The organism is Cohnella rhizoplanae (assembly GCF_948329515.1).
Classification (GTDB): Bacteria; Bacillota; Bacilli; order Paenibacillales; family Paenibacillaceae; genus Cohnella; species Cohnella rhizoplanae.
Map to the genome: position 1 here is coordinate 57,672 of NZ_CAOJCN010000004.1, position 115,343 is coordinate 173,014.

General features: G+C 59.7%; 90 protein-coding genes and 1 tRNA gene (2 of these 91 cut by a window edge). 34 read left to right on the forward strand and 57 right to left on the reverse strand.

Going from position 1 to position 115,343, the window contains the following annotated elements; genetic code table 11:
- Both PQG80_RS09110 and PQG80_RS09115 read right to left on the reverse strand, forming a co-directional pair.
- On the reverse strand, positions 1-71 hold the beginning of the coding sequence (locus tag PQG80_RS09110) for a hypothetical protein (protein ID WP_271750979.1). The gene continues 589 nt to the left of window position 1, outside the view; 71 of the gene's 660 nt are visible here — the first part of the coding sequence; it begins with the start codon at positions 69-71; the stop codon falls past the left edge of the window.
- Between the two features lie 313 nt (positions 72-384).
- Positions 385-909, reverse strand: a complete 525-nt coding sequence (locus tag PQG80_RS09115) for a GNAT family N-acetyltransferase (RefSeq protein WP_271750980.1) — start codon at positions 907-909, stop codon at positions 385-387.
- 141 nt (positions 910-1,050) lie between these two features.
- Between PQG80_RS09115 and PQG80_RS09120 the strand changes: the two genes are divergently transcribed.
- Complete coding sequence (locus PQG80_RS09120) at positions 1,051-1,455, forward strand: exosporium protein C (protein ID WP_271750981.1); 405 nt, start codon at positions 1,051-1,053, stop codon at positions 1,453-1,455.
- Between the two features lie 109 nt (positions 1,456-1,564).
- Here the strand turns inward: PQG80_RS09120 and PQG80_RS09125 are convergent, their stop codons facing one another.
- The 3 genes from PQG80_RS09125 to helD form a co-directional block, all read right to left on the reverse strand.
- The gene (locus PQG80_RS09125) at positions 1,565-2,434 is read right to left on the reverse strand and encodes a DUF5666 domain-containing protein (RefSeq protein WP_271750982.1); all 870 of its coding nucleotides are present in this window, start codon (positions 2,432-2,434) and stop codon (positions 1,565-1,567) included.
- Positions 2,415-2,912, reverse strand: coding sequence for an RNA polymerase sigma factor (locus PQG80_RS09130; protein ID WP_271750983.1), 498 nt, complete (start codon positions 2,910-2,912; stop codon positions 2,415-2,417). The genes PQG80_RS09125 and PQG80_RS09130 overlap by 20 nt, the downstream gene beginning before the upstream one ends.
- A 406-nt stretch (positions 2,913-3,318) precedes the next feature.
- On the reverse strand, positions 3,319-5,745 hold the full coding sequence (gene helD, locus PQG80_RS09135; RefSeq protein ID WP_271750984.1) for an RNA polymerase recycling motor HelD: 2,427 nt from the start codon (positions 5,743-5,745) through the stop codon (positions 3,319-3,321).
- 257 nt (positions 5,746-6,002) lie between these two features.
- Between helD and PQG80_RS09140 the strand changes: the two genes are divergently transcribed.
- Entirely contained in the window at positions 6,003-7,085 is a 1,083-nt protein-coding gene (locus PQG80_RS09140; protein WP_271750985.1) for an NAD(P)H-dependent flavin oxidoreductase, read from the forward strand.
- Positions 7,086-7,174: 89 nt separating this feature from the next.
- Here the strand turns inward: PQG80_RS09140 and PQG80_RS09145 are convergent, their stop codons facing one another.
- The 12 genes from PQG80_RS09145 to PQG80_RS09200 form a co-directional block, all read right to left on the reverse strand.
- Positions 7,175-8,332 carry a glycoside hydrolase family 88 protein gene (locus tag PQG80_RS09145; protein ID WP_271750986.1) on the reverse strand — a complete coding sequence of 386 codons (1,158 nt, stop codon included), beginning with the start codon at positions 8,330-8,332 and terminating at the stop codon, positions 7,175-7,177.
- Between the two features lie 14 nt (positions 8,333-8,346).
- Positions 8,347-9,987: a response regulator gene (locus tag PQG80_RS09150; protein WP_271750987.1), complete on the reverse strand. Its 1,641-nt coding sequence runs from the start codon at positions 9,985-9,987 to the stop codon at positions 8,347-8,349.
- Entirely contained in the window at positions 9,984-11,711 is a 1,728-nt protein-coding gene (locus PQG80_RS09155; protein WP_271750988.1) for a sensor histidine kinase, read from the reverse strand. Before PQG80_RS09155 ends, PQG80_RS09150 begins: the two co-directional genes overlap by 4 nt.
- Positions 11,712-11,767: 56 nt before the next feature.
- Complete coding sequence (locus tag PQG80_RS09160; RefSeq protein ID WP_271750990.1) at positions 11,768-12,646, reverse strand: carbohydrate ABC transporter permease; 879 nt, start codon at positions 12,644-12,646, stop codon at positions 11,768-11,770.
- 13 nt (positions 12,647-12,659) lie between these two features.
- Entirely contained in the window at positions 12,660-13,589 is a 930-nt protein-coding gene (locus tag PQG80_RS09165; RefSeq protein ID WP_271750991.1) for an ABC transporter permease, read from the reverse strand.
- A 105-nt stretch (positions 13,590-13,694) separates the two neighbouring features.
- Positions 13,695-15,446 (reverse strand): extracellular solute-binding protein, encoded by a 1,752-nt coding sequence (locus PQG80_RS09170; protein WP_271750992.1) that lies wholly within the window; start codon positions 15,444-15,446, stop codon positions 13,695-13,697.
- Between the two features lie 97 nt (positions 15,447-15,543).
- Entirely contained in the window at positions 15,544-19,743 is a 4,200-nt protein-coding gene (locus tag PQG80_RS09175; RefSeq protein WP_271750993.1) for a polysaccharide lyase family 8 super-sandwich domain-containing protein, read from the reverse strand.
- Between the two features lie 656 nt (positions 19,744-20,399).
- The gene (locus tag PQG80_RS09180) at positions 20,400-22,001 is read right to left on the reverse strand and encodes an ABC transporter substrate-binding protein (RefSeq protein WP_271750994.1); all 1,602 of its coding nucleotides are present in this window, start codon (positions 21,999-22,001) and stop codon (positions 20,400-20,402) included.
- Between the two features lie 62 nt (positions 22,002-22,063).
- The gene (locus PQG80_RS09185; RefSeq protein WP_271750995.1) at positions 22,064-22,996 is read right to left on the reverse strand and encodes a carbohydrate ABC transporter permease; all 933 of its coding nucleotides are present in this window, start codon (positions 22,994-22,996) and stop codon (positions 22,064-22,066) included.
- A 14-nt stretch (positions 22,997-23,010) separates the two neighbouring features.
- Positions 23,011-23,928 (reverse strand): ABC transporter permease, encoded by a 918-nt coding sequence (locus PQG80_RS09190; protein WP_271750996.1) that lies wholly within the window; start codon positions 23,926-23,928, stop codon positions 23,011-23,013.
- A 162-nt stretch (positions 23,929-24,090) separates the two neighbouring features.
- Positions 24,091-25,677 (reverse strand): response regulator, encoded by a 1,587-nt coding sequence (locus PQG80_RS09195; RefSeq protein WP_271750997.1) that lies wholly within the window; start codon positions 25,675-25,677, stop codon positions 24,091-24,093.
- Entirely contained in the window at positions 25,674-27,419 is a 1,746-nt protein-coding gene (locus PQG80_RS09200; protein ID WP_271750998.1) for a sensor histidine kinase, read from the reverse strand. Before PQG80_RS09200 ends, PQG80_RS09195 begins: the two co-directional genes overlap by 4 nt.
- Positions 27,420-27,695: 276 nt before the next feature.
- On the opposite strand from PQG80_RS09200, the gene PQG80_RS09205 reads away from it, so the two are divergent.
- A complete protein-coding gene (locus tag PQG80_RS09205) occupies positions 27,696-28,526 on the forward strand; it encodes a hypothetical protein (protein ID WP_271750999.1) in 831 nt (276 codons plus the stop codon).
- 193 nt (positions 28,527-28,719) lie between these two features.
- Here the strand turns inward: PQG80_RS09205 and PQG80_RS09210 are convergent, their stop codons facing one another.
- Positions 28,720-29,322 (reverse strand): Crp/Fnr family transcriptional regulator, encoded by a 603-nt coding sequence (locus tag PQG80_RS09210; RefSeq protein ID WP_271751000.1) that lies wholly within the window; start codon positions 29,320-29,322, stop codon positions 28,720-28,722.
- A 105-nt stretch (positions 29,323-29,427) separates the two neighbouring features.
- On the opposite strand from PQG80_RS09210, the gene PQG80_RS09215 reads away from it, so the two are divergent.
- The 5 genes from PQG80_RS09215 (at position 29,428) to PQG80_RS09235 (ending at position 34,486) form a co-directional block, all read left to right on the forward strand.
- Positions 29,428-30,390 (forward strand): NAD(P)-dependent alcohol dehydrogenase, encoded by a 963-nt coding sequence (locus PQG80_RS09215; protein WP_271751001.1) that lies wholly within the window; start codon positions 29,428-29,430, stop codon positions 30,388-30,390.
- Between the two features lie 113 nt (positions 30,391-30,503).
- Positions 30,504-31,619, forward strand: coding sequence for an iron-siderophore ABC transporter substrate-binding protein (locus PQG80_RS09220; RefSeq protein ID WP_271751002.1), 1,116 nt, complete (start codon positions 30,504-30,506; stop codon positions 31,617-31,619).
- Entirely contained in the window at positions 31,612-32,652 is a 1,041-nt protein-coding gene (locus PQG80_RS09225; RefSeq protein ID WP_271751003.1) for a FecCD family ABC transporter permease, read from the forward strand. Before PQG80_RS09220 ends, PQG80_RS09225 begins: the two co-directional genes overlap by 8 nt.
- The gene (locus PQG80_RS09230; protein WP_271751004.1) at positions 32,649-33,680 is read left to right on the forward strand and encodes a FecCD family ABC transporter permease; all 1,032 of its coding nucleotides are present in this window, start codon (positions 32,649-32,651) and stop codon (positions 33,678-33,680) included. Before PQG80_RS09225 ends, PQG80_RS09230 begins: the two co-directional genes overlap by 4 nt.
- Positions 33,680-34,486 (forward strand): ABC transporter ATP-binding protein, encoded by an 807-nt coding sequence (locus PQG80_RS09235; protein ID WP_271751005.1) that lies wholly within the window; start codon positions 33,680-33,682, stop codon positions 34,484-34,486. The genes PQG80_RS09230 and PQG80_RS09235 overlap by 1 nt, the downstream gene beginning before the upstream one ends.
- A 50-nt stretch (positions 34,487-34,536) precedes the next feature.
- Here PQG80_RS09235 and PQG80_RS09240 read toward each other — a convergent pair whose 3' ends face one another.
- Together PQG80_RS09240 and PQG80_RS09245 are read right to left on the reverse strand one after the other, a co-directional pair.
- Entirely contained in the window at positions 34,537-34,983 is a 447-nt protein-coding gene (locus PQG80_RS09240; RefSeq protein ID WP_271751189.1) for a spore coat protein, read from the reverse strand.
- Positions 34,984-35,114: 131 nt separating this feature from the next.
- Positions 35,115-36,017, reverse strand: coding sequence for an ArsR/SmtB family transcription factor (locus tag PQG80_RS09245; RefSeq protein ID WP_271751006.1), 903 nt, complete (start codon positions 36,015-36,017; stop codon positions 35,115-35,117).
- A 149-nt stretch (positions 36,018-36,166) separates the two neighbouring features.
- Between PQG80_RS09245 and arfA the strand changes: the two genes are divergently transcribed.
- Entirely contained in the window at positions 36,167-37,681 is a 1,515-nt protein-coding gene (gene arfA / locus PQG80_RS09250) for an arabinosylfuranosidase ArfA (RefSeq protein WP_271751007.1), read from the forward strand.
- A 206-nt stretch (positions 37,682-37,887) separates the two neighbouring features.
- Here the strand turns inward: arfA and PQG80_RS09255 are convergent, their stop codons facing one another.
- Positions 37,888-38,757 carry a YitT family protein gene (locus PQG80_RS09255; RefSeq protein ID WP_271751008.1) on the reverse strand — a complete coding sequence of 290 codons (870 nt, stop codon included), beginning with the start codon at positions 38,755-38,757 and terminating at the stop codon, positions 37,888-37,890.
- 128 nt (positions 38,758-38,885) lie between these two features.
- Positions 38,886-39,752: an SDR family oxidoreductase gene (locus PQG80_RS09260; RefSeq protein ID WP_271751009.1), complete on the reverse strand. Its 867-nt coding sequence runs from the start codon at positions 39,750-39,752 to the stop codon at positions 38,886-38,888.
- Positions 39,753-39,901: 149 nt separating this feature from the next.
- Between PQG80_RS09260 and PQG80_RS09265 the strand changes: the two genes are divergently transcribed.
- Positions 39,902-40,480, forward strand: coding sequence for a TetR/AcrR family transcriptional regulator (locus tag PQG80_RS09265; protein WP_271751010.1), 579 nt, complete (start codon positions 39,902-39,904; stop codon positions 40,478-40,480).
- A 57-nt stretch (positions 40,481-40,537) separates the two neighbouring features.
- On the opposite strand, the gene PQG80_RS09270 is transcribed toward PQG80_RS09265, so the two are convergent.
- Both PQG80_RS09270 and PQG80_RS09275 read right to left on the reverse strand, forming a co-directional pair.
- Complete coding sequence (locus tag PQG80_RS09270) at positions 40,538-41,659, reverse strand: response regulator (protein ID WP_271751011.1); 1,122 nt, start codon at positions 41,657-41,659, stop codon at positions 40,538-40,540.
- A complete protein-coding gene (locus tag PQG80_RS09275) occupies positions 41,656-43,389 on the reverse strand; it encodes a sensor histidine kinase (RefSeq protein ID WP_271751012.1) in 1,734 nt (577 codons plus the stop codon). Before PQG80_RS09275 ends, PQG80_RS09270 begins: the two co-directional genes overlap by 4 nt.
- 186 nt (positions 43,390-43,575) lie before the next feature.
- Between PQG80_RS09275 and PQG80_RS09280 the strand changes: the two genes are divergently transcribed.
- From PQG80_RS09280 to PQG80_RS09295, 4 genes are all read left to right on the forward strand, one after another.
- The gene (locus PQG80_RS09280; RefSeq protein WP_271751013.1) at positions 43,576-45,003 is read left to right on the forward strand and encodes an HD-GYP domain-containing protein; all 1,428 of its coding nucleotides are present in this window, start codon (positions 43,576-43,578) and stop codon (positions 45,001-45,003) included.
- A gap of 21 nt (positions 45,004-45,024) precedes the next feature.
- Entirely contained in the window at positions 45,025-45,762 is a 738-nt protein-coding gene (locus PQG80_RS09285; RefSeq protein WP_271751014.1) for an adenylate/guanylate cyclase domain-containing protein, read from the forward strand.
- A 177-nt stretch (positions 45,763-45,939) separates the two neighbouring features.
- Positions 45,940-46,326 carry a MerR family transcriptional regulator gene (locus tag PQG80_RS09290; protein WP_271751015.1) on the forward strand — a complete coding sequence of 129 codons (387 nt, stop codon included), beginning with the start codon at positions 45,940-45,942 and terminating at the stop codon, positions 46,324-46,326.
- A gap of 2 nt (positions 46,327-46,328) precedes the next feature.
- Entirely contained in the window at positions 46,329-47,093 is a 765-nt protein-coding gene (locus PQG80_RS09295; protein ID WP_271751016.1) for an SDR family oxidoreductase, read from the forward strand.
- Between the two features lie 82 nt (positions 47,094-47,175).
- Here PQG80_RS09295 and PQG80_RS09300 read toward each other — a convergent pair whose 3' ends face one another.
- Positions 47,176-49,221, reverse strand: a complete 2,046-nt coding sequence (locus PQG80_RS09300; RefSeq protein WP_271751017.1) for an amidase family protein — start codon at positions 49,219-49,221, stop codon at positions 47,176-47,178.
- A gap of 238 nt (positions 49,222-49,459) precedes the next feature.
- Positions 49,460-50,302: a phytanoyl-CoA dioxygenase family protein gene (locus PQG80_RS09305; protein ID WP_271751018.1), complete on the reverse strand. Its 843-nt coding sequence runs from the start codon at positions 50,300-50,302 to the stop codon at positions 49,460-49,462.
- Between the two features lie 129 nt (positions 50,303-50,431).
- Between PQG80_RS09305 and PQG80_RS09310 the strand changes: the two genes are divergently transcribed.
- Positions 50,432-51,235 carry an AraC family transcriptional regulator gene (locus PQG80_RS09310; protein WP_271751019.1) on the forward strand — a complete coding sequence of 268 codons (804 nt, stop codon included), beginning with the start codon at positions 50,432-50,434 and terminating at the stop codon, positions 51,233-51,235.
- A 67-nt stretch (positions 51,236-51,302) separates the two neighbouring features.
- Here PQG80_RS09310 and PQG80_RS09315 read toward each other — a convergent pair whose 3' ends face one another.
- The 6 genes from PQG80_RS09315 to PQG80_RS09340 all read right to left on the reverse strand — a co-directional run bounded on the left by PQG80_RS09315 (position 51,303) and on the right by PQG80_RS09340 (position 64,729).
- Positions 51,303-55,553: an InlB B-repeat-containing protein gene (locus tag PQG80_RS09315; RefSeq protein WP_271751020.1), complete on the reverse strand. Its 4,251-nt coding sequence runs from the start codon at positions 55,551-55,553 to the stop codon at positions 51,303-51,305.
- Between the two features lie 199 nt (positions 55,554-55,752).
- Positions 55,753-58,317: a winged helix-turn-helix domain-containing protein gene (locus tag PQG80_RS09320; protein WP_271751021.1), complete on the reverse strand. Its 2,565-nt coding sequence runs from the start codon at positions 58,315-58,317 to the stop codon at positions 55,753-55,755.
- Between the two features lie 113 nt (positions 58,318-58,430).
- Positions 58,431-59,102 (reverse strand): DUF4386 domain-containing protein, encoded by a 672-nt coding sequence (locus PQG80_RS09325; RefSeq protein WP_271751022.1) that lies wholly within the window; start codon positions 59,100-59,102, stop codon positions 58,431-58,433.
- 69 nt (positions 59,103-59,171) lie between these two features.
- On the reverse strand, positions 59,172-61,310 hold the full coding sequence (locus tag PQG80_RS09330) for a helix-turn-helix transcriptional regulator (protein ID WP_271751023.1): 2,139 nt from the start codon (positions 61,308-61,310) through the stop codon (positions 59,172-59,174).
- 188 nt (positions 61,311-61,498) lie between these two features.
- Complete coding sequence (locus tag PQG80_RS09335; protein WP_271751024.1) at positions 61,499-63,037, reverse strand: sigma-70 family RNA polymerase sigma factor; 1,539 nt, start codon at positions 63,035-63,037, stop codon at positions 61,499-61,501.
- A 261-nt stretch (positions 63,038-63,298) separates the two neighbouring features.
- Positions 63,299-64,729, reverse strand: a complete 1,431-nt coding sequence (locus PQG80_RS09340) for an MDR family MFS transporter (protein WP_271751025.1) — start codon at positions 64,727-64,729, stop codon at positions 63,299-63,301.
- Between the two features lie 145 nt (positions 64,730-64,874).
- Between PQG80_RS09340 and PQG80_RS09345 the strand changes: the two genes are divergently transcribed.
- Positions 64,875-65,507: a TetR/AcrR family transcriptional regulator gene (locus PQG80_RS09345; RefSeq protein WP_271751026.1), complete on the forward strand. Its 633-nt coding sequence runs from the start codon at positions 64,875-64,877 to the stop codon at positions 65,505-65,507.
- A 42-nt stretch (positions 65,508-65,549) separates the two neighbouring features.
- On the opposite strand, the gene PQG80_RS09350 is transcribed toward PQG80_RS09345, so the two are convergent.
- The 3 genes from PQG80_RS09350 to PQG80_RS09360 all read right to left on the reverse strand — a co-directional run bounded on the left by PQG80_RS09350 (position 65,550) and on the right by PQG80_RS09360 (position 68,016).
- The gene (locus PQG80_RS09350) at positions 65,550-66,017 is read right to left on the reverse strand and encodes a DUF8821 family protein (protein ID WP_271751028.1); all 468 of its coding nucleotides are present in this window, start codon (positions 66,015-66,017) and stop codon (positions 65,550-65,552) included.
- Positions 66,018-66,209: 192 nt separating this feature from the next.
- Entirely contained in the window at positions 66,210-67,181 is a 972-nt protein-coding gene (locus PQG80_RS09355; RefSeq protein WP_271751029.1) for an aldo/keto reductase, read from the reverse strand.
- 82 nt (positions 67,182-67,263) lie between these two features.
- A complete protein-coding gene (locus tag PQG80_RS09360; RefSeq protein ID WP_271751030.1) occupies positions 67,264-68,016 on the reverse strand; it encodes an SDR family oxidoreductase in 753 nt (250 codons plus the stop codon).
- A 150-nt stretch (positions 68,017-68,166) separates the two neighbouring features.
- On the opposite strand from PQG80_RS09360, the gene PQG80_RS09365 reads away from it, so the two are divergent.
- A complete protein-coding gene (locus tag PQG80_RS09365) occupies positions 68,167-68,583 on the forward strand; it encodes a MarR family winged helix-turn-helix transcriptional regulator (protein ID WP_271751190.1) in 417 nt (138 codons plus the stop codon).
- Between the two features lie 74 nt (positions 68,584-68,657).
- Here the strand turns inward: PQG80_RS09365 and PQG80_RS09370 are convergent, their stop codons facing one another.
- Positions 68,658-69,566: an AraC family transcriptional regulator gene (locus PQG80_RS09370; RefSeq protein WP_271751031.1), complete on the reverse strand. Its 909-nt coding sequence runs from the start codon at positions 69,564-69,566 to the stop codon at positions 68,658-68,660.
- A 162-nt stretch (positions 69,567-69,728) separates the two neighbouring features.
- Between PQG80_RS09370 and PQG80_RS09375 the strand changes: the two genes are divergently transcribed.
- The 3 genes from PQG80_RS09375 (at position 69,729) to PQG80_RS09385 (ending at position 70,980) form a co-directional block, all read left to right on the forward strand.
- Positions 69,729-70,019, forward strand: coding sequence for an Atu4866 domain-containing protein (locus PQG80_RS09375; RefSeq protein WP_271751032.1), 291 nt, complete (start codon positions 69,729-69,731; stop codon positions 70,017-70,019).
- Positions 70,012-70,749: an SDR family oxidoreductase gene (locus PQG80_RS09380; protein ID WP_271751033.1), complete on the forward strand. Its 738-nt coding sequence runs from the start codon at positions 70,012-70,014 to the stop codon at positions 70,747-70,749. The genes PQG80_RS09375 and PQG80_RS09380 overlap by 8 nt, the downstream gene beginning before the upstream one ends.
- 154 nt (positions 70,750-70,903) lie before the next feature.
- Positions 70,904-70,980, forward strand: a tRNA-Met gene (locus tag PQG80_RS09385).
- Between the two features lie 73 nt (positions 70,981-71,053).
- Here PQG80_RS09385 and PQG80_RS09390 read toward each other — a convergent pair.
- A complete protein-coding gene (locus PQG80_RS09390) occupies positions 71,054-71,410 on the reverse strand; it encodes a nucleotide excision repair endonuclease (protein ID WP_271751034.1) in 357 nt (118 codons plus the stop codon).
- Positions 71,411-71,653: 243 nt separating this feature from the next.
- Between PQG80_RS09390 and PQG80_RS09395 the strand changes: the two genes are divergently transcribed.
- From PQG80_RS09395 to PQG80_RS09430, 8 genes are all read left to right on the forward strand, one after another.
- Positions 71,654-74,413 carry a fibronectin type III domain-containing protein gene (locus PQG80_RS09395; RefSeq protein WP_271751035.1) on the forward strand — a complete coding sequence of 920 codons (2,760 nt, stop codon included), beginning with the start codon at positions 71,654-71,656 and terminating at the stop codon, positions 74,411-74,413.
- Positions 74,414-74,607: 194 nt separating this feature from the next.
- Positions 74,608-76,404, forward strand: coding sequence for a sensor histidine kinase (locus tag PQG80_RS09400; RefSeq protein ID WP_271751036.1), 1,797 nt, complete (start codon positions 74,608-74,610; stop codon positions 76,402-76,404).
- The gene (locus PQG80_RS09405; protein WP_271751037.1) at positions 76,376-78,019 is read left to right on the forward strand and encodes a helix-turn-helix domain-containing protein; all 1,644 of its coding nucleotides are present in this window, start codon (positions 76,376-76,378) and stop codon (positions 78,017-78,019) included. Before PQG80_RS09400 ends, PQG80_RS09405 begins: the two co-directional genes overlap by 29 nt.
- A gap of 113 nt (positions 78,020-78,132) precedes the next feature.
- On the forward strand, positions 78,133-79,884 hold the full coding sequence (locus tag PQG80_RS09410) for an extracellular solute-binding protein (protein ID WP_271751038.1): 1,752 nt from the start codon (positions 78,133-78,135) through the stop codon (positions 79,882-79,884).
- Between the two features lie 75 nt (positions 79,885-79,959).
- Positions 79,960-80,859 carry an ABC transporter permease gene (locus tag PQG80_RS09415; protein ID WP_271751039.1) on the forward strand — a complete coding sequence of 300 codons (900 nt, stop codon included), beginning with the start codon at positions 79,960-79,962 and terminating at the stop codon, positions 80,857-80,859.
- Between the two features lie 83 nt (positions 80,860-80,942).
- Positions 80,943-81,830, forward strand: a complete 888-nt coding sequence (locus PQG80_RS09420; protein ID WP_271751040.1) for a carbohydrate ABC transporter permease — start codon at positions 80,943-80,945, stop codon at positions 81,828-81,830.
- A gap of 152 nt (positions 81,831-81,982) precedes the next feature.
- Positions 81,983-82,456, forward strand: coding sequence for a DUF2243 domain-containing protein (locus PQG80_RS09425; RefSeq protein WP_271751041.1), 474 nt, complete (start codon positions 81,983-81,985; stop codon positions 82,454-82,456).
- Positions 82,453-83,271, forward strand: a complete 819-nt coding sequence (locus PQG80_RS09430) for a cytochrome c oxidase assembly protein (RefSeq protein ID WP_271751042.1) — start codon at positions 82,453-82,455, stop codon at positions 83,269-83,271. Before PQG80_RS09425 ends, PQG80_RS09430 begins: the two co-directional genes overlap by 4 nt.
- Here the strand turns inward: PQG80_RS09430 and PQG80_RS09435 are convergent.
- The 6 genes from PQG80_RS09435 to PQG80_RS09460 form a co-directional block, all read right to left on the reverse strand.
- Positions 83,217-84,146, reverse strand: a complete 930-nt coding sequence (locus tag PQG80_RS09435) for an MBL fold metallo-hydrolase (protein WP_271751043.1) — start codon at positions 84,144-84,146, stop codon at positions 83,217-83,219. The genes PQG80_RS09430 and PQG80_RS09435 overlap by 55 nt on opposite strands.
- A 25-nt stretch (positions 84,147-84,171) precedes the next feature.
- The gene (locus PQG80_RS09440; RefSeq protein WP_271751044.1) at positions 84,172-85,218 is read right to left on the reverse strand and encodes an ABC transporter substrate-binding protein; all 1,047 of its coding nucleotides are present in this window, start codon (positions 85,216-85,218) and stop codon (positions 84,172-84,174) included.
- A gap of 44 nt (positions 85,219-85,262) precedes the next feature.
- On the reverse strand, positions 85,263-86,027 hold the full coding sequence (locus tag PQG80_RS09445) for an ABC transporter permease (protein WP_271751045.1): 765 nt from the start codon (positions 86,025-86,027) through the stop codon (positions 85,263-85,265).
- Positions 85,960-86,799 carry an ABC transporter ATP-binding protein gene (locus tag PQG80_RS09450; RefSeq protein ID WP_271751046.1) on the reverse strand — a complete coding sequence of 280 codons (840 nt, stop codon included), beginning with the start codon at positions 86,797-86,799 and terminating at the stop codon, positions 85,960-85,962. The genes PQG80_RS09445 and PQG80_RS09450 overlap by 68 nt, the downstream gene beginning before the upstream one ends.
- 29 nt (positions 86,800-86,828) lie before the next feature.
- Positions 86,829-87,509 (reverse strand): Crp/Fnr family transcriptional regulator, encoded by a 681-nt coding sequence (locus PQG80_RS09455; protein ID WP_271751047.1) that lies wholly within the window; start codon positions 87,507-87,509, stop codon positions 86,829-86,831.
- A gap of 337 nt (positions 87,510-87,846) precedes the next feature.
- Positions 87,847-89,262, reverse strand: coding sequence for a phytase (locus PQG80_RS09460; RefSeq protein WP_432432738.1), 1,416 nt, complete (start codon positions 89,260-89,262; stop codon positions 87,847-87,849).
- Between the two features lie 200 nt (positions 89,263-89,462).
- On the opposite strand from PQG80_RS09460, the gene PQG80_RS09465 reads away from it, so the two are divergent.
- From PQG80_RS09465 to PQG80_RS09475, 3 genes are all read left to right on the forward strand, one after another.
- Complete coding sequence (locus tag PQG80_RS09465) at positions 89,463-91,493, forward strand: Na+/H+ antiporter (protein ID WP_271751048.1); 2,031 nt, start codon at positions 89,463-89,465, stop codon at positions 91,491-91,493.
- A gap of 204 nt (positions 91,494-91,697) precedes the next feature.
- The gene (locus PQG80_RS09470; RefSeq protein WP_271751049.1) at positions 91,698-92,447 is read left to right on the forward strand and encodes an SDR family NAD(P)-dependent oxidoreductase; all 750 of its coding nucleotides are present in this window, start codon (positions 91,698-91,700) and stop codon (positions 92,445-92,447) included.
- A gap of 51 nt (positions 92,448-92,498) precedes the next feature.
- Positions 92,499-94,565, forward strand: coding sequence for a helix-turn-helix transcriptional regulator (locus PQG80_RS09475; protein ID WP_271751050.1), 2,067 nt, complete (start codon positions 92,499-92,501; stop codon positions 94,563-94,565).
- 129 nt (positions 94,566-94,694) lie between these two features.
- On the opposite strand, the gene PQG80_RS09480 is transcribed toward PQG80_RS09475, so the two are convergent.
- The 4 genes from PQG80_RS09480 to PQG80_RS09495 all read right to left on the reverse strand — a co-directional run bounded on the left by PQG80_RS09480 (position 94,695) and on the right by PQG80_RS09495 (position 100,750).
- Positions 94,695-97,139, reverse strand: coding sequence for a glycoside hydrolase family 38 N-terminal domain-containing protein (locus tag PQG80_RS09480; RefSeq protein ID WP_271751051.1), 2,445 nt, complete (start codon positions 97,137-97,139; stop codon positions 94,695-94,697).
- On the reverse strand, positions 97,139-98,092 hold the full coding sequence (locus PQG80_RS09485; RefSeq protein ID WP_271751052.1) for an ROK family protein: 954 nt from the start codon (positions 98,090-98,092) through the stop codon (positions 97,139-97,141). The genes PQG80_RS09480 and PQG80_RS09485 overlap by 1 nt, the downstream gene beginning before the upstream one ends.
- A gap of 13 nt (positions 98,093-98,105) precedes the next feature.
- Complete coding sequence (locus PQG80_RS09490; RefSeq protein ID WP_271751053.1) at positions 98,106-99,857, reverse strand: class I mannose-6-phosphate isomerase; 1,752 nt, start codon at positions 99,855-99,857, stop codon at positions 98,106-98,108.
- Positions 99,858-99,964: 107 nt separating this feature from the next.
- A complete protein-coding gene (locus tag PQG80_RS09495) occupies positions 99,965-100,750 on the reverse strand; it encodes a DeoR/GlpR family DNA-binding transcription regulator (RefSeq protein WP_271751054.1) in 786 nt (261 codons plus the stop codon).
- 203 nt (positions 100,751-100,953) lie between these two features.
- On the opposite strand from PQG80_RS09495, the gene PQG80_RS09500 reads away from it, so the two are divergent.
- The gene (locus PQG80_RS09500) at positions 100,954-101,733 is read left to right on the forward strand and encodes an SDR family oxidoreductase (protein ID WP_271751055.1); all 780 of its coding nucleotides are present in this window, start codon (positions 100,954-100,956) and stop codon (positions 101,731-101,733) included.
- A 73-nt stretch (positions 101,734-101,806) separates the two neighbouring features.
- Complete coding sequence (locus PQG80_RS09505; RefSeq protein ID WP_271751056.1) at positions 101,807-102,652, forward strand: helix-turn-helix transcriptional regulator; 846 nt, start codon at positions 101,807-101,809, stop codon at positions 102,650-102,652.
- 36 nt (positions 102,653-102,688) lie between these two features.
- Here PQG80_RS09505 and PQG80_RS09510 read toward each other — a convergent pair whose 3' ends face one another.
- The 9 genes from PQG80_RS09510 to PQG80_RS09550 form a co-directional block, all read right to left on the reverse strand.
- Entirely contained in the window at positions 102,689-104,413 is a 1,725-nt protein-coding gene (locus PQG80_RS09510; RefSeq protein ID WP_271751057.1) for a sensor histidine kinase, read from the reverse strand.
- Positions 104,414-104,456: 43 nt separating this feature from the next.
- Entirely contained in the window at positions 104,457-105,338 is an 882-nt protein-coding gene (locus PQG80_RS09515) for a carbohydrate ABC transporter permease (RefSeq protein WP_271751058.1), read from the reverse strand.
- Positions 105,339-105,353: 15 nt separating this feature from the next.
- Complete coding sequence (locus PQG80_RS09520; protein WP_271751059.1) at positions 105,354-106,244, reverse strand: ABC transporter permease; 891 nt, start codon at positions 106,242-106,244, stop codon at positions 105,354-105,356.
- A 94-nt stretch (positions 106,245-106,338) separates the two neighbouring features.
- Positions 106,339-108,051 (reverse strand): extracellular solute-binding protein, encoded by a 1,713-nt coding sequence (locus PQG80_RS09525; RefSeq protein WP_271751060.1) that lies wholly within the window; start codon positions 108,049-108,051, stop codon positions 106,339-106,341.
- A 97-nt stretch (positions 108,052-108,148) separates the two neighbouring features.
- Complete coding sequence (locus tag PQG80_RS09530; protein ID WP_271751061.1) at positions 108,149-109,699, reverse strand: response regulator transcription factor; 1,551 nt, start codon at positions 109,697-109,699, stop codon at positions 108,149-108,151.
- Positions 109,700-109,781: 82 nt separating this feature from the next.
- Positions 109,782-112,226, reverse strand: coding sequence for a glycoside hydrolase family 38 N-terminal domain-containing protein (locus tag PQG80_RS09535; RefSeq protein WP_271751062.1), 2,445 nt, complete (start codon positions 112,224-112,226; stop codon positions 109,782-109,784).
- A 134-nt stretch (positions 112,227-112,360) separates the two neighbouring features.
- Positions 112,361-113,053: an aspartate/glutamate racemase family protein gene (locus PQG80_RS09540; protein ID WP_271751192.1), complete on the reverse strand. Its 693-nt coding sequence runs from the start codon at positions 113,051-113,053 to the stop codon at positions 112,361-112,363.
- Positions 113,054-113,207: 154 nt separating this feature from the next.
- Positions 113,208-113,654, reverse strand: coding sequence for a DUF2269 family protein (locus PQG80_RS09545; RefSeq protein ID WP_271751063.1), 447 nt, complete (start codon positions 113,652-113,654; stop codon positions 113,208-113,210).
- Positions 113,647-114,375, reverse strand: coding sequence for an NAD(P)-dependent oxidoreductase (locus tag PQG80_RS09550; protein WP_271751064.1), 729 nt, complete (start codon positions 114,373-114,375; stop codon positions 113,647-113,649). The genes PQG80_RS09545 and PQG80_RS09550 overlap by 8 nt, the downstream gene beginning before the upstream one ends.
- A gap of 138 nt (positions 114,376-114,513) precedes the next feature.
- Here PQG80_RS09550 and PQG80_RS09555 point away from each other — a divergent pair, with 138 nt between their 5' ends.
- On the forward strand, positions 114,514-114,876 hold the full coding sequence (locus PQG80_RS09555) for a winged helix-turn-helix transcriptional regulator (protein WP_271751065.1): 363 nt from the start codon (positions 114,514-114,516) through the stop codon (positions 114,874-114,876).
- A gap of 55 nt (positions 114,877-114,931) precedes the next feature.
- On the opposite strand, the gene PQG80_RS09560 is transcribed toward PQG80_RS09555, so the two are convergent.
- Positions 114,932-115,343, reverse strand: partial view of an S-layer homology domain-containing protein gene (locus PQG80_RS09560; protein ID WP_271751066.1) — the 3' end only. The gene runs 3,518 nt beyond the window's last position; only the last 412 of its 3,930 coding nucleotides appear in the window; its start codon lies beyond the right edge, outside the window; its stop codon occupies positions 114,932-114,934.

Here is a 115,343-nt window from a genome sequence, read left to right on the forward strand (position 1 = left end):
TCTTCGCCTGCCCCGGATGCCGCCGCTTGAGCAGGGGCTGCCGCCTGCGGCTCGTTCGATTCCTTCCTCAAGACCCTATCTTCATGCGGAGACTGCTGCTCCGCGCCGTTCTTCTTTTTAAGGAAGGGAGAAAACATCGATGAATTCACCTTTTCTGGATAAGTGTTGATTCGTGTCGAAAAATGTTTCTTTCATTATAGATGAATTTTCCAATTTGTTAGCGGGGCCGAAGTACCTATTTGTATACCGGGAATTAGGCTAAAAGGAGGGATGATCGGGATGATAGCGCCACCAATGCGGGGATACGGGCTAAATGATTAAAAAAGCCCGCCGCCGAGACCGGCGGCGGGCAGGCGGTGCGAGCGACGGCGCTCGAGGGCCGCATCAGCCCTCGGTTGCGCGGATTTCTTTTTCCATCACATAATCGTCCATGACGTAGCCGTTCCCGATATCCGCGACCTGCTCGCGCACCTTGGCGAAGCCCTTCTTCTCGTACACCGCGATCGAGCCGTCGTTGTGCCGGTTGACCGTCAGCCAGAGGGCGTCCAGTCCGCGCTCCCGGCACAGTCCCGTGATAAAAGCCATGGCCCGGCTCGCATAACCCTGGCCCCGGTGCGCCTTCAGCACGTACAGCTTGCTCAGGAACAGCTTCCCGCCCTCCTCCTTGACTGCCAGATAGCCGACATTCTCGCCGCCGGCCTGCATCAGATAGTACTCGTAGCCTTGGGTCGCGATCTGATCCGCGATGGCGTCCGCCGACTGGAACTTGTCGACCATATAGACGATCTGCTCGCGGGACAGGAGCGCCCCGTAGTATTCGTGCCAGATCTCCTCGGCAAGCGCGGCCACCGTCGCCGCATCCCCGGTATCCGCCAGGCGGCATGTCCATGTTTCTTGCGTTTGCGTCATCCGATACCCTCCTCCGGCTCTCATTCCGTTCCGTTATGGCGGTTGAATAAAATGGATTTTTAACGCGAGCAGTTTGTCCAATCGGCAACCGGAAGCCACTCATAGAATGTCTCATCCTTATTATTAGGGAGGTGAACAAGAATGGCAATCGTCCACTTCAACGCGACTTCCGTGACGCCGATCACGGACGGCGTGCAGATCCCGGTACCTCAGACGCCCCAAGGGGTGGGGCTCGCGACCGTCATCTCCTCCGTGCCCTCTATTCCGAACACGGTCCAACTCTCAGCGTCCGTCGGCCTCCGGGGAGACGTGGGTACGGGAAGCGTATTGTTCCGTATTTTCCGCGACGGCCACGAGATTTACTACTCCCGTCAAGGCATCGAATCGGGCTTCGAGCAGTTCGCGCTCGTCACCTTGCAGGCGTATGACAATGCGGCTCCCGGCCAACACGCCTACACGCTGTCCATCGAGAAATTGACCGCCGGCTTAACGGCCACGGTTATCGGACCGATTAACCTCAGCGCAACGGTTTACAGCCTTACCTGATCCAAGGCATTGCTGTACTGTGCTGTACTGATCTCTGGCACGATCGCAAAAAAGAAGCTGCTTCGAGCGGTCTCGAAGCAGCTTCTTTCGCGTTGATGGGCCGTTCCGCTTATTGCTGCGGCAGCATGTTGTTGTAGATGCGCGTCGCATTGACCTTGCCCGTGCTGACGTCCTCGCTCGTGAAGCCCGACACGATGTTGCCTACCTTGAATTCCTTCTGCAGCAGCTCCTCGGACGGTTCTGCCGCCGTCGGGCCGTCGATGCCCATGGCCGTATCCGGCGTAATGTTCACCCAGAGGTCGCCCACCTTGAAGCTCTTGCCGTCCGCGCTTACTTCGGAGATGACGCCTTCGATGTTAACCGCAGCTTTGCCTTTGATCGGCGCTTCCTCCTTGGCCGGGGCCATGTTGTTGTAGATGACGTCCGCCGTCACGCGGCCGGAAGCGACATCCTGCGAGGTAAAGCCGGACACGATGTTGCCGACCTTGAACTCCTTCTGCAGCAGCTCTTCGGAAGGAGCCGTCGCCGTCGGTTCGTTGCTGCCCAGCTTCGTCTGATCCGTTACTTCTACCCAGAGGTCGCCGACCTTGAAGCTCTTGCCGTCCGCGCTCACTTCGGAGATGACGCCGTCGATGTTGACCTGTACCTTGCCCAGGATCGGAGGCTTCTCGGATGCGATCGCCGAAGGCTGTACCGTCGCCGAGGGGGAGGCTACCGAATCCTTGGCCGGACCGTTCTGATTGATCGCGAAGATCCCTACCGCCAATACCGCGCACGCCGCTACCCCGACCGTCCAACTCGTTACCGTCTTCTTCTTTGCCTTTTCCATTTTAACCAGCTCCTTCGATTGTATGGGGTTATTCGTGCCGTCGGACTCCTGCTTTTCTATCTCGCGCATTAACTTCTGATAGGTGGCCTCGTTGAAGTTCTCGCTCGTTTTCAAATGAGACATCGCGGATTTATATACTGAACGCTTCATCCTCTGCGCCTCCGATCTTCTCTTTTAACAGCATCCGTCCTCTGGCGAGCCAAGTCCCTACCGTGGCGGGCTTGGCCTGGAGAATGTCCGCGATCTCCTGGATCGAATAGCCTTCGTAATAATGAAGGTGAATCGGGATCCGGTACTTCTTGTCCAGCGCCAGTACGGCTTGCAGGACCTCGTTCTCTTCCCGCGGGAGGTAGCTCAGGTTTTCGGGAACCGGATTCCGGCTTTTAAACCATCCGGCTTTGAGCATGTTTTTGCTTTTATTGATCGTCGTGCGGATCAGCCACGCTTTTTCGTGCTCGTTATTTTCGAAGACAGGGCGCTTTTGCAGATAGGCCAGGAATACGTCCTGCGCCACTTCTTCCGCATCGGCCATATTTTTCAAATATGCGAAGGCGATTTTGATCAGACTTTGCGAATATCGATCCAAGGCCTTCAGCACAGATTCATTGAGCTCAAATGAATTGTACACCTCAGCACCTCCTTTCCCTATGAATACAACTGAACAGGCGGATATTTTTCACGAAGGTCGATTATTTTAAAATATTTGCTTTTTCGAGTCGGATTACACGCTATAGACGCAAGGAAGAACGCGAAGGGATGCAGGAGAATTGCATTCGCGCGCAAAATGTAGGCAGAGAGGCGTGGTGCGTGGCCGGAGTGGGCACGATGGTGCACAGGAATGAAGGCGGTGGAGTCGTGGTAAGTAGCCGGGGCGGGCATGATGGTGCACTATAATTGTGCGTGGAAGTGGCGGGGGCGCGTTAGATGGCCGAATAGGTACGAAAATGCGGAAGGCGGCGGAGCGGATGGTGCACAGGAATTGTGCATGGCACCCGCTACCGCCGTATCCCCACCCTACGACCTGTCGCAACGCTTTATTCTTTTTCCGTTGCAAGTTCATATAAAGAAACGTCTAGCGCCTGGACGAACGGCGTCCATTCCCCCGCCGCATACAGCCGCAGCCGATGCATCGCGCGCGTGCATGCCGTATAGAAAAGCTTGCGCTCGCTCTCTCGGCCGTACGTCTCCGCGGACGCGTCGTAGATCAGCACGGCGTCGAATTCGACGCCCTTCGCGAGGTACGCGGGCAGCACCAGCGTCCCCTTCTCGAAGGTCGGCGTCTCCTTGGTGACGAGCCGCAGCGAAGGGCAGCCCAGCGCGTTCAGCGCCTCGTAGGCTTCGGCACCCTCTGCGGCCGTCTTCGCGATGACGGCGATGGAGGCGAAGCCTTCGGCCCGCAGCGCCGCGACGTCCGTCGCCATCCGCGCCGCGGATGACTCGCGGCTCGCTGCCTTCACCAGAACAGGCTTCGGCCCGCTTCGCTCGAAGGGCACGATCTCCCGGCCGTCCGGCAGCAGCACTCTCGCGAACGACACGATCTCGCGCGTCGACCGGTAGCTGCGGACCAGCCGGATGAGCCTCGTATCCGCCTCGCCGTACAGCCGGAGCAGCGGCGAATCCGCGCCGTGCAGCTCCGTGGCCTGCGTGAAGATCGCCTGCCCGAAGTCGCCGAGCACCGTCATGCGCGCCCGGGGGAACAGCCGTTTCAAAAATTCATATTGAAACACCGAATAGTCCTGTCCCTCGTCGACGAAAACATGCCGGACCTCCGTGTTCGTCCGAACGCCCTCGACGAGTTCCTTCAAATACAAGTACGGCGTCGCATCCTCGTAGAAGAGCTCGAGCCGTCCCAGCTTCTCCTTGGTCTGCCCGCAGATCTCCTCCCACAACGCCGGGATCTCGGGCTCCCCGGTCATCGCGACGTACGCCTCCCGCCCTTCGAACAGCTGGCCGTACAGTCCCGCCGTGTCGATGTACCGCATCCGCTTGACGAACCGGCGCAGCGGCTTGAACTGCTCCTTCACGACCTGCTTGCGCAGCAGCTCCTCCTCGCGCTCGGCATAGTCGAAGTCGCTCTCGTCCCGCCGGCTCCGCCCCTGCAGCCGCTCTTGGACCTGTTCATACCGCTCGGCGAAGTCGAACACGCCCCGGTCCTGATGAAGCTCGCGGAATGCGGCGGCATAATCGTCCTTGTCGAGATAATCGAGCTCCTCCTGCACCCACGGCGCCTCCCGCTCCTCGCGCTCGAGAACGGCAAGCTCCTTCAACAGCCATTCCTGCAGCATGGCGACGCGGTTCGCGACGCCGATGGCGGGATCGTAGCCGTAGAACTGCGTCTTCATGCGCTCCGCGGAGATCAGGTCGCGGTCCCGGAACCGGATGGCGACGAACCGCATGCCCTCCCGCCCCAGCCATTCCGCATAACCCCGTAGCGCATGGAGGAACGCGGCCGACGCCTTGTAGGCCATCCCCTCGAGCCGTGCCTCGTACGCGCGCGTATGCGGATTCGACAGCACGTACTCGATCTGATCGAACGGATCCTCCGGACGCAGCGCCTTCCCGAGCCCGATCTCCAGGTATTCCTGGAAGGTCGTCTGCTGCATGTTCTCTTCGCCGAGCTCGGGGAGGACGGTAGATACGTAGCTATTGAACATCGGATTGGGCGAAAAGAGAACGATCTGGTCCGCCTTGAGCCGCTCGCGATGCTTGTAGAGCAAATAAGCCACCCGCTGCAGCGCCGCCGATGTCTTGCCGCTGCCCGCGGCGCCTTGCACGATGAGCATCCGGCTCTTATCGTCGCGGATGATGGCGTTCTGCTCCTTCTGGATCGTCGCCACGATGCTCTTCATTTGAGCGTCCGCGCCATGGCCGAGCACCTGCTGCAGCAATTCGTCGCCGATCGTGAGGCTCGTGTCGAACACGCTCAGCAGCCGGCCATCGCGAATCTGATACTGCCGCTTCAGCTCCATCGTCCCGGTCACGCGCCCGCCGGGCGTATCGTAGAATGCCGGACCCGGAGAGTGATCGTAGTACATGCTCGCGATCGGCGTGCGCCAGTCGTAGACCAAGAACGCCATGCCGTCCGATGCGACGAAGGACGATACGCCGATGTAGACCTGCTCGACGGCGTCCAGGCCCTCCTCGCTGAAGTCGATGCGGCCGAAGTATGGAGAAGGCAGCAGCCGGTTCAAGCCCTTCCACTGCTGCTGCCGCAGACGGTAGCTGCGCTCCCGCTCCGACAAGATCGCCTCCTGCTGCTTGATGCTGTAGAAGGTTTCCTCGAAGTCCTCGTCGGTGGCCGTGTTCACCGTCACTTCTTCCCAGAACCGTTTGCGCAGGTCCCCCGCCTGATTCCGGAGGCCGTCCGCCTCCGGCTCCAGCTCGGCGATCCGCTCCTTCAGCTTTTCCGTGACTTGGTCCAGACGCTCCTGCTCCTGCTGCCAATCCTTCTCGTCGATCATTGTTCCGATCCCGCTCCCTTCCGTTCATGGTAGAAAAAGAACGTTTGACATCCCATGACCCCACGTGGTATGATTAGTATGAAGGTAAGATGCATTAAGTGTGATTAGTGGGCAAAAGTCACCGGTTTCTCATGATACCACAGCGCGGATTGACGCGCAATTTATATATTTAGGATGTAGATTCAACCGGCAGAGACGCCGGTTTTTTTGTTGTAGCGCACACGCGAAGGGAATGCTCATACAGGAGGCGACCGTCCATGGAAAATGCATTTACGCGCAGGCTTGGCATCTCCTGCCCGATCCTTCAAGCGCCGATGGCGGGCGGTCCCGCGACGCCCGAGCTGGCCGCGGCGGTATCCAATGCCGGAGGGCTCGGGAGCCTGGGCGCGGGTTATTGGACGCCGGAGCAGATCCGAGACGCGATCCGCGAGGTCAGACGGCGGACGGATCGGCCCTTCGGCGTCAATCTGTTCGTTCCCGAGCGAACGGACACGGCGGATGAAGCGGTGGCGGCGATGAACGCGCATCTGAACCACTATCGGGCGAGGCTGGGCATCGGGCCGGCTCCCTTCACTCCTGCGCACGCCCCATCGTTCGAGGCGCAGCTGCAGGTGTTGCTGGAGGAGGGCGTGCCGGTATTCAGCTTCACCTTCGGCATCCCGCCCGCGGACGCGATCCAGGCGATGAAGCGGCGCGGGACGTTCATCGTCGGCACGGCGACGACCGTCGAGGAGGGTATCCGCCTGGAAGCGGCCGGGGTCGACGCGGTCGCGGCCCAAGGCAGCGAGGCCGGCGGACACCGCGGCACGTTCCTGGGCGATGCCGGGGACGCGCTGATCGGGACCCTGGCGCTCGTGCCGCAGCTGGCGGACCGGGTGTCGGTACCCGTGATCGCGTCGGGCGGCATCATGGATGGACGCGGACTTGCGGCCAGCCTCGCGCTCGGGGCGTCGGCCGTGCAGATGGGCACCGCGTTCCTGGCGAGCCCGGAGAGCGGCGCCCCTGCCGCGCACAAGCGGATGGTGTTGTCGTCCGGGGAGGACGCAACAGCTATCACCCATGTCTACTCGGGCAAGGCAGCGCGCGGCATTCGCACGGAGTTCATGCAGGACATGCAGGCCTACCCGGGGACGATTCCAGGTTATCCGATCCAGAATGCGTTGACGAGAGACATTCGCCAGGCCGCCGCCCAAGCGGACGATCCATCGCTCATGTCCCTCTGGGCGGGCCAAGGCCTCCGGCTGGCAACGGCGCAGGCCGCCGCCGATATTGTGAGGCGGACCGTCGCCGAGGCGCAGGCCGCGATCGGGAACTTGAGCAAGCTCGCCGGCCAGGGCTGAACGGTAACGGTACTCGAAGCGCAGTCCCCAGACACGGCAAAAAGCCGAGCAGGCTCCCTAAAGGGAGCGCCTGCTCGGCTTTTCCTGCTTTATGAGCCCGCCGTCTGCGGGTCAGCCCTCGCTCCCGCCCGACTCAGCTTCCATATCGCTTCCGCATAATAATAGTCGCCGTATATGAGCGGCGCGTCCACGTAGATCTTCTGCGCGTAATAGCCGGTCGCGTGCAGGAGCAGCCCTTCCTCCAGCGGATCCTCGACCGCATATCGCGTATACAGAGACCGCAGCATTTCCTCGGCGCGCGTCCGATACCATCCGCCTTCTGCAGGCGACAGCGCGGCTGCCAGCTCGAGCAGCCCGGACGCCGCGATCGCCGCGGCGGAGGAATCGCGGGGCATGCCCCTGCCGTCTTCCGGAAGCTTGAAGTCCCAGTACGGGACATGGTCGTCCGGCAGATGCGCCACGAAGTACCTGGCGATCCGCTCGGCGGCTTGGACATATCGCGCTTGGCCGGTCCATACGTAGCTGAGTGCGAATCCATAGAGCGCCCACGCCGCCCCTCGGGACCATGCTGAGTCGGCAGCGAAGCCTTGGCCGGCCAGCGCACCGCGTCGCTCGCCGGTAGCCGGATCAAAGCTGACGATATGATGCACGGACCCGTCCGGCAGCACGAACTCGCGAAGCACAGTATCTGCGTGCATCTCCGCGATGAGCCGATAGCGCGGGTCCCCGATCTCCCGGGAGGCCCAATAGAGTAGCGGCAGGTTCATCATGCAATCGATGATGGCCCATCCGCTGTGTTCCTCGCCGCCCCAGTCCGGCCATGCCCGGATGAACCTGCCCGCCGGATTGTACCTGCCGGCGAGCAGGCTTGCGGCCATCAAAGCATGGCGCTTCGCTTCTCCGTCGCCCGCCAGCTCATACTGATTCACGCTGCTTAATCCGAACATAAACCCGACGTCGTGGTGCAGCCGGTCGAACGCCTCCCACAGCGTTCGGCCGATCTCGCGCTCGCAAGCGACGGCGATCTCTTTCAGCCGCTCCTCCCGCGGATTCTCCCGATAGACCAGCCAGAGCATCCCCGGCCAGAACCCGGCCACCCAATCGTGCGCGGGCGCGAGATCGTATTTGCCGTCCTTCGCGCCATTCGGGAACGCGGGCCCGACCGATTCGCTCATGCGTCGTATCTTACCGGCAATATGCTCCCATGCGACCTGCGGCCAATGCGTGTTCGCTTCCGTTGCGCTCATGGCGTCCCGTCTCCTTAGCGTTTGCGGTAGTATTCCGGCGTCACGCCGTAATAGCTCTTGAATCTCCGAATAAAGTGCTGCGGGCTCTGATAACCGACCTGCTCCGTGATCTCGTAGATGCGCAGAGAGGTCCGCTCCAGGAGCAGCTTCGCCTTCTCCATACGGGCGCGCAGGATGTAATCGCTCAGGTTCTCCCCGGTAATGTCCTTATAAATCTGGGATAAGTAGACGGCGTTCAAATAGACGAAATCGCCGATCGACTGCAGCGTGACGTCCTTGTTCAGATTGAGCTCGACAAAGGCATGCACCTTCTGGACGAGCAGCCGGTGGTTCTCCTCGACTCGCGAAGGCTCGCGGCCGAACAGCGCGTCGAGAATGACGGCGCTCCATGCCTGCAGGAGCTTCGCCGAATGGATGGCCTTGCGCTCTGCGTGGATGGCCGCCGGACTCACGAGATCCTCCAGCAGCTTGCCTTTCTTGTGGGCCAGATAAGTGAATGCGCTCAGCAAGTGCAGGTATGCTTCCCGCGTATGCGCAGCGGAATCGGCATGCTCGGAAGCCAGCTCTTCGAAAATGACGTCCAGCTTTTCGTTCACCCGATCCCGGCTGCCGGCATGGATCAGCTGGATGAGCATCGGCGGCCGGTAGAGGGCCGCTAGCGGCTTCAGCTCACGGTCCGCGCCGGTCGCCGGCTTGGACAGGACGCCGCCCTGCCGCTTCGCGCTCTTCAGCAGCATGGCGTTCACGGAGACGTAGGCTTGATGAAGTCCGGCGGGAAAACGAACCGGATCCGAGACGAACAGCGCGATGCTCCGTTTAAGGTAACGCTCCGCGCTCGACAGCAGCCGGGCGGCCAATTCTTCAAGCGCGGCGTCTTGCTCGGGCTTCCAGCCGGACGACGTATCGCGTTCCTCCTCGACGGGCTTGATCAGCAAGACCAGGTGGTCCTGGGGGACTTGGCTCGGCCAGATCAGGAAGCGCTCCGAGAATTGCTCCTCCGCCATGTTCATAACCGCGAATTTGAACAGCTTCATGTCCGCCTGGCTGTAGGTCTCGTAGAAGGTCGGGTCGAACTTGATCGCCAGCAGCTTGACGGCGTCTCCCTGCGTGAACGGAATCCGGTACATCCCAAGCTTCTCGTCGAGCCTTCCACTGGTTGCGGGCCCCGTCTCTTGCAGGAGATCGAGCAGCAGATTCTCCCTCAGCAGGGGCAGATTCTGATGCACGATAGACGCCGCGTACGCATACCGCTGGTCGTGCTGCCGCTCGTTCTGACGCTTCGCCAGAATTTTTCCGATCGTCTCCAGGAGCGCCTCGTCGCGGACCGGCTTGATGAAGTACTCGACCGCATGCACTTCGACCGCCTTTTTGGCATACTCGAATTCGGCATAGCCGGTCAGCAGGATGCAGTCGATTTTTTTGTTGCGCTCGTTGACGTACTGGATCAGCTCCAGACCGGACGTGCCGGGCATGCGGATGTCCGTGATCATGATATCGACGGGATGCGCGTCGATAATGTCCAAGGCGCCCTGGCCGCCATAGGCGCGATGGACGGTCGTGATGTCGTATCGCTCCCAGGGCAACGTCGCGGCCATCGTATCCACTTGATGCTTGTGATCGTCGACGATCAATACCGTATACACGACAGCGCTCACTCCCTTTCCGCCGAGCTCCAGTACAATTCGATCTTGAGTCCGCCCATCGCCGAATGCGCGAGTCCCATCCCGGCATCTCCCCCGAAGTAGTAACGGAGCCGATGATTCACGTTCCATAGTCCCGTGTGCCCCGAGCTGTTGGCGTCCAGGGCGATCGCCTGCCGCAGCTCCCGCAGCGCCTCCGGAGACAGCCCCGAGCCGTTGTCCTCGATGACGAGGCGATCGTAGCGTCCGTCCGTCGCGCCCGCGATGACGATGAGGCCGTCCGCCATGCGCTCTTCAAGGCCGTGCACGATGGCGTTCTCGACGATCGGCTGAATCAAGAGCTTGGGAATGGCGCGCCTGAGCATGTCCGTCGGAATATCGATCGCGTACACGAACTTGTCGAGCTGGGAGCTCATGATGTCCATGTAGTTCCGCGCCAGCTCCATCTCCGATCCCAGGGTGGAGACTAGCGTCTCGTTGCGGGTCGTGTATTTATAGTAGTCGCCCAGATTGTGCGCCATAGCGATGACCGATGCGTGCTCCCGCATCTTCGCCATATTCACGATATACGCCAGGCAGTTGTATAGAAAATGGGGATTGATCTGCGACTGCAGCTGCTTCATCATGGCTTCTCTGGAGCGAATCTCCTCCGCATACACCCGCCCGAGCAGATGATCGATCTCGGCGGCCATGCCGTTGAACGAATCGAACAGCTGCTGGAACTCGTTGCGGCGCACGCTGCGGATCCGGTAGGCGAAGTTCTTGTTCTTGATCTGCTCCGCGCTGCGGATCAGAATCCCGATCGGCACCCGGATATGGTAATGCAGCAGCAGCGCGGAGGCGAGTCCCAGCAGTACGAGCAGGAACATAATGACGTAGAATAGATTGCGATTGTTAACGACCGGCTGCAGAATCTCGTCGAGCGGCTCGATGTCGATCAGGCTCCAGCCCAATTTTTGAGAGGTCCTCACGTAGATCAGATAATTCTGGCCGTCCAGCTTGGCGAGGTCATGATAGGACTGGCCTGACTTGGACGGGTCCGGCGAATAGGTCCGGAGCAGGCGTCCGATCCGTTCCTTATTCGCGGTGCTGCTGTATACGGCTTGGTCCGGCCCCCGGTAGAGAAGAAAGTCGCTCTCCCCGCCCAGCTTGAAGCCGTCCAGCAGGTTGGTAATGTTCTGTACGGGGAAATCCACGCGAATGATGAAGTCCGACTTCATCATCTCGGCCGGGTCGTGCAGCATCGGATAGACGAAATAGCGGGAAAAGGCGGTCATGCTGACGTCCGCTTCATCGATATCGTTCAACTGCCAGGCAGGCGAATACGCTTGAACGAACGCCTCCCGGTCGAACGCGTCCGACGATTGGGTGGACAGCGACAGATCGTGCTTCGGAAAATAAATCGTGATCCGGTTCATGACTTGATTCGTCAGGCTGAACAAATTGAGCTTGCCCGCGATCGACTCGATGACGTTGTAACGGTCGTAGCCGTCGGCGGGCAGCTCGCCGAACGCGACGCTCCGAATCTCCGGATCCTTCGCGGCCAGCGCTGCAAACAGCATGTTCTGATCCATCAGGCTATCGATTTGGTTGAGGAAGTAAGCCAGCTTGTCCTCATTTCTTGTGTTGATCTGATCCTCGATCACCCGCACGCTCTGCTTGTAGGAATAGGCATACAATCCGACAACCGGCAGCAGGATGGCGATCAGCAGCAGAATGACCTTGGTGATGACGTTCATTGGGTCTCCCCCATGGCCGAATTCGACAGTCTTACCGGTATTATACTAGATCGCGCCTATTCTTTGACCGAGCCGAGCGTCATTCCCTGAACGAAGTAGCGTTGAAGGAACGGATAGACGAGCAGGATGGGGAGCGTGCCGATAAAGATCAGCGCCGACTTCAGCGAGCGCTCCGACAGATTCTCCAGATCGGCGGGGTTCAGTCCGATCTTCGTGTAGTCGAAGCTCGCGACCAGCGCCTGCAGGAAGGTGGCCAGCGGGAACATCTCCGCCTTGTTCATGTAGATCATGCCGTCGAACCAGGCGTTCCAATGGAAGACCATCGTGAACAAGGACAGCGTGGCGATCGAAGGCAGCGAGATCGGCAGAAACAGGACGAACAGAATCCTGAAGTGCCCGGCGCCGTCGATCATGGCGGCCTCTTCCAGTTCCTTGGGAATGCCCCGAAGGAAGTTCATCATCAGGACGACGTTGAACACGTTGACCGCGACCGGCAGAATCAGCGCCAGCAGGGAATTGGTCAAGTGCAGCTTCTGGACGACCAGGTACGACGGGATCAGTCCGCCATGGAACAGCATCGTAATGACGAAATACCAGGCGTACACCGATCTGCCCCGAAAGACGCTGTCGTCCTTCGACATCGAGTAGGCGGCCAGCAGCGTCAGGAACATCGTGAGCGCCGTACCCGCGACGGTCCTGAGCACGCTCATCTGGAAGGCGATCAGGAAGCTGTTGCTGTTCATCGCCTTCTCGTAGGAGGCCAAGTTAAAACCGATGGGCCAAAACTTGACCAGGTACGCGGTCGTGGCATGATCCGAGCTGAGCGATACCGCGAGCACGTGCACCATCGGCAGCACGCAGAGCAGCGCGGTAGCCGCCAGGAAGACCATGTTCGCCGCATTGAACAGGCGGTAGGATAGAGATATCTTGTACATGGCTGAGCTCCCCTTAGAAAATTCGGTAATTGGCGTACTTCGTCGCCAATCGGTAAGTGGTGGCGATCAGCACGAAGCCGATGACGGACTTGAAAAAGCCGACGGCGGTCGCGAGGCTGTAAGACCCCTGAATCAGCCCGACGCGGTAAACGTAAGTGTCGATGATATCGCCCTTCTGATACACGAGCGGATTGTACATATTGAATACCTGGTCGAAGCCGGCGTTCAGAATGTTGCCGAGAGACAGCGTCACGATGACGACGGCGATCGGGAGGATCGAAGGCACCGTGATGTGCCGGGTCTTCTGGAAGCCGGTCGCGCCGTCCATATCCGCGGCCTCGTAGAGATTCGGATTGATGCCGGCCATGGCGGCCAGATAGACGATCGTGCCGAAGCCGAACTCCTTCCAGATGTCGCTCGTAATGAGCGTCACGCGGAACCAGTCCCCGTCTCCCAGGAAAAAGACGCGGTCCAAGCCGAGCGATTGGAGGAATTGATTGATCAGCCCGTCCGTGGACAGCAGGTCCGTAAGAATGCCTCCGAGAATGACCCAGTTGAGGAAGTGCGGCAGATAGACGAGCGATTGGACGGTGCGTTTGAACAGTATATTTTTAACGCCATTGAGGAGCAGGGCGAACGCGAAGGGCGCCACCGCGCCAATCGCGATCTTCAGCGTCGCAATGACGAACGTATTCCAGATGACTTGAAGGGCGGTGGGGTCGTTGAACATGAAGCGGAAGTGCTTGAAGCCCGCCCAGGGTGAGCGGAAGATGCCGAGCCAGGGCTTGAAGTCCTCGAAGCCGATCGCAAGTCCGGCCATCGGGATATAATTAAAAATGAACAGCAGCACCACCGACGGCAGCAGAAAAACGTGGAGGACCCAATTTTTCTTGAGATTCAGCGGGCCTTTCCGCTTTTTCAGTTTGATCGCTTCGGTTCTCATCGTCCAATCCCCTATCTGTATCCTCTCTGATAAAAAAACGAACGCGGAGCAAAAAGTTCGGCCTGCAGCTCCGCGTTCGTCCTTGTCTTGCCCATCATCCGCGCCTTACTTGGATACGGCGACCTGCTCGTTCACCTCGGCGGTAATCTTCGCGCCGCCCTGGTCGTTCCATTGCTTGACGAAGGCATCGAAATAGTCCGGTTTGGCCTTGCCGTAAATGATCTGCAAGAATGCCTGCTCCTCCAACGTCGACAGCTGCTCCCACTTCTCGATCATCGTCTTCGTGTTCGCGCCCAGGAAGCCGTTCGGCACGTCCGAGCTCTGCTGCTGGAAGGCGGTCGCGAATCCCTCTACCGTCAGCGGACCGTTGCTGGCCGCCAGCTTCTGTTCGAAAATATTGTTGCGCGAGCCGGCCGCGACGCGCTGGTAGATGTTCGGTCCTTCCATGACGTTGGGCGGCGTCGTGCCGGGGGACATCAGCATGTAGCGGCCGAGATCGATCGTCCCTTCGGGCACCGTCCAATCCGGCTTCCCGTCCTTCATCACGTAGTCGTAGCCCTCGCCCTTGCCCGCGCCGAACGGACACATCTCGTCCTCGAGCGAGCAGCCGTAGAGCGTATCCCAATACTTGAAGACGGCGTCCAAGTGCTCGAATCCATCGCGGAATACATACGCCGTGTAGGTCGGCGGCGAGGCTTGACGACCTACCTTGCCGTCTACGCCGGACGGAATCGGATACGGCTTGATCGACAGCTTCTCGTTCTTCTTTTCGGCGTCGGCGATGGCCGTGCCGATCGGCCAGCCGCCGGCCCAGCCTGGGGCGAAGACGACGCCGGCCTTGCCGGAGGTGAAGTCCGCGATCGCCTTCGTGGCGTCCTGCGTGCCGAAGTCCGTGCTCAGGTAGCCTTTGGACGACCACTCGCTCAATTTGACGAGGCCGTCCTTCACCACCGGATCGACGGAGCCGTAATGCAGCTGGCCGTCCTCGCCCTTCAGCCAGAAATACGGCTGGTGCTGGCCGAACAGGAACATCGCGTCCGCCATGTAGTTGGCGGTCGGATGGTGGTACCCGGTGTTGCCGCCGAGCGCCATGCCGTACGTGTCCTTCTTGCCGTTGCCGTCCGGATCCCCGTTCGTGAAGGCATCGAGCACCGCTTCGTACTCCTCGACGTTGGTCGGCGCCTTCAGGCTCAGCTTGTCGAGCCAGTCCTGCCGGACCCACATGACCGTGTCCCCGACGAAGCCGTTGGACAGATCGGGCAGTCCGTACATTTTCCCGTTGCGCATGACGGTCGCCATGACCTGCGGGTTTTTGGCGTAAGCCTCCTTGACTCTGGCCGTCGCGTACTTGTCGAACGCCTCGTCGATCGGCTGGATCTTCCCGGAGGCGACCAGATCCTCGAACAGAGTGCCCGAAGCCGCCAGGACGTCCGGCAGCTGCTCGCCGCTCGTCATCGCCAGACGCACCTTCGTGCCCAGCGCGTCCGCCTGGTCCGTCACGACCCATTGATACTTGGTGACGATGCCCAGATTGTCCTTGAACCAGCGCGATACCGGATTGTTCTCCGGCGTGTCCCCGTTGCGCAGCTTATCCGATGCCTTCAGCGCGATCGCGCCGGTGATCGTCACGGGCGGTTCGAACTTCGTGCGGTCGTTCGGCTGCGGCTCCGTGGACGTCGACGCCGACGCGCTCGCCTGGCCGGAAGCCTGCGCGCTCGCCGTCGCGGACGGCTGCGGACCGGATTCGCCCGAGGCTGCCGCAGAAGGCTGGTTGTTGCCGCCGCTGCACCCGGCGATGACGCTCACGGCCAGCATGCTTCCCAGAATGCCGGACCATGCTTTTGGATATCGTTTCATGGAGCTCCCCCTCGTCTACGACTCTTTCCTTCTTCATTATTCCATCCCGGCCGCGGGATAGGAATGATCGGTATTCAAGTTCATGAACATCTCTTAATCAAGTTGCCCGGCTCTCCAGCTGGACGCTGCCGATCTGCGGGTTCCAGGTCTGGGCGGCGGTTAGCGGGTAGACGATCTTCAGATACTGCGTGCCCGCGGGCAGCGTGCCGGTATAATCGACCTTGTTCCAAGCGCCCGTCACGGTTGCTTTAACGGGGGTGAACGCCGTATAAGTCACGTTGTCCGCAGACACGTAAAATTGGAAGTCGCCCGCGGTCTCGTACGGCCAGAACCAGGCCTTGGCGGCGAATTGCTTCAGATCCATGCCGGCTGCCGCCTTGTAGACGACGTATTCGTTCGTATTCGTCTTCCGATGGAGCCGCGAGTTATCTCCGCCGAAGGTCGCCGCATTCGACGAATCGAAAGCCAACTGCGCGCTGTGCGCGAACGTCTTGGTGAAGTCGTTCATCGTATCGGTCACGTTCGCGACGGTAGGGACAGGGACCGCGCTCTTTAGCTCGACGCTGCCGATCTGCGGATTCCACGTATTGGCCGTGCTATGCGCGAACACGATCTTCAAATATTGCGTGCCTGCAGGGAGCGTACCGCTGTAGTCCACTCGGGACCAGTTGCCTGTCGGCGCGGTCTTGCCCGGCGTAAAGGGAGTATAAGTCGTATTGTCCGACGACGTATAGAACTGGAAGTCGTCGACCGTCTCGTTCGGCCAGAACCAGGTCTTGGTGGTGAATTGCTTCAGCTCCATGCCCGCAGCCGCCTTGTAGACGACGTATTCGTTCGAGTTGGCCGTCCGGGCCAGCCTGGAGGCGTCTCCTGCGAAGTAGGACGCGTTGGACGTGTTAAAAAAGAGATTCGGGCTGTGCGCGTACATGTTGGAATAGTCGTTCATCTCATCCGTGACGGTCGCGTTGGTCACCGTCGGGTCGGGCGTCGGCGTCGGAAGCGGTACGTTTACCGCGGGATCGTATTGGAATTTGACGTGATGGGTGACGCCGTCTTTGACGCTCGTGTCGACTTCGAACTTGATCGTCGGGGTGAGCTGGAGCACCGTGACCGAAGCGTCCTTCGCTACGACGGAGAGGCCAGACTTATGAATCTCGAAAGTCACCTTGTTCTGCAGATGGGTCGGATCGGATACGCCGACATCGAGCGTTCCGGACTGATCCTTCAGCATGAGCGAGGAAGGATTGGAGGCCCTCAGGAAGCCGAACGTGCTGGGCGCCCAGAAGTTGGCTCCGATGACGCCGAGGCCCTTCTCCTTGACCGCCTGGGTGTTCGGGTTGTTGACGAGAATCTCCGTATTCGGATTCGCGCTATACGCCGCGGTCTGCGTGACCGTCTTATTCGGCAGCAACACATAGGCGTACTTCTCGTTCACCGGATTGGCACCGTGGTCGAGCCACAACGTGACGTAATTTTTGGACAGCGTCGTGTCGGGCCCTCCTGCGTTCAACTGCTTCCAGCTGCCCTCGGATACCGCTCTCGCGCCCTTAATACTCGTCGGCTGCGGGAAGTAGTAGCCGCCCGCGCCCTCAAGGTAGGCATAAGAAACCCCGCTCATGCTCTCGGACCAGCCCAGCGCAGCGGATCTGGCCGTGCCGTTCACGATCAGCTGTTCGTCGCCCTTCACCTTGCGCGTCGTGTGGAGCGGATCCAGCACCGGGCCGAGCGCGGACGGCGAATAAATCTGCACCTCCGATACGGCGTCGGCAAGATCGGCGTCGTTGCCGTGCATGACGAGCTTCACGTACCTGGCGTTCGTATCGGGAAAGTCATAGGCCGTCACCTCGGTCGTCGGCGCCGATTGGTACGGCGTGGCGTACACGGCATTCCATACCGAATTGTCCTCGGATACTTCGATATCGAACGAATAGCGCCGATCGGTGCCCTGCGGAAATGCGATGCCCGCGTAGCCGACCGGTTTTACGCTGCCCAGATCGAGCTTCAGCCACTGCCCGTCGCCGCTCACCGTCCAAGCAGTGCCGATCTTGCCGTCCAGGATGGCCGTCAGATCGGCGGAGCCCAGGCTGTCTGCGAAGGATTCCGCGTTAAGCGGGGCCACGCTAGCGGGGATGATCAGATTGCCCGCCGAGCACGGCGCGTAGATCTGAACCTCCGTAATGCTGTTCCAGGGGCCCGAATTGCCGCCGTTCGCGCTGTTGTTGGTATAGCCGTGTCCGATCATGCGCACGTATCTGGCCGTCACGTCGGGGAAGTCGAACACCTGGATCGAATCGTTAGGGACGACGCTGGAGTTGCCGCTGTAGACGGTCGTCCAAGCGTTCTGATCGGCGGACACCGCGATATCGAAGGTGGTGTATCGCGTGGCTTGCACATAGAAGCTGATCCCGACATATCCGATCGGCTGCGTCTTGCCCAGGTCGTATTGGATCCACTGGCCGTCGCCGGACGAGGACCAGCGGGTGCCGAGATTGTTGTCGAACGTATTCTCGGGCACATTGCCGTCGTTTCCGTTGTCTGTAACCGCATATACTTTATGGCGGAGCGGCTCGCTTCCCACCGGCGCAGCGGCAGGCGCGGCCAGATCGGTGCCTTGCGTCGTTCTCGCTACGTTCAGCATTCGATTTTCAACCGTCGTCTCAACCGTTCTTCCGTCGGTGCTGTTAATGCCGGCGCCAAGCGCGACGATCTCGTCGTCGAACATGAACCACGACTTCTTGGCCGTCAGCGTGGTTCCGTAGTCTTGATAATCCATGCCGACGGCGGCGTATTGGCCGAGCAGCTCGGAACCTCCCGCCCACGCCTTCGAACTCAGGTATCCGCCGCCTTCGCCGTCCGTCCGCGTGCGCGTATCGACCGTCGTTCCCGGCAGCCGGTATTTGTTGACCGTCGGCCAGAAGTTCGAATACTGCTGCAGATCGTCGTTGTACAGGTACGTCATGCCAGCGCCTGTGTACCAGCCCTTGTAATTCTCGCCGTTCGTGAATTCATAAGTGCCGATCCGGCTCGAGGACATGCTGACGCCGAAGGCGTACCCGGGACGCTGCGTCACGGCTTGGTCCATGCCCGCGAATACCTTGGCTCCGGTCAGCTCCCCTCTCGGCACGACGCTTGAGTCCGCCATGATTGCCTTGGCCTGCACGGCAACGCTCAAATCGACGGACCGGAAAAAGTTGAGCGTAGTGTCGGATTGGATCCAGTATTTGACCATCGCCTTCAAACGCTGGGCATCGGCAGGCGGAGCCGCCTGGGACAAGCGCACGAGGGCAGCGATGATGTCTCTCCCGATCAAATGGTCGGCCGCGTAGTCTCGCGAAATCTCCCTGCCCCGCGTCATATCCATCATGGCGCCTTTGTAGATGAGCGGCTCGTAGGAATCGTACACCCACTGGTAAAGGTTCGCGAATCCCGCAGGCGCCCAATCGGAATCTTCAAGCAAGTACAGCACGCTAATCAACTGCTGAAGCAGACTGGCGCCGTAGCCGCCGTTGTAAGAATAAATATTGTGCTGGATAAAGGAGCCGTCCTCGTAGTATCCATCCCCGCTCGTGACGTAAGCGAAAAGGGGATTAAGCGCGTCGGAGGCAGCGGTCAGATCGGCATCCGACTTGATCAAGACGGCCCGGAGGCCGACGACCATGCACATCCAGGCGCGGTTGGCGCCGGTAGACACAAATTGGAACGGCTTGTTCACTCGTGTCGGATCGGGCGAGAAGTACCCGACGGCATTCATGTAATTTTGGATTTGAGACGAAGTAAGATCGTCGTACATAAGGGTGACGATATCGTTCAGCTGCAGCGGAGTTCCGATCTCCCAATCCCACCAGTTGTCGTACTCGGCCTTGTTCTCGTTATATCGATTCGCATACATCCAATTGAGGGCGCCGATGATGTCCGTCTTAAGCGTCTGGTCGCCGTAAAGACTGGATCCGTAGGTGCGGTAGGCCAGCGCCATTCCTCTAAGACGGCCATACGTGTTGGTGATATGGGAGGAATTCGTTGTGCTGGCCAGGTCGGACCAAAGGGAGGTTCTTCCCGAAGATTTGTCCATCGATGCCCAGCTCGTTTGGCTCACTGCATTCAGCTTAAAGGCAATATCCGGGTCTTGCGCGTCGTACCCCGTACCTCCGGTCAGGAAGTCACTCCACTTGGTCCTCATCGCGTCAAACGCATCCTCCTCCGCATAAACGCTGCGCGCGCCTAACTGCCCGACCAAGCCGAACAATAAAGTCACGACCAACAGCAGCTTGCCGGAAATGCCGAATTCGAATGCGGACATCCTTGCCCTCATAAATCCACCGCCCGTCTTTTGAGTTAAATTCGGGCTCATTATCGCACCCGCCGCGAGCGGATGGATATGATCAGGATTCAAGATCATGAACTTCCGTTAACCTGAATACGCAAAATGCCCCCTCCCGCCCCTGCGAGGGCAATCGGGGGCCGATACTTGAGCCTATGATAACCGATAAGTGCCGTGTTTCTAAATAAAAACAATCTCGACCCGCCATGCGCCGAGTGGGCGAGGACCGCCTTCTAGCACCAAGCGAACGACCATCCGCCGAACGCAAAAACGGGATGAAGCAGATAACCTCTCTGCTTCATCCCATTTTGCTCTCGCCTCGCGGGCGTCGCGCTCCCGCCATGTGGCGCTGTACAGCGCCTCTTCGCCTCGGATAGCGTTGTGCTCCCGCTATGTGGCGCTGTACAGCGCCTCTTCGCCTCGGATGGCGTTGTGCTCCCGCCATGTGGCGCTGTACAGCGCCACTTTGCCCGGCTGGCATCGCGCTCCCGCTATGTGACGCTGTACAGCGCCTCTTCGCCTCGGTTGGCGCCGCACTCCGCCATGTGGCGCTGTACAGCGCCTCTTCGCCTCGGCTGGCGCCGCACCCCCGCCATGTGGCGCTGTACGCACCTCTTCGCCTCGGCTATCTCCCTTTAGTTCTTCGCCAGGAACGCGTCGATCTGACCTTGCAGCTCGGCCTGAATCTTGGCGATGCCTGCGGACTCCAGCTGCTTGTTGAGATCAGCCAAGCCTTTGTCGATGTCCTTGACCAGGCCGTATTCGAGCGGGATGCCGTAGCGCAGCATGACGTTGCCGACGTTGGCGATCTCCGTCTTGACCTTGCTGTTGTCGAACACGAAGGTCTCGAGCGGGTAGTGGTAGACGCCGGCTTCCCAGCTCTTGACCAGGTCGGACGCTTCCTGCGGGAACGCTTCGTTGTCGCGGTTGAGCGGCGAGTTGAAGCTCCAGTTGGAGAAGCCCGTGTAATTCGGATTCTTGTCGAGCGCCTTGTACTTGTCGTCGCCGACCGGCTCGTAGTGGACGCCGTTGACGCCGTACATGATCAGGTCGTGCAGCTCTCTGTCGTTTTGCAGCAGATCGATCGCCATCAGCGCGCGCTCCGGGTTTTTGGAGGTCGCATGCACCGACGTGCCGTTTTGCGTCGAGATGGCCACGGACTTTTTCTTGCCTTGGTTGATGTCCGCCAGCGCGACTTCGTAGGGCGAATTCTCCTGGCGCATGAGCGCCATCAGCGACCCGAGCGTACCGTTGTTATGCGTGATTGAGGCCGTCTTGCCTGCCTTGAAGTCCGCCTGGTGGTCGTTTTTGCTGTTCAGGACGTTTTTGGACCAGGCGTTGTGGTCCGCGAGATCCTTGTAATACGTCGCCAATTGCTTGAATTCCGGCGTGTTGTAGACGTTGAACACTTGCCCCTTCTCGTCCGTCAGCTTGAAGGCGAACGGCATATCCAGGTCGAACATGTTCCATTCGTTCTGCTGCTTGAGCAGCACGCGGTCGAGGTTGTGGAACTTCCAGTCGCCCGTTTCCGGCGTGAACGGCACGATGCCCTTCTCCTTTTCGGCGATCGTCTTCAAGTAAGTGGCGTACGCTTCCGGACTGTTAATCTCCGGCAGGTTGTACTTTTTGCGCAGGTCTTCGCGGTACAGGATCAGCTTCTCTACGGATTCTCCGCGGTTCTGCGGCACCATGTACAGCTTGCCGTTGACCTTGGCCTGATCCCAGCTGACCTTGGACATGTTCGCCCATGCTTGCGGCGCATACTTCGCGAGCATATCGTCCGTGAGCTCGAGGAAGCCGCCCTTCAGCGCCTGGTCGTTGTAGCCCGCCCAGTTGGCCGAGTAGATCAGGTCGAAGTTCTCGTCCGCGGCCAGCTTCAGCGGATACTTCTGCGCCCAGTCGGACCAGTCGAGGAACTCGCCCTCGATCGTCGCATTGATCTTGTCCTTGAGCTTCTTGTTGATCTCGGCGAATACCGAATCATAGTCGACCGGCTTCGGTCCGACGAAGATCATCTTGAGCTTCACTTCCTTGGACGTGTCGACGGCCCCCTCGGCCGGCGCGGAGGCGCTGGCGGACGACGATTGCGACGCGCTCGCCGACGGCTCCGCGCTGCCGGACGGATCGGCGCTTGCGGAGGAACCCGCATTATTGTTGTTGTTGCCTCCGCACGCGCTCATGATCATGACGAATGCGAATAAGAGCGTGAACGCTGCCCATCTGCTTTTTTTCAACATGCCATTCTTCCCCCTAATGGTAGTCGTATCTTCCTCTATCGATAAACCGGGCTGCCCCGTATTCATCCCTTGACTGCGCCGATCGTGAGACCCTGAACGAAGTATCGCTGCACGAACGGATAGGCCAGCAGGATCGGCCCCGTCGCGACGACCGTCATCGCCATCTTCAGGCTCTCCGTCGGGAGGGCCGTAGTGACGACCGCGCCCGCGCCCATCATCGCCTTGCGCATGCCGTCCATATTGCCGAGCATCTTGTACAGATAGTATTGAAGCGGCATCAGCTTCTCGTCGGATACGAACAGCAGCGCGTTGTACCAGTCGTTCCAGTAGGCCAGCGCCAGGAACAGCCCGATCGTCGCGAGCGCCGGCTTGGAGAGCGGCAGGATCAGCTGGGCGTAGATCCGGAAGTCGCCCGCGCCGTCGATCTTGGCCGACTCGACGATCGCCTCCGGTATGCCGCCCAGGAACGACTTCATGACGATGATGTAGAAGACGTTGAGCACGAGCGGCACGATCAGCGCGAGCACGGTATCCTTCATGTGCAGGTAGTTCACGATCAGCAGGTACCACGGGACGAGCCCGCCGCTGAACAGCGTGGTGAAGAAAAAGAAGAAGGAGAAGCCGTTGCGCCATTTAAAGTCTCTCCTGGATAACGCATAAGACGTCATCGAGGTCAGGAACAGGCCGAGCAGCGTGCCGCCGATGGTCACGCCGATCGTCACCAGATAGGCCTGGATCATCTCCGCGGGATACTTGAACAGAATGCTGTAGGCCTCGGCGGAGAAGTCCGTCGGGATGAACTGGTAACCTGCCGTGATGATCTTGTTCTCGCTCGTGAGCGAGGACGACACGACCAGCAGGAACGGCAGCAGGCACAGCACGGCCATAATCGTCAGCGAGCCGTACCCGATGGCCGCGAATATTTTCTGATCCGTTTTTTTGACGCCCGAGGTTTTCGCGAACGACTTGTCCAGATTCACTTCCGTTGCGCTCATGTCATCAGCCCCCCTCAGAATAGCGCGCGGTCTTTGTCGTACCGCCGCACCGCGTAGTTGACCGCCATGATCGTCGCGAAGCCGAGCACCGACTGGAAGACGCCTGCCGCGGCCGACATGCCGATGTCGTTGGACGTGATCAGCGACCGGAAGACGAAGGTGTCGATGACGTCCGTCGAGGAGAACAGCACCCCGTTGTTGCCGACCATGTTGTAGAACATGCCGAAGTCTCCGCGGAAGATATTGCCGACTGCGAGCAGCACCAGGATGATGATCGTCGGGTAGAGATTCGGGATCGTCACCTTCAGGATGCGCTGGAAGATGTTCGCCCCGTCGATCTCCGCCGCCTCGTACATCTCGGTATCGATGCTCGTGATGGCGGCCAGATACATGACCGTGCCGTATCCGAGCCCCTTCCACGCCGACACCAGCACCAGCAGGAACGGCCAGTAGGCGGGCGTGTTGTAGATATCGACCGGCTCCAGGCCCAGTCCTCTCAGCAGCGCGTTCACGGTGCCGATATCGTAGTTCAGCAGGTTGTAGGCGATCGCGCCGACGACGACCCACGAGATGAAGTACGGGAGGAACAGCGCCGATTGAACGATCTTGCGGAACCACTTGCCCCCCACCTCGAACAGCAGGATCGCGGCGAAGATCTGGAGGGCGTTGTTCACGACGATAAACGCGATGTTGTACAGCGCCGTATTGCGCGTGACCTGCCAGGCATTGCCGGAGTCGAAGAAAAAGCGGAAGTTGTCCCATCCGTTCCACGCGCTGCCGAAGATGCCGCCGGCATAATCGTAGCGCTTGAAGGCGATGATGATGCCCGCCATCGGGATATAAGCGAACAAAAGGTAGAAAATGACCGCAGGGGTCAGCATCAACAAGAACATTTTGTACTTTCTCAGATCGTGCCAGAAGCCGCTCCGCATCGTATCCGCTCCCCTCTCTCCTCTGTAAGTCTCATTATAGAGGCCAGGTCGGAGCGGCAAAATTCAGCGGAACAACTAAAGATAATACGAATTCAACGATCCGCGAAAAAAATGAGGCTCCGGTTCCCTCGGGAACGGAGTCTCATGGAAGAGGGCGACGATTCAGATGTTGTGCTTCTTGCGGTATTCGCCGGGCGACATGCCCATGTACTGCTTGAATTGCCGGTTAAAGTAGATGATGTTCTTGTAGCCCACCTGCTCCGCGATCTCGTACACCTTCTTGGTCGGCTCCTCCAGCAGCTCGCACACCCGCTTCATGCGCTGCTCGTTCAGGAAGTCGCTGAACAGGCTGTTGGTCTCGGCCTTGAACAGCTGACCCAAGTAGTTCGGCGTAAAGTTAAAGTGCGCGGCCACTTCGTTCAGCGTGATTTTCTGGTCCAGCCTGTCTCTGACATACGCCGCGATGTCTTCGATCAGCTTGCGCTTCTGGCGCTGCCGCTTGAGGTAGAGCAGCTCGGACAGCTCGAAGAATCTCCGTCTCAGCCACGACAGAATGTCATGCACGGTCTCGAACTGAAACAGGATGAACGGCTGATGGGAATCCCAATTCAGAATCTCGTACAGGTGCTCGTTCAGCTGCCGCAGGTCCGCGTGGAGCTTGGACGTAATGCGGATAATGAGATCGTAAATCTCGTTCTTCTGCGAGAGCGGATGATCCCCGTCGAACAGCTGCAGCAGGCAATCGTCGATCGCGGTCAGGTCGTACTCGAGCATCGCCTTCAGCATCCGGTCGACGATCTCCTCCAGATCCGGGGCGATCCGCTCCTTGGGGCGCCACTGCGAGGCGTCCTGGATCAGCCGGTTCTTGCCGACGATCCACTTGATGCTGAGCGCGGCCTGCGCCTGCCGGTAGGAGTCGTGCAGCTGACCGAACGCCGTCGTGTACATCCCCGTCCCGATCGTGACCGAGGAGGAGAATCGCTCGGAGAACGCGCGGATCAGCTCTTCGAGCAAAGCGGAGAAATAGGACGCGGGAACGGCGGCCAAAATGACGAAATGATGGTCGTGGGTGGCGATGACCATGCCCATATTGCGTTCCTGCGTAAAGGAACGTATAAACTGACTCGCGCTGCCGAGCCATGCGCGCCGCTCCTCGGGGGTCGAGTGCCGCGTCTTCCAGGCGATATCGTCGATCTCGACGATAGCGACCGCGGTGCCGCCCTCGAGCATCGGCGCGAGGAAGCTGCGGATATGCGTCTCCGCCTCGCCGCCCGGCGCAGCCTCGTTGAACCAGCGCAGCAGCAGCTCCTGGTTGACGAGCGACAGCGTCTCGGACAGCGAGTCGTGCTGTTTTTTCTCCCGCTCGATCCTGCCGCACAGCTCCGTCAGCGTCGCGTGCAGCTCGCCGTCCTCGACGGGCTTGAGCAGATACCCGTGCGCGCTCAGCTGGATCGCTTCCTTGGCATAGTGGAAGTCCTCGTGGCCGCTGATGAATACGATCGATACCTGCGGATTGATCTCCTTGGCCCGCCGCGCGAATTCGGTGCCCAGCATGATCGGCATCCGAATATCGGAGAGAATGATGTCGATCCGCTGCCGCTTCATCAGATCGAGCGCGGCGAATCCGCTGGGCGCCGTCCGTACGCGCTCGGGCGACAACAGCTCGTGGCCCGCCACCCGGCGTCTCAGCCATTCCAGATCGACCGCTTCGTCGTCCACCAGCAGGACATGAATATCGTTGTCCATCATTCTTCACCGTCCCTCTTCACTTCCCGAATCTCCGCGTTGTCGACCGGCAGGATAAGCTCGACCGTCGTGCCCGCGCCGTAGTAGCTGCCTATGCGGATGCCGAAGTCGTTGCCGTACCTCAGCTTGATTCGTTCTTCGACGTTCTTCAATCCGTAGCCGTCCCTGCGAACGGCGCTCGACCGCATCCTGTTCAGCGTATCCGCGCGCATCCCGATGCCGTTATCGATGACCTTGAGCTCGATCCGCTCCCCCAGCCGCTTGCCCGAGATCCGGATGGCGATCGACTCCCCGAACCAGGCGTGCTTGAAGATGTTCTCCACGAACGGCTGCAGGACGAGCTTGATGATCGGGACGCGGCGGATATCGGGGTCGATATCGAAGTAGACCTGGAAGGCGTCCGCATACTTGACCCGCTGGATGTCGAGATACGCCTTTACCTGCTCGATTTCTTCTTCAAGCGTAATATAGACCTGTCCTTCGTTAAGTGTCAGCCTGTAAAACTTGGATAGTCCCTGGACCATCTCGGTGACCTTGCGGACCTCTCCCAGATTGGCCAGGCTGGCGATCGTCGACAGCGTATTGTACAGGAAATGCGGACTGATCTGCGCCTGCAGCGCGTCCAGCTCCGCCTGCTTTTTCTGGATGCCCTGCTCGTAGACGTCGCGGATCAGCTCCTGGATGCTCTGGGCCATCTGATTGAAGGCGTCGGCGATATAGACGAACTCGTCGTTGCCGGCGAAGCCGATCCGCTTGTAGAAGTTGCCCTCCTGGAACGACCGCACGAGCGATACGATGCGCTTCATCTTCTTGCCTGACAGCCGGGCCACGAGGAAGCCGATCAGGGCCATGACTACGAAGCTGATGACGCACACGGCCCCGATCACGCGGCGCATCTCGCTCGCGTCTTTATTTAAGTAACGGTCCGGCACCCAGGTCTCGATCGCATAATCGGAGCCCGGGATGTCTTCGCTGATGACGAGGTAGGAACCGTCGCTTGCGCCCGGCGCCACGCTCCCGCGCTCGTACAGATGGGTTGCCGTCTCCTTGTCTATCAAGCGGAGGGCAATGCCCTGTTCGATCGGAAAAGCCTCGAAATTCCCAAGCAGCTCGTCCAGCCTCGCCGTCACGCGAATGTAGCCGATTAGCGACTGCGTGCCGCTTGCCGCGAACAGCTTGCGAATATAGGATATGTTCCCCAGCTCGCGGTCGGTATCGATCTGCTGCCACAGGTTGTCCTTGTTCGAGGCGGCGATGGACCTCAGCCAATCCGTATGCGCGACGCTCTGCGCGGTCAGGACGTAATAATCGCTGCGGCCGATCGGCAGCGACATATCGTCGCCCGCGATCTCGAGCATCGTATCGTTGACCGCGTACAGGACGAGTCTCAGCTTGTTCCCGTACAGCTGGAGGGGCGCCTTCATATACGGGACGATATCGTCTCTCATCTTGAGCATATTCTCCCGGGTATCCCCCCGGAATTGCAGGGCGCTCTGGAAGGTCGTGTTGAGAAAGAGCGAGTTCGTCATGCGCTTGATCTCGTCGATCTGGTATTCCATATTGTTTCCCGTCTGCTGCATCGCGGTCCGGATGTTGGTCTCCGCCATCTCGGTACGGGACCGCACGAGCATGGTATACGAAATGTAGCCGACCAGGAGATCCGTCAGCAGCACCAGCACTAGATAGGGGAGCATCGTCTTGTACGTGAACGGAATGTACTTGCGGTTGAGCCGGAACTTCGCCATGCGCGCGCTCCCTTTCCGTTCGGTTACCCCTTGGGTTGAAGAGGGTTGTCCCATTTTACAATGAAATGAGAGCGGTTGCTAGATCAGCAAGCTGCCATAATCGCCCAAGTAAAGCTATTTTGCATAGTAATTGTCAATAAGCATAATTGCACCCATAACTTCCGGGTGGTAACTTCGTGGTGGATAGCCAAACATGGGCTGGTGAAAGGAGGCGGTCTGCCGCAAGCGTATTAAGGTTCAGGCTCCGACCATTCTAAAAGAGGAAGGTGTTATCGCGTGAAAAAACGAATGATTAAAGTGTTAATGGGCTTGGTTTTAATGGTGTCGCTGATTCCCGCTTTAACCGCCAACGCCGCCATGTATGCTTCTACGTCAAGCGTCACGAGCAATTCGCTTCAGTTGAACTGGACGCTGCAGGCCGGCGAAAACGCGGTTCAAATTTACAAGAACGGCAGCTTCTATGTATCCACGGCCAATACGAGTTCCTATCCGATGACGGGACTCAGCCCTTGTACCACCTATTATTTCGAAGTCAGAGGCATCGGCTCATACGGAAGCACGAGCACGTCTCCCGTCACCACGCTCGGTTGCCCGTCGGCGCCGGTGATCACCGCCTCCGCGACGTACAATTCCATCAGCTTAAGCTGGAGCGCGAGCAACGCAGTCGAATACGATCTCTACGTGGACGGGGCGCTGTATACGACGACGACCGCGACGAGCTATTCCTTGTCCGCCGCTCCGAGCAGGTCGTACGCGATCAAGGTCGTGGCCCGCAATGCCACCGGCCAAACCGCGCAGTCGACCAAGGGCGTCGCGACGCCCGCCTTCTTCCAGACCTACACGCAATCCGGTTTGTCGGGCAATATCGTTCTCAGCGCCGGCTTTACCAACACAAGCTCCACTAGCGGCACGTACATCTACTTCACGTTGTACCGGGTATCCGGATCGAGCAGCACTTATGCCGGCAGCGCTTCCGCCTATCTCTCCCCCGGTCAGAGCAGCTCGCTGAGCACCACGCTGGCATCGGGGCAGCCGCTAGGCACTTACCGGCTGGAAGCCTCGTCTACGACTGCCGTAGTCGGCGGGTTATCGTTCTATTCAAACTAATCGCTAGCGTCCCTCAAGTGAATGCGCCGCTTCAGCCTTTCCTATGACGAACGCCCCTCTGTCTGTCCGGACGCCTATCGGTTAGGCGACCTGACGGACAAAGGGGCGTTTGCATTTGCGTTTCTTAGGTTCGCCCCGCTATCATCCTTGATTTAAGTCAATGCGCGCAAGCATCCTTCTCGTTAAAATCGAGTCATGACTTGAACTTAGGGGGATGGCTGTCATTCCGGAGTCTCTTCTTGATCCTGCTTAGCGATTCCGGCGTGATGCCGAGATAGCTGGCCAACTGATGTTGGGGCACCCTGTCGACGAGCGCCGGGCGTTTCCCAAGCAGCGCCTTGAAGCGTTCCTCGGGCGAAGATTCGATAAACGCGGAGAATTCCGCCTGGACCTGGCCGTAGCTCTCCTCGATCATTCTGCGGGTCATCGACGCCAACTGAGGATGCTTGTCGTACATGTCCTGTTCCGTGTCCAGATCGCCGACGACCAGCACCGAATCTTCAACGCACGTAAAAGTATAATCTGACGATCGGTCCGGCTTGTGATGATTGAAGACGGCGATGGCCTGTTCTTCGGTGTAGAAATTGGACGTGACCTCTCTGCCCTCTTCGTCGATCGAAAACTGCCTGACGCAGCCTTTCAGGATGAAATAGCACTTGGCAGGGGTCTCGTCTTGTCTGATGAGAACGGTCCCCTTATCGAAGGGCGCCACGTGGATCTGGTCGACGATCGCTTGCCGGTCTTCCTCGCTAAGCGTCGTCCATCTCGACAGGTACTTATATAGAATGCGTTTCATGGCCGCTTTCCCGCATCTCCTTCCGTTCCGTCCTTCCTCCCCTTCATTTTCTACGCCCGAGGGACCTTTGTAAACATAAACGCACTGATCATTGGAGGAAAACCCATGAGAGCCATGGTTCAACATGCGTACGGCCCGCCGGAAGTCATCGTCCCGCAGGAGATCGCTAAGCCTTCGCCCGGAAGCAAGGAAGTTCTCATCAGAGTTCACGCTGCTAAAGTAGGGCCGTCGGACGTTGCTTTTCGCAAGGGCGAACCGATGATGATTAAACTCATATACGGATGGTCCAGACCGAAATTCCCGGTCGGCGGAACCGAATTAGCCGGCGTGGTCGAGGCCGTCGGGCAAGAGGTGAAGTCATTTAAAGCGGGGGACCGCGTGCTCGGGATGAGCGTCAAAAACTTCGGCGCATATGCCGAATATAAGTGCCTTTCCGAGGAAAGCCCGCTCGCGATGATACCCGACGGAATCGCCTTTGAAGAAGCCGTCGGCATCTGCGACGGAGGCGCCACCGCCTTGACGTTTCTAAGGGACAAGGCCAAGCTGCGGAAGGGGCATCGCGTGCTGATCAACGGCGCTTCGGGCGCAGTCGGCATTTACGCCGTTCAATTGGCCAAATACTATGGCGCTGAAGTAACCGGCGTGTGCTCGGCCGCGAACGGAGCGCTGGTACGCGAAGCGGGCGCGGATTATATCATTGATTATTCGCTTGAGGATTTCACGAAGGCAGGCAAGGCCTATGATGCCGCTTTTGACGCCGTGGGCACACGCTCCTTCGCCGCATGCAGGCGCGCGCTTACGCCGAAGGGCGTTTATCTTACCACCGCACCCAAGCTTTCTATCGTTTTACAGATGGTATGGACCTCGCTGTTCCCAGGCAGACGCGCCGTCTTTGCGACAGCCGGCCTCATGCAGAACCAAGCAAATCTGGCGTTCCTCATGGAGCTCGCCCGGAACGGCGCGCTGAACGCCGTGATCGATCGCAGCTATCCGCTGGAGCTTCTGCCCGATGCCCACCAATACGTGGAGACCGGGCGCAAGAAGGGCAATGTGATCGTGAAGCTTTGACGGCCTCTATTTTTAAGGTCAAAATAGATTGACAAGCGGGCGGCATCCAATATATAGTATCGAGGATGATAATCATTATCATCAATATTATACATAAGGATGGGTCCGCACAAATGAAAGCAACACGTAAAATTTCTTTAAGCGCACTGCTGATGGCTGCTGCTATTATGGTCTTCCTCGCCGGTTGCTCCAACGACGCTTCCAATACGAACGCTTCCGCCTCATCGTCCCCGGCTGCGTCCGCTTCCGCGAGCGCCCCGGCTTCTTCCCAAGCTTCTTCTGCCTCCGCATCCGCTGCCAGCGATGCAGAGGCTCAATATCCGATTAAGATCAAGCATGCGTTCGGCGAATCGGTCATCGAGAAAAAGCCCGAGCGCGTCGTCACCATTCAATGGGCGAACCACGACGTGGCGCTGGCTCTCGGCGTCGTGCCCGTCGGTTTCTCGGCGGCCAACTACGGCGTGCAGGACGACAGCGGACTGCTGCCTTGGACCGCCGCCAAGCTCAAGGAGCTCGGCGCGACCGACCCCAACGTGTTCCAGGACACGGACGGCCTGGACTTCGAGGCCATCTCGGACGCCAACCCCGACGTCATCCTGGCCGCCTACTCCGGCATTACGCAGGAAGATTACGACACCCTGAGCCAGATCGCTCCGGTCGTGGCCTACCAGTCCAAGCCTTGGGTCACCAGCTGGCGCGAGCAGGTTCTGTTCAACGCGACGGGCATGGGCATGAAGGCGGAGGGCGAACAGCTCATCAAGGACACCGAGGCGCTCATCAAGGAAAAAGCGAGCAAATATCCGGAAATGCAGGGCAAAAAGGTCGTCTGGACGAACTTCTCGGCCAAGGATCTGTCCAGCATCAACGTTTACACCCCGGTCGATCCCCGCGGCGAATTTCTGCAGGAGCTCGGCATGGAATACCCTGAGAGTGTCATCGAGCAAATTACGGATCCCACCAGCTATTCCTTAAAGCTGAGCACCGAAAATGCGGACAGCCTGAACGATGCGGATCTGCTGATCGGCTACGGCGACGAGAGCCTGTACGCAGCCGTCAAGGCCGACCCGGTGCTCGGCAAGATCCCGGCCATCCAGAGAGGCTCCGTCGTCTTCATCGGCAACGGCACCCCGCTCGCCGCTTCCGGCAACCCGAACCCGCTCTCGATCGCGTATACCATCGACGACTATCTGAAGCTAATCGGAGACGCGCTCAGCAAGATCAATGGCTAATTCATCGACCGCCAATAACCGGCACCTTCACTCGCCTCTCCCGAGGCATTTTACGAAGGTGCTGGTTATCTCTGTTATTCTGCTCGGCGTATGCGTAGTGGCATCTCTGGCGCTCGGCTCCCGGTTCGTGAGATGGCACGAGCTGATCGACGGCCTATTCCGCCCCGACATCGACTCCTACGCGGCGAACGTCGTACGCAAGCGAATATCCCGTACCGTCTTCAGCCTGTTCTGCGGCGCGGCGCTCGGCGTATCCGGCTCGCTGATGCAGGCGGTCACCCGCAATCCGATCGCGGACCCCAGCATACTGGGCGTGAACACGGGCGCCGCGTTGTTCGTGGTATGCGGCATGGCGTTCCTGAACATCAGCACCGCCGACCAGTATATCTGGCTGGCGCTGGCCGGCTCGACGGTCACCGCGGTCTTCGTATTCGGCATCGGCTCCATGGGACGCGGCGGCGCTACGCCCCTGAAGCTCGTGCTGGCGGGCGCCGCCACGACGGCCGCCCTCTCTTCGCTGGTCACCGCGATCATCATCCCCCGCTCTTATGTCATGGACCAGTTCAGATTCTGGCAAGTGGGCAGCGTCGGCGCGGGCTCCTGGGACGCGATCGCGACATTTATCCCGTTCCTGGCCGTCGGACTGCTGATCGGCTTCGTCGTCGGCCCGGCGCTCAATGCGCTGGCGCTGGGAGACGACGTGGCGACCGGGCTGGGCGTGCGCACGGGGACGCTGAGGCTGGTCGCGGCGCTGGCGGCCGTACTGCTGTGCGGCGCGGCGACTGCGCTGGCGGGGCCCATCGGATTCGTAGGGCTCCTCGCCACGCACCTGATCCGCCTGACGCTCGGACCCGACCTGCGGGTGATCATCCCGATGTCGGCGATCGCCGGCGCCGTCATCCTGACGATATCCGACGTGATCGGCAGGCTCGCGGGCAGTCCGGGAGAGCTTGAAGTAGGCGTCGTTACGGCCTTTGTCGGCGCGCCTCTATTAATCCTGCTCGCGACGCGAGCGAAAGTGCGATCCATATGACCAACGCGACCTACGAATATATCTTGGCGGGCAGACGTCACAGGCGCCGCCGTTGGCTCCTTGTCACCTGCAGCCTCGCGCTGCTGGCCTGCATCCTGTGCTGCCTGATGCTGATGCTGGGGAACACCCTGTATCCTGCGCGGGACGTCCTCCGGGCGCTGTCGGGCGAGCAGCTCAAGGGCGTATCCTTCGCGGTGAACACGATCCGTCTGCCGCGGATGCTGGCCGGACTGTTCGCGGGCTTCGCATTCGGCCTTGCGGGCAATACCTTCCAGACGATGCTGCGCAACCCGCTGGCGAACCCGAACGTCATCGGCATCACCGCAGGCTCCAGCGCGGCGGCCGTCTTCTGCATCATTGTGCTGCACACGAGCGATACGGTCGTGTCGATCGCTTCGGTCGTTGCCGGTCTTGCTACCGTGGTCGCCATCTATGCGCTGTCGAGAGCCAAGCCGTTCTCGGTGGGACGGCTGATTCTGGTCGGCATCGGCATACAGGCCATGCTGAGCGCGATGATATCCTATCTCCTGCTCGTCGGCGCGCAGCAGGACATCCCTGCGGCGCTCCGCTGGCTCAGCGGCAGCCTCAACGGCTCGCAGATGCGCGAGCTGCCTCCGCTGGTCATCTCGGTCTTGATCTGCGCGCCCGTCGCGATCGTGCTGAGCAAGCATCTGAGCATGCTTGAGTTGGGCGAACAGGCGGCGACCTCGCTCGGCGCGCATACGGACAAGACCCGCATCTGGCTGATCCTGAGCGCCGTCTGCATGCTGGCGCTGGCGACCGCCACGACGGGACCGATCGCGTTCGTCGCGTTCCTGTCCGGCCCGATCGCCAAGCGGCTGGTCGGCGTGGGCTTCTCGAACGTCATTCCGTCAGGTCTGGTCGGCCTCAACCTGGTCCTGGCCGCGGATCTCGTCGGGCAATTCGCTTTTCAGGTCCGATTTCCCGTCGGCGTCATCACCGGAATACTCGGGGCGCCGTACCTCATCCTCCTGCTAATCCGCATGAATCGGAAGGGAAATTTATAATGAAACCGACGCATCTTTTCAAAACCGAAAACATCGTGGCCGGATATGATCACAAGACGATCCTTCACGGGATCAGCCTCGTCATTCCCAGCAACAAGATCAGCGTCATCGTCGGCGCCAACGCCTGCGGGAAGTCCACGCTGCTGAAAACGATGGCGAGGCTGATCAAGCCTGCGTCCGGAGAGATCACGCTGGACGGCAAGCCGATCGGCAAGTATCCGCCGAAGCAGCTGGCGCGAATCGTGGGGCTGCTGCCGCAATCCCCGATCGTGCCCGAGGGCATCTCGGTCGCGGATCTGGTCGGACGGGGCAGGTTCCCGCATCAGTCGCTCCTGAGCGGATGGTCCAAAAAGGACTACGAAGCGGTCGCCGAAGCGATGGAGATCATGAACATCGCGGAGCTGGCCAACCTGCATATCGACGAGCTGTCCGGCGGACAGCGGCAGCGGGTCTGGATCGCCATGGCGCTGGCGCAGCAGACCGACATCCTGTTCCTCGACGAGCCGACGACCTTCCTCGATATCACGTACCAGATCGAGATTCTGGATCTGCTGACGGACCTGAACCGCAAGCACGGGACGACGATCGTCATGGTGCTGCACGACATGAACCTGTCGGCGCGCTATGCGGACTATATTTTCGCGCTGCGAGAGGGACGGCTGGTGGCGGAGGGCGAGCCCGCCCAGGTTATGACGAGCGGGTTGGTGAGGGACGTATTCGGGCTGGACTGCACGGTCATCGCCGATCCGGTATCCGGTTCTCCTATGGTGGTGCCGAAGGGCCGCTATCATGTTCTCCCTGTATAGGATAGGCCCCTTTGTAAAAGGCCCCCCGGCTGTCGGGGGGCCTTGATCGTTTATTTCATCTTTAGGGCTTCGGCGGCGTTTTTCTGGTCGCTCGCGAGCAGGAGCTTCAGATCGTAGGCCGGGTAGAGACCTTTGCTCTGCATATATGCGAACACCTTGCCGTGCAGCATGATCGCCTGGTTAAGCTGCTTGAGGAAGGTGTCGCGCAGCGCGGGCGTGGCCGTCTCCGTGATGGCGATGGCATAGTTGCGGACGGCGGTCTTGGCGAAGAGCAGCAGGTGCGTGGCAAAGAAAGCCGTTTTGTCATCGGTGCCGGCGCGCAGCTCGCTCGTCGGCGCCGCCTGGTAATAGGGGAGCAGCTCCTTCAGGTTTTGCTCCAGCGAACGAATCGTTTCCTGATACAGCTGCCTCAGACCGGCCTCTTTGACTTCGGCCATATGCATTTTGAACGCCATCAGATGGTTCGACTGGAATGCGACCGTCTCGTGCATCTCCATCGTCTCGTGCCAAGCCAGGTGCTGAGGCTGGGTCTGTCTTTGATTTTCGTACAATCCAGTTCCCTCCATCGCGTTGGATGGGATACTTTATGCCGGGCTAACGACACGGGTATGTTGTCCGCCCGGAATGCTTAAGCATAATAACTGCGGACGACGATGTCCTGATCGTAATTGCCGAAGCCCTTGCCGTACAGGGTCACGCCTCCCCGGCCGCGGCCCGTATCCTCGGCGGCGATCCGAAGCGTCCAGTTCATCGCATCCGTCCCGATATCCCGCAGGCCGACGTCCGAGATTCGCTGCCCGTCGATATAGGTCCCCTTTTCCTTGATCCGCAGCACCTTGAGCAATCCGTATTGATTGACGTCCGAATGCCACCATTCCGGCGTCAGTCTCCCCCGCTTGTCCCCGAAGTCGCCCGGACTGGTCCATAGTCCCACAGGTACGCCGCCCAGATAGAAGCGGATGTCCGAAGGCCAATTCTCGTTCACGCGCGGCGCCTCCGAACCGATCTCGAGCGAGATCTCGATCTCGTGAAGCCGCTGGTCCTTGTACAGATAGTTCGGCAGCTTGTATTCCACCCAACCCTTGGCCATCCACAGAATGCCCGCGTTCACCCGCTCCGGCTCCATGAAGCAGACCGGATTGTCGTACTGCCCGATCAGATGCTCCACGGTCGCGATCCCGCATGTCGGCCACGCCTCGTAATCGGTATACTGGCCGATCGGCAGGGACAACTCGTGGAAGCTTAGAGCGCCCGGCGCTTCCGGAGACAGCTTGATCTGCAGGAATTCCGTTTTCACATAACAATACTTGTACGTGCCGCCGTTAATTCGCTTCATCCTGCTGCCGACGATGCCGGCCTCCTCCAGCTTGCGGATATGGCCGCTCACGACCGCGCTGCTCAGGAACAGCTCCGCCGCCAGCTCCTTGACGTGCCTCTCCCGCTCGAACAATCGATCGATGATGCGCAAGCGAGCCTCGCTGGCCAACGCCTCATAGACGCGCAGCGAATGCGCATCGGTGGAGATCAGCATGTATTCACCTCTTTATGAATTATGTTTTAATCGAATCCTGAAAGTTATAGTTGTCCCGCTAATCCTCATTATGTTACGAATATAATGCAAACTCAACATTTATTGAATTCGCTTATATGTTAATCCATCATCAGGGAGGCTTATTCTCAATGACGATTCGCGCCGTCATGCTCGTCGACAAGCACTTCGCCGTATCCGCCGTGGACCCCAGACTGTATGGCTCCTTTATCGAACACCTGGGCCGCGCCGTATATGGCGGCATCTACGAGCCCGGACATCCGACCGCCGACGCCAACGGGTTCCGCCAGGACGCGCTCGATGCGATCCGCGCGCTGCAGGTCCCGATCGTGCGTTATCCGGGCGGCAACTTCGTGTCCGGCTATAACTGGGAGGACGGCGTCGGGCCCAAGGCCGGGCGCCCGCACAAGCTCGAGCTCGCCTGGTGGACGACCGAGACCAATCAGATGGGCACGAACGAATTCGCGGAGTGGGCCAAGCTCGCCGGCACGGAAGTGATGATGGCCGTCAACCTCGGCACGAGAGGCGCGGACGACGCGAGGAATCTCGTCGAGTACTGCAATCACCCGTCGGGCTCCCACTACAGCGATATGCGCATCTCCCACGGCTACCGCGAGCCCCACCGCTTCAAGACTTGGTGCCTCGGCAACGAGATGGACGGACCCTGGCAGATCGGCGCCAAGACGGCGGTCGAGTATGGGCGCCTGGCGAACGAGACGGCCAAGGTCATGCGCTGGGTCGATCCCTCGATCGAGCTGGTCGCCTGCGGCAGCTCCTCCAGGAGCATGCCGACCTTCGCGGAGTGGGAGGCCACGGTGCTGGATCTGGCATACGAACAGGTCGATTACCTGTCGCTGCATGCTTATTACAACAACAATGCCGGCAACACGGCCAACTTCCTGGCCAGCTCGCTGGATCTCGATCAATTCATCGGCAGCGTCGCCTCGATCTGCGACTACGTCCAGGCCAAGAAGCGCAGCAAGAAGAAGATCATGCTATCGCTCGACGAGTGGAACGTATGGCACTCGATCGGCTCCAGCCGCGCGAGCGAGCGCTGGCAGATCGCGCCGCCCGAATTCGAGGATGCGTATACGTTCGAGGACGCGCTCGGCGTCGGCTGCTACCTCATCACGATGCTGAAGCATGCCGACCGGGTCAAGATCGGCTGCCTGGCGCAGCTGATCAACACGATCGCGCCGATCATGACCGAGACGGGCGGCCCGCTCTGGCTGCAGACGACCTATTATCCCTTCCTCCATGCCTCGGCTTACGGCAGAGGCACGGTGCTGCAGTCGGTCGTCGAAGCGCCCAAGTACGATGCCAAGGACTTCACGGACGTTCCGTATCTCGAGTCGGTCAGCGTGTACGACGAAGCGCAGGGCGTCCTGACGATCTTTGCGGTCAACCGTCATCTCGAGGAGCCGATGGCGCTCGACGTCGACATCCGCAGCTTCGGCGAGGCGCGCCTGCTGGAGCATATCGTGCTCGAGAGCGACGACCTGAAGGCCGTCAATACCAAGGCCGATCCGACCCGGGTCGTCCCGCGCGCCGGCGGCCGGTCCGCGGTGGATCAAGGAAAGGTTGAAGCCGTGCTCAGCCCGGCTTCCTGGAACGTCATCCGGCTCTCGACGGCAAGAAGCGAATGAAATCGTATCCTGAAGCGACACGCGAAAGGCACCCTCGCAGGGTGCCTTTTTCGACGCCTTTATCGCTAATTCGCCTCTATCGCAGCGGCCTCACGGCGGAGGAACTGCCTTACGGACGCGTCCGCGCTAAGCCCGATCGCTCGGCTGTATGCCGCGCGCGCCTCTTCAGTTCAAAAAACTTTTTTAAAGAGCCTCAGGCGTGAGCATTAATGGATATCGTGCTTCTTGAAGTTTCCGCCCTTCACCTCGGCCACGTCGTAAACCATGACAAAGGCGCCCGGATCGAGCTCGTAGATGATTTCCTTCAACTTGCTTTCTTCCAGACGGTTGATGACGCAGGTGATCTCCTTGAACTGTTCGTTGGAGTATCCGCCCTCCACCAGATTGTAGGTCGCCCCGCGCCCTAAGCGGTCGCGAATGGTCTCGACCATGACCTCGGGGTGTTTGGTAATGATCTTGAACGTCTTGGCGCCGCTCAAGCCTTCTTCGACGATATGGATCACCTTGGAGGCGATATAATAAGCGATGCCCGACATGATGGCCCCTTGCAGGCCGAACACGGTCGAGACGACGATGAACACGAACGCATTCAGGAACAAGATCAGGTCGCTGGTGCCGAAGGGCAGCTTGCGGGACAGCAATACGGCGAGCATGTCGATCCCGTCCAGGGCGCCGCCGTTACGCAGCGCCAGACCCATGCCGAAGCCGATGATAATACCGCCGACTACGGTTACGAGCAGCGTGTCGCCGTCAAGTATAGGCTTAATATGATGCATCGTGATCGTGCCGATCGCCAGCGAAGCGATGCCGAGCACGGAGTTGATCGCGAAGCTTTTGCCGATCTGCTTGTAGCCGAGGAAAATGAACGGGATATTCAGGATCGCGATCAATAGGCCGAGCGGCAGTCCGATCAGCTCCGACCCCACGATGCTTAGTCCCGTCACGCCGCCGTCGGACACATCGTTCGGAATTAATACGGCTTCCAGACCGTAGGCCGTGATGAAGCCGCCTATGATTACGGCTAATGCCCTTAACGCTTTTCGAAGTAACGCGGATGGTTTCTTCTTGCCCTTCATTTCTCAACCTCGCTTCCGGGATTCACTGTTTGGTTTAATTCTAGCCGATCGCAATCAAAAGCGCACCCCGCGGGGTCTGCGCTACAGACCGGGCGAGGTGCGCTTGGGCCGATGAATCAGCGGGTCGATCAGGACTTGTCGGCGGCAGCGGACGCGCCCGCCTCCGGGAAATCCGTCGAGAATGCGAGCGCCCGCTGCGCTTCCAGCGCCGCGAGGCGGCCGGTGAGCGCTTGATGGATCGCCTGAAAGGAATCGCTGCCGAGCGCGATTCTTTTCGGTGCCGGATGCTGAGCGACGCTGTCGATCATGATCTTGACCATTTTCGCAGGATCCCCTATCGATACGGCCGTGCCTTCCTCCAAGATACGCCTCACATGAGAGGCCGGGGAGACGTCGTAGGCCTCCAATCGGGGAGCCAGCTTGGAACTGCCATACCTAAAATTCGTCCGCGCCCCGCCGGGCTCGACGATCGTCACGCCGATATTGAACGGAGCAACCTCCTGCATCACCGCTTCGGCAAAGCCTTCGATCCCCCACTTCGTCGCGTGATACAGAGAGCCTCCGGGGAACGCAGCCTGACCGCCTACCGTAGAGAGCTGGAGGATGTGCCCGCCACCTTGCGCGCGCAAGTGCGGCAAGGAAGCGCGCACGAGCTGGATGGAGCCGATCAGGTTGGTGTCGATCTGATGGGCGATCTGCTCGTTGGTCAGTTCCTCCGCCGCGCCGAACAGGCCGTAGCCGGCATTGCTGACCACGACGTCGGTCCTGCCCAGCTCGCCGAAGGCCCGGTCTACGACCGCATAAATGGCCGGGACGTCAGTCATGTCAAGACGCGCGACCCATAGCTGATCGCCGTACGCCGCCTTTAGATCGTCCACCGCATTCGCATGGCGGACCGTACCCGCCACGCGATCGCCCCGCGCCAGCAGCTGCTCGGCCATCTGCCGTCCAAAACCGCTATTGATACCCGTGATAAACCAAGTCCGTTGTGCCATTGCGCAAAACCTGCTTTTCTGTAGATTCCGATTCACCTTAGTAACTAACCGGTTAGTTATAATATAGTGTGTTCTAACCGTTTAGTCAAGTGATATACTAAGGCAGGAATCCTGGTATTCCTGCAAATTCACCGTAAGGATGGTTATCCATGAGAAATGCCGAAGCAACGCGCGAACGGATCTTGGACGCCGCGATGGACGAGTTCTCCGCCTACGGCATAGCCGGAGCCCGGGTCGACCGCATCGCGAAGACCGCCGGCTGCAATAAGAATTTGATCTATATTTATTTTGAGAACAAGGAAACGCTGTTCACCACCGTTCTTCAAAAAAACCTCAACCGCGCGTTCGAGGAGATTCCGTTCTCGCCCGACGATCTCCCGGCCTTCGCGGTCAAGGTATTCGACTTTGCCATGTCGCATCCGGACGTGATGCGGCTATTGATGTGGGCGAACCTAGAGCAAAGGACGGACAACCCCCCCGAGCGAATCTCCGCTCACGAGGAGAAAATCCAAAAAATCGGCCGCGCTCAAGGCGAAGGCCGCGTGGGATCGGCGCTCTCGCCCTCCTTTTTGTTAACGGCCGTCATGACGCTCTCTACCGCGTGGGCGGCGACGAATCCCTTTGGCCCTTCGCTTGATCCCGATTCCGCGAAGAACCAGGGCGCCTTGAGGGAATACGTCGCTAGCGCCGTCGCGATGATGGTTCGGACGGACCGCCCGGTCCGTTGAGCGCAGACGCCGCTTCGCGTTGACGCCTCAAGCGCCAAAAACCCCTCGTAGGAGGGGCTACGCTTCAATATATCGCTCATAGAGCCGGCGGAACTTCTCCGAGGGCTGCAGCCCGAGCTCCTGATGCAGCAGGTGCGTATAGCGCTCGTAATGGCTGTGAAAGGACTGCCGGTCCCCTATCGCGCCGAATAGCTCAAGCAGCAGCAAGTTCGACTCTTCTTCGTACTCGTTCCCGGATACGATTCTCCTCGCGATCTGCACGGCTTCTCTGTACCGCTGCCCCTCGAGCAGCCAGCTTGCCAGACGCTTGGCGAAGGCGTCGTACAGAATCGCCAGCCGCTCGCGCTCCGCGGTCGCCCACTCGAACGACTTGTTCTCGAACAGCCCGCCCGTAAATTGTCGTTCCAGCTCGATGGCCGCGGCTTCGCTCGCCGCGTCGATCTGGGATAGCCGCTCCACGCCCTGCTCGAACTGGATGAAGTCGACATCCGCATGCTCCAGATCCAGGCCGTACTGCTCTTGCGCAGACTGAACCATATCCTTGAGGCCATGTTGCGACAGCGCTTTTCGCAGCTGATAGACAGCCGTGTGCAGATACGTCTCCGCATTCTTAAGCGGCATGCCCGGGAAAATATCCTCCAGGATCCGGACCTTGGCGACGCTTCGTCCTCGATGGACGAGCAGATAGGCGAACAGCTCCGTGCTTTTCTTGGACATCCACTTCACCGCACCCGCCTGCAAGCTGGCGGCTTCGAAGCACCCCAGCCCCCGGATCGTCAGCCGGTTAGGCGCAGGATCGCCTGCACGGTCGATGGAAGCGCCGCGTCTGCCTGCCGCTCTGGCGATCGTCTGCTCCAGGCGCTTCCTGGAGATCGGCTTCACCATATAATCCAGCGGATATACATCGTAGGCTTCGATGGCATAATCCGCATGGGAGGTCGTAAACACGATGTCGAGATCGGCGCGAACCGACCGTAAGCCGCGGGCCAACGCCAATCCGTCGTCCGCGCCCAACTGAATATCGAGGAAGGCGAGATCCACGTCCCCGTCGCGAACGAAGTCCAGTACGCCGGCCGCGCTCTGGAAGCTTCCGACCAGCTCGACGTCCTCTATCTTGGACAGCAGCCGCTTCATCGCCAATCGCATGACCGGTTCATCGTCCACGATGAGTATCTTCATCCTTCTGCCTCGCTCCTCATGGTGAAGTAAAATACGCTTCCTTGGCCCGGCCGACTCTCCGCCCACAGCGTTCCGCCGCTGCGCTGCGCGAACTGCCGGCTGACGAGCAGTCCGAGTCCCGTCCCCTTCTCTCCCGACGTGCCGGGCAACGAGCTCAGCCGCTTCTGATCGAATAGCCCGCGTACCTGCTCTTCTCCCATGCCTACTCCGTCGTCGCGGACGGACACGACGACCCTATCCCCGGATGGCCTGGCGTCCACGTGGACGGTTCCGCCCGCTCCGGTGAACTTGATAGCGTTGGAGAGCAGGTTGCGGATAATAAGCCCCAGCGCTTCCCGGTCGGCATACACCCGCATATCGGGGGCAATCGAGTGACTCACCCGAATCCGCTTGGCCTCGCTCTGCAGGCGCAGCAGCCGGCAGCCGTCCTCTACGACTTCGGCCAACGCCAAGGGCTGCGGACGAAGCGCCATGTCGTCACGCTGGCTGCGGAACCACTCGAGCAGATTGTTGGTCATGCCGAGCGTGCCGCGGATCTGCTCCCCCAGCTTCCCGACGATCTCCCGATGATCGGGGTCGACGGCGTCGATCTCGTCTTCCAGCAATTCGATCAGCTGATACTGCAGCGCCAACGGGCTGCGAATGTCGTGCGACACGATCGTAAACAGCTGATCCTTGAGCCGATTCAGCTCCGCGATCTGCTCCAGATGCCGCGCCTTCTCCGTAATGTCGACGATCAGGGAGATGCTGCCCTGGCCCTGCTTCCGCAGGATCTGCAGCGGATACACGGTCACGCTGTATACGTATCGATGGCCGTCCAGCCGGACTTCAATCTCCGTGCGTCCCTGCTTCATCGCCTTGCATAGCGCCAGCCATGCCGGCCACGGCTCGAGCAGCTCCGCCATATTCCGGCCGTCGATATCGCCATGGCCCATCTCCGAGAACCACTTGGCAGCCTGGATATTGCTGTCGATGATCTTCCCGGATGCATTGGCGATGACGATGCTCTCCTGGATCGTATCGAGCACGATGTTCCTGGCGATCGGCACGGTGGAGAAAAACTTGATCCGCAGCATAATCGCGAGCATCAATGTCCCCGTGAATCCGCAGTACACCGAAAACGGAAGCAGCCAGGACGACCAGTCGGGCCTGACGAGCTTGGCCATCTCCAGCACGACCGGAAAGGTACTGAGGAACAATACCCACATCCCCGGCCTGCGGAAGTCGCCGCGGATGCTCCGTAAATACTGAAACACAAAATAAAGGCACGCGGCCAATAAGGCGTAACAAGCGATTCCAAAGCCGGCCGAATAGGCCGACCTCGTCGTCATGAGCTGTCCGTCCGCGATCGCGACCGAACGATAGATCACATGAAGCCAGGGATCGAACCAGGACAGCAGCGACCAGAGGGCGAATACCGCGAACAGCGCGACTTTCCACTGCGTCTTCCATAACCTGTCGCGGCCGACCAGCTCGTACACGAACAGGAGAAAGCAAGGTACGATTAAGTTAAGCGCCGTCGACTGGAGATGGCGGAAAACCAGCTTATCCGCTAACAGATCGCTGCTTCTCTCCAAAATGACGCTGCTCGAGTAGACGATCCGGCAAACGATCAAACCGATGAGATAGGGCACGCCGCGCTCTTTTCTGAATCCGTACACAAAAAACAAAATCATGCCCGTCATGACCACTGAAGCAAACATAAAAATAAGTTCCGCGAGGTCGTTCATGAGGCAAATCCCTTTAGGTGTGTGGCTTAAAAAGATAGCTAGCTTTATCCATTTCTCTCAATATAGTCTACGAAAAGATAGCGTGCAAGCCGCTGCAGGGCCAATCCCGAGCAGGATTCGACACCCCTATGTCGAATCTTGAAATTGAATTAGAAAGTAACCTTATAGCCGGAAGGCGGAACGAAAATGCCCCGTTCACCTCGCGCTTTAGTCATGGCGGTATCGATCACCTCTATCGCGTTACTCTTGGGGTACGCCTACTTCATGACCTACCCCGGACATCACACCATGTGGGATCTCCCCAGGTTCCACTTTTACGTGATCTCTCCGACCCTCCTCGCCTTGGCCGTCAGTTCCATTGCCGTCGGATGGACGGGCATTCGGCTCCGGGACACGAGCGCGATGATGCTGGCCTTGGCGATCTTCTCTCTCAACGGCTTTTTTCTCATTCACGCCCTCTCGACCCCCGGGTTCATTATTCATGATCAATACCATCTGGCAGGGGTCGCCTCGCAGGTCGCGATGACGACTTGCGCGGCATGGATCTTCCTCTCCACCCTCTCGTCGGACCATGCCATCGTTCGCCTTATATCGAAGCGTCGCAGGCGTATTGTCGTCGGCTGGGTCGCCCTGGTCGTCCTGATGAATATCGCCGCGCTTGTGAATCCCGACGTTTCCGACTTCATTCCCATCGATATCTCGCCGTTGAACGGCGTGTTCGCGGCTCTTACCATCTTCCTTTATGCGTGGAGCGCCAGGAGGTATTTTCAGCAATTCCGGGTCGTGCGGTTTCCTCTGCATGCGGCGATCGTATTCGGATCCTCGCTGCTCCTCCTCACGGAGTTCATCATGGTCACCACCATGATGTGGACGCTGGCCTGGTGGCTGTATCATGTCGTCCTGGCCGTATCGGCCTTGCTGCTGTTGTACGGTATCGTCGCCCAGTACCGGTCGAACCTGTCCATCAAGCATACCTTCCATCAGGCGAATCCCCCGCATACGTTGAACCGGATTCGCATAAGCATCTCTAGCAGCATGCAGAATCTGATCGTCGCTACGGAAACGAAAGACGCGTATACGGCGGGTCACAATTACCGCGTCGCCATGTACGGATTGCAGCTGGCCCGGGCCATGGGCCTCGATGCGGAAAGCTTACGGGCTTTGGCCCGGGGCGGCCTCATTCACGACGTCGGGAAAATACAGATTCCCGGCGAGATTCTGAATAAGCCGGGCAAGCTGGATGCGGACGAGAGAAGCGCGATCGAGCAGCACCCCGTGATCGGGTACGAGATGTGTAAATACATCGGCTTCATGACCGAGGAACTGTCCGTCATCCGGCATCATCACGAGAGATGGGACGGGACGGGGTATCCGGACAAGCTGAAGGGCACGCAGATCTCGCTGCTTGCCAGAATCCTGGCCATTGCGGACGTATACGACGCGCTGACCTCCCGAAGGGCCTACCGGGAGCCCTGGTCCCAGGCGCGCGCGCTGCAAACGATCGTCGAGGGCAGCGGCACGCACTTCGACCCAGACTGCGTCTCCGCGTTCGTCGGACTGTGCGATAGAGGCGAATTGACGGTTCCGGAGGCCCGAGGCGACGGAGCCATCTGATGGGAGGAGCGTGGCGCACGCTTGACGGAGTTCAATAGCTTATATTGCAAAGGCTGCTGGCAGCAGATGCGGATGCCGATCTTTATCCGCAGCCCGCTGTCGGTTCCTTTCCGGCTGATCGGCGTGAAGCCCAGCCGGATGCATCCGAATCTGTGCACGGTCTGCGAGCTCATGTTCACGAAGGTAAAAAAGAAGAAGCAGATCGACATTCAAGCCACCGTCATGTTCGCGGACTTGAGAGGCTACACCAGGCTATCGGAACGCGCGGACTCCGCGGGCATCGCGCGGCTGCTGGACAAGTTTTATGATGAATGCGCGCCTGCGATATGGAAGAGAGACGGCATTATCAATAAAATGATCGGCGATGCGGTGCTCTCGATCTTCAACTTCCCCCTCGAGCGGCAGGACCACGTCCGGCAGGCCGTCCTGGCCGCCATCGAGATCCAGCGGCAGTGCGGCGATATGCAGTCCGAGCTGTCCGGTCTCGCCGGCGCGGAGGGCCCGGTCAAGATCGGGATCGGCATCCACACGGGGACCGCATCCATCGGCGAGTTCGGTACCGCCTACAAGGACTTCACGATCATCGGGTCCGTGGTGAACAAGGCCTCGCGCATCCAGGGCGCTGCCGAGAGCGGGGAGATCCTGATCTCGGACGACGCCTACCGGAGCATCCGGGAGGATTATCCGGATCTCGAGCCCCGCACCTACCGGCTGAAGGGCATCGATCAGCCCGTCGCGGCTTATGCCGTGCCGTCGTAACGCGGACAGTAAGACTTTAGAGAGGACCGGGGAGCAGTTCCCGGTCCTCTTTGATGTTCAACTAATTCTCTGATGTCCTCGCCTGCCGCCACCCGATAAATAGACGGTTGACTTCAACCATGGTTTAAGTCGTATGCTAGTCCTGTCGACAATGCCATATCGATATGGAGGCATCCCATGAACGTGTATTCCATCAGCGAAGCCGCGGCCCGATACCACATTCCGGAATCCACGATCCGTTACTATGAGAAGAAAGGACTCCTGCCGTTCATCGAACGCGACAAAGCCGGGAGGCGCCTATTTTCAGAAGATCAGATGACGCTGCTGGGGACCATCATGTGCTTGAAGAACACGAATATGCCGATCAGCGGCATCAAACAATACGTAGATTGGATTCTGGAGGGAGAGAGCACCCTCGAGCGACGGCTGAAGATGATGAACGACCACCGGAAGGCCGTGCTGGACGAGATCGCCTTGATGACCGACTCCATCGATGGAATCGATTATAAAATCGCGCGATACGCCAAGCAGATTCAGGAACGCAAACACGGAAAAGGGGAATGAACATGAAGCTGTCAGGGAATACGATATTAATCACCGGCGGAGGCTCCGGCATCGGGCTTGCCTTTGCGGAGCGCTTCGCGAAGGCCGGCAACACGGTCATCGTGACCGGCAGACGCGAGCATGCGCTGGAGGAAGCGCAGCGCAAGTGCCCGGGACTGATCGCGCGCGCGAGCGACCTCGATCTCGAGTCCGAGCGCATCGCACTGTTCGACTGGGTCACGGCGAATTACCCGGGAGTGAACGTGCTGGTGAACAATGCCGGGATCCAGCAGCGCTTCAATGTGCTGAAGACGGATGCCAGGGACAACTGGCAGGCGCTGCGCCGGGAGATCACCACGAACATCGAAGCGCCCGTGCACCTGTCCCTGCTGTTCGCGCCTTATTTTGCCGCATCGGGCGAAGCTGCCGCGATTATTAACGTGAGCTCGGGGCTGGCGTTCACGCCGCTGGCCATCGCGCCGATCTATTCGGCCTCCAAGGCGGCGCTGCATTCGTATACGGCGAGCCTCAGGCTCCAGCTGTCGGACACGTCCGTCGAAGTCATCGAAGTCGCGCCTCCGGCCGTGAATACGAGTCTGGGCGGCGACGGGCTGCATGTGCACGGGGAGCCGCTCGACGCCTTCGCGGACGGCATCTTCAAGGGTCTCGAGGAAGGCCGGAAGGAGATCGGCTACGGCACCTCCGAAGCGCGGCTCCGCATGCCGCGGGACCAAGTCGACCAGTACGCGGCCCAGATGTACCAGTCGCTCAGACATTCGATCGACTAGCGTTTGATGCAAGATGGCCTCGCGGCAAAGCGAAGGCGCCCGGTCTGCACGATTCGTGCAGATCGGGCGCCTTCTTGCGTTTCTATTTCAATTCCTTGGACAGCCCGGACCACCAAGAGCGGTAGAGCTCCAGGTACAGGCGATTGGCTGCGTCGTTCACTTCTCTGGGCGTAGAGAAGTTGCTATTGTATACGGAGAGCGAATCCGCGTATACGCCGCCGCCGAGCGCGTTCGCCGCAGCGTCGTCCAGCAGCGTCTTCAAGCGGTCCTTGACGGCCATGCCCGGCGCCACGCGGGCGTGCGTAGCCTGCTCGTACGCGTAGCCCATCTCGATCAGCTTCTCCTCGGTGAAGGCATCGCCCGTAATCTGCAGATTGATCGGTTCCCCGTTCCCGCCTTCGGCCGTCCGGTACCCGGTCGGCACCGTGATGCTCGGATAGCCCGCCTTCGCGGCGATCCCCGTCGTCGCGCCGTTCAGTCCGATCAACCCATCCAGCTTGTACGTATCCAGCAGCTTGTTGAGCCCGTTCTTGCGCGCGTACGCGATGTCCGCGGCTCTCTGCTCCTGGCTCTTCTTGTAATCGGCCGAGCCCGGCGTCATGTCGTAGCCCAACACTTCCTCCAGGATGGTCTGGCCGTACTTTAACACATCCAGATGCTTTTTGTTGTAGTCGACGATATCCTTCAGGCTCGCGATCACCGTCTTATTGTCGCTGGCCAGAATCGGGTTTTTCTGGGCCTTCAGGTAGTTTTCGATGTCTTCCTTGAAGTCGTAATACAGCACCTTGGATGCGGGCGCGCTCGGCAATTCGTCCGCCATGTCTTTGCCGCCTGCGCCATAGACGATGGTCGCGCCTTGGTCCTTCAGCACTTGGACGGCCTTCTCGAAGGCCGCGTAGACATCCGGCTGCGTCTCCTTGTTCGGCGTCCGGTAGACGCCGAGCACCTTGCCCTTCAGACCGTCCGTTTTCAGATAATCGGTATAGGTCTCGACGTGCGCCTTAAAGTAAGCTTCATCGACCACGACTTCGTTGTCGACGCCCATGTTGATATGCAGGTCGCCGGAGTCGTAACCCTGCATGGCGGTCAGCAGCGTCGCTACGTCGGCTACATCCCGTCCCATCGGCCCCGCCGTATCCTGGCTGTGCGAGAGAGGGATGATTCCGCTGCGGCTGACGAGGCCCACCGTCGGCTTCAAGCCGACTAGGGAGTTCCGCTGCGACGGCGACAGGATCGAGCCGGACGTCTCCGTGCCGATCGTGATGGCGGCGAGCGCCGCGGCGCCGCCCGCGCCCGATCCGGAGGACGATCCCGAGACGTCAATCACGCCCGGCAGGTAGGGGTTGAGCACCTGCCCCTGCAGCGTCGAGTACCCGCTTCTCATGCCGCTGGTGATGAAGTTCGCGAATTCGGACAAGTTCGTCTTGCCCAGGATGATGGCGCCAGACGCCTTGAGCTTGCCGGACAAGAATGAATCGTCCTGGGGATAGTTATTGGCGAGCGCGATCGAGCCGGCCGTCGTGGGCATCCCGTCCGCTGCCGCCGTACCGATATTGTCCTTGATCAGGATCGGGATCCCGAACATGCCGGCCGCCTTGGACGGATCCGCCTTGACCGCGGCGTCGCTCGCCTTCGCCAGCGCGAGGGCATTCGGGTTGATGCTGGCTACCGCGTCTAACTTGACGGTGTAATTATTGTACAGATCGATGCGGGCCAGATACATCTGCACCAGCTTCTCATACGTCAAGGTGCCGGCCTTCACCGCGGCCTGCATATCCGCGATCGTGGACTTCTCCAAGTCGATGGCAAGCGCATCGAGCGCGACCTGCAGCGTCAGCCGGGTTTCATTGATCTTGTACACGGTGCTATTGGGCGTTATGTTGCTCACCATGCTTAGCGCATACTTCACGTTATCCGCATACGGCGCTGGATAATCCTTGAGGTTCACCCGCTTCGCCGCCTTGACGACGGCCTGCAGATCCTGGAGGGCCTTGGTCGTCGTGGTTGCATCGCTAATCAAGGCCGTCGCGTTCATCGCATGCGCAGGAACGGATTGGCTCAACAAGGCCAAGCCCAAGACCTGAGCAGCCATGATCTTCGCAACATTTCGCTTTTTCATTTTCCCCATGATTAAACGCCCTCCATTATGTAAGGTTTACTGACATAATATGAAGGTAACACAGCAAAAGTAGATGCACAAGACAAATTGTTATTTGAAGTTAGGATATAATTAAGCTAATAATTAACGTCATTTATTGTTAAGCATCATATAGGTTAGTTAATATGACACGCACTTGCCAAGCAAAACCCCGGAATGCTGAGCGGCACGATTCGCCTTTCAGAGTTCCGGGGCCGGATGCTGCGGGTTATTGAACGGGATCGGGCTCCTTATCATGACCGCGCGGCTTTTTGCCGTTCCAGCGCTCGTCGACTTTCTCCTTCGAGGATTGGTATCTCGTGTCCACGCTGAGACGGTACTGGCCCGTCGTGTTCTCCAGCGAACAATGCATGAGGAACATGCCGAAGATCAGAATGTCGCCCGCCTGGTACTCTGTCGTCGCCCACTTGCCGCCGTATTTATTCGTAATGACGAGCGGATCGTCCGTGTAGTGATTGACGCCGTCCCGGTCCGCGTCCTTGGAGCCGTACGATGCCTTCAGATCCTCGAACCGGTGCGAATCGAGGCATATCGCGAGCCCGCCCATCGCATAATCGATGTCGCCCAGCGGCGTCCATACCGTATACAAGTTATGCGTACCCCGCCCCATGTACACGATGTCGTAGTGCGCGCCAGTGAAGTCGCCCTTGCCGACCGCGCGGAGCCATTTGTAATGGTAGGTCAGCGACTGCTCGCCGAGCAGCCCGTCGAAGAAGCCCATGATGCGGTCCCCGTTCAACACGTCCAGCAGCTCCGGCAAGTCCTCGTTCGTGCCGCCCATGAGCAGCGTTTTGCTGCCGTCCGCCATGAAGCCGTCCTCCAGCAGCGTGTCCCTGTCCAGCTTGCCCATTTTGTCCATCTTCGCCAGAACGGCGCGTCTGGCCTTGAGCACCTCTTCGCGGTCATGGAAGCCCCGGAGCAGCAAGTAGCCGTCCTCCGCGATCCGATCCTTCAGCGCCGCGACGTCATGGATGATATCGTTCGAATCCCTCAGTTCCGTAAGATGCGGTCCTCCGAGCTCCAGCGAGCGGCTCCCTACCTTGACTAACATCTGCAGCACTCCCTTGCGTTGGATTTGCTCTTATTGTATAAGGCGCAGCCGCTTGCCTCCATGGAGCGTCGTCGTTAAAACATGTATAATCGTACTATCTTAATCCAGATTAGGAGCGTGCGATGCGGAATGGCGTATATGGACATCCCTTATGGATTAGACGATCAATTCTCGCTGCCTGAGCTCCGCTTCCGGTCGATCTGGAAGGTGCAGGCGAATCGTACCTATCAGGCCGCCAAGCCGCTGGGCTTCGACGTTCCCGGCATCTTCGTCACGTTCGAAGGCAGAGGGACGCTCTCGCAATCGGATGCGAGATACGAGCTCGAAGCCGGTACCTATATGATCGTACAGCCCGGTCTCCCTTGCGCCTACCGGTGCGCGGACGACCTATGGAACTTTTACTTTATCCACTTCGAGCCCTTGGACATGGCGCTCCTACTCGACTTGACCGCTGGACGGCCGGCGTCGTCCGCCAGGATGGCCGAAGCCGTCCGCCTCTGCGAGCGGATGATCGACAGCCTGATCGTGAGGCCCAAGGGCTACAAGTTCATGGTCAACCTCGAGATGCAGAAGCTGCTCCTCTTGTTCGCCACGGAGCAAGACGCGGGCAGCGGGAGCCGCTATTCCGAGCTGGACGACATCCTATACCGCATGCACAAAAATATCGGACAGCCCGCTGCGATCGACGACCTCGTCCGCCAGAGCGGGCTGTCGCGCACCGTCTTCTTCGCCCGCTTCCGTGCGAGGACCGGCATGTCCCCCCATCGCTACATGCAGGAGCTTAAGCTCGCCTCCGCCAAGACATCGCTGGAGACGACCAACTTGTCCGTTAAGGAGATCGCCGCCGCTCTGCAGTTCTACGACGAGTTTCAATTTTCCAAGCTCTTCAAGCAGCGGTACGGCGCATCGCCCCGCGCTTACCGGCAGAGATGATGCTCCGATCTTCATCAAAATGCCCGCTCCACCCCCGAAGGAATGAGCGGGCTCTTAAGATTAACTGTTATTGCGTTAGCGCCCTGCGTATGATCGCAGCCGCCTCCGCGCGCGTCGCATGCGCCTGCGGTCGAACCGAACCGTCCGCATAGCCGTTGATCAGCTTATGGGCAGCAGCCGCAGCCAGCGCCGTACGCGCCCAGCCGGAGATGTCGGCGCTGTCCGTGAAGCTGACGCCGCCGTCCGTCTCCTCCGCCAGCCGGGCGGCACGGACGACGATCAGCGCCATCTGCTCGCGGGTGATCGGATCGTCGGGACCGAATTGGCTGTCGCTATATCCGTCTACGATGCCTGCGGCAACCGCGGTCGCGATGTCGTCCTTCGCCCAGTGGCTAGCCGTATCGGCAAAGGATAAGGATAAGCCGGCTTGCGCCTCCACCTTGAACGCCTTAACGATGACCGACACGAACTCGGCTCTCGTGATGTTCGCGTCCGGCCGGAACGTGTGATCCGGATAGCCGTTGATCGCACCCAGCTTCACAAGCTCACGTACGTTCGCCTCGGACCAATGCCCTCTCAGATCGGTCAAGCTCGCTTCGTCCGTCGACGGCTCCTCTTCCTCCACCCGATTCGACGCCAGAACGGCGAACGTCGCGAGCTTCAGGGCCGAGCCGGATACCGTCCCGTTCTGCGCGTCGACACGGGCATTCTCCAGTGGCACCCATGTATGGGTATTCGCATCGAGCGCATAGACGGCTACCGCAGACTTGACGAGATCGACCTTCGACTTGTCAAAAGAAAGCGTGATAACGACAGGCTTGGCGAAATCGTCACGCGGGTCCTTCTTCACTTCATACGCAGGGCTCACGAGCTGCAGTCCGCTGCCTTGAGGCAGAAGAGAGACATCGCTGACCAGGTCCACCGTAATCCGGACGTCGGTAGCCGATGCTCCGGCCGGAACGCTGACGGTAACGCCCTTCAGCGTGGCCGTACCGCCGGCTGCCGGAATGGCGACGGATTGGACCGTAGTCCCGCCGCCGCTGCCGTTGCCCGCCGGGATGCCGGGATCCGGAGTCGCCGGCGCATACGCGGCGAATTGCGTAAAGTGCCTGGTCCAGATGACCAGGTCGCCGCCAACCGTCAATGCGGCTTCCCCGCCGGCGGCGATCTCCCGGTCCGCCGCCTCCTGGGTGTCCGCCGTTATCGTGCCCGTGATCGCTCTAAACACGCCGCTCTGCACGAATCCGGCGGATCTGCCGCCTTGGCCCGGAATCAGAAGCCGGACGGCACGGTCGAATTGCAACGGTACATCGTTGGAACCTACCTTAATGACGGCCTTCACGTCGGCGCTTGGAATCGACACGCTGTCCGCGCGCTGCACTTCCGGCAGCTTGATCGCGCCGTCCCATCCGGCAGGAGCCGTGATCTTCGTGCCTTCCGGGATCGTCAAGCTCACGTTGCCCAGCGAAGTCTCCGCCTGTACTTCGACCAGCGGGAGCGTCGCCTCTTGGCTGTCGCCGACCGCGACCGGCGTAACCGTCACACGGGCGTCCGTCACGCCCAAGGGCACGGTGACGGTGACCGCCTTGTCCGGGGTGACCGGGATCGGCGTATCGGAGCCCGCTTCCACCGCTGCGGCTCTGACGATCGTCAGGCTATACGTACGAGCCGTCTTGCCGTCTTGCGCCAGTACCTCGATCTCGATCACGTTGCTGCCAGCCTTCAGATCAATGTTGCCCGACTCGCCCCCGCTCGTTACGGCGGTTCCGTTTACCTTGACCGTCGCATGGCTGTCGGCTGCGGTCGGGCTGACCCTCACGCTGCTCACGCCGTTGCCTACGCTGGACCGGTAGGCGTAAACTTCGGATGCGAACGCCAAGGACGCGCCAGTCACCTTCAAATTATCGAGAAGCGCGTTGTCGCTCGCCGTCTCTGTGATCTTCGTCCACTTCGCGAACAGATAGATGTTCTCCGTCACCTTGTCCGTGCCGAAGTTCCACGGGGTGGTATAGCCTTCTCCATCATACCAGCCCCCAAAGGCGTAGCCGTCTCTCGTCGGCGCCTCCGGCTCGCTGATCAAGGATCCCTGGGTTACGCCGGTTATTTTGGGAACCGCGCTGCCTCCCGACGTGAGGAAGAAGACCGTGTACGTCACGGGAACCGGCGCCCACTTCGCATAGATCGTGGTGTCCGCCGTCACCCTGTCCGTCCTGAAGATCCACGGGGTCGCGTAGGTAGGCTCCTTGTACCAGCCGGCGAACAAAAATCCATCCTTCTCGGGCGGTACCGGCTCGCTTACCGTCGCTCCCGAGAGGAGCTCGGTCTCGCTTGGGATCTCGCTGCCTCCCTGCGTATCGAAGGCGAGCGTGTACGTCACCGGGATCGCCGTCCACTTGGCATACAGCGTGGTGTCGGCCGTCACCGTGTCCGTGCCGAAGACCCACGGCGTCGCGTAGCCCGCATCCCTGTACCAGCCCGCAAAGTCGTAGCCGCTCCTCGCCGGGGCTTCGGGTTCGCCGATCGTCGTCTCCTCGTCGACGCCCGCCAGGCTCTCTACCGCGCTGCCTCCCTGCGAGTCAAAGGCGACCGTATACTTCACCCCCGATGCGGCACGGGTTACGGTTAACGTGAAGTCGGCTTTTGTCGTCCCATTCTCCGCCGTCACGACCATCGGGATCGTATTAGCCCCCACCCTCAGGGCGATCTCCTGCGATTGGCCGCCGCTCGTTACAGCGACGCCGTCGACCGTAACCGTAGCGTTAGGATGCGCCGTCTTCGGTATAACCTTAATGCTCTTCACGTCGTTCGATACATTCGCGGCGTAATCCCAGCCCTCTCTGACCGGCACCGCGCCATTCGATAGCATCAACGCTTCCATCCGGTTATCGTCGCTGAGCGAGCCGATATAGCCGATCGCATAGGTCTTCTTCGTTCCGTTGATCGCCGTCACCACGATCGTAATCTCGTGATAGCCCGGTTCCAGGTTCACCGGCGTCTTGCTGCCGCTTTTCACCACGGTCCCGTTGACCGTGATGATCTTGCGGTCGTCGAATACGATCGGATAGACCGAGATGGTCTTATCGCCATGACTGTCGTATTGATAGCTGGTGGTGCCGGCATTAAAAATAAAGGTCGCTAGGCTGCCATCGGCCCTGTAAATATAGAAATTATCCAAATCATTGTCGTCGTTCGCCGTCCAATGCGCATGCAGCGTGATGTCCGACGTGACCGTATTGGCATCGAAATGCCATGCATCGAATAAATTCGAAGGATTCGAATACCAGTGCGAGAAGCTATACCCGCTCCTGGTCGGCTCTGCGGGGGCATTAATTCGATTTCCCGCAATCGCGTCCGGGATGCCCGCCACCGGGCTGCCTCCCGCCGAGTCGAAGGTGACCGTGTACGTCTTGGTCCAATTCGCGTACAGCGTGATGTCCTTCATCACCCGATCCGCGGCAAAATTCCATGGGGCGACATAGCCCTCGTCGTTGAACCAGGACCAGCCGGCAAATTTGTAGCCAACTCTGATCGGCGCCACCGGCGCGGCGATCGGCGAGCCCCATGCGACGCCGGTCAAGCTCGGAACCGCACTGCCGCCATTCGGGTCAAAGGCGACCGTATGCAGCGTTATCTCGGCTCGCGTGACCGTTAAGGTGTAGGTGACGGTACTCCCATCCTCGGCCTTCACCTGGATGAGGATCGTATTCGGACCCACGCCCAGGTCGATGGGTTCCGACGGACTGCCGCTTTTCACGGCTGCGCCGTTGACCGTTACGGTTGCGAGTCCGGACCTTGCCTTCGGGGTCACCGTTATTTGATTAACGCTGTAATGCACGTCGGCCGCGTACAACAAAGCGTTGGACGGGTCCGGCACGAGTTCCGTGCCGTCCGATAGCGTCAAGCTTCGCAGACTTGCGTTAGAGTCGATAACGCGCGGTATTTCCAAGTGGTACAGCTTGGTCGTCGTTCCGTCCGCAGCGGTCACGAGGATCGAAAATTCATTGTCGCCCACTGCCAGGTCGATCATGATCCAGCCCTCGTCGTTCACCTCGACGCCGTTCACCTCGGCCTTCGCCCTGGCGTCGGATAAGATCGGCGTGAGCTTAACGCGGGCAAGCCCGAGTATGTTTCCTGCGAGGTAGTCGGTGTCATTCATTTTTTCGACGGCGATCGGCTTTCCTTCGTCATCGTGCAATACGACGAGCGCTATACCCGTGTCGCTGTCGTCTGCCGCCAGGGCGGTAGTCGCCCAGGAAGGTATAATTCCCGATAGAAGGAACAGGATCGTTAATAGAGAAAGGCTGCGTTTGATGTTCATCGTTTCTCTCCTTTTCGCGCAAATTCGTGCTTATTCTAAAACTATAAAACATCGCGCAAACGAAAGGACCTACCCGGCGGGTAGGTCCCCGTCCATAAATCGGGTAGGTCAGCCCCCTGTATACGCTGCCAAGCACAAAAAAGACAGTACCCCGAGGCACTGTCTCCTTGTATTCTTATCGGCTTGCGCTAGAACGCGCTCACTTCTGCGGCCGGTACCGCTGGGCGCGTTCGATCGCCTGCGTCCGATTGTTCACTCCTAACTTGCGGTAGACGTTCTTCATATGGAACTTGACCGTGTCCACCGCGATCCCAAGACGAACGGCAATCTCCTTATAGATGAATCCCTCCACTAGCAAATCCAGCACCTTCTCTTCCTGCTCGGTCAACGCCTCGTTCGCCAGTGGCGGATGAGAAGCGACGCTGCCGCTGCGAGCGGCTTCAAGGATCGACTGGACATATCTCAAAGATGCCTGCGGCTGTACAGCCGCTTGCTGCTCCTTCGGCAGCTCGTTCACCAGCTCGCCCAGCATCTCGAGCATGATCGGCCCTTCGTCGAGGTAGCTGCGAATATAGCCCGCAGGCTCGGACAGACGCAAGGCCATTCCCAGCGGAGCGAAGGCCTCGCGGGGACGATCCGACCGACGAAGCGCCATGCTCTGCGCGAGCTTCAGCTTGATCCGGCCCCGCAGGCGTCCCTCCTGGTCCGCCAGACGTTCCAGCTCCTCGAGCAGGAGCTGCGCGTCCTCCGTCCGGTTGTCCGCCGCAAGCACTCTCGCCATGATCAGATACTCCTCGAAGTAGCGCGGCGTCACCTCGTCCAGATGCGACATTCCGCTCCGCAGCAGCCATTCATACGCCCGCTCGGGCTGGCCCTGGCTGAGGAGGAGCTGTGCCTGCTCCGCCCTGATCCGCTTCCCGATGACCTCCCCATCGGGCGAATCGGTACGGGCCCCAAGCTGGTCAAGCGCTTCGAACGCCTGGCCCGCTCGCCCCTGTGCGCGCTGAATCCAGGACGAAGCAATGCCGAGATGAATCCAGATCCATACGTTGGTCCGCAGATCCTCCCGGCCAATCGCCTCCATGACGTACAGCTCCGCTTCTTCTAACCGGTTCCACTCGTACAGAAGCAGTACATAAGTGATATAAAAATAGCCGACGAAGGGGTAATTCTTTTTCTTCTCCCACGTCTTGATCCACCTCAGCTGAAACTGCTCCGACTCGTGCAGATCATGGGGGAGCGACAGCATGTCCATGAAGCCTTCATGTCCCACGTACCGTTTGCTCGAAGACATCTGGAAGCTGCTGCCTTCCGGCAAGCATTGCTCCACCAGCTCGAAGTATTCCGAGGACAGCGTCAGATTCTGTTGAAGGTAGGAGAGTATCCCGCACAGGTAATAGAGATTGCCCATTAATTGCTTCCAATCGGGGTCGGGGATGAACGCCTTCATGGCTTCGAACCGCCGCTCCGCTCGTTGGGCCCTCTGCAGCCCCTGATTCCAATCGCCGTCCATCAGCGACTTGGAGATGTAATAGAGCTCGAACGTCGGCTTATGCGCGTAGCTGCTCTCCGGCAAGGCGTTAATCCATCTCAGCAGCACGTTCCCCTTGAGCGGCATAAGCTCAAGCATGATGACGTCGATCAGCCGCACGGCGTCGTCCGCCTGCTGCGCCTTGATGTAGTGCTCCACCGCCTCTTCGTAGAGCCCCTCTCGCTCGTGCCAGACGGCAGCCCGGTGATGCGACTGTCTCCATAGTCCCGCGTGCTCTCTGGCGCACAGCTGCTGCAGGAACTCGGACAACAGATGGTGATACCGGAACCAATGACGCCGATCGTCCAACGGTACGATAAACAGATTCAGCTGCTCCAGCTGCTCCAATCGGTCCTGACTGTCCGCTGCTCCCGTCACCGCCAGGCACATCTCCCCGTTCATGCGATTCAGCACGGAGGTGGCGAGCAGGAATTCCCGCAGGGGTGCCGACAAATGCCCGAACACTTCCTCCAGCAAATAATCGGAAATGTGACGCTGCCGGCCGTTGAACTGGCTGATCGTATCGGCAATATTGCCGCTCCGCTTCAGCGAGATGGCCGCCAGCTGCAGCCCGCTGACCCAGCCCTCCGTCTGCCGGAACAGCTCGGCGACTTGCCTCTCCGTCAGCGACAAATCCGTCGTCTCCCGGAAAAAAACGACGCCCTCCTCCAGCTCGAATCGCATATCCTCGACCCGAATCGCGTTCATCTCTCCCTTGGCCAGCAGCCGGGCGGTAGGGAAAGGCAATTCGGTACGGCTCGCGATGTAGATGTGAATATGAGGGGGCAGACGTTCCAGCATATATCGTATCGCTTCGTGAACCGCCGCATGGTCAATGACATGATAATCGTCCAGGATCAGCACGAAGTCGCGATGGACCGCGATCAGCTCGTGCAGAAACGCCGACATGGCGGTATCGATGGAAGCCGCGGACGCCGGCTCGAGCAGAAAATCGATCGATTCCCCGAACCCCGGCAGCTTCTCTCGAATGGCGGCCCATACGCCGCTCCAGAACGCGCTCCAATCGTTATCGTACTTGTCCAGCGAGATCCACGCCACGGGACAGCCGCACTGTCTCGCCCATTCGCTCAGCGCTGTCGTCTTGCCGTAGCCCGCTTGAGCGGATACCAAGGTCAGCTTGGTCTCCATGCCTTCCTCCAGCTTGCGCGCGAGCCGCGGCCGGGAGACCAATCGTTTTCGTACAGGGGGTATAAGAAGGCTGGTGCTCTTCATCATCGAGGCCTCCGCATGCTGAATGAAAGGATGCTACAGTACGGAAACGCGTTTCTTTGGAAAAGCGTCTCTGCTCCTCTCATTATACGACAGGCCCTGGACTGTATCGACCATTATCGCGTCTGTTCGTTCGCGGCAGAATTGAATCCCTTGACCATCATCCATATGGGAAACGCGATCTCGAATAGGGCGCCCGGAACGAAGAGAACGGGTCCGGCGTCTTGACCAAGGAGCGACAGGCAGGCGCTCGCGAGCAAGGCCGCGTACCCGACGAAGCCGATGACGGACAGCGCCCGCGGAACCAGCCTCGCGCGATAGAGAACATGACAGAGCAGCAAGCTGCCCGCGCTCAGCGCGATCATCGCCATTTGAAAGAATACGGCACGCGCTTCTATCAACAAATTCCCTATCTCGACGAAGAAGGAATGCTCCGCGGCGCTTGCGGAACCGTAGTCCTTGCTCAACGCGATCAGCAACGGCGGAGCCGCCGCGCTGATCATGAGCAGCGCGGACTCCATGATCCGGGATCCGAAGTACCCCTGCGCAAACGCTTGGTTATGCTTCTTCAGGATCGGATACAGAAGCATGGCAATCCCCGCCACCGCCATGGCGTTAATCAGCTCCAGAAATAACCCCGCCGTCGCGTTTGACCGGTCGGGATATAGCCTGGCGAGAAAATCCGGGCGGTCCAAAGCGGAATCCACAAGTCCGCTTCCCGTCAAATAGGCGCCCGTCGATACCAGAAACAAAACCCCGGCCACGCTGGCCATCCTTCTCATGTTCATCAGGTTGTTCTCCTCTTCGCTTATTTGTTAAGCAGTATAGCGCGAGGAAGAGGAGGACCCGTAGACACTTTAGTGTGGTTTGCGGGCGTTGTCGGGGAATAGATTCAGCTCGCCTGCGCGAGCGATCGCTTCCGTGCGCCTTTGCACCTGAAGCTTCTCGAAGATCCTACGATTGTGTCCTTTGACCGTGTCCAACGCCAAGAAGAGCCTCTCGCCGATCTCCCGGTTCGATAGCCCCCTGGCGATGAGCTCGAGCACTTCGAGCTCCCGCGGGCTAAGCGGCTCGACGAGCTGGCTCCTCGCCGCGCGTCCCTGCGCGCGCTCCAGCCCAAGCCGCGCTTCCCGGAGAGCCGGAAGCGGCAGATCGCCGCCGAGGCGCAGCGCCTCTTCGTAATACGCCGCGGCCGATGCGGTCCGGTCTTCGGCTTCCTCGATCTGGCCTAGTCCAATCATGGCGATGACGGCCATGAGCTGGTGGCCCATCGTCCGGCTGTTCGATATGACTTCGCTGTAGGCGTCGCGAGCCGCGGCATAATCTCCGCGCCGCTGACAGGCGACGCCCAGCATCCATGCGGCCGCCGTCCGCACGGGGAGCAGCTCCGGCCGCAGGTACGTCAGCGCCAGGCGCGACTGGACGATCACGTTCTCGATGCCTGGATCTCCGCCGATCCGCGCATCTCCCGCAGGTGCGATCAGCCCGACCAGTTCGTCGGTCTTGTCTTCCAGCCCCGCGTCTTGCATGGCCGCTTCGGCCGCCTGCAATCTCCGGTCGGCGTCCTCAGGCCGGTCGGTCAACGTCAAGGATGCCAGCGTGGCCCGCGTCGCGGCGATCAATCCGGCCAGATCCCTGACGCCGACACTTTCCTCCGCGTCTGCCAGGATGGCCTCCGCCGCCCGCAGCTTGTGTTCGACCCCTGTCGGCTTGCCCGCCATCAGCAGCGCCGACCCGTAGTACACCCATAGCGCGGGCCTGGCATTCAACGCCGCTGCAGGCAAGGTTGACAGCCATCTCAGCGCGATCCCCGCAGCCCCGCGAAGGTGCAGAGGCATGCCGTTGCCCTCGAGCAGACGCGCGGCGCGATCGATGTCGCGGGATTCTACGGCATGGCCGAACGCTTCGATCTCGAAGCCGCGGGCCTCATGCCAGACGCTTGCTCTTCGGTGCAGCTCCGCGATGCGGCGCTCGTCATGGCTGTCCTGCAGCCTTCTGCGGAGCAGATCGGCGAACAAGCGGTGATATCTGTACCACCTCCGCTCATGGTCCAGGGGCACGACGAACAAGTTCTTGCGGTCCAGAGCCATTAACGTATCCTTGCCGGATGCCGCCGGATCGCCCATCACTTCATCGCAAAGAGAGCCGCACAGCCGGTCCAGGATCGACGTCCGCAGCAAGAAGCTCTGCACGGCTACGGGCTGCCGCTGCAGAACCTCTTCTACGAGATAATCCAGCACGAACGCGTGGCTCCCCGTAAAGGACGGAAGGAGTCGATCGACGTCTTCGTTGCCTTGGAGGGAGAGCGCAGCCAGATGCAGGCCCGCAATCCACCCTTCGGTGTGCGTCTCGAGCGAAGCGATCTTATCCATCGACATGCGAAGACCCATGCTGCGGGTCAAAAACCGCTCGCATTCCGAGCCGGTGAATCTCAAGTCGGCTGTGCGCAGCTCGGTCAATTGATCCCTCGCTCTCAAGCGCGCCAGCGGGATATTGGGATCCTCACGGGTTGTCATGACCAGATGCATCCGTCCGGGGAGATGGTCCAGCAGAAAAGACAGGGCCTCGTCGACCGAGCGCGAGGCTGCCGCGTGATAATCGTCGAGAACGAGGATAAAAGGCGCCGGGAGGACCGCGATCTCGTTCAGCAAAGCGGTCAGGATCGCCTCGGCCGGCGCCGGCTGGGGCGCTTGGAGCACCGCCAGCACGCCTTCCCCTATATTCTCCCCGATGGTCCGCAGCGAGGAGATCATGCAGGTTAAAAATCGCGCAAGCTCGCCGTCCCCCTCCTCCAGCGATAACCAAGCGGCCGGCCTGCCGCAATCGGCGAGCCATTCGCCGACTAAGGTCGTCTTGCCGTAACCCGCGGGCGCGGAGATCAGGGTGAACTTGCGGTATAAGCCGTTATTGAGCCTGTCGGTCAATCGCCGGCGGAGAACGGCGTTCGGCCGAGGCGCGGGCATATAAAGCTTGGTGGCCATGATCGGTGTGGACATAGTTGGATACCTCTGCCGATTTTATGAATAACGAGCGTCTTGAGCTTTCTGGCGTTTTTTGTTGTTATCGCCGCACGGCGTCTCTATCCGGCCTCATGGAGGACCATCCATTATGAATCTACAACAAATTAGGGGACAACGGTTGCCGTCCATAGGCTCGCGCATGAGAAATAGACGGATTGATGTGCCTAAATATAAACCAACTGCCCCCGACCGGCGTCCCAGCGCCATGTCATATCCGCGTGCAGCCGCAGGCCGCCGTACCGCTCATCGATTCCCTGTGCCTTCACCGCGTCCCTAATGCCCGCTGCAACCTCCCGCCCCAATTCCGTTAATGAGATGACGTTGTCGCGGTAATCGGGAAAGGTATGCGGCCCCCGTATCTCTAGCCATGCGTTCGGACCTTCCGACATCCCTCTCAGCCGATACCAGAATTCCAGATCGCCCATGCCTAACAGACTTAAGCGAGTCCCGCTCTCCTTGAACAACTCAAGCGGCGTAACCACCCCATTCCCAATCAGCTCCAAGGCGGTCTGCTCCACGATCCCCAGCCCGTTCTTGGCGGACGGCAGGCGGGCCAGGTGCATCTCAAGGGCAGCGCGAGCGAAGGGCAGCGCCGATGTGTCTTCCTCTAAAAGGCCGACGTGCTTCTCTATATCCGATGAAGCGTACGCCTCCCAGATCCTCCTGCCCGTCTCAAGCTCCCGTTCCCCGATTCTCCGCCACGTCCCGGACAGGCCTTCCAGCTGCTTGGTTGTAAGCTGACCCAAGCCCATGAACAAGTCAATGCCGGGGTACTCGCCGATGCACAGCAGATTCAGGATCGTACCGCCTAGTGTCCGGTTGGAAAACCAATGAAGCAGATAGCTTAGCATCAGTTGGTCAAATAAATCATGCTCGAACCACAGCACGACTTCATCGTATTTACGGAAGCCCTCCAGCGCCTGCTCTTGCGATTCGCAAGCGGCTCTATATTCGTCTGCCGGAACGCCCAGCGCCGCTTCTAGATAGGCCGCTCTGGCCGACCGCAAATCGGGCTCATCCATGGCAGCGGACACCGGACCTACGGGATATATCTCTCTCCAGACCAGGATATCCCCGCGGATGTTCCCTTTTTTTAATTTGTCGCCGACGCTATCGCCGTTTACGATATGGAGCATCGCTGTTCCTCCTTCGTAAAGATCGTTGAACATGGTAACGAAGTCCGTGACGAGCAACGACGATCTCAGCTTATTGCGGGCGTCGAACAACCGTTTTCTGAGTACGGAGGGGGATACGCCTAGGTAACTGGATATTTCTTTTATAGAATATCCTTCATAATAGAATAACTGAACGACCAGCTTTAAATGACTGGACAGGCCTTCGACGGATTGATGAAGCCTGTTCTGCCACTCCCTCTTTTCGGCGATGCATTCAACATTGGACTTCTCCCCGTCCATGGCAATCGTATCATCTATAGGCACGGCGCAATGCTTCTTCCGACGAAGAACCCGCTGGCACTGACGCTCGATAATGACCTTAAACCATCCCGGGAATGCCTCCGGGTCCTGCAGCTTCGCGAGATTGGCGAACGCCTCCGCAAAAGCCTCCTGTACGGCATCCTCCGAATGGCCCCAGTCACCTAACCTACGATAGGCCACAGCAAGCGCCATCCCGCTAAAGCGTTGTACAATTCTCTCCCATGCGATTTGATCGCCACGCCGAGCCCCTTCAATCCATTGCCGCACCTTGTACACCTCTTCTATGTTCAGGTTCTATATACGAAGTGCCGGCATCGTCGCAAAAGGTTACTCGGTTCTATAGGAATAGTAGCAGAAATTTTCCTGACATGTGATTAAGTCTCGCAATTCAGCCGCGAGTATGCCCGAATGTTCGAGGCCCCGCCGAGACAAGATATCAAGCGGCTGAAGGCATAGAGATAAACCGCGTTCAGCGACAAACGTAAATCGAATCAAAACCAAAGGGGCACCCGCAAGGGCGCCCCTCTCCTATTTCTTCCCCTTTGACAGCAGGAACGCCGGGATGACCGCCAGCACGGTGAAGCCGATGGACCACCAGAAGGCGGCCTGATAAGCATCCACGACCGCATTCATGTCGTGAACCCCCGAGCCTCTGACCTGCCGATCGATGACGGTCGCCAGAATGGCCGAGCCGAAGGCGCCACCGACGGTCTGGAAGATCCGCGTCGAGACGCTGGCGTGCGGAATCTGCTGCTTATCCAGCCCCTCGTAGGCGGATACCATGATCGGGATGAAGATCCCGTTCAGCGCCGCCCCGCGCAGGAATTGCGCGATGCCGAGCACGACGTGATTCGTCTCCGTACCGGAGAACGCGAACGGGATCGTGCCGATCGCCGTCGCCGCCAGACTGAGCAGCACGATATTGCGCGAGCCCATCCGATCCGCCAGTCCGCCGATCCAGCTGCGCGTGGCCAGCATGCCCAGCCCTTGCGGGATGAGCAGAAGTCCCGTATACAGCACGCTCTCCCCGCGCACCTGCTGATAATACAGGGGCAGCAGCAGCATCGCCCCGTTCATCACCATACCCGTCAGGAACAGCGTGACGTTGGATGCGAGAAAATGACGGGACCGGAACAGCCGCAGATCGAGCAGCGGCGATCGCCGCATGCGCAGGGCATAGACGACATAAGCCGCCATGAGGATAACCCCTCCGGCGAGCGGAAGGATGACCTTCAGGTCGTTCGGACCGCCGTAGGTGCTGACCTCGGCAATGCCGTAGATAAGGGCGGCAAAGGCCGGAGACAATAGCAGAAGCCCGATGACGTCGAGCTTTGGCTTGCTATGAACCGATGCATCGGACGGAATATGACGCCAGCTCAGCCAGATCGCGACGAGCATGATCGGAATGTTCACGTAGAAGATCCAGCGCCAATCGAGATTGTCGATGAGGAGGCCGCCGATGACCGGCCCCAGGATGGGTCCGATCAAGGCGGGAATGCTGATGATCGCGATCAGTCTGCCGAGCTGACGGCCGCCGGCCGATTGCACGAGCACATTCTGCATCGTCGGGATGAGCAGGCCGGCGCCGACGCCCTGCAGCAGCCGGAAGCCGATCAAGCTGCCGGTATTCCACGCGAGAGCGCATAACACGGACGAGACCAGGAAAATCGCGAGCGAAAACAGATACACCTTTTTCCCGCCGTAGCGCTGTATCGCCCATCCCGAGATCGGAACCGCCAACCCCATCGTGAGCACGTACCCCGTCACGACCCACTGAATCGCGGATACCGTGCTGTGCAGATCGAATGCCAGCTGGTCGAGGGCGACGTTCACCATGGTCGAATCCAACTGGGACGCGACGGCGCCGAAGACGAGGATCAGGGCGACCTTCAGTACGCCGGCGTCTATTTTTTCCTTGGGCGGTTTGGCCGCCTTCGCCGCCGCTGGCGTGATGGCCATGAGGACTCACCTCTCCTTGTTCATTTAGAGTACGGTACGTACCGTACCTTATATGAACAAGATATGCTATTGCGCCGAGAAATGCAATATAATAATGAAAAACGTTGTCCGTTTCATACTACGGAAGCATTGAGAGGATCCGGTTATGGCTGAATCGAAAAAGGAGCAGGCTCCTAACGGCGGCAGCGGAGGGACGCGGCGGCGGGGCGACGTGCTTGAAAACGCGATCCTGCAGGCGGCATGGGACGAGCTAGTCGAGGGGGGCTACAACCGCCTCACGATGGAGGCCGTAGCCGTGCGGGCGCAGACGAACAAGACCGCGGTCTACCGCCGATGGCCGAATAAAGCGCAGCTGGTGATCGCCGCCCTCGTGAAGTTCGCGCCGAAGCCGTCTCTGGAAGCCGCGGATACGGGCGATCTGCGGACGGATGTGCTCACCTTCCTCCAAGGCATCCTGGAGCCGCTGCAGGCGATCGGCCCCGAGACCATTCACGGACTCATGAGCGAATATCCCGGCAAGGAGCATCCGATGTCCAAGCCTCTGCCGCCGAGGTCCGAGGACGCGCTCTTCGCCGCCATGAAGTCGATCGTCGGCAACGCGGAGAAGCGCGGGGAGCTGCAGCCCGGGCACTTGTCCGAACGCGTCATCTCCCTCCCGATCGACCTGCTGCGATACGAGATGCTGACCACCCACGGGCAAGTGTCCGAGGATATCATCGTGCAGATCGTCGACGAGCTGTTCCTCCCGCTGGTGCGAGCGAAGAGCCGAGCAGACTAAAAGGACCATCCCGATCGCGGGATGGCCCTCATGCTGCTTGCTTCAATATTCTCCTTTGATCACGAAAAACGAGCCTCGAATGGTGCCGGCCAGCTTGGACTTCTGTCTGGCGAACTTAAACTTCTTCTCCTCCAGCTCCTTCGGGATCTCCATCCCCTCGGAGAGCTTGAAGCCGACGGCACGCTTCTTGGGATCATCCACCGTGTACATGACATTGACCGCCAGACCGTCCTCGTAGAAGACGAAGGCCCAATCGATATTCTCCACGCGAATTCGCGACGTCTCCAGCGGCTTGGCGGCAAACACGATGCCGCGCTCTTCTCTCAGAACGCGCTCTACATATTCGAGGGTATTCTGACTCTCGCTGGCGGGTACAGTCGTAAATTCATGCTTGTATTTGTTCATGAAGTACCGGGCTTCGTTCGCACGCAATCCGGCAAGCGCGTCAACGACGGGCGAGGACTCCAGCCCGGCCGTAGACACCTGATTAAAATCGACGATATAGGACATAATCTAATCCCTCCATCCGATAATTGGACACCGTTTAGTGTTGCTTTAATTATAGGACACCTTTCGGTGTCGTGTCAAGTTTGGCTTAGGCGGGATGCCCGAATAGAGCTTTCTTGGCGCCTTTTCCCGAAGGCGTGCCCGTTCGGAAAAACAAAAATGGCGGACACTCGGGCGTGTCCGCCAAACTGACGATTAGATGAATGGATGAGGCACGTACAGCTCTTCTAAGCTCGCGATCTCCTCGGGCGTCAGCCGGACCGTCAGCGCCGACACCGCGTCCTCGAGGTGGCTGATCTTGGTCGCCCCTACGATCGGCGCCGTGACCGCTTCCTTCTGCAGCAGCCATGCCAGCGCGATCTGCGCGCGGGGAATGCCGCGGTTGGCGGCGACCTCCGCGACGCGCTGCGCAACCTGGCGGTCGGCATCCTCCGTTTTGGCGAACAAGGCGCTCGCGATCCGGTCATTCTCCGACCGCGCGGTGCGCGCGCTCCAATCGCGGGTCAACCGGCCGGCGGCCAGCGGCAGGTACGGGGTGACGGCGACTCCCTCGTCCTGGCAGAGCGGCAGCATCTCCCGCTCCTCCTCCCGGTAGAGCAGGTTCAGCCGGTTCTCCATGGACACGAACCGCGTCCAGCCATGGCGTTCCGCGACATGCTGCGCCTTGGCGAACTGCCAGGCCGACATGGAGGACGCGCCGATGTACCTGACCTTGCCCGCCTTCACGAGATCATGCAGCGTCTCCATCGTCTCTTCGATCGGCGTGCGCGGATCCCAGCGATGGATCTGGTACAGATCCACATAATTCGTGCCGAGCCGCCTTAGGCTGTTATCGATCTCGGTCATGATGGACTTGCGGGACAGCCCCATGCCGTTCGGACCCTGGCGCATCGGCACGAACACCTTGGTGGCGATGGCGATCTCATCGCGCCGGGCGAAGTCCTTCAAGGCGCGTCCGACGATCTCCTCGCTCGTGCCGTCCGAATACATATTGGCGGTGCTGAAGAAGTTGATGCCCGACTCGAGCGCATGCCGGATGATGGGCCTGCTCTCCTGTTCGTTCAGCGACCATGGGGCGTTGCCGCGTTCGGGCACGCCGAAGCTCATGCATCCCAGACATAGTCTGGAGACTTCAAGTCCCGAGCGTCCAAGCTTTACATATTCCACGGATCATACACTCCTTGCGTAAAGATGGATCGCCGCATTCGCTGTAATAGCTTGGCGCAGCGCACGCGAGTCGAGGCCGGCCTCACCACGGAAGCGGACCGTCCTCGTTGGAGAAGGTACCCGTCGGGCCGCGCTCGTCGAGCAGCGCGAGGCGCACGGGCTCTCGTGCGGCCTCCTGAACGGTGCGCGTGCCCGCGAAGTGGTTGAGATCGGTCCCGGTAAAGCCCGGGCATGCCGCGTTGACTTTGATACGCGTCGACTCCAGTTCAATGGCGAAGGCGAGCGTGATGGCGTTGAGCGCCGTCTTGGACGGGCTGTAAACGCCGCCGAAGACCGAGCGATGCGCAAAGCTCGGGTCCGCGTTCACCGTGAGCGAACCGGAGGCGCTCGACAAGTTGACGATGCGTCCCGCCGGCGCTTCGCGAAGGAGCGGCAGCATCGCCTGCGTGACGGCGACGACGCCGAATACGTTCGTCTCGAATACCGCGCGCATCTCGTTAAGGGATGCGACGCTCGGGCGCCCCGAATTCGCGATCTCCTCGAGCGGCCTGCCCGGCGCTCCCGCATGCGAGATGCCCGCATTGTTCACGAGCACGTCTAGCCGTCCGAGCTCGCTTCGGATCCGATCCGCCGCGGCGGCGATGGAGGCCGGATTCGTCACGTCGAGCTGGACGGCGTGGGCTTCCGCCCCCACGCTTTTAGCCGCAGTCTCTCCATTTGCAAGATGGCGTGCCCCCACGACCACCGTGAAGCCATGCGCTGCGAGATCCTTCGCGATTTGAAGCCCGATGCCTTTATTAGCCCCGGTGACCAGGGCGACGGGTTGGTTATGCATGCGCAACTCTCCTTCACTCGCATCACTATGCGGTGTTTATAAATTCTATGGTTGATATGTCAACCATGCGCTAACATTAACACGTTGCGGTTGATACGTCAACCATGATACGATGTGCCTATGGAAAATAACGAGCTGAATGCAGAAGAAATGCGCTTGTGGCATATGTGGAAGGGCTCCTTCCAACTCATCTTCGGCCGCGTCATTAAGGATATGTCCGAGCATACGGGGCTCTCCGAGGGCGATTATGGCGTGTTGGATCGGCTAGATCTGCACGGAGGCGGTCAGCTCCGCCAGCAGGAGCTGGCGGACTCGATGGATTGGACGAAAAGCCGGTTGTCCCATCATCTGACGCGGATGGAGCAACGCGGGCTCGTGGCGAGAAAACCGCTGGATGCAGATCGAGGCGTGCAGGTCCTCATCACGCCCGAGGGAAAATCCGCGTTGGACGAGGCCCGGCCCGTCGTCGCCAAAGCCATCCGCAAGCATTTCCTGGCGTATCTAACCGAGCAGGACGTGGAGTCGATTACGAAGCTGGCGGGGAGAACGAAGGCAGGATCGCTTTAAGCGTACGTACACAAAAAGAACTCTCCGGACTCGGAGAGTTCTTGCTTTTATATATGCCTTGCAACTTGCATCTCCTAACCAAGCAAAGCGTCGCGAAATCGCCGGATGTCCCGGATCGGGGGATTGCCGAACATGCGCGCATATTCGCGGCTGAAGTACGAGGGACTCTCGTAGCCCACCTGAAAAGCGGCTTCGGCCGCGTCCATCGCTTCGGATAGCAGAAGGTTGCGCGCTTCTTGCAGCCGAAGCTGCTTCAGATACTGGATCGGGCTCATCGCCGTCACTTCTTTAAAATGATAATACAAGGACGACGCGCTCATCCCTGCCTCCTCTGCTAGTTCGTCAATGCGCAGAGGCTTCGCAAAATCCCGGTTTAACCGCTCGATCACCGCCGCGATCCGCTGCGCACGGCTGCCGGTCAGAGCGAATTGTTTGAGCGCATCGCCCTGCTCGTCCTGCAGGAGCCGGTAGATGACCTCCCGAATGGCGTAGGGGGCAAGCACCGGTATGTCGCGGGGAGAATCGAGCAGCTTCACGAGACGCATGACGGCATCTTGCAGCGAATCGTTCATTTGATGGATAACCAGACCGCGTCCATATGGGCGCCTCGAGCTCTCTTCCCGGTCGGAGGAGGCTTGGATGACATCCAGGATCTGATCCATCGCGAACTGCAGCTGAAGGCTAATATATGGCGCCTCCGCGGACGCCTCTACCACTTGCCCGGCGATCGGCAGATTCACGGAAGCGGTCAAGTAATGGGCCGCGTCGTACCGGTAACTTTCCTGCCCCAGCATCACAACCTTCGATCCCTGCGCAACCACGCATAGGGAGGGCTTATAGACCGAATGCACCGGTTCGGATATCCGGGATGCGCGAATAAAACACAGACCCGGTATCGACGTTTCATGCGTACCGTCCGTCGTCGCGAACCGTTCAATGACCCGCGCCAGTTCTCCGGCCTGCCTCGCAAGCTTCCTCTCCATCTCTTCACGTCCTTTTGCGCTTTCCATAACTTTATTTCTTTTTGGAGGATTAGGCAATCGCAGCACTTAATTCGGCTACCGCCTGATCTCCGTATGAAGACATAATAAGTGTACGCCAAGCAGTGGACGCAATGAGGTTCTCATGCAAAAGGAGAGATGATCATGGAGACCGGCAACAAAGACGGCAACGGGAACTCCCATTCCTATGCCGGGATGTGGGTGACGAGGGACGGCTATATCCGGCATGAGCTGCTGCCGAACGGCCGTTACGACGAGGCCCGCGGCAACCGCCGCAGCGCCTATCGGGGGAGCTATACGATCGAAGGCGATCATATCGAATATGCGGATGATACGGGGTTCACCGCGGACGGCGACTTCCGTGAGGGCGTACTCTACCATGCAGGCATGATCCTCTATCGCGAGCACGCAAAAGGAGAGATTCAAAATGGATGAGTTGAACGGAAAAGTGGTGATCGTCACGGGCGCTAGCAGCGGGATCGGGGAAGCGACGGCGCGTCTGTTAGCCAGCCGGGGCGCACATGTCGTGATAGGCGCCAGACGCCTGGAGCGATTGCAGACGCTGGCGGCCGCTATACGCGCCGAAGGAGGCTCGGTCGAGTATCAGCGGCTGGACGTGACAGCGCTGGATCAGATGCAGTCGATCGCCGGCTTGGCGCGCAGCAAGCACGGGCGAATCGACGTCATCGTCAACAATGCCGGCGTCATGCCGCTATCGAGGCTCGAGGCTGTGAAGGTGGATGAATGGAACCGGATGATTGACGTCAATATTCGCGGCGTCCTCCACGGCATCGCCGCCGGGCTTCCGATCATGAAGGAGCAAGGGTTCGGCCATATCGTGAATGTGGCCTCCATCGGCGCTTATTCGGTAACGCCGACCGCAGCGGTCTATTGCGCCACCAAGTATGCCGTCCGGGCCATCACCGAGGGTCTGCGGCTAGAGGCGGGACGAGATATCCGCGTGACGCTCGTATCGCCGGGCGTGACGGAGTCGGAGCTTGCCGACAGCATATCGGACGAAGAGGCACGGGCGTTCATGAAGGAATACCGCCGAAATGGGCTTCCCGCTACCGCGATCGCCCGCGCCATCGCCTATGCGATCGAGCAACCGGAGAGCGTCGATGTGAACGAGCTCATCCTAAGACCGACTGCCCCGTCGGCGTGACTCAACCCCACGTACACAAGAACAGCCGTATAACAAACCGCAATGAAACAAAGATGTAAGAAATGGAAAGCTCCGATGCTTGCATTTTGGCGCGGACTGCTGTAGTATGAAAGACCTGGTCAGCGTTACGGACGATCATGCTCAGTTATACTATCGCGGGGTGGAGCAGCCCGGTAGCTCGTCGGGCTCATAACCCGAAGGCCGCAGGTTCAAATCCTGCCCCCGCAACCAACTCACATTTAATGTGGCGCCTATATAAAAAGGCCTCTAACCCACCGACGTGGATTAGAGGCTTTTTTCGTTTCTATTTATACAACACCTTGTCGACATTATACTTCGCCTTGTATTCGTTGATAATAAAAGTCTCGTAGATCTCTCGATGCACGGCATCCTCGACCAGGCACACCTCGATCTTGGCCACTTCCTCCCGGTTATCCTTGATCACGGACACCGTATCCTCGAAGTGCTTCTTGATGCGCGGTCTAAGCTTGCGCGCCTTGCCGACGAACAGAAGCTCGTCCTTGTCGTTGTAGAACATGAAGATCCCCGCTTGATCCCTAGGAATCTGAATGAAATCCGTAAATCCGTAAATATGGCTTAACTCGGGAGCCTCTTGCTTGTAAATCGTGACATCCGGCGTGGGTACGGTAATTTGTATCATGAACATTCACTCTCTCTTATGCATCATTTTATGGTCCGGCGGAGCCCGGTTCTATTCTACCTATTATGGACATACCCGCCCATTCTATGCAAGGAGCGCCGGACGGGCCTTCGAAGATATGAGAAGGCAACGGAAGTAGATAGCGTCTTATTGGCGGGCGCCGATCCCCGCATCATACTGGGGGAGAACTCCCTGGCGGGTTCAGGCAATCGCAGCACCTATACGAAGGAGGAGAGGTAACGAATGAGGAGCGCAAGGTTCACGAAAGGAATGTCCGTCCTGCTGGCCGCCGTAATGGTCCTGCTGCTGGCGCAGCTGCCGCAAGCCCATGCGAGCTCCGTCAAGCTGACGCTGACGGCCGCGATGGTCGTCAACGAGTCGGGCAACGGAGATGCATCGAAGCTGGTCGACGAGCAGTCGGCAGCCGGCGATCCGAAGAACGGGACGGGCGGCTCGCCGACCTCGGCCTGGTTCGCAGGCTGGGGAAGCAGCTATTATCCATCCAGCGCCTATATCGATCTCGGTCAGAATTACGATCTGACGGACATCTATCTGCGCGACGTGAACGACATCGGCAATCTGGTCGTGCAAACCGGAAGTCCGGGAAGCTGGACCACGCAGTTCACGGACACCCTGGCCAACTATAACGCCTGGAACGGGCATGCCGTCAGCGTCACGACGAGATATGTCCGCGTCACCCTGACAAGCCAGAGCGCCAACATGTCGGAGATCGTCCTGTACGGCTCTCCTTCATCGGGCGGAAGCGGCGATACGACGGCGCCGGCTGCCGTGACGAACTTGGCGGCCGGCGGAGCCACGGCATCGTCCGTCGCCTTGAGCTGGACGGCCCCGGGCGACGACGGCACCGCGGGTACGGCGACCGCTTACGACATTCGCTACAGCACCTCGGCCATTACGTCCGCCAACTGGTCCGCCGCTTCGCAGGCTTCGGGCGAGCCTGCGCCTCTGGCGGCCGGATCGAGCCAGTCGTTCACGGTGACGGGCCTATCTCCGTCTACCGCTTACTACTTCGCGATCAAGACGACGGACGAGGCGGCCAACACGTCGGCGCTGTCCAACGTGCCGAGCCTCGCGACGACCGCTTCGGGCGGCGGAGGCGGCACGAAGATCGCATTGACGCCCGCGATGATCCTGAACGAATCGGTCGTCGGCAATGCCGGCTTGCTCGTCGACGAGCAGACGCTCGCCGGCAATCCCAAGGGCGGTACCGGCGGTTCTCCGGCGACCGCTTGGCAGATCGGGACCAACGCGATCTATTATCCGGCCAGCGCCGTCATCGACCTGGGCACGAATTATGCGCTGACGGATATCTATCTCTACGATTCCAACGGGTCCGGCAACCTGACCGTCTCCACGGGCACGCCGTTCGCGTGGACCCAGCAGTTCATCGATCCGATGTCCGGCTTCAATGTCTGGAAGGCGCATCCCGTCTCGACGACGACCCGGTACGTGCAGGTCGTGCTGCCCAACGCCAACTTCAGCCTGAACGAGATCGTGCTCTACGGAACGGCGCTCGGCACGCCGGCGACGCCGCCGTCCCCGACGCCGCACACGCGGCCTACCATGGACCAGCTGATCGGCATCAACGCCTTTATCGACGATCCGCTCAGCAAGATGCAGGTCGCGGGCTTCGTGCGCGAATATCACAACTGGAACTGGGACGAGGGCGATCTATACAACTTCGGCACGATCCAGACCGGCTACCCCGGGTACCCGAACAATGCCAACAAGTTCAATCCCAGCTACGCGGGAGGCGGCTGGAACTTCGACGCCTATTATGCCGGCCTGAAGGCGGCGGGCATCAAGGTCAGTCCCGCCATCCAAGGCAGCGTCAGCTGGCTGACGACGGGCCAGAACGACAAGCCGGTCTCCGCGGGGGAGAGCGCGCTGACTCCCGCCGCCTATGCCGAGCATGCGGATCATCTCTATCAATACGCGGCCCGGTACGGCAGCACGGCCGTGGCGGACAGCAAGCTTAAGCTGGCCTCCGGCCAGCCGCGGAGCACAGGCCTGAACACGCTGACTTACTTCGAAAATTGGAACGAACAAGACAAGTGGTGGCAGGGACGGTCCGGCTACTTCACCCCGTACGAGTACGCGGCGATGTCGAGCGCCGACTACGACGGCCACCAAGGCTCTATTTCCACGACGGTCGGCATCAAGAACGCCGACCCGAACGCCAAGCTGGTCATGGGCGGACTGGCGGCGCCTAATCTGGACTACGTGCGGGCGCTGAAGTTCTGGTCCGACTTCAATCGCGGCGGCAGCTTCCCGTTCGACGTCATCAACGTGCACCGGTACGACACGACCGGCACGGTCGGCATCAGCCCCGAGGCCGGCGGCATGAAGGCGGCGCTCGAGTCGTTCGTCGACTACCGCAATCGCTACCTGCCGGGCCGGGAAGTGTGGATCTCCGAATTCGGCTACGACATCAATGCCTCGTCGATCCAGCGCGCGCCGGCGATCGGCTCGACGCCGGCGACGGAGGTGCAGGCCGACTGGATCGTGCGCGCCTATCTGGCGGCGGCCGCGGCAGGCGTCGACAAGGCGGCGATGTACATGCTGCGGGACGTGGACGCGAACAGCTCGACGCAGTACGACTCCAGCGGACTCGTCAGCAGCGCGGCGACCGGCTGGACGCCCAAGACGTCCTGGTATTACGTCTATACGCTCAAGAACCGCTTGAGCGGCATGCGCTATATCGGCGAGCAGGCATCGGGCAACGCGAACGTCAAGATCTATAAGTTCAAGAGCGCGACGACCAACCAAGGCGCCTACGTGGTCTGGTCGCCGACGAACAATAACACGACGGTCGCGAACTACTCGCTGGCGCTCGCGGGCTCGCCCGGCTCCGCCAGCCTGGTCACGATGGCGAGCGGCGACACGGACGGCGTCGCTTCCTCCCTGACGATCGGAGGCGGCGCGGTCTCCGTCAATGTCAGCGAACGCCCGCTTTTCGTCATGGTCGATTCGATCTCGTAAATTCGCGGCGGCTCTTCGGGATATCGCTCCCGGAGGGCCGTTTTTTTACGGGGTCGTTCCTTCGCCCTTCCCGGCGTGTTACCTTGGAGAAAGAAGAAGAAAAGATATCAAAAGGCAAGGCAGGTCATCAAAATCCCATGATGCGGGCGCCCGGATCTTGTCATAATGAAGAGAACGCCGGAGGTGAGGACCCCATGCTGCGAAAAGGATGGACGCGGCTGACGCTGTTCCCGAAGCTGGTGCTGGCGCTGCTGATCGTGGTGGCGCCGCTCTACGCGGTGGGCCTGCTCGCGAACAAGACGGGCGCGGACAGCATCCGGCGGGAGCTCGACCAGTCGATGCAGGCCAAGACCGACTTCTACCTCAGCTCGCTGGAGTCGGAGAAGGCGCATATCACGAACCTGGAGCAGGAGATTCTCATCGACGCCGATCTGCAGCGGCTGACCTTCATCACGCCCATCCTGTCCCCCTTCGACTGGACGCAGACCGTGTCCCGGGTGGAGAATAAGCTGCAGCTCATCCGGGGTTCCAGCGAGTATATCCAAAATGTAAGCGTACACATGATGACGCTGGGCCGGACGATCTCGAGCAACAAGCCGATCACCGACAGCATCGCCCCGGATTACGAAGCGGTGCGCCCGTCGGGCGACGCGCTGCAGAACGACATGATCAGCTGGAACAACCGCATGTTCCTGGCGATGCAATATCCCGATCCCGCGCGGACGAACCGTCCGCCCTCCTATATCGTGTCCGTCGAATGGTCCGTCCCCAAGCTGCAGGCGGCGCTGCGGCAGTTCACCCAGGGCGACCGGTCCGGCGCGCTGCTGTATCATCCGTCCGACGGCTGGCTCGTGGGCAACGGACAGGGCGGCGAGGACCGCGAAGATATCGGACGGTTCTTGAAACGGCAGTACGACGGAGATGTCCGCCAAGGCGTACGGACGCTCAGACTGGGCGGTTCCGGACCGGAGATGCTGCTCGCTTACGAATACTCGACCTTTTTCCGCGCTTACCTGGCCGTATACACCCCGAGCGACAGCGTGCTGGGGCATCAGAAGTCCTTTGCCTGGATCTACTGGGCGCTCTCCGTGCTGTCTACCCTGATCATCATCGTCTACTCCTACTGGCTGTACCGGCTGCTGCACCGTCCGCTCATCCTGCTGATCCGCTCGTTCCGGCGAATGGAGGAGGGACAGCTGTCGCCGATCTCGCTGCCGAGAGGGAGAGACGAGTTCTACAGCCTGTTCACCCACTTCAACCGGATGACCGACCGCCTGGGCAAGCTGATCCACCAAGTCTACGAGCAGCGCCTGCGCGCGCAGACGTCGGAGCTCAAGCAGCTGCAATCGCAGATCAATCCGCACTTTCTGTACAATACGTACTTCATTCTGTACCGGCTGGCCAAGATGAACGACATCGAAAAGGTCACCGCGCTCAGCCATCATCTCGGCGAATACTTCCAGTACATCACCCGCAACGCCGCCGCCGAGGTACCGCTGCAGGACGAAGTGAATCATTCCCGGACGTACGTGGACATCCAGAACATCCGCTTCGCCAAGCGGATCGCCGTCGCGTTCGACGAGCTGCCCGAAGCGTGCCGGCTGCTGCCCGTGCCGCGTCTGGTGCTCCAACCCCTCCTGGAGAACGCCTACCACTACGGCATGGAGGGCAAGCGGCGGGACGGCCGGATCGACATCCGGTTCGCATGGGACGGACGCCGGCTGACCGCGACGGTCGAGGACAACGGGGAGATGTTGACGGACGCCAGGCTCGGCGAGGTGAACGAGCAGCTGCTGCAATCGGGCGGGGACATCGAGCATACCGGCCTCATCAACGTGCATCGCAGGCTGCGGCTGCGCTATGGCGAGGAGAGCGGCATCCGGCTGTCGAGAAGCGCGCTCGGAGGACTGCGCATCGACCTGACGATCGATTACGAAAAAGCGGCAGAGGGGGAATCGCCGGATGAAGCGACTGTTGATCGTGGACGATGAGCCGATCATCGTGGACGGCCTGTGCGAGCTGTTCGCGCAGCGCCTGAACGGAGAATGGGAGATTCACAGCGCCTACGACGGCTTCGAGGCGCTCGACTGCATGAAGGAGCTGTTCATGGACATCGTCCTCGCGGATATCGAGATGCCGGGCATGAACGGGCTGGCGCTGCAGGCGCAGGCGCAGGCGAGATGGCCGCTGTGCCGGTTCGTCTTCTTGACCGGCTACAGCGACTTCGACTACGTGAAGACGTCGATACGCCAGGGGGCGATCGATTACGTGCTGAAGACGGAGGGCGACGAGGCGATCGTCCAGGCGGTAGACAGGGCGATACGGGAGGTCGACGCCCGGTTCTCGCGGGAGCAGCTGGTCGCCGGCGCGGAGCGCAAGCTGGCCGAGGCTCTGCCGCTGCTCCGCAAGGAATGCCTGCTCGAGGCGCTCCAGGGAGATGCGTCCGGGGAGCCCAGGCGCGGGAGCCGGTTCCGCGCGCTGAAGGTGAAGCTGGAGCCGGAGGCGCCGGTTCACCTGGCGCTGGCCCGCGTGGACGACTGGCGGGACGACGCCAGGTCGGACACGGATCGCGCGCTCTACCTCTACGCCCTGCAGAACATCGTGGAGGAGATCGTCGGCAGCCGCTTCAACCTGGAGGCGGTACCCTACGCCAAGGACCGCTGCGCGTGGCTGCTGCAGCCGATCCAGGGAACGGTGCCGCCGACGTCGCGCGAAGAACAGGGGATCGCGCTGCAGAATCTGTTCGAGGCCGCGCAGAACAGCGCCCGGCAGTACATGCGTCTGCCCTGCTCGTTCGTGGTCGGGACGGCGGCGAGGAGCTGGCGGGAGCTGCCCGACGTCTTCGACCGGTTCAAGGCGATGATGATGCGGGGACTGGGCAGCGGCCCGGAGATGCTGCTGACGGACCGGCGCGCCGGGGAGACCGCCCGCCCTTCCCCGGACGGCCGGGCGGCGCTCAAGCGGCTCTCGCTGCTCGAGCCTTATCTGGAGAGCGGGGACGCGGTGCGCTTCTTCGCGCTTTTCGACGAGATCGCGGCCTGGCACGACGCGCCGCAGGAGGGCATCGAGGCGACGGCAGGCGCGCTCGAGATCTATTATTCGCTCGCCGCCGTCTTCTTCTCCTATCTCAACAAGAGCGGACGATTCGCCGGCTTCGCGGAGCATTACGGCGTCGGCCGCATGTTCTCCATCCAGCAGCACCCTTCGTGGGCGGACGCGATGGCGTACTTCCGCGAGGCGGCCGGCTATCTGTTCCGGCACCCCTCCGCCTCGGAGGAGGCGTCCGTGGACGAGGTCGTGCTCACGCTCCACGGCTACATCGAGCGCCATCTGCACGGCGACCTGAGCCTGCACCGCCTCGCGGAGCAGGTATACTTGACGCCGTTCTATCTCTCTCGCCTGTACAAGCAGAAGACCGGCCGCAGCCTGAGCGAGCATATCACCGACTGCAGGCTCGGCCGCGCGAAGGAGCTGCTCGTCGGCAGCCCGCTCAAGATCCACGAGGTCGGAGAGCGGATCGGATTCGAGTCGGCGTCGTACTTCACCCGCTTCTTCCGCAAGCTGACGGGGTTGTCTCCGCAGCAATTCCGCGATCTGGCCCAATAAGGCAATTAGATATGAGAAGTCAACGAAGGTAATGACGTTCGCATAGCCGGGGGCGTCCCCTTGGATGAATAATAAGAGCGTAGACCATGAACGGGTCGGAAGGGGACGATAGAATGGTTAGAAAGTGGGGCAGCATCAGCCTGGCGACGACGCTCGTCGCGGCATTCGTCATGGCGGGGTGCTCGAACGGCAATACCAAGAACGAGGGGGCCGCCAGCGCTTCGGCCTCGCCGTCGGCATCGGCTCCGGCTCCGGCATCCGCATCCGCCTCGGCGCCGGCATCGCCCGTGGACGCGGATCCGCTCGGCAAATACGAGCCCGGGATCGAGCTGACGACGATTCGCCATACGAACAGCGGTATGAAGTTCCTGAACGGAGATACGCTGGACGATAACATTTTCACCAAGGGCTATCAGGACGAGCTCGGCGTCAAGGTCACGAACAAATGGGTGGTCGACGACACGCAGTACGCGCAGAAACTGAACGTCTCGATCGTCTCCGGCGACCTCCCCGACTTCTTCGAAGTCGACGCCAAGCAGTTCCAGACGCTCGCCGAGAGCGACTCGCTCGCCGATCTGACCGAGGCCTACGATCGGTACGCCTCCGAGCTGACCAAGAAGATCTGGGGCGACAAGAGCGAAGGCAAGCTGGATACCGCCATGTACAAGGGCAAGCTCATGGCGCTGCCGATCAACGGCGGGGGGCTGGACGATCCGGACTTCATCTGGATCCGCAAGGACTGGCTCGACAAGCTGGGCCTGCAGGGTCCCAAGACGATGGACGACGTCATGAACATCGCCGTTCAATTCGCCGCGAAGGACCCGGACGGCAACGGCAAGAACGACACGTACGGCCTTAATATGAACAAGAACATCTGGGACGGATACGCCGGCATCACGGGGTTCCTGAACGGCTACGGGGCGTATGCCTACAACCCGACCAACTCGCAGGGAACGTCGACGTTCTGGATCAAGGGCGCGGACGGCAGTCTCCAGTTCGCCGACATTCAGCCCGAGGTGAAGACGGCGCTCGGCAAGCTGCAGGAGCTGTTCAAGCAGAAGGCGATCAGTCCGGAATGGGCGACGATGGACGGCACCAAGGCGGCCGAGTTCGAGACGAGCGGCAAGGTCGGCATGCACTTCGGTCAATTCTGGAACGCCAACTGGCCGCTGCAGGACATGAAGAAGCTGAATCCGAAGGCGGACTGGGCGATCTACCCGCTCGTGTCGGCGGACGGCAGCGCGGCCAAGGTCCAGTCGATCGGGTACCGCCCGTCGCGCTACATCGTCGTGAACAGCAAGCTCAAGACGCCCGAGGCGGTCATCAAGCTGCTTAACTTCTTCATGGAGAAGAACTACGGCGCGACGAGAGACGAGAACTATCACATCGTGACTCAGGGCGAAGAGCAGGTTAATACGTTCCCTTATGCGGCCATTATCGGCTCATACTCCGATACGAACCAGAACGATTACGCAGCCGTGACAGAAGCGATCAAGAACGGCGATCCGAGCGGACTGAACCCGACGGCCAAGGGTTACTACGACAACCTCCTAAGCTACAAGAGCGGCGAGATGAGCATGTGGTGGGTCGACAAGACGTTCGGCCGACAATCCGCGTTCGAAGCGATGGCCCAATACAAGAGCGACATGAACAACTACGTGTTCAATGAATTCTACGGCTCTCCCACAGCCACGATGGTCGAGCGCGGCAGCACCCTGAAGGATCTCGAAGCGACGGTATTCACGAAGATCATCATGGGCGCGGCGCCGCTGGACGACTTCGACCGGTTCGTGGCGGATTGGAAATCGCAGGGCGGCGATCAGATCACGCAAGAAGTCAACGCCTGGGCGCAAGCCACCCATTAATCGGCATCGTCATGCGGGAGGGGAGCGGACTGTTGCCGCTCTCCTTCTTCCATTCGACGCGAAGGAGGGAACATCATGCGCATCCCGCAGAGAGTCCGGGAGCTGCCGCTTCACCTGATGCTGCTGCCGGGGCTGCTGTTCGTGCTCGTATTCAGCTATGGACCGATGGTGGGCATCGCGATGGCCTTTCAGAAATTTTCCGTGACCAAGGGATTGTTCGGCTCGGACTGGATCGGGATGGACAACTTCCGCTACGTCTTCTCCTTGCCGAATACGGCGGGCGTTATCCGCAATACGATCCTGATCGCGGTCATGAAGATGGTCGCCGGCCTGATCGCTCCGATCGCGATGTCGCTCCTGCTTAATGAAGTGCGCCTCAGGTCGTTCAAGCGGATCGTCCAGACGGTCGTCTATCTGCCCCACTTTCTGTCCTGGGTCATCCTGTCCGGCATCCTGCTGGACGTCCTGTCTCCGACGAGCGGCCTGCTGAACGACGCGCTGGCCTCCGTCGGCATTCCTAGAGTGAACTTCCTCGGGAACGAGCGCTGGTTCCCGTTCGTCCTCGTCGGGACCGACGTGTGGAAAGAATTCGGCTTCGGCACGATCGTCTATCTCGCGGCCCTGACCGGGATCAATCCGGCGCTGTACGAAGCGGCCGTCATGGACGGCGCGAGCCGCTGGCAGCAGACGCTGCGCATCACGCTGCCCGGCATCCTGCCGGTCGTCGTGCTGATGTCGACGCTCAGCCTGGGCAATATCCTGAACGCGGGCTTCGACCAGGTGTTCAACCTGTACGGCCCCGTCGTCTATTCCACCGGCGATATCCTCGATACGTACGTATACCGGCTCGGCCTCGTCGACTTCCAGTTCGGCGTCGCGACGGCGGTCGGGCTGTTCAAGTCCGCGGTCTCGCTGCTGCTGATCGCCTCGTCCTACGGGCTCGCGTATCGCTTTGCCAACTATCGCATCTTCTGACCTTATCGATCGTCAAGACTTACCGACCCTCTAGACTTACCGACCCTCTAGACCGATACTCAAGCGAAAGGGGGATGCCCCGCATGGTCGTATCTCGTACGGGATCCGGCAGAATCGCCAGCTTCCTCATCTATGCGGCGCTCGCCTTGATCGCGATCGTCTGCCTGCTGCCTCTGCTCAACGTCCTGGCCGTCTCGCTGAGCGGGAGCCAATATGCCACGGCGGGAGAGGTCAAGCTGTGGCCGATCGGGTTCACGCTCAGTCCCTACCGGTTCGTCATCGAGAAGCCCGAGTTTCTGCGTTCCATGGGCATCTCGCTCGAGCGCGTCGCGCTCGGCGGGCTGCTGAACCTGGCGCTGACGGTCCTGACGGCTTACCCGCTCGCCAAGGAACGGGGCCAGTTCCGCTACCGCAGCGTCTATGTATGGGTGTTCGTGTTCACCATGCTGTTCAGCGGCGGCCTCATTCCTTCGTACATTCTCATCAAGGAGCTGCACATGCTCGATTCGATATGGGCGCTCATCCTGCCCGGCGCGCTGCCGGTATTCAACGTCATCCTGCTGCTCAACTTCTTCCGGTCGCTGCCCAAGGAGCTGTCGGAAGCGGCGCATATGGACGGTGCCGGCCATTGGAAAATACTATGGAAGCTGTACGTGCCGCTGTCGGCTCCCGCGCTGGCGACGATCTCGCTGTTCACCATCGTCGGGCACTGGAACGCTTGGTTCGACGGCCTGATCTACATGAATTCGCCGCAGCATTATCCGCTGTCGAGCTATCTGCAGACCGTCATCGTCAATCGCGACCTGAACAGCCTGAACCTGTCGCAGGACATGCAGGTGCTGCGCGACCTGTCGGACCGGACGGTGAAGGCGGCTCAGATCTTCCTCGGCGCGCTGCCGATCCTCGCGGTGTACCCGTTCCTGCAGCGGTTTTTTATGACCGGCATCGTGATGGGAAGCGTCAAGGAGTAGACCCTTTTCAAGACCCTTTTCGAAGGGTCTTTTTTCATTTTGGCATAAGATCGCACCGATCATGGTGAGCTGTTTCTCTTCTATTCGTTCTGGATACACTTTAAAGAGAAGCACTGTAACGATCAAATCCGAATACTTACGGGGTATGATTTATGGATTCAGCTCGATTCTCTTACGCTGGCCGCAATGCGTGGTCAGGTTTGTTGGTTGGCATCGCCATAGCCGCTTTTATAGATGAAGCCGTATTTCATCAGATCCTGCATTGGCACCATTTCTACGACAAGTCCACCACGGAGGTCGGGCTGGTTTCGGACGGTCTTTTCCATGCCTTTAGCTGGTTCGCGACAGTCGGGGGCTTGTTTATGCGGGCCGATCTTCGCCGGCGGCATGCGCTATGGCCGATGAGGTGGTGGGGAAACGTGCTGATCGGATCGGGCGGTTTCCAGTTATACGACGGGACTATCCAGCACAAAGCCATGCGGCTTCACCAAATCCGGTATGTTGAACATGTATTTATCTACGATCTGATATGGAACGTCGCGGCTGCTCTGATGATCGTTATCGGTCTCGCCCTTGTCGTGCGCGCACGAGTTCCTTCGCGGGTCAAGAAAGCCGGCACCCCATGAACCATGATCATATGGATTACGGTCAAGCGATTCCTTGGGAAGGGTTGCTTGTCCTATTAAGCGTGGCCGCGATAGGTATGTATATAGGCGCCGCCATCGCCTCCAACCGTCGCAAGCACCTCCGTCCGTGGCCGTTGCATCGCTGCGTCTTATGGGCAAGCGGCGTTCTTTGCGCTGCTGCGGCCCTGACCGGGCCCTTGGCGGATCGCGCGCCTAGCGATTTTGCGGCGCATATGGCCGGTCATCTGCTGCTAGGCATGCTTGCTCCGCTCCTGCTCATACTTGCCGCGCCTACGACGCTCGCATTGCGAATACTTCGGGCGCCTACGGCCCGTCGGCTCGCGCGTGCGCTGAAAAGCTGGCCGGTACGCATCCCCAGTCACCCAATCGTCGCGTCCCTCCTCAACATCGGAGGGCTGTGGCTTCTCTATACGACCGATCTATACGCGGCGATGCAGCAGAACATGTTCTTGCATCTGCTGGTGCACTTCCATGTCTTGCTGTCGGGATATTTATTTACGTTATCCATGATCTATATCGATCCGGCCCCTCACCGATATAGCTTCGTCTATCGCGCGACCGTGTTCGTGATCGCGCTCGCCGGCCACGGGATTCTGTCCAAGTACCTGTATGCCGAGCCGCCCCCCGGCGTGCCTCAAGCGCAGGCCGAGGCCGGCAGCATGCTCATGTATTACGGAGGCGACGCGATCGACGCGGTGCTGATCTTTATACTTTGTTGGCAGTGGTATAAAGCGGCCCGCTACTTTAATTCAAAGACCATCAAGTCCCGGCCCACCGAGATCGGACCGTCGTAAATATCGGCCATCCCCTCGATGTACGCCTCTTCCGCCTCCGGATTCGCCGCCGGCGGCGGTATGTGATGCGTGAGCACGAGATGCTTGACACCCGCCCGCTGCGCGATGCCCGCCGCCTCCAGCGTCGTCGTATGATACTTCGCGGGGTTCGACAGCGCCTTCTCGTGCTGCGGATTCTGCGCGATCAGGGCGTCCAGCCACGGCTTGTTGTACGCTTCGTGGACGAGCAGATCCACACCGGCCGCGTGCCGCTCCATACTGGCCACCGGGATCGTATCGCCCGAGATCACGGCCGTCTTGCCGTTGTACTCGAACTTATAAGCGATCGCCGGATAGACCGGGCGATGATCGACTTCGAAGGCGGTGATCCGGATGCCGTCCCGGTCGTAGACGACGCCTTCGTTGCACTCCGTATACTCGATCCGCGAGCCCGCTTCATCCGACAGGTTGTAGCTGATCCTGAGCTTGACGTCGAACTCGAAGGACTCCCGCATTTTGCCGATGATCGCCTTCGTCGTCTCCGGTCCGTATACTTGCATGGGCACCGAGCGGCCTTCGAAGACCCGCTCCGCGGTAATATGCGTGCGCCAGCTCGTGATGAACACGTCGAAGAATCCGCCGTTGTGATCGTAGTGGTGATGGGTGAACAGGACATCGGATATCCGCTGCGGCATGATGCCCGCTCGGATCAGTTGATCCACCGCCGCGCCCCCGCAATCGACGAGGAACGCCTTGTCTCCCGCGAGCACCACGGCGCCGGGCTTCGCCCGCCCATAGAAGGCGCGGGGAGAACCCGTGCCGAGCAGCACGACGGTGAGATCGGGGTGGTAGTCTGGCCGCAGATTCTCTTGGGGCTGGATATGCATCGTAGTCATCGCTGTCATCCCTCTCCTCTTCGGTTTATTTGCCTTCCTGCGTCTCCTTGAGCAGCGACAGATCGTACAGACCGGTCAGATCCAAGCCGCCATCTCCGACGTCCTTGATGTAGCCTGCATCGACCGCGACCTGGGCCATGACCTGCAGGGCGTCTTGGTCGATCGTCGTCGTCAGGCTGAGATGCGACAGCGCGGCCTTGACCAACTCGGCGTCGAGGCCCTTGCCCGTCAGCTCCTTCAACTCGTCGCTGACGAGCGCGTACGTGTCGTCCGGGCTATCCTTGATGAACTGGATGGCGTCCTCGTTGGCGAGCAGCACGGACTTGGCCAGATCCCGATGATCCTTCAGGAAGCCGTCGCCGGAGACGATGATCGTGAGCGGATAATTCCCCTTGTTGGGCGGAACCTGATCCCAGTCGACGGCGATCTCGCCGATGCCTTCGTTCGCGATCTGCGTCCCCCACGGCTCCGGCAGCAGCGCCGCGTCGACCTGGCCTTGCTTCATGGCCGTCAGCGTATCCGCCGGCGCCATCGCGATGAGCTGCACCCCGCTCTTGTCCGTCGTCACCTGGAGGCCCTGCTCCTGTAGCAGCAGGCGAAGAGAGATCTCGTTGGTGCTCCCCTTGGTCGGGATGGCGACCAGCTTGCCCTGCAGGTCCTTGACGCCCGTCACGCCTGCACCCTTCCTCGCCACGAGCACGGCGCCGCCGTTGTTCGCGCCGGACAGAATCTTGATGTTCTTGCTCCTGACGTATTGGTTGATGACCGGGCTGGGCCCGACGTAGCCGATGTCGATCTCGCCGGTCGCCATCGCGGTCGAGAAGTCGGAGCCGTTGTTGAAGCCCTGTACTTCGATCTTCACATTCGGGCCGAGTCGGTCCTGCAGATAGCCCTTCTTGATCGCGACGAAGGCCGGCGCATGGGTTACGTTCTTGAGCAGGCCGATCTTCACCGTGATCGGGTCGGCCGACTTGGAGCCATCGCCGCTACCGGAGCCGGAGGAGCCGCATGCGGACAGCAGCGCCAGCATCATGATCATTACAAGACTCGAATAAGCCGCTTTTTTGAACATCGATTTTTCCCCTTTTCCTAATTCGCTTTTTTCCTGTTTAATGCTTACGTTTTGGCCGTATTCAGACCGTACTGGATCAAGATCCGGTCCTCAATGCGCTTGAAGACGAGGTGGTCGGAGATCGTGCCGAGGATCGCGATCACGAGCACGATGCAGAGCATGAGCGAGGTGTCGCCGAGGCTGCGCCCCTCCTCCAGCAACTGCCCCAGCCCGACGCCGCGCGCGATGAGCTCGCCGGAGACGAGCGCCCGCCAGGCGAATGCCCAGGCCATGCGCATGCCCGTGATGAGTTGCGGGATGGCGGCGGGGACCATCACTTGGTAGAAGAGCCGGAAGCCGCGGCCTGTCCCGAACATCTGCGCCGACTTCAGATAGATCGGCGGAATGTTCTTGATCCCGCTCCGGCTCGCGATCGTCATCGTCCACGTCGCCCCGATCGTCGTGATAAATACGACGGCGAAGTCGTTCAGCCCGAACCAGATGATGGCGAATGGCAGCCAGGCGATGCTCGGCACCGTCTGCAGCGCCACGACGACAAAACCGAACGTCTCGTCGAGCAGCCGGCTGCGGGCAAAGAGGACGCCGAGCGTCATGCCGATGGCGCACGAGAGGGCGAACGCGACGAGGATGCGCCGCAAGCTGCCCAGCGTCGCGCCTAGCAGCTGCCCGTTCGCCATCCCGTCGTAGAACGTCTGCAGCGTCTGCAGCGCCGAAGGGAAGCGCCAGCCCCAATGCATCGTTCTATATGCCGTCTCCCAGATTATGAGCAGCAGAAGGAGAAAGAGGGCTTTTCTCCAAAGTGTAGTCATCGCCGTATTCCTCCTTCGCCACCTTCTCCAGCTCGGCGGCCAACGTATCCATGATCTGACTCTCGATATAGTGCAGCACCGAATCCCCAGGCTCCCGCGGCCGGGCCGCCTGTACGCGGAACTCCTTCTTGATCCGTCCCGGCCGGGTGGACATGACGAGCACCCGCTCCGACAGGGTGACCGCCTCCCGGATGTTGTGCGTGATGAACAGGATGGTCTTCCGCGTGCCGAGCCAGATCTGCTCCAGTTCCTTGTGCAGCAGCAGCCTCGTCTGCTCGTCCAGCGCGGCGAACGGCTCATCCATGAGCAGAATCTCCGGGTCCATGACGAGCGCCCGCGCGATCGCCACCCGCTGCTTCATCCCGCCCGACAGCTCGTGGGGATAGCGGTCCGCGAATTTGCCCAGATGGACGGCCCGGATCTGCTCCATGGCCCGTTCGCGGCGCTCCTTTTTCTTGATCCCCTTCTGCTTGAGGCCGAATGCGACGTTCTCCAGCACCGTTAGCCAAGGATACAGGGCATGATCCTGGAACACGACGATCCGGTCGGGCCCGGGGGCCGTGACTTCCTTGCCGTTCGCTTCGACGCGTCCCCGATCCGCCCGCTCCAGCCCCGCCACCAGGTTAAGCAGCGTGGACTTGCCGCAGCCGGAAGGACCGAGGATGGAGACGAACTCGCCCTTCCCGATCTCGAAGGCGATGTCATCCAACGCGGTGTAGCCCGGTCCGCCCCGCTGCGCGAACGTCTTGCCGACTCCTTCTAACCGGATCATGCTCCGACACCCCCATGCTTTCCCTATCGTTAGACGCGCTGCTGGAACGCGTCGGTATCGAGAATAACCACCGTCTTCTTCTCATAGCGAACGATGCCTTCGTCCCGCCAGCGGCCCAGGGTCTCCGTCACCGTCTGCCTGCTGCAGCCGATGACATAGGAGATCTCCTCATGGCTGATCGGGAGCGTGACGACCGTCTCCCGCCCCGCGCGAACGCCGAGCTGCAGCAATAGTTGAGCCAACCTCCAGGCCACCGGCCGCGAGATGAGCGTCTCCACGTACCGCTGCGTCTGCAGCAGACGCCGGGCGTTGGCCACCGTCAGTGCGTAGAGGGCATCCGGATGCCTCTTGAGCAGGTCGGTGAACGAGGAGGCCGGTATCGAGAGAATGCGGCTGTCCGCGATGCATCGCGCATAGCGCTGCCGCTTCTGCCCCGTCAGTACCTCGGCGGCGCCGAACACCTCGCCCTTGTGGCGCAGGAACAAGGTGATGCTCTGGCCCTCCTGCGCGAACTGCGAGATCTTCACCAGTCCGTCCTGGACGAAGTAGATCTCCTGGCTCTCTTCCTCGCTCCTGAAAACGAAGGCGTTCTTCTTCAAGTCGCGGGCCGCACCGAACGCCTCGAAGAGCTTCGCTAACGCGAGCTGCTCGGCTTCGCCGTTATCCGGTACGGCCCCTTCTGAATAGGGGGACATGCCCTCTTGGTGCATCGTCGATGTGCCCCTCTCTGGCCGTAGATCAATCCTTAGTTTGCTTATCGGTATTTATGATTATAGATCAACGTTTCAGGCAAAAACAGTCGGCTACCCGACAAAATATCGGGCTAAATCTTGGTTTATTTGCGGGAGGCGGCCGCGAGGACAAAAATAAGGCTGCCCCCAAGGCCGACAGGGCCTTGGAGACAACCAATGTGAAGGATAGAACATTAATCTACTTTAACGGCCGCGATATGAAGCTCGATCTTCACTTCATTACCGACGAGAATACCGTCTGTTTCCAGCGGCGAGTTGGACGTCAAGCCGAATTCATTGCGTAGGCAGCGTTTTATTATTTGTCGCTGCGGTTCTGGAGCTTCCGCGGGTCAACCTGGTTGTCCAGCAGGAGCGGCGTCTTCGCTCCGCGCGCGATCTGTTCCCAGGCGACCATCTTGAAGTTCTGGTTGAGCTCTTTGCCGCCGTTCATATTGGCGTCGTCCTGGGCGATGAACGCGCCGTAGGGGTATTGTTCGCCCAGCCCGAATCCCAGCACGTCGATGCCATCCGTGACCGAGGTTCCGTCGATCGACGGGCCGTCCGCGATCTTGAAGCTGGCGATGTAGGCATTGTCGCCTTCGCGGTCATAGACCGCATAGCTGTCGCTGCCTTGGCTGGATGCGATCAAGTAGCCGCGGCCGTCCGCGCCGTAGTAGATCGTCAGCCCCTCGATATCGTCCTGCAGCCGGCGGCCGTCCGCTACGTCCACCGTGGACAGCGGATTCGCCCCCCCATCCGGCTCGGCATCGTATTTATAGACCGCGTAGTCCTCTTCCGCAATATACATCAGGCCGTATTCGTCATCCGCCACCAAGCCTTCGGATTGCGTAGCGAGCTTGAATTCGCGCACCAGCTTGCCTGCGATTTTCCCTTTTCCGTTATCGGTCAGCTCATACTGCTCGAACTCGCCGTCCTTGCCCAGCACCAGCGCATAGAACTTGTCCGTCCGCAGGCTGTGATACAGGCTGAATCCGTACACTTCCCCCATCTTGGACTTGATCGGCTCCGCCACGATGTCGGCGAGCCCGCCGGTCGCTCCGTCGATCGCGAAGATGTCGACCGTGTTCGTGGAGCGGTTGGTCGCGCCGACGATATCGACTTTGTTGCCGCCGAGCGTGAAGCCATAACGCACGTCGATGTTATTCATTTTGCCGACCTTGTAGTTCTGGAGCTCTTTGCCGTTCAGATCGTAGACGAGGACGCCGCCGCCCTTGTTGGTTGCGATGATCTTCGACTGGGCGGCATTATTCGGATCGAGCCAGATCGCCGGGTCGTCGGCCGCATCCTCGCCGTCCTCCACGGCGGCCGTCTCCGCCCGGGCGGTAACCGAATAAGGGAGGATGGCATCCGCCGGATCGGCGAACTTGGCATTCTCCGCGAGGATGTCCTGCAGGAGCTTGGAGGGGATGTACATCTTGCCGCCGACGATCTTGACCTCGTCCGTCAGCTCGCCCGCCTTGCCTGCCAGACGGTACGCCTTCTCGCCTGTCGTGAAGGTGCCCGCGAGTCCGTTCTTCAGCTTGACCAAAGCGGATTTATCGTCGCTGTCCCAGGTGATCGAAGCGCCGATCTGCTCCATCTGCGTGCGCAGCGGCTCATATCCTTGCAGCGCCGAAGCGGATGCTGCGCGAGCGGACGATGCGGCCGGGAGTACCGCGCCGGCGATGAGCAGCGCAGCCAGTGTCGTTTTCCAGGTAATCATACGGATCATGTTCCTCTCCATCGTTGATTGGCTTCAATATATAAAATGGAGGTAAGAGCGGGATTAAATAGAGACGCGCCTTGTGTAAAATGATTCAGCTTAAATAAAAGAGGATTGTTAATGAAGAATTCATATTTTATTGTTTAGATATGGCAGGTGAGGAGCGCGCTTCGGTCCGACGAACACTCGCATTCAAAAGGAGACGTACCATGGAATTATTTTTTACGATCTTAATTCTGCTCGCGCTGGTCGGCGTATCCAACGTCTTGAGCGGCCATTTCCCGCTCGTCCCCGTGCCGCTTATGCAGATCGCGCTCGGCATGCTCGTCGCCGCCGTTCCGTCCGGCCTGCATATGCATCTCGAGCCGGAGCTGTTCTTCGTGCTGTTCATCGCCCCGCTGCTGTATAACGACGGCAAGCACGCGTCGAGGACCGAGCTATGGAAGCTGCGCGTCCCGATTCTCCTGCTTGCCGTCGGTTTGGTCTTCGCGACCGTATTCCTGATCGGCTACGCCATCCACTGGATGATCCCGTCTATTCCGCTGCCCGTCGCGTTCGGCCTCGCGGCCATCCTGTCGCCGACGGATGCCGTCGCAGTCGGCAGCCTGGCTGGCCGGATCCGGCTGCCGAACAGCCTCACGCATCTGCTCGAGGGCGAGGCGCTTATGAACGACGCTTCAGGCCTCGTCGCATTCAAATTCGCGATCGCCGCCGCGCTCACCGGCAGCTTCTCGCTGGCGCAAGCAAGCGTCAGCTTCGTCTTCATCGCGCTTGGAGGCATCGCGGTCGGCGCGGTCACGGCGCTGCTCGTCTCCGGCATCCGGGTATGGCTGCGCAGGTCGGGTCTCGAGGATGAGACGATGCACATGCTCGTTCACCTCTTGACGCCGTTCGCGCTTTACATCATCGCAGAGCAGCTCGGCGTATCCGGTATCTTGGCCGCGGTCGCCGGCGGCGTCGTGCACGCGATCGAACGCGACCGGATCTCGAGCATCAAGCCGTTGTCCAATGAGCTGTCCGACAATACCTGGTCCGTCATCGTCTTCATTCTGAACGGGCTCGTTTTCGTCATTCTCGGACTGCAGCTGCCGAGCGTGTTCGGCGACGTGTTCAAGGAGCCCACGCTGAACAACGGAGAGGTGATCGCTTATGCGGTCCTCATCTTCCTCATGCTCCTCGTCCTGCGCTTTATATGGGCCTACGCCTTCTCTCGGGGCGGCCGCTGGATCGGCAAGAAGACGGAGCCCAACGTCAGGATCAAGTTCAAGATGCTCGCGATGACCGCCCTGTCGGGCGTGCGCGGAGCGGTGACGCTCGCCGGCGCCTTCTCGATCCCGCTGCTGCTCGACAACGGGGCGCCGTTCCCTGAACGAAGCCTTGTCATCTTTCTGTCGGCGGTGGTCATCTTGCTCTCGCTCGTCTCCGCGAGCGCGCTCTTGCCGCTGTTCGCGCAGCAGCCCGCCGAGGACAAAGCGGCGGAGCGCGCGGCCGCCGAGCGCAAAGGAGAACGGCTACTCATGGGCGCGGCCATACGCGCGGTCCACTCCGCGACGACCGAGGACAACGAGGTCGAGTCGGCGTCCGTCATCGCCGAATACGAACGCTGGCGCAGAGACCCGAAGGTCGACATGCGTCGAATGCAGCTCGGCAAGAACGACTTGGAAGAGCGGGAAATGCGGCTCAGGGCGATCGACGAGGAGCGGCGCACGGTGAACATGCTGCTGCGGGAAGACCGCATCACCGAGACGCAAGCTTCCCTGTTCCAAAGCAATCTGGAGCAGATGTCGATGGTCTTGTCCGCGCGCACAAACCTGTTCAAGCTGCTGGCGAAATTCTGGCTGCAGGAGCTCAAAGCGTTATTGACCAAGCAGGAGTCCCGCTTCAAGGCGATGCGCGACTTATCGGCGTCGGATCGGGAAGCGATCCGCGGCGTAAAAGTGCAAACCTGCGAAGCGGCGCTGTCCTCCCTCCGTTCGGAGCGCATATGCGACGCCAGGGCAGCCGTAATCGGTCAATACGAACACTTGCTGTCCAGACTGACGGCTCCTTACTCGTTCGGCAAGCCTCCGGAGGGCGATGAAGAAGTACGGCGCGACCTGCAGTGGATCGCCATTCAGGCGGAGCGGGATGAAGTGCAATCGCTGTTCGAGCGCAATGAAATCACGCGCGACGTCGCGAACAAACTGCGCCGGACGATTCGGACGCGCGAAGCGACGCTGTTGAGCGAGGTCCTGGACTGAGAACGGCGCAGCCGTGCAGGCGACTCCGCGCGCGAACGCCTCCGGGCGTCTGATGAAGCAGCTGCCTTTTATGCTCACTACTACTTTTCTACTACCCGTGGATACTACCGCCCCCCATTGCCAAATGATAGATTGAAGAAGTTCAGGATGATGCGTCTGCAGAACGAATGATGGGGAACAGGCGACAATAGGGAGGAAAAGAAGATGAGCTTACATGGAAAAGTGGCTTTTATCTCGGGAGGCGCCCGGGGGATCGGAGCGGCAGCGGCACTTGCGCTGGCCAAGCAGGGAGCCAGCGTAGCCGTTAATTATATTCAGCAGGAGGATTCCGCCCAGGCGATCGTGGACCGTATACGCAATGCCGGGGGAAAAGCGGAGCTGGCAAGAGCGGATGTGCGCGATCCCGGCCAGGTGAGCGACGCCATCGCGCGGGTCCGGGCAACGCTTGGCGACATTGATATATTGGTAAGCAATGCGAATATGTCTTTCGTGATCAAGCCGTTGATCGAGATGCAATGGGAGGAACTCGCCCAAAAGCTGAATGATGAGATGAAAGCAACGTTTACGTTGACACAAGCGGTTCTGCCTGCTATGATTTCCCGAAAAAGTGGAAGAATTATCTATATTTCCAGCAGTGCGGCAGAGGTCGCGACGCCTTACTTCACTGCTCACGGCTCGGCAAAAGCAGCGCTTAACGCCTTTGCCAAGTATGTTGCGCTTGAGCATGCACCTTATGGCATTACGGCGAATGTCGTAGCCCCGGGGCTTGTCGAGACGGATGCCTCGCGTTATACGCCCGACACGATCAAGCAGCAGATTGCGGCCATGACGCCGCTGCAGCGGGTGGCGCAGCCGGATGACATCTCCGGAGCGATCGCATTTCTGGCCAGCGAGGAGAGCCGGTTCATCACGGGGACTTGCACGAATGTGAACGGCGGGTTGATGATGGCGTAGACGGGCGTCGCGGCGACGGTATTCAGAAGAGGAAGGGTGCGATTCGGAGGCATGCTGAAGGGTACGGGAGGTGAGCAAGACGGCGGTGAACGGTTCGTTAACGAGATCGACCAGATTGAACGGCACTATCTGGTCGGCAGACAGAAGGAGACCCATTTCTTTTGCGAACAGCTGGCAGAGAAGAGGCACCGGGGACGTATCCTCAACATCTACGGCACGGGCGGCGTGGGAAAAAGCTACCTTCTGGACGAATTCCGCCGGATTGTCCATCAAGCCGGGGCGAGGTTCCTGCTGCTCGACAGCAGAGATTTCCCGCATACGCCGCAAGACTTTTGTCTCCATCTGCTGCGGCTGCTTCGCCGCAACCCGACCATGGAAGATCAGATGTACAATCTTCAATGGCTGCTGGAGCTATGTCAGGAGGCGATTCAGCAAGAATCCGAGCCAGGCGGAGTCATCCTCGCTTTGGATACGTTCGAGGAGCTGGGAGAGCTGGAATACTGGTTCCGCGAGGTATTCCTGGCACAGCTTCACTCCAAGGTTTTCGTTATTATATCCGGACGTTATCCGGTTCAAGGCGCATGGCTGTCCTCCCCCGCGTGGCGCCAGTTGATCAGTCATATGCCGATCGGAGATCTGGACTATTTCTCGGTCAAGGAGTATTTGAGCCGGTCCGGCTTCAAGGCGGAAGACGATATTCACGAGATCTGGCGCAAGACCAAGGGACATCCGTTGACATTGTCCCTGCTCGTGTCCACGACAATGTCCCATGCGGTGCGGCCAATGGCGCTTGATGAAGATAACGGCGTGTTCGCGCAGGTCGTGCAAGCTTGGTTGAAGGAGCTTCCCGATCCGCAGCTTCGGGAGCTGGTTGAAGCTGCTGCGGTCATGCGGCATTTCAATCAGGAGCTCCTCTCCTGCGCAATCGGAAGACCGGTCCTGACGGAACAATTCCTGAAGCTGGTCGGACTTTCCTTTGTCCGCCGGGTCGATCGCGGCTGGCTTCTCCACGATCTGATGCGGGATGCGATCAACCACGAGCTGCAAGCGCGAGTGCCGGAGTACCATAGAGCCATTCGCAAGCGCTGTATCCTCTACTATTATGATCTGATCAAAGCGTCGGCACATAAGAAGTCGGTCGCCTGGGAGACTGCCGAGTGGTTCTATTATATAGGCGACCCGGCGATTCTCGCCTTCTTTTATCAGAATTCGGGGACGCACCAGTGGGAGCCGCTCAACGATGCCAACTGGTCCGAGGCGGAGCGGTATATCGAGAATAGACGCTTGTCGGCCAAGGAAGCGAAGATTACGTATACTCACCCGGATACTTCGGACCGATACGATTACGTGATTTCTGCCGAGGAAAATCTTTATACCTTGAAGCATATCGATCTTCACGAGCTTCACGAGCTGGACGCGAGCATCGTCAAGCTGATCCGGGACGGGCAAGGAAACCTGTCGGGGCTCTCGGCCATCGTGCCGATCAATGCCCATACGTTGGACTATCTGCGGACGCAGCCGCTATCCTCGGCTTATTTTACCGGATTGCCGGAGCAGAAGCTCAAAGAATTGAAGGTGCCCAAGGAGTCGAAGGCCGGGTACTTTGTGAAGACGATCGATATTCCCGACTTCGCCGATTTTTCCATGCGCGCGGCGGCTGGTTTGACCTTCATCGCGCATATCATTTCGGCCGGATACCTCGTGGCCGCACCTCCGGCCAATCCATTCTTCGCGGAGATCCACCAAGGTCTCGGCTGCCAGGTCGCCAAGCATGCGGTGCATTGCGACTATGACGGCATCACGCCGACGCCTTATTATGTTATTGATACGAGAGGGAATAAGCTGCACAGCTATATGAACAAAATTCTTGCGAGCTTCGGCATGCTGGACGATCGCAGAGATTCGCAAGAAAAGCTCGCCACGCTGACATCGCGCGAGAAGGAAGTCGTGGAGCTAATCATTAAAGGGTATAGCAATACGGAAATCGCGGATAAGCTTTATCTCAGCCAGGTAACCGTGAAGAAGCACTTGACGAATATTTTCAGGAAGCTGGACATGAAAAATAGGAGCCAGCTTGCATTTCTGATGGGAAAGCGCCATTTAGATACCGAGATCTAAGGTTACGCAGCGAATAAGAATCTCCTATTTATCCATCGACTCGTCCTCCCCTTCTCAAGCGCAAAAAAAGGTTGTCCCGAAGGCCGGATAGGCCTTAAAGACAACCAAATAGAGCAGTAATATAATGGTTTATACGCTTCTAAACGCGACCGTACCGGCATTCACGCTGCGATTGACGCGCAAGGCGTTATCCGGCGAATTCAGCCGCGCACCCCACTGCAGCGTGTAGCGGAACTCGTAGAATCCGCCCAGCGTCGCCTTGAAGTTCGTCTCCCAGTAGTTCGTCAGCACCCAGGCGTACAAGGTAGACGCCGCGTCCTGCGCTTGACCCTGAACCTTCCGTTCGCCGAACGCGAGCGGCCCGGTCTGCATGAGCGGCGTATCCGGCGTGGCGATCGCCAGTCCCCCGGTCGGCGCGACCAGAGCCATGCCATCCTGAATGCAGTAGAAGTCGGTCAATGTGCCCGGGATCTGGTCGATACCCGGACGGACGGCCGCTCCAGACTTGTCGAGCCACAGCTCGCCGCTATCCTCCCGCACGAAGGGCAAGGACACGTAGACGTTCTCCGGCTCCCATACGCTGGTCTTGTGCATGCGAACGGAGACGTCGGCTCGCGGCTGGTCCTTGTACACCTTCAGGAACAGGGAGTAATGGCTCATCCCCTCGACCTGGTAGAGCAGCTCCACGACCGCGTACAACGGGCCGTTCGCGATCGATTTGACGCCGGACAGCGTGCCCGCGGAGCGCTGGACGTTCATGCCCTTCCGATTCCGGCCCATGATCCTCCTGACGGTCATCTGGTCGCCGTGCTCGCCTGCGGTCACTTCGTACACCGGCGTAAACGCGGCGTGCGCCTGCCTCGGATCGAGGAGCTCCTTGCCCGTCTGCTTGTCCACCCAGGAGACGATCCCGGCTCCGCTCTGCCAGGCGATCTTCACATAAGGCGACTCGATCCCGTTCTCGGTGACCTGGACGAGATCCTCTCCTTGCGCCAGCGGTACGAGATCCCGGATGTCGTGGATCCGGTCGGCGCCGACAAGCCGGGTGCTGCTCGTCGTACGCGCTTCAAGCCGAGCCGAGGCGTCGCGGATGAGGTAGCGCTTCTCCTCCCGCGCGCCCAGTTGGGCCAGGATCGCGATCTGGTAGCCTCTGCTCACCGTCTCCTGCTGATGCGGCACGATCTCGCCCGTGCGTTCGTCTACCACTTCCAGGCCGTTCCTGAAGTAGTCGGCCTCCCAGTTCTCTTCGAGGTAGAAGTAAGCCGCATCCGTTACCGGGTAATCGAAGGAATTGACGACGGTAAACGTGAACGCACGGCTCGCCCGCAGCAGCACGTCCCCGCGCGCCCGCAGCACGCGGTCGAGCGAACGCTGAACCAGGCGGCTCGCATGGGCGGCGTACGCCTCTTTTCGGACGCCCAGCTCCTGCACCATCGGATGCCAGGGCTCTGAGATCGAGGAGTGGTAGCCCCACGTATGCTCGGCGTACATGATCAGCTGCAGCTTCGCTTCCTCGATGTCCGCCGTCTTGACGCTACGGCCGTCGGGATCGAGCCGCCCCACGACGGACAACGCGCGCTGGGCATTGCGGAAGATCTGCGTGTGCATGGCCGTGGAGGCGACGCCGTCCGACCACCAATCCGGCCAATCCCCGCTGTAGACCGGAATCGGTACATCCTGCTCCTTCACCAGGTCGAAGTAGCGATCCAGCGTGGTCATCTCCAGCTCGATCTTATCGCCGTGCTTGGCATTCCACTCCTGGATGAAGCTCATGATGCGGCCGTTCGGAGCGGCGTTGTCGCGCAGGAGGCCCGAGACGTTCACCAGGGTGAAGTCGTACGGGTAGTCCTCCTTCTCCAGCTGCGCCAGGTACCGGCCGATCCTCGTCTCGGCGATCCGCCAGTGATCCTCGGCGATCCCCCGGATCGGCGTCTCGTCGCGGATGGAATAAGAGAACGTGCCGTCGGGATTGATGCCGAGATCGTTGCCGATCATATAGTGCTCGCCGTTCCAGACGAGCAGTCGGTTGCCCTTGGGGGTCTCCCAGTAGAACGGGAACTGCTTGCGCCCGATCGCGAACATGCCGTGATGGGTGTGAATGCAGCTCAGCAGATGCTCGATGCCGGCGTCCGCCATCGCTTGCGCGTAGCCCCAGCTATAGCCGTTGATATCCGCCGTCATCGCCGACCGGACGCGCAGGCCATGGGGCTCGGCGAACTTCCCGGCTCTGGCGACCATCTCGGCGAGGAGCTCGTAGCCGATCAGCTCTGTCATATTCAGGTACGTGCCCGACAGATCGATGTCGCCTCTGCGCAGCGCCTGCACGAAGCGTTCTTTTTCGGCGTCCGTGGCTTCCTCGAGGAACTTCTCGACCGCCCAGAACGTCTCGCAGGTCCACTTGAAGCCCTTCCACTCGGGATGCGCGGCCGTATGGGAGGCTTCGCTGATCTCCAGCGCTTGGCGGATAAAGTCGACCTGATATTGCTCGATTTTTTCCTGTCTCTCCGTATAGCCGATATCCGTATGCGAATGGTGAATGACGTATATTTTCCACTTTCTCGTCGCGCTTGGCATCAACGTTCTCCCCCATTTAAGAAAGTCGTTCCTGTCATAAACCTGTATATGCCAAGCAGCGTGCCCGTCAGCGTGTCGCGGCTGACCCGAACCTCGGCGCGCGTTCCGGCATCCGCGAGCGCATGCCGGAACGCGGGCGCGAACAGATGCGCGCTCTTGGAGATCTGGCCGCCAAGCACGATCGCGTCGGGCCGGAATCGAAGGAGGGGCGGCGTCAGAATCTCCGCCATCCGCTCGCCGAAGCGATGGAACAGGCGCTGCGCCGCATCGTCCCCGCCGTCCGCCAGCGACGCCAGCTCCCGCACGTCCCACTTTGCGGCCTCGTAGCCAAACTGCGGGGCGAGCTGCAGCACGCCTCTCCGCGAGACGTAGTCGTCGGCCATCCCGTCCTGGTACGGCGTGGCGTACAGCCAGCCTTCGCTCGGCACGTCCGCGCGCGTCTTCACGAGACGCCCCGAATCCAAGAAGCACGAGCCGAGCCCCGTACCGATCGTCAGGCAGACGACGCGCTCCGCGCCCTCCGCCGCGCCGCCGGGGCCCGCCTCGCCTAGACCGAAGAGCGCGGCATCGTTCTCGAACGCGATGCGGAAGTGCGGCGCCAGCCGGCTGCTCGTCCGCTCGTCGGACCGCAGCGCCTCCGCGAGCATGCTGCCTATGGGCAGGCCGTAGAGGGCGTCGAACTTGCCGAGTCCGCGGATGCGGCTGACGCCCGCTTCGTAGTCGAACGGCCCGGGAAACGCGATGCCGAGCCCGTCCACGCCCGCATCCGCACCCGACTTGGACAGGATATCCGCGAAGATCGCCGCGAAGTGCCCGATCATCGCTCCGGCTGCCAGGTCGGCCCGGGACTCGTAATGTCCGACGCTGGATTCTGCCACTTTGCCGTCCACGACGGCCCCCGCCTTGATCTGCGTGCCTCCGACATCCAGCGCGATCACCACGGACTTTGACATGCCGCCATTCCTCCTACGCCCGGACATAAGCCTTGATCGTGCCTACCGTCTTGCCTTCGCTCGCACCGCTCGGCCGAATGGTGTAGGAGGAGACAGACGCAGGTACGATAAACGTCTCGGCATAGCCAACGACGAATGGCTCGAACGCGCCGTCCGGACTCTCGACGGTCGCTTCCTCCCCCTCGATCAGATTGATCATGTGGACGCTGCCGTTGCGCTCGTGCAGGACCGGCTCCGAGAACCAGTGACGCCGCGTCTCGATGAATTCGAGTTCATGCAGTCCCGTGCGCTCCTCCCGCCAGCCCGTACCCTCCGCGACCGGCTCGATGACGTTGACGCACTGCGCCTCCGTCCACTTCGTCGTCCGGTCCCAGCGGATGACCTGCTCGCCGTGATCGATATGCACCGGGCGCGGCCTGCCGTCCAGCCCCAGCCGGTCCCAGTCCCACAGCTTGAACGTGAAGATGTACGGCGTAGCGCTGATCTCCAGCACCATGCAGCCCGCCGCCGAGCAATGCACGGTTCCTGCCGGTATGAGATAGTGGTCATGCTTCTTGGCCGGGAACGTATTCGTATACTTCTCCGCCGGGAACGAAAAGCCGCCCTCCTGCGCCTTGCGCAGATCCGACATCATGCCGGCCGGCTCGATGCCGTCGCGCAGCCCCAGATAGACCTGCGCGCCGGGCGCGGCCTCCAGAATGTAGTAGCTCTCGTCCTGCGTATACGTCATGCCGAACTGCTCGCGGATATATTCCGTGGTGGGGTGAACCTGCAGGCTCAGGTTCTGGCCGCCGATCGTGTCCAGGAAGTCGAAGCGAATCGGAAACTCGGCGCCGAATCTCGCATAGACCTTCTCGCCAAGCAGGTCGATCGAGCGGAAAAACACCAGGTTGATCGCCGGCATCTCGAGCCGGTGCGAGCCGTAGCGGAAGTACACGCTGTTCTCCTCCGGCACGCCGTCGAAGCCCCAGGCATACGGGTGCTCCCGCTTGGGGAGATCGATATGCGCCTCGAGCCATTCGCCCCCCCACACGCCGGGATCGAAGTAGGGAACCAGGCGGAACGGCCGCTTGGCCGCTTGGGCCATGCCGTCGAACAGCGCCTCGCGGGTCGCCATGACGGGCGACGCCTTGGCGTTCGTATCCAGATAATAATCGATGGAGCCGAGCCGTCTCTTCTTCAGCCGGTCGGCCATCCGCCATTCGAAGAAGAATCCCCGCTTGTACAGACGCAGGATGTCGCGCTCCATGCGTTCCGTCCGCCAGTTGCCGAGCTCGCCGGAACGATAGCGCTGCTGGATCTCCCAACGCGCCAGATCCGCGTACACCAGCAGGTCTCCGCGGGCGATCAGCGACGCGCCGAAGCCGATGACCAGTACGACGCCGTCCCGGACCGCGTCGATCCGCTCGCGCAGCGCGCCGATCCGCGCCGGATCGTAGAACTCCTCCACCTGGAACGGCGTCATGTAGCCAAATACGCGATCGTCCGTCATGTAGCGCTCCACGATGCGGTCGACCTCCGCGGGAGGCAGCGCGGCTTCTTCGGCGCGGACGACCGTTAACGAGCCGAACGCCCGCTCGCAACCGGCGACGATCTCCTCCTGCCGGACGCCGGGATAGCATTCCAAGACGATAATGGCCCTGCGTTGTCCGAGACGGTCGACGGCGGAGCCGAGCTCGGCCGCGATCGCTTCGTAGCCGGCCCATACCTCGTCTTCCCGTCCTCGAATCGCGATGACGGGTTCTTTGTCGTAGCGTGGTGGCATCCTCGCACAGCTCCTTTGCGTGATCTGATCATATATTATCAGATACGAACACAAATGAACATATCTATCCGTCAATTTTTTGCTCGAACCTGTTCATTTGCAGCGCGCTACACGATATGAAGCTCCACGCCGCCGCTCTCGATAAGTTCCCGGTCATCCCGGGAGATGCCCTCGTCGGTCACGAAGACGTCTATATCCGTCAATGCGGCGACCGGCGCAAAAAAACGCTTGCCGATCTTGGATGAATCCAGCAGCATCACGACGCGACGCGACGCGCGGATCATCGAAATTTTCACCTGCGTATCCAGCAGATTGGGATCGGTAAAGCCCGCTTCCGGCGTGAAGCCCAGAGCGGACAGGAACAACGTATCGGCGTGATACCGCGAGAAAAACTCCTCGGCCAAGGGGCCGACGAACGTCCCCGATTTTTCTCGGAGAATGCCGCCGCAGCTGATCGCGCTTCGCCGGTCGCCGGCGTACGGGCGGAACCGGGTTAACGTATCCAGGCCGTTGGTGAGCAGCGTCAGCTCATTGAAATGACCAAGCCGATCGACCATAAAGGACACCGTCGTGCCGTTCTCCAGGGCCACGATATCGCCGTCGTTCACGAATTTCCGCGCGGCATATTCGGCCAACCGTTCCTTGACGTCCCGATTGTGCGCCTGCTTGTCCGTGAGCTCCGGCTCGTCCTGCCCGGTCGACTCCGTCCTCGTTCCCAGGTAGACCGCGCCGCCATGAGAGCGGCGGATCACGTTCTCTTGCTCCAGCGCGTTCAGGTCCCGGCGGATGGTCATCTCGGAGACGCCGAAGCGATCGCTCATCTCTCTCATGGTGGCCACGCCCTTGTCGGCCAGATAGTCGATCAACAGTTGCTTCCGTTGCAATGGCAGCATCGCCGCACCTCGTCATTTTTTTCTCATTCTATCACAAATGAACAATAGGGGGCAGCAGCAACAGGTCCTTCCGGGAAGCGCTTATCCAGGGGAGTGGTTATACCCGTATCGCTGCCCCTCTTCTTGAACGCGCGGACGGCGGCTATAATTCAGACCAGAAGCTTGCTCGTCACAGGAGCTCTAGGGGACAGGAGGAAATCGCAATGGAGATTAAAAACAACACGATTTTGATTACCGGAGGCTCGTCAGGGATCGGTTACGAGCTGGCCTGCCAGCTGCAGCGCATGGGGAACCAGGTCATCATCACAGGGAGGGATCAGGCACGATTGAACGAGGCCAAGGCCAAGCTGCCGGGCGTACACGCGATTCAGAGCGATATCCGCGATCCGGAGGCCGTCGAGAGCTTGTATGCCAGCGTAGCGGCGGCATATCCCAAACTGAATGTGCTGGTGAATAACGCAGGGATCATGCGCAAGATCAATCTGCACGAGGCCGGCAGGGGGCTGAGGGACCTCAGCCTGGAGATCGATACCAACCTTACGGGGACCATTCATATGGTGCATCGCTTCCTGCCCTTGCTCAAAAATCAGCAGCGGGCGGCCATCGTCAATGTCTCTTCGGGCCTGGCCTTCGTTCCCTTCCCGATCTCTCCCATCTACGGAGCAACCAAAGCCGCCATTCACTCTTATACGCAATCGCTGCGCGCTCAATTAAAGCATACCTCCGTGAAGGTATTCGAGCTGGCCCCGCCTTCGGTACAGACGCCGCTGCAGCATGCCTTCGATGCAGCCGATACGAAGGGGATGCCCGTAATGGACGTCCGGAAGCTAGCCGAGCTTACCCTTCGCGGCCTGGCCCGCGACCGCTTCGAGATACGGCCCGGAGCGAGCAATCTCCTGAAACTCATCAGCCGGCTGTCCCCCGCGCTCGGATTGAAGCTGACGGGCGGATCGCTCAAGCATATGCTGACGGAAGCAAAATAACGGTGCTCTCCCCATATCTGCCGGAGTGTTCTATACTAAGAACATCTACGCTTAAAGATCGGAGAAGCACCGCATGTCCAAGCTTCCATTGAATCGCTACCAGGAGCTGTCCCACTTCTTGCGCAGCCGCCGCGAGCGGCTGACGCCTGCGCAAGCCGGGCTGCCCGCGACAGGGCATCGCCGGACGCCGGGCCTCCGGAGAGGCGAAGTCGCCGCGCTGGCCGGCGTCAGTCTGGAATGGTATACCTTCCTCGAGCAGGGACGTCATATTCATGTATCGATCGAACTGCTGGAGAACCTGTCCCGCGCGCTTCAGCTGAGTCCCGCCGAGCGCCGCCATCTCTTCTTGCTGGCGCACCGACAGCCCCCGCCGGAGATACAATGCGACCCTCCCGCTATCAGCGGGATGCTGAAGCGCTTTGTAAAAGGTCTCGGCACTTCCCCGGCCTGTCTGCTTGATGAGCGGCTGAACATCGTTCTATGGAACGATTCGTTCAAGGTCGTATTCGGCGATCCGGATTCGCTCTCTCCGGAGCAACGCAACTATGTGTGGGGAACGTTTATGGCCCCCGAATTCCGAGCGTTAAAGGGAGAACAATGGCGGGACCATGCCAAGCGTGTGGCCGCTCAATTCCGCGCCAAGTGCGCCCGTTATCTGGACGATCCCTGGTGGAGCGAGCTGACAGAGCGGCTGCTCGCATGCAGCTCCGAGTTCCGGGAGTTCTGGGCGCTTCACGATGTGGAGGAGGACGCTACGGCCCACAAGATCCTTCATCACCCCGCAGCCGGAGATCTGGCGTTTGATTATCTCTCCTTCCAGCCCCAGGAGACAACGGCGGATCTGCTCATCGCGGTTCATGTGCCGCTGGGAGACGGCGTGACGGAGGAGAAGATTAAAGAGCTGCTTGCGGCATTGTAGCGGTAGTCATCGTGACTAGAGCAAATATCGCACGTTTTATGGTTCGCGGTGCGCATTCGAATCGACTATACTGACGGGTATCGTCACGCTGACCCGCGTCCATTGCCCGGACTCGCTTGCGATCTCCACCCCGTACCGGCTTCCGTACTGCACCTGGATTCGCTGGTGGACATTGCGCAGGCCGTAGCCTCGGGATTGCTTGACGAGCACCTCCTCGGCGACGTCGGCCGGGATCCCCGGACCGTTGTCCTCCACCGTGAACACAAGCGTCTCCCCGCTCTCCCCGACATGTCCGCGGATCCGCAGCCTGCCTCTCCCCTCGCGCTTCTGGTCGATCCCATGCTCGATCGCGTTCTCCACGATCGGCTGAAGCACGAGCTTGATCATCCGCTGCTCCAGCAGGCGGTCGTCGACATCGTATTCCACGTCGAAGTCGTCGTCGTGCATGATGAGCTGCATCTCGAGGTACGACTTGGTATTGAGCAGCTCGTCCTTGATCAGGATCACGTCGTTGCCCTGATTAAGCGTCGTCCGGTAGAAGGCGGACAAGATGCCGGCGACCCGGCTGATGTCCTCGGCGCCCGCATCGATGGCCTTCCAGTTGATGACCGATAGGGAGTTGTAGAGAAAATGAGGGTTGATCTGGGCCTGGAGCGCTCTCAGCTCCGCTTCCCGCTGGACGATCTTGCTCTTGTAGCCCTCTTCGATCAACTGGTTGATGCTCGCCAGCATCTTGCCGAACCGCGACTCCAGCTCTCCGATCTCGTCGCCCCCGTGAACCTTCAGGCTGGTCGTGAGCGTCCCTTCCTCGACCAGCTTCATCTTGTGATTCAGACGCTGGATCCTCCGTACGAACACGCGGGAAAAGATCCAGCCGACGAGCAGCAGGACGACGATGCAGATCCCTTCGATGATTAGCGTCGCCCGGAGTATCTTCCATGGACTGATCGTCAAGGCATCGGCGGGCACCATGAGGGACAGCGACCAGTTCGATTCCCTCATCTCCCGATGCAGCCACAGGTATTCCGGATGATCGCCGGCCGCGCCTTGCAGCCGCCGCTCGACGAGCGCGGCCGCATCCTCCATATTGCCCGCGTTCGGCGCGCTCGCGTATACGACCTCTCCATGCCGATCGTCTATGACCGCCGCGGCTTCCGGCAGATCCGGCAGATTCAGCGTATTAGGCAGGAAGTCGGGGACAAGCTCGACGTACACGAGGTTTTTTTTCTCGTAATTAATATCGCCGAATATGCGCCTGACGCCGAAGACCTTCCCGTTCTCGATATACCAATGCGTATCGATCGTCTCCATGGCTTCCTTGTACCAGTACGCGTGCTCCACGGCGGAGATCGGCATGATCGAGTTGAAGCGTTCGGTCAAGTTATTCTCGGTGTAGATGACGATCCGTTGAATGTCGCTGTTGAGCGAGGTCGTCGTATTGATAAGCGGATCTACGATCTCCTTCAGATCGAGGTACATCGTATAGTAGCTCTTGTATTCTTCGTTAAAAATGTGGGAGAAGTTCGGATTGTAGCTGATGAGTTCGATCGCCGCGTCGAATCGCTGCAGCTTGTAGCTCAGGCTGTCGTCGATCTTGCTCAGATTGTCCTGCAGCACGATGTTCGCCTGCTTCAGCTGCACTTTCTGGGATTGCTGATACGCATAGACGCCAAGGATCGAGAGCGGGATCAAGGTCACGGCGAGATAGGAGATGAACAGCTTATGTCTCAGTTTGATGGATTTTCCCCACTTCGCAAGCAACGGGCGCTCCGCCTTTCCTGTGCTCCTCTATGATCTCTCCATCTTACTCCTTAACCGCGCCGAGCACGATGCCGCTCACGAAATATTTCTGGAGGAAGGGGTAGATCAACAGGATCGGCACCATGGACACCATGACCTTGGCCGAGTTGAGCAATTGGCTGGACATATTCGTCAGCCGCTTGATCTCTTCGGGGTCGGTCGTGTTCATGATCGAGTTCACGCTGATGATCAGCTGCTGGATGTAGGTCTGCAGCGGCCAGTTCTCCTTGTGCTGCATCAGGATCATGCCGTCGAAGAAGGCGTTCCAGTGTCCGACGATCGAGAACAAGGTGACCGTCGCGAGCGCCGGCAGCGAGATCGGGACGAAGATTACGGCAAGCGTCCTCCAAGGCCCCGCGCCGTCCATATTGGCCGCCTCCTCCAGCTCCTTCGGAATGCCCTTGAAGAAGTTCATCAGCAGGATAACGTTGAACACGGGCACCGCCGTCGGCAATACCAGCGCCCAGATCGAGTCGAGCAGGCCGAGCGAATAGATCGTCATGTACCACGGGATCAGGCCGCCATTGAACAGCATGCAGAAGATTACGAACCACATGTAGACGTTCCGGCCGGGAAACAGCTTGGCGGACTTGGACAACGGGTAGGCCATCAGAACGGTGATCACAAAGTTAATGGCGCCTCCCAGCAGCACCCGCTCAATCGAAACGCCGAAGGAAATGAAAAAGTTGCGGTCCCGGATAATGGACTCGTAGGCGCTCAGGTTAAACTCTACCGGCCAGAAGTAGACTTGGCCGGACATGGCCGGGATCTTGCCGCTGAACGAGATGGCCAGCGTATTCAGGATCGGCGCCATGGAGAAGAAGGCGATCAGGCTTAATATCAGATAGATCGTCCAGTCGACGGAACGGCTGCTTCCGCGTATCATGTATCGTCACTCCTGTCAGAAGATGCGGTAGTTGGCAAAACGGGCGGCTAGCATATAAGAGACGGCGATCAGGAGGAAGCTGACGATGGACTTCAGCAGGCCGACAGCCGTGGCCAAGCCGTATTGAATCTCCAGCAGTCCCGCGCGATAGACGTAGGTGTCGATGATGTCCCCGGACTGATAGACGACGGGATTGTACAGGTTCAGAATCTGCTCGAAGCCGGCATTCAGCACGTTGCCCAGGCTGAGCGTCGCAAGCAGGATGATCGTAGGCAGCAGGCCGGGGATCGTGATATGGAGCAGCCGCTGGAAGCGGTTGGCGCCGTCGATCGCGGCGGCCTCGTACAGGTTCGTGTTGATCGAGGTCAGCGCGGCTATATAGATAATGGTGTTGAAGCCGAATTCCTTCCAGACGTCGCTCGCCACCAGAATAACCCGAAACCAGGAATTGCTCTGCAGGAACATGATCTCATGGCCGCCGAACCACTGAACGAACTGATTGACGATGCCTTCCAGGCTCAGCAGATTGATCAGAATGCCGGACAGGATGACCCATGACATAAAGTGAGGCAAATAAACGATCGTCTGTACGAATCGCTTGAATTTCATATTCATGACTTCATGCAGCATCAAGGCAAATACGAACGGAACCGCCATGCCGACTACGATCTTTAAGGATGCGATGGACAGCGTGTTGATGAAAATCGTACGGCTGTCCGGCAGGTCGAACATATACTGGAAGTTCTCCCAACCGACCCAATCCGAGCGGAAAATGCCGAGCGTCGGTTGATAATCCTGGAAAGCGATGACGATGCCAAGCATGGGAATGACGCTGAATACGAGCAGAAATGCAATGCCGGGCAGCAGCATGGCATGGTAGTGACGGATAAACGATCGGTTATTCATTGCATCTCCACCTTGCGCAAGATTCGATTTATGAAAGAAGGGGCTGACCTCGCTTGCCGGGCAGCCCCTGACCACTAAGAATCATTCAATCCGATTACTTGTCTTGAAGCGCCTCCTTGATCTCCTTGGCCACTTCATTGCCGCCGATGGACTTCCATGTGGACACGAAGCTGTCGAATTCGTCCAGCGGCGACGTGCCGGTAATGATTTTCAGGAACGTCTCGTTCTCCAGCTTATCCAGGTTGGCGCCCCGCTTCAGCATCGTTTCGGTCTTGCCGTAGTAGGCCGGCTCCACCTTGTTAAGCTCCTTGGCGCCAGTGACCGCGGCCGCCGTGTAGAAGGCCAGCGAGTCGGCATAAGCCGCCATGTCCTGCTTCGGATTTTCCTTGTTCTTCAGCACGGACTCCACGCGAGGCAGGATGCGCGCAGGCAAGCCGGTCTTGTCTTTATCCTGTACGACTTTGTCGTAGATCGGCACGTCCCGCGCCAGCGAGTCCTGGAAGTCCAGCTGCAGGTTCAGCGGGTAGTTCAGCCATCCTACGCCCAAGCCTTTATAGAGCTCCTGGGAGGCAGGATCGATCAAGCGGATGCCTTCGTACTCTACGTTCAAAATTTTCAGCGCGGCTTCCGGGTTCTTGGCCTGCTTCTTGACGACCAGGAACGAGCCCGAAGGGACGGACGGCACGATATTGCGCTTGCCCGCATCGTCGAGCGGCACCGCGAGCGGCACCCAATCCGCCTTGGGATTGGCCTTGACCGCATCCGACATCGCCCAGCCGGCGAACCACGGCGCGAACAGGATGCCTGCGCGCCCGCTGGATACGAGACCCGCGTTATCTTCCCATTTGCGCGTCAGGAACTCCTTGTCGATCAAGCCTTGGGCATACATATCCCGCAGCACGCCGAGCGCCTGCTTGGTCTCCGGCGTGGTGGAGCCGTACACGATATTGCCTTCGGCATCCTGGAACCAGCTCTTCGGATAGGAATGGTAGGCGTTGAAGATCGGGTCGAAGGTGAAGAAGCCGCCATCCGTCACGATCGTCGTGTCGCCCAGGAGACCGACGGTATCCGGCTTGCCGTTGCCGTCCGGGTCCTTCTCGACGAACGCCTTAATGATGGCCTTGAGATCGTCCATCGTCTTCGGCAGCTGGAGATTGAGATGCTGGAGCCAATCCTGGCGCATCCAGAGCAGCTGGAAGTTGCCGTCGATATTCGTATTCGGCAGCGCATAGAGCTTGTCGCCGATCCGGCCGGTATTCAGCACGCGATCGCCGGTATAAGAGCTGTAATACTCCTTGATGAGAGGCGACGCGTACTTTTCATAAACGTCGGTCAGGTCGGCCAGCATGCCCGCCTTGGCCATCCGTTGGAACTGCTGCTCGTCGACCACCATGATGTCCGGGATGTTGTTGCTCGCGATGGCCAGGGTGACCTTCTGATTGTAGGCTTCCAGATCCTCGACCGAAAAATCGTATTTGATCTTGACGTTGAGGCGATCCTCTACGTACTTCAAGTATTGATTGCTCTCCAGCGTATCTCCGGAGGGCAAGTTATTGCCCGATACGCCCTGTCTCCCCAGCGAGACCGTTACCGTGTCGTCGTATTTGCCGAACGGATCGTCTGCGAGTGCGGCGGCGCCGGATCCGGCAGGCTGCTGCGACGCGCTTGCCGACGCGCTTGCGTCGCTGCTTGCGTTGCTGCCGTTGCCTGCGTTGCTGCCGTTGCTGCCGTTGCTGCCGTTGCTGCAAGCCGTCATGCCCAGGAGCAGCGCCGAGCAGAGCAGAATGGCTCCTTTTTTGGTGTTCATGCCCCAACCTCCATCTAATGAACTTGTTTGCCTATTCATCATATCAGCATCGTGAAAACGCCTTCTATCTCACAAATTTATGATTTAAACAGGTTTTTTACGGAGTTGCTTCCCTGTACTTGGCCGGGGTGACGCCGTAATACTGCCGGAACGATTGAATGAAATAGTTGGAGCTCCGATACCCCAGCATGTGGCAGATGTCCACGATCTTGATGTTCGTATCCTGCAGCAGCTCGGCGGCTTTTTCCATCCGGACCTGCGTAATGTAGCGAATCAGGCTTTGCCCCGTCTCCTTCTTGAACAGATAGCTCAAGTAGCTGGGCGTCAGATAGACCTGGTTGGCCAGGCCCTCCAGGGACAGATCCTGGTCGTAGTTCTCGCCGATCAGTTGCTTGATCTGCTCGATGATCTTGTTCGCGGATTCGGCTTTGGCCGAGGCGCCGGGGCTCGCTTCGACGAGATCGAAGATGTCGAACATGACCTGCTTCAGATCGTGCAGGACGGCGCAGCGGGATATTTTGTCCAAATATTCATTCATGACTGGCAGCCGGTTTTTGTGCTCCTTCGCCAATACCTTGGACAGGATCTCGGAACAGAGAAATTTGGTATAGAGCGACGAGAAATGCCCTTTTGTTTTCAAATAAGAGAACAGCAGTTCAATCCCGTACTTGGCGCCCTGCACATCATGGTAGGCCAGGCATTGGTAGAGCTTCTCCACGATCGCGTTGAGCTCGCTCTCGTTGAAGGGCGCCTCGGTGAATTGCGCTTCGGAGAATAATATCGCCCGGTCATCCATGAAAAACCTGAATTCCAGCAGCCGCTCGATGCTGCCGTAAGCTTCGTGCACATGCTCCCAACCGTCGGCGGCCGCCCCGACGACGATGCTCACCTGCTGGCCGCACCGCTCGGCGGCGCCGGAGGAGATCGTCTCGGCCAGCGACTGGAGCGCTTCCCTGGGCAGCGGATCCGCGTGATAGACGAATACGATGCTCTGGCTCTCGTTCATGTTCAGGTAATCGAACGCATAGGGCACGCATTCCTGAAGCATCGCGACGAACGCGTCGTTATGCATATCGAAAAACAGATTGGGACACTCCACCAGCAGCAGATGGATCGCTCCCGGCGTTTCGGAGGCGCCGAGCGAGGGAGGGGACGCAGCGGGCCTGCCGCTTCGCGGCGCGTAGATCGCATCAAGCAGCATTTTCTCCCGCTCATAGGCGACTCCGCGCTCGTAGCCCTCCAGCAGCCGCAGCTCGCGCATTTTGCCCGCCTCCCTCTCCTCGCAGGCCGCGATCGCCTCCCGGATGACGGACAGGAACTCCGGCACCTGAATCGGCTTCAGCAGGTAATTGGATACATTCGTGCGGAGCGCGCGTCTGGCATACTCGAATTCGTTGAAAGCGCTATAAATAATGACAACAATGTCCGGCTTTTCTTCTCTAAGCTTCTCCGACAGCTCCAAGCCGTCCATAAACGGCATCTTGATATCCGTCAGCACGATATCCACCGGCTCGCTTCTGACGATATCGAGGGCCTTCTCCCCGTTCTCCGCCGTTACCGTTTCGAGCTCCAGCTTGCAGTTGCGAATGAGGCTCCGCAGGCCTTCTCTCTCGATCCGTTCGTCGTCGACGATTAATATGCGTCGCATCCGCTGCGCTCCTCTCGGGCGGCATAAGCACAAAAAGGGCTTCTCTCCAAAGAGAGATGCCGCCCTTCTTATGATATCCGAATTATAGGCTTCTAAAAGCGACCGTACCGGCATTCGCGCTGCGATTGACGCGCAGGGCGTTCTCCGGCGAATTCAGCCGCGCACCCCACTGCAGCGTGTAGCGGAACTCGTAGAATCCGCCAAGCGTCGCCTTGAAGTTCGTCTCCCAGTAGTTGGTCAGCACCCAGGCGTACAAGGTAGACGTCCCGTCCTGCGCTTGACCCTGAACCTTCCGTTCGCCGAACGCGAGCGGTCCCGTCTGCATGAGCGGCGTATCCGGGGTGGCGATCGCCAGTCCTCCGGTCGGCGCGACCAGAGCCAGACCGTCCTGAATGCAGTAGAAGTCGGTCAGCGTGCCCGGAATCTGATCGATACCCGGACGGACGGCCGCCCCAGCCTTGTCGAACCACAGCTCGCCGCCGTCCCCCCGCACGAAGGGCAGGGACACGTACACGTTCTCCGGTTCCCACACGCTGGTCTTGTGCATGCGCACGGAGACGTCGGCCCGCGGCTGGTCCGTGTACACCTTCAGGAACAGGGAGTAATGGCTCATCCCCTCGACCTGGTAGAGCAGCTCCACGACCGCGTACAACGGGCCGTTCGCGATCGATTTGACGCCGGACAGCGTACCCGCGGAGCGCTGGACGTTCATGCCCTTCCGGTTCCGGCCCATGATCCTCCTGACGGTCATCTGGTCGCCATGCTCGCCTGCGGTCACTTCGTATACCGGCGTAAACGCGCCGTGCGCCTGCCTCGGATCGAGGAGCTCCTTGCCCGTCTGCTTGTCGACCCAAGAGACGATCCCGGCTCCGCTCTGCCAGGCGATCTTCACATAAGGCGACTCGATCCCGTTCTCGGTGATCCGGACGAGATCCTCTCCTTGCGCCAGCGGAACGAGATCCCGGATGTCGTGGATGCGATCGGCGCCGATGAGGCGCGTGCTGCTCGTCGTCCGCCCCGCAGGCTGCGCCGAAGCCTCGCGGATGAGATAGCGCTTCTCTTCCCCCGCGCCCAGCTTGGCCATGATCGCGATCTGGTAGCCTCTGCTCACCTTCTCCTGCTGATGCGGGACGACCTCGCCCGTGCGTTCGTCTACCACTTCCAGACCGTTTCTATAATAGTCGGCTTCCCACTGCTCTTCCAGGTAGAAGAATGCCAAATCCTCGATTGCATACTCGAACGGGTTGACGACTTGATAAGTGAACGCGCGACCCGCCCGCAGCAGCACGTCCCCGCGATCCCGCAGCACGCGGTCGAGCGAACGCTGGACCAGACGGCTCGCATTGGCCGCATACGCCTCTTTTCGGACGCCCAGCTCCTGCACCATCGGATGCCAAGGCTCGGAGATCGAGGAGTGGTAGCCCCACGTATGCTCGGCGTACATGATCAACTGTCGCTGCGCTTCCTCGATCTCCGCCGCCTTGACGCTTCGGCCGTCGGGGTCCAGCCGCTTGACAATGGACAATGCGCGCTGGGCGCTGCGGAAGATCTGCGTATGCATGGCCGTCGAGGCCACGCCGTCCGACCACCAATCCGGCCAATCCCCCCTGTAGACCGGAATCGGTACATCCTGCTCCTTCACCAGGTCGAAGTAGCGATCCAGCGTCGTCATCTCGAGCTCGATGCGGTCGCCGTGCCTGGCGTTCCACTCCTGGATGAAGCTCATGACCCGGCCGTTCGGAGCGGCATTGTCGCGCAGCAGACCCATGACGTTGACCAGCGCGAAGTCGTACGGGTAGTCCTCCTTCTCCAGCTGGGCCAGGTACCGGCCGATTCTCGTCTCGGCGATCCGCCAGTGGTCCTCGGCGATGCCCCAGATCGGCGTCTCGTCGCGGATGGAATAAGAGAGCGTGCCGTCGGGATTGATGCCGAGATCGTTGCCCATCATGTAGTGCTCGCCGCTCCATACGAGCAAGCGGTTGCCCTTGGGCGTCTCCCAGTAGAACGGAAACTGCTTGCGTCCGATCGCGAACATGCCGTGATGGGTATGGATGCAGCTGAGCAGATGCTCGATGCCGGCGTCCGCCATCGCTTGCGCGTAGCCCCAGCTATAGCCGTTGATATCCGCCGTCATCGCCGACCGGACGCGCAGGCCATGGGGCTCGGCGAACTTCCCGGCTCTGGCGACCATCTCGGCGAGGAGCTCGTAGCCGATCAGCTCCGTCATGTTCAGATACGTGCCCGACAGCTCGATATCGCCTCTGCGCAGCGCCTGCACGAAGCGTTCTTTTTCGGCGTCCGTGGCTTCCTCGAGGAACTTTTCGACCGCCCAGAACGTCTCGCAGGTCCACTTGAAGCCTTTCCACTCGGGATGCTCTGCGGTATGGGACGCTTCGCTGATCGCGAGCGCCTGCCGGATAAAGTCCACGTGATACTGCTCGATTTTTTCTTGTCTCTCCGTATAGCCGATATCCGTGTGCGAATGATGGATCACATATATTTTCCACTTTCTCTTTCCGCTCGGCATTCAAGCTCTCCCCTAACGTATCCTGTCTTGCGACCAGTATAGCCCCGGGAGGAACGGATCGGAAAGTTCATATTTTTGCGATTCATATCACATTTTTGCGCTATCCGAAGCGCCCTTGCCCAACGCGGATCGCATCATCCTAACGCGAACTCAACGGCAGCCTCGGCATGAAGCCTTGTCGTATCGTATACCGGGATATCGCAGTCTTCTTGGGAGATGAGCATCGCGATCTCCGTACATCCGAGAATGACAGCCTCCGCTCCTTTACGGGCAAGGCCGTCTATGATGTCCAGGTACTTTTTCTTCGAACGCTCATTTATGATCCCAAGACATAACTCGTGATAAATGATATCGTGAACCGCAGCCCGATCCGCCGCCTCCGGAACGACAACCTCCAGTCCAAACTTGCCGGTTAGCCGGTCCTTATAAAAGGGCTGCTCCATCGTGAAGGCCGTCCCTAACAAAGCCACCTTCTTCAACTGATCGTCAGCGATTCGACGGGCTGTCGCATCCGCGATATGCAGTAAAGGAACCGATATCGCGTTCATCACTTCGGGCGCCAGCTTGTGCATCGTATTCGTGCATATGACGATGACATCGGCACCGCCTGCTTCCAGCTTTTGCGCAGACTCGGCCATAATCCTCGCAGCCTCGTCCCAGTTTCCTTGATGCTGAAGATCCTTGATTTCTTGAAAGTCTACGGAATACAGCAGACACTTCGCCGAGTGGTGCCCGCCTTTCCTTGCTTTGACCGTCTCGTTGATGATTTGGTAATAGAGCATGGAGGATTCCCAGCTCATACCGCCTATCAGGCCGATTGTTTTCACCGTATGATTCACGCTCCTATGCATCCTATTCTTTCATAAGCTGTCCGAATTTGCTGCATAAAAATAGGGCTATCCCTTGGCAGTTCGCTGGACTGCCTGCAGGATAACCCTTCTTTATTCACAATGTCAGTCTGCCCCGCGCGTGCAATGCTGCTCATACGGGCTTAAACACCATCAGTAGAATCGAAATCGCGACACAGACATTAGCGACGACCTCCAATCGCAACGAGCGACGGCGGCTACTCCGGTACGCATCCGGTAAGGCGCCGGTCCGGATCGGCTCCAGAATGACCCGCTGCCGCTTGATGCCTGCTGGAATGAGGGCAGCCATGATGACGACGATGACGACAAAGAGGGCAATCGAGAGCACGTACCATAACTGCCGGAAGAGGTAGGTCTGCTCGTATCCGAGCGCCAGGCCGGTAAGGAACATCAGCGTGCCGCCGAGCTTCGGCAAGACCGCCAGCTTCTCCAACAACGTCAAACCGAACTTCGCCTGCTCGGTCGTACGGACGCCGCTCATGATGAGCGGGTACCCGACGACGGAGACGATCGCCGTCACCGCGGAGATGATGTGCAGGGACAGCAAGTAGTTATACATTCGTCCCTTCTTCCCGGTAAGCGATCCCCACTCTTCTTCCTTTAAAAGGACCGTCAACCTCAAGATGATCAAGCATGCAGGCCGCCACGTCTTCATAAGCGACGTCCAGCTCCTGAATGCGGCTGAATAATTGGCCGGCCAGCGCCTCCTCCGACAGGTCCTTCACGGACGCCGGGAACGACAGGGGAATGCGATCGACGGTGATGTTCACGCGATCAGGCGCGGACGCCGCTGGGGCCTCCGTCATCGTGCCGGGGCACATCATGGACCAATCCAACCGGGTCTGTCGAAGCCGATCCAGATTCCGCTGGTGAATTAGGAAAACCGGGGGCAAGCCCGGAAGATCGTTGCCGGTTAATCCGGTATCCCCGATCTCCAGCAACCCCGCGCCTCCCATCGCCCATATACGGCCGGAGAAATGGGGATGATGCTCGCACTGCGTGACGATGTTGTCCACGATGCGGATGAACGCCTCGCCATGGCCCGCATTCCCCGCGGCGATGACCGCTGCATCCTGATGCGTCAGCGCCTCATAGACACGGTCCGGATCGAGGATATCCTCCCCAATGATCCTCACCTGCAAGGCGATCTCCTCGCCCTGCTGCTCGCGCAGCTTCTCCGGACTCCGAACGTAAGCGGTCATCTCATGTCCCTTTTCTACGCCTGCCGCCAGGGTCCGCTTCCCGGTATTCCCCGTAGCTCCGAACACAATGATTCTCATCGTTCTCCCACTTCCTCTTCGCCAATTATTGGCGTCCGTTAATTGACTCCAATTTAGCACCCGTCATATAATCTTGTGAAGAACGCACTTTCGTGTAGGGGACTGACTTTAAAGTAAGTATGGGAGAGGAGGGGGCGCGTGGAAGCGAGAGAACCGTCGGTATCCGAAGGACAGTGCCCTATCGAGACCGTCATTCACGTCGTCGGAGGGAAGTGGAAGCCGACCATCCTGTGGCATCTGCTGGAATCCACGATGCGGTTCAGCGCACTGGAGAAGAAGATTCCCGAAGTGACGCAGAAGATGCTGGCCCAACATCTGAGGGAGCTCGAGAATCAGGGCGTCGTCACGCGCACGATCCACCCCACCGTACCGCCCAAAGTCGAATATTCACTCAGCGAATACGGACGGACGCTCGCGCCGGTGCTGCAGTCCATGTGCGATTGGGGTAGGATCCACAATCGACTTGGCGGCGATGTCCCGGCTCAGCAGATACAGGGTTGAACTAGGGATGAAGACAAGAAAGAAGCCCGGGATGCTTCCCGAGCTTCTTTCTCTTTTAGACGATGGGGTTGATTCTGACTTCAATGGCTTTGGGATTCGAATATACGGTTTCATCGACAAACTCTTTTTGAGGCTTCGCTTTGTTCCCGCTCGCATCTTGCAGGGTGACTCCCGTATTGCTTATCGTAAGGGTCATGCCGGGCTCAATGGTTGTTGCCCCGCCTAGAGTGACCGTCACCGTATCTCCTGAGATGATAAACGTGTCGTTGCTGTCGAATGGGACCGAACCTTCTGTCGTAGTCAAGGTAAAATCATCAACCAAATCGGCTACCGTGCTACCACTTGGAAGTACGACAGCTTCCGAGAACTTGATGACGATCTCATCTCCGGCATTTGGGCCATTCTCATCCGTATCGACATATTCAGCATCCACAATAACGGGCGCCGCCTGATCCTTTGCCAAAACA

Bases quoted from the DNA above. Each gene is read 5' to 3' on its own strand.
- PQG80_RS09115 (WP_271750980.1), bottom strand. From the start codon at position 909: ATGACGCAAACGCAAGAAACATGGACATGCCGCCTGGCGGATACCGGG.
- PQG80_RS09120 (WP_271750981.1), top strand. From the start codon at position 1,051: ATGGCAATCGTCCACTTCAACGCGACTTCCGTGACGCCGATCACGGAC.
- PQG80_RS09125 (WP_271750982.1), bottom strand. From the start codon at position 2,434: ATGAAGCGTTCAGTATATAAATCCGCGATGTCTCATTTGAAAACGAGC.
- helD (WP_271750984.1), bottom strand. From the start codon at position 5,745: ATGATCGACGAGAAGGATTGGCAGCAGGAGCAGGAGCGTCTGGACCAA.
- PQG80_RS09140 (WP_271750985.1), top strand. From the start codon at position 6,003: ATGGAAAATGCATTTACGCGCAGGCTTGGCATCTCCTGCCCGATCCTT.
- PQG80_RS09145 (WP_271750986.1), bottom strand. From the start codon at position 8,332: ATGAGCGCAACGGAAGCGAACACGCATTGGCCGCAGGTCGCATGGGAG.
- PQG80_RS09155 (WP_271750988.1), bottom strand. From the start codon at position 11,711: ATGAACGTCATCACCAAGGTCATTCTGCTGCTGATCGCCATCCTGCTG.
- PQG80_RS09160 (WP_271750990.1), bottom strand. From the start codon at position 12,646: ATGTACAAGATATCTCTATCCTACCGCCTGTTCAATGCGGCGAACATG.
- PQG80_RS09165 (WP_271750991.1), bottom strand. From the start codon at position 13,589: ATGAGAACCGAAGCGATCAAACTGAAAAAGCGGAAAGGCCCGCTGAAT.
- PQG80_RS09170 (WP_271750992.1), bottom strand. From the start codon at position 15,446: ATGAAACGATATCCAAAAGCATGGTCCGGCATTCTGGGAAGCATGCTG.
- PQG80_RS09175 (WP_271750993.1), bottom strand. From the start codon at position 19,743: ATGTCCGCATTCGAATTCGGCATTTCCGGCAAGCTGCTGTTGGTCGTG.
- PQG80_RS09180 (WP_271750994.1), bottom strand. From the start codon at position 22,001: ATGTTGAAAAAAAGCAGATGGGCAGCGTTCACGCTCTTATTCGCATTC.
- PQG80_RS09185 (WP_271750995.1), bottom strand. From the start codon at position 22,996: ATGAGCGCAACGGAAGTGAATCTGGACAAGTCGTTCGCGAAAACCTCG.
- PQG80_RS09190 (WP_271750996.1), bottom strand. From the start codon at position 23,928: ATGCGGAGCGGCTTCTGGCACGATCTGAGAAAGTACAAAATGTTCTTG.
- PQG80_RS09195 (WP_271750997.1), bottom strand. From the start codon at position 25,677: ATGATGGACAACGATATTCATGTCCTGCTGGTGGACGACGAAGCGGTC.
- PQG80_RS09200 (WP_271750998.1), bottom strand. From the start codon at position 27,419: ATGGCGAAGTTCCGGCTCAACCGCAAGTACATTCCGTTCACGTACAAG.
- PQG80_RS09210 (WP_271751000.1), bottom strand. From the start codon at position 29,322: ATGAAACGCATTCTATATAAGTACCTGTCGAGATGGACGACGCTTAGC.
- PQG80_RS09215 (WP_271751001.1), top strand. From the start codon at position 29,428: ATGAGAGCCATGGTTCAACATGCGTACGGCCCGCCGGAAGTCATCGTC.
- PQG80_RS09220 (WP_271751002.1), top strand. From the start codon at position 30,504: ATGAAAGCAACACGTAAAATTTCTTTAAGCGCACTGCTGATGGCTGCT.
- PQG80_RS09225 (WP_271751003.1), top strand. From the start codon at position 31,612: ATGGCTAATTCATCGACCGCCAATAACCGGCACCTTCACTCGCCTCTC.
- PQG80_RS09230 (WP_271751004.1), top strand. From the start codon at position 32,649: ATGACCAACGCGACCTACGAATATATCTTGGCGGGCAGACGTCACAGG.
- PQG80_RS09235 (WP_271751005.1), top strand. From the start codon at position 33,680: ATGAAACCGACGCATCTTTTCAAAACCGAAAACATCGTGGCCGGATAT.
- PQG80_RS09240 (WP_271751189.1), bottom strand. From the start codon at position 34,983: ATGGAGATGCACGAGACGGTCGCATTCCAGTCGAACCATCTGATGGCG.
- PQG80_RS09245 (WP_271751006.1), bottom strand. From the start codon at position 36,017: ATGCTGATCTCCACCGATGCGCATTCGCTGCGCGTCTATGAGGCGTTG.
- arfA (WP_271751007.1), top strand. From the start codon at position 36,167: ATGACGATTCGCGCCGTCATGCTCGTCGACAAGCACTTCGCCGTATCC.
- PQG80_RS09255 (WP_271751008.1), bottom strand. From the start codon at position 38,757: ATGAAGGGCAAGAAGAAACCATCCGCGTTACTTCGAAAAGCGTTAAGG.
- PQG80_RS09260 (WP_271751009.1), bottom strand. From the start codon at position 39,752: ATGGCACAACGGACTTGGTTTATCACGGGTATCAATAGCGGTTTTGGA.
- PQG80_RS09265 (WP_271751010.1), top strand. From the start codon at position 39,902: ATGAGAAATGCCGAAGCAACGCGCGAACGGATCTTGGACGCCGCGATG.
- PQG80_RS09270 (WP_271751011.1), bottom strand. From the start codon at position 41,659: ATGAAGATACTCATCGTGGACGATGAACCGGTCATGCGATTGGCGATG.
- PQG80_RS09275 (WP_271751012.1), bottom strand. From the start codon at position 43,389: ATGAACGACCTCGCGGAACTTATTTTTATGTTTGCTTCAGTGGTCATG.
- PQG80_RS09280 (WP_271751013.1), top strand. From the start codon at position 43,576: ATGCCCCGTTCACCTCGCGCTTTAGTCATGGCGGTATCGATCACCTCT.
- PQG80_RS09290 (WP_271751015.1), top strand. From the start codon at position 45,940: ATGAACGTGTATTCCATCAGCGAAGCCGCGGCCCGATACCACATTCCG.
- PQG80_RS09295 (WP_271751016.1), top strand. From the start codon at position 46,329: ATGAAGCTGTCAGGGAATACGATATTAATCACCGGCGGAGGCTCCGGC.
- PQG80_RS09300 (WP_271751017.1), bottom strand. From the start codon at position 49,221: ATGGGGAAAATGAAAAAGCGAAATGTTGCGAAGATCATGGCTGCTCAG.
- PQG80_RS09305 (WP_271751018.1), bottom strand. From the start codon at position 50,302: ATGTTAGTCAAGGTAGGGAGCCGCTCGCTGGAGCTCGGAGGACCGCAT.
- PQG80_RS09310 (WP_271751019.1), top strand. From the start codon at position 50,432: ATGGCGTATATGGACATCCCTTATGGATTAGACGATCAATTCTCGCTG.
- PQG80_RS09315 (WP_271751020.1), bottom strand. From the start codon at position 55,553: ATGAACATCAAACGCAGCCTTTCTCTATTAACGATCCTGTTCCTTCTA.
- PQG80_RS09320 (WP_271751021.1), bottom strand. From the start codon at position 58,317: ATGAAGAGCACCAGCCTTCTTATACCCCCTGTACGAAAACGATTGGTC.
- PQG80_RS09325 (WP_271751022.1), bottom strand. From the start codon at position 59,102: ATGAACATGAGAAGGATGGCCAGCGTGGCCGGGGTTTTGTTTCTGGTA.
- PQG80_RS09330 (WP_271751023.1), bottom strand. From the start codon at position 61,310: ATGTCCACACCGATCATGGCCACCAAGCTTTATATGCCCGCGCCTCGG.
- PQG80_RS09340 (WP_271751025.1), bottom strand. From the start codon at position 64,729: ATGGCCATCACGCCAGCGGCGGCGAAGGCGGCCAAACCGCCCAAGGAA.
- PQG80_RS09345 (WP_271751026.1), top strand. From the start codon at position 64,875: ATGGCTGAATCGAAAAAGGAGCAGGCTCCTAACGGCGGCAGCGGAGGG.
- PQG80_RS09350 (WP_271751028.1), bottom strand. From the start codon at position 66,017: ATGTCCTATATCGTCGATTTTAATCAGGTGTCTACGGCCGGGCTGGAG.
- PQG80_RS09360 (WP_271751030.1), bottom strand. From the start codon at position 68,016: ATGCATAACCAACCCGTCGCCCTGGTCACCGGGGCTAATAAAGGCATC.
- PQG80_RS09365 (WP_271751190.1), top strand. From the start codon at position 68,167: ATGCGCTTGTGGCATATGTGGAAGGGCTCCTTCCAACTCATCTTCGGC.
- PQG80_RS09370 (WP_271751031.1), bottom strand. From the start codon at position 69,566: ATGGAGAGGAAGCTTGCGAGGCAGGCCGGAGAACTGGCGCGGGTCATT.
- PQG80_RS09375 (WP_271751032.1), top strand. From the start codon at position 69,729: ATGGAGACCGGCAACAAAGACGGCAACGGGAACTCCCATTCCTATGCC.
- PQG80_RS09380 (WP_271751033.1), top strand. From the start codon at position 70,012: ATGGATGAGTTGAACGGAAAAGTGGTGATCGTCACGGGCGCTAGCAGC.
- PQG80_RS09390 (WP_271751034.1), bottom strand. From the start codon at position 71,410: ATGATACAAATTACCGTACCCACGCCGGATGTCACGATTTACAAGCAA.
- PQG80_RS09395 (WP_271751035.1), top strand. From the start codon at position 71,654: ATGAGGAGCGCAAGGTTCACGAAAGGAATGTCCGTCCTGCTGGCCGCC.
- PQG80_RS09400 (WP_271751036.1), top strand. From the start codon at position 74,608: ATGCTGCGAAAAGGATGGACGCGGCTGACGCTGTTCCCGAAGCTGGTG.
- PQG80_RS09405 (WP_271751037.1), top strand. From the start codon at position 76,376: ATGAAGCGACTGTTGATCGTGGACGATGAGCCGATCATCGTGGACGGC.
- PQG80_RS09410 (WP_271751038.1), top strand. From the start codon at position 78,133: ATGGTTAGAAAGTGGGGCAGCATCAGCCTGGCGACGACGCTCGTCGCG.
- PQG80_RS09415 (WP_271751039.1), top strand. From the start codon at position 79,960: ATGCGCATCCCGCAGAGAGTCCGGGAGCTGCCGCTTCACCTGATGCTG.
- PQG80_RS09420 (WP_271751040.1), top strand. From the start codon at position 80,943: ATGGTCGTATCTCGTACGGGATCCGGCAGAATCGCCAGCTTCCTCATC.
- PQG80_RS09425 (WP_271751041.1), top strand. From the start codon at position 81,983: ATGGATTCAGCTCGATTCTCTTACGCTGGCCGCAATGCGTGGTCAGGT.
- PQG80_RS09430 (WP_271751042.1), top strand. From the start codon at position 82,453: ATGAACCATGATCATATGGATTACGGTCAAGCGATTCCTTGGGAAGGG.
- PQG80_RS09435 (WP_271751043.1), bottom strand. From the start codon at position 84,146: ATGACTACGATGCATATCCAGCCCCAAGAGAATCTGCGGCCAGACTAC.
- PQG80_RS09440 (WP_271751044.1), bottom strand. From the start codon at position 85,218: ATGTTCAAAAAAGCGGCTTATTCGAGTCTTGTAATGATCATGATGCTG.
- PQG80_RS09445 (WP_271751045.1), bottom strand. From the start codon at position 86,027: ATGACTACACTTTGGAGAAAAGCCCTCTTTCTCCTTCTGCTGCTCATA.
- PQG80_RS09450 (WP_271751046.1), bottom strand. From the start codon at position 86,799: ATGATCCGGTTAGAAGGAGTCGGCAAGACGTTCGCGCAGCGGGGCGGA.
- PQG80_RS09455 (WP_271751047.1), bottom strand. From the start codon at position 87,509: ATGCACCAAGAGGGCATGTCCCCCTATTCAGAAGGGGCCGTACCGGAT.
- PQG80_RS09460 (WP_432432738.1), bottom strand. From the start codon at position 89,262: ATGATCCGTATGATTACCTGGAAAACGACACTGGCTGCGCTGCTCATC.
- PQG80_RS09465 (WP_271751048.1), top strand. From the start codon at position 89,463: ATGGAATTATTTTTTACGATCTTAATTCTGCTCGCGCTGGTCGGCGTA.
- PQG80_RS09470 (WP_271751049.1), top strand. From the start codon at position 91,698: ATGAGCTTACATGGAAAAGTGGCTTTTATCTCGGGAGGCGCCCGGGGG.
- PQG80_RS09475 (WP_271751050.1), top strand. From the start codon at position 92,499: ATGCTGAAGGGTACGGGAGGTGAGCAAGACGGCGGTGAACGGTTCGTT.
- PQG80_RS09480 (WP_271751051.1), bottom strand. From the start codon at position 97,139: ATGCCAAGCGCGACGAGAAAGTGGAAAATATACGTCATTCACCATTCG.
- PQG80_RS09485 (WP_271751052.1), bottom strand. From the start codon at position 98,092: ATGTCAAAGTCCGTGGTGATCGCGCTGGATGTCGGAGGCACGCAGATC.
- PQG80_RS09490 (WP_271751053.1), bottom strand. From the start codon at position 99,857: ATGCCACCACGCTACGACAAAGAACCCGTCATCGCGATTCGAGGACGG.
- PQG80_RS09495 (WP_271751054.1), bottom strand. From the start codon at position 100,750: ATGCTGCCATTGCAACGGAAGCAACTGTTGATCGACTATCTGGCCGAC.
- PQG80_RS09500 (WP_271751055.1), top strand. From the start codon at position 100,954: ATGGAGATTAAAAACAACACGATTTTGATTACCGGAGGCTCGTCAGGG.
- PQG80_RS09505 (WP_271751056.1), top strand. From the start codon at position 101,807: ATGTCCAAGCTTCCATTGAATCGCTACCAGGAGCTGTCCCACTTCTTG.
- PQG80_RS09515 (WP_271751058.1), bottom strand. From the start codon at position 105,338: ATGATACGCGGAAGCAGCCGTTCCGTCGACTGGACGATCTATCTGATA.
- PQG80_RS09520 (WP_271751059.1), bottom strand. From the start codon at position 106,244: ATGAATAACCGATCGTTTATCCGTCACTACCATGCCATGCTGCTGCCC.
- PQG80_RS09525 (WP_271751060.1), bottom strand. From the start codon at position 108,051: ATGAACACCAAAAAAGGAGCCATTCTGCTCTGCTCGGCGCTGCTCCTG.
- PQG80_RS09530 (WP_271751061.1), bottom strand. From the start codon at position 109,699: ATGCGACGCATATTAATCGTCGACGACGAACGGATCGAGAGAGAAGGC.
- PQG80_RS09535 (WP_271751062.1), bottom strand. From the start codon at position 112,226: ATGCCGAGCGGAAAGAGAAAGTGGAAAATATATGTGATCCATCATTCG.
- PQG80_RS09545 (WP_271751063.1), bottom strand. From the start codon at position 113,654: ATGTATAACTACTTGCTGTCCCTGCACATCATCTCCGCGGTGACGGCG.
- PQG80_RS09550 (WP_271751064.1), bottom strand. From the start codon at position 114,375: ATGAGAATCATTGTGTTCGGAGCTACGGGGAATACCGGGAAGCGGACC.